This window comes from Desulfuromusa kysingii, from assembly GCF_900107645.1.
Lineage (GTDB): Bacteria > Desulfobacterota > Desulfuromonadia > Desulfuromonadales > Geopsychrobacteraceae > Desulfuromusa > Desulfuromusa kysingii.
The window spans coordinates 115,343-230,685 of sequence record NZ_FNQN01000003.1 but is presented as its reverse complement, the minus strand read 5'-3'; the positions used below and the strand labels follow the sequence as shown (position 1 = coordinate 230,685).

Annotated in this window: 97 protein-coding genes and 2 pseudogenes (1 of these 99 cut by a window edge); 21 read left to right on the top strand and 78 right to left on the bottom strand. The window is 45.0% G+C overall.

Annotated elements, in window-relative coordinates:
- The first annotated feature begins 64 nt into the window (after nt 1–64).
- Nucleotides 65–1,198: a M20/M25/M40 family metallo-hydrolase gene (locus BLU87_RS06330; protein WP_092345867.1), complete on the top strand. Its 1,134-nt coding sequence runs from the start codon at nt 65–67 to the stop codon at nt 1,196–1,198.
- A gap of 22 nt (nt 1,199–1,220) precedes the next feature.
- Complete coding sequence (locus BLU87_RS06325; protein WP_245706398.1) at nt 1,221–2,378, top strand: aminotransferase; 1,158 nt, start codon at nt 1,221–1,223, stop codon at nt 2,376–2,378.
- A 19-nt stretch (nt 2,379–2,397) separates the two neighbouring features.
- Here the strand turns inward: BLU87_RS06325 and BLU87_RS06320 are convergent, their stop codons facing one another.
- The gene (locus BLU87_RS06320; protein ID WP_092345863.1) at nt 2,398–3,261 is read right to left on the bottom strand and encodes a mechanosensitive ion channel family protein; all 864 of its coding nucleotides are present in this window, start codon (nt 3,259–3,261) and stop codon (nt 2,398–2,400) included.
- A 281-nt stretch (nt 3,262–3,542) separates the two neighbouring features.
- On the opposite strand from BLU87_RS06320, the gene BLU87_RS06315 reads away from it, so the two are divergent.
- The 5 genes from BLU87_RS06315 to BLU87_RS06295 all read left to right on the top strand — a co-directional run bounded on the left by BLU87_RS06315 (nt 3,543) and on the right by BLU87_RS06295 (nt 10,059).
- Nucleotides 3,543–4,529 carry an ABC transporter substrate binding protein gene (locus tag BLU87_RS06315; RefSeq protein ID WP_092345861.1) on the top strand — a complete coding sequence of 329 codons (987 nt, stop codon included), beginning with the start codon at nt 3,543–3,545 and terminating at the stop codon, nt 4,527–4,529.
- A gap of 19 nt (nt 4,530–4,548) precedes the next feature.
- On the top strand, nt 4,549–6,174 hold the full coding sequence (locus tag BLU87_RS06310) for a sensor histidine kinase (protein ID WP_092345859.1): 1,626 nt from the start codon (nt 4,549–4,551) through the stop codon (nt 6,172–6,174).
- Nucleotides 6,175–6,272: 98 nt separating this feature from the next.
- Nucleotides 6,273–8,420, top strand: a complete 2,148-nt coding sequence (locus BLU87_RS06305; RefSeq protein WP_092345857.1) for a TonB-dependent receptor — start codon at nt 6,273–6,275, stop codon at nt 8,418–8,420.
- A 3-nt stretch (nt 8,421–8,423) separates the two neighbouring features.
- Nucleotides 8,424–9,233 carry a citrate/2-methylcitrate synthase gene (locus BLU87_RS06300; protein ID WP_092345855.1) on the top strand — a complete coding sequence of 270 codons (810 nt, stop codon included), beginning with the start codon at nt 8,424–8,426 and terminating at the stop codon, nt 9,231–9,233.
- Nucleotides 9,223–10,059, top strand: a complete 837-nt coding sequence (locus tag BLU87_RS06295; protein ID WP_092345853.1) for a citrate synthase family protein — start codon at nt 9,223–9,225, stop codon at nt 10,057–10,059. Before BLU87_RS06300 ends, BLU87_RS06295 begins: the two co-directional genes overlap by 11 nt.
- 13 nt (nt 10,060–10,072) lie before the next feature.
- Here the strand turns inward: BLU87_RS06295 and BLU87_RS06290 are convergent, their stop codons facing one another.
- The 3 genes from BLU87_RS06290 to BLU87_RS06280 all read right to left on the bottom strand — a co-directional run bounded on the left by BLU87_RS06290 (nt 10,073) and on the right by BLU87_RS06280 (nt 15,170).
- A complete protein-coding gene (locus BLU87_RS06290) occupies nt 10,073–11,851 on the bottom strand; it encodes a thiamine pyrophosphate-binding protein (protein ID WP_092345851.1) in 1,779 nt (592 codons plus the stop codon).
- A gap of 183 nt (nt 11,852–12,034) precedes the next feature.
- Nucleotides 12,035–14,002, bottom strand: coding sequence for a response regulator (locus BLU87_RS06285; RefSeq protein WP_092345849.1), 1,968 nt, complete (start codon nt 14,000–14,002; stop codon nt 12,035–12,037).
- A gap of 301 nt (nt 14,003–14,303) precedes the next feature.
- Entirely contained in the window at nt 14,304–15,170 is an 867-nt protein-coding gene (locus tag BLU87_RS06280) for a PHP domain-containing protein (RefSeq protein WP_092345847.1), read from the bottom strand.
- A 231-nt stretch (nt 15,171–15,401) separates the two neighbouring features.
- Between BLU87_RS06280 and BLU87_RS06275 the strand changes: the two genes are divergently transcribed.
- The 3 genes from BLU87_RS06275 to ptsP all read left to right on the top strand — a co-directional run bounded on the left by BLU87_RS06275 (nt 15,402) and on the right by ptsP (nt 19,835).
- Nucleotides 15,402–16,364, top strand: coding sequence for an ABC transporter ATP-binding protein (locus BLU87_RS06275; protein WP_092345845.1), 963 nt, complete (start codon nt 15,402–15,404; stop codon nt 16,362–16,364).
- Nucleotides 16,365–16,408: 44 nt separating this feature from the next.
- Entirely contained in the window at nt 16,409–17,350 is a 942-nt protein-coding gene (locus BLU87_RS06270) for an ABC transporter ATP-binding protein (protein ID WP_139167486.1), read from the top strand.
- An 82-nt stretch (nt 17,351–17,432) separates the two neighbouring features.
- Complete coding sequence (ptsP, locus tag BLU87_RS06265) at nt 17,433–19,835, top strand: phosphoenolpyruvate--protein phosphotransferase (RefSeq protein ID WP_092345841.1); 2,403 nt, start codon at nt 17,433–17,435, stop codon at nt 19,833–19,835.
- Here the strand turns inward: ptsP and BLU87_RS06260 are convergent, their stop codons facing one another.
- On the bottom strand, nt 19,836–23,288 hold the full coding sequence (locus tag BLU87_RS06260) for a pyruvate carboxylase (RefSeq protein WP_092345839.1): 3,453 nt from the start codon (nt 23,286–23,288) through the stop codon (nt 19,836–19,838).
- 510 nt (nt 23,289–23,798) lie between these two features.
- Between BLU87_RS06260 and BLU87_RS06255 the strand changes: the two genes are divergently transcribed.
- On the top strand, nt 23,799–25,178 hold the full coding sequence (locus BLU87_RS06255) for a sigma-54-dependent transcriptional regulator (RefSeq protein WP_092345837.1): 1,380 nt from the start codon (nt 23,799–23,801) through the stop codon (nt 25,176–25,178).
- A 30-nt stretch (nt 25,179–25,208) separates the two neighbouring features.
- Here BLU87_RS06255 and typA read toward each other — a convergent pair whose 3' ends face one another.
- A complete protein-coding gene (typA, locus tag BLU87_RS06250) occupies nt 25,209–27,020 on the bottom strand; it encodes a translational GTPase TypA (RefSeq protein WP_092345835.1) in 1,812 nt (603 codons plus the stop codon).
- Nucleotides 27,021–27,200: 180 nt separating this feature from the next.
- Here typA and BLU87_RS06245 point away from each other — a divergent pair, with 180 nt between their 5' ends.
- Nucleotides 27,201–27,737: a shikimate kinase gene (locus tag BLU87_RS06245; RefSeq protein WP_092345833.1), complete on the top strand. Its 537-nt coding sequence runs from the start codon at nt 27,201–27,203 to the stop codon at nt 27,735–27,737.
- On the opposite strand, the gene BLU87_RS06240 is transcribed toward BLU87_RS06245, so the two are convergent.
- The 23 genes and pseudogenes from BLU87_RS06240 to BLU87_RS06130 form a co-directional block, all read right to left on the bottom strand.
- Nucleotides 27,697–29,595: a polysaccharide biosynthesis protein gene (locus BLU87_RS06240; protein ID WP_092345831.1), complete on the bottom strand. Its 1,899-nt coding sequence runs from the start codon at nt 29,593–29,595 to the stop codon at nt 27,697–27,699. The two genes, BLU87_RS06245 and BLU87_RS06240, sit on opposite strands and share 41 nt — an antisense overlap.
- 135 nt (nt 29,596–29,730) lie before the next feature.
- The gene (locus tag BLU87_RS06235) at nt 29,731–30,291 is read right to left on the bottom strand and encodes a sugar transferase (RefSeq protein WP_092345830.1); all 561 of its coding nucleotides are present in this window, start codon (nt 30,289–30,291) and stop codon (nt 29,731–29,733) included.
- Between the two features lie 333 nt (nt 30,292–30,624).
- Nucleotides 30,625–31,005, bottom strand: coding sequence for a GxxExxY protein (locus tag BLU87_RS06230; protein ID WP_092345828.1), 381 nt, complete (start codon nt 31,003–31,005; stop codon nt 30,625–30,627).
- 507 nt (nt 31,006–31,512) lie between these two features.
- Entirely contained in the window at nt 31,513–32,475 is a 963-nt protein-coding gene (locus tag BLU87_RS06225; RefSeq protein WP_092345826.1) for a UDP-glucose 4-epimerase family protein, read from the bottom strand.
- Nucleotides 32,472–33,605, bottom strand: a complete 1,134-nt coding sequence (locus BLU87_RS06220) for a glycosyltransferase (protein WP_092345824.1) — start codon at nt 33,603–33,605, stop codon at nt 32,472–32,474. The genes BLU87_RS06225 and BLU87_RS06220 overlap by 4 nt, the downstream gene beginning before the upstream one ends.
- A 92-nt stretch (nt 33,606–33,697) precedes the next feature.
- Entirely contained in the window at nt 33,698–34,423 is a 726-nt protein-coding gene (locus BLU87_RS06215) for an AAA family ATPase (RefSeq protein ID WP_092345822.1), read from the bottom strand.
- 12 nt (nt 34,424–34,435) lie between these two features.
- The gene (locus BLU87_RS06210; protein WP_092345820.1) at nt 34,436–35,905 is read right to left on the bottom strand and encodes a hypothetical protein; all 1,470 of its coding nucleotides are present in this window, start codon (nt 35,903–35,905) and stop codon (nt 34,436–34,438) included.
- Between the two features lie 687 nt (nt 35,906–36,592).
- Nucleotides 36,593–37,813, bottom strand: coding sequence for a glycosyltransferase (locus tag BLU87_RS06205; RefSeq protein ID WP_092345818.1), 1,221 nt, complete (start codon nt 37,811–37,813; stop codon nt 36,593–36,595).
- 83 nt (nt 37,814–37,896) lie between these two features.
- Nucleotides 37,897–38,985 carry a non-hydrolyzing UDP-N-acetylglucosamine 2-epimerase gene (gene wecB, locus BLU87_RS06200; RefSeq protein WP_092345816.1) on the bottom strand — a complete coding sequence of 363 codons (1,089 nt, stop codon included), beginning with the start codon at nt 38,983–38,985 and terminating at the stop codon, nt 37,897–37,899.
- A gap of 90 nt (nt 38,986–39,075) precedes the next feature.
- The gene (locus BLU87_RS06195; protein ID WP_139167479.1) at nt 39,076–40,431 is read right to left on the bottom strand and encodes a hypothetical protein; all 1,356 of its coding nucleotides are present in this window, start codon (nt 40,429–40,431) and stop codon (nt 39,076–39,078) included.
- A gap of 139 nt (nt 40,432–40,570) precedes the next feature.
- Entirely contained in the window at nt 40,571–41,899 is a 1,329-nt protein-coding gene (locus tag BLU87_RS06190) for a lipopolysaccharide biosynthesis protein (protein WP_092345812.1), read from the bottom strand.
- Nucleotides 41,900–42,125: 226 nt separating this feature from the next.
- Nucleotides 42,126–42,653 carry a hypothetical protein gene (locus BLU87_RS06185; protein ID WP_092345810.1) on the bottom strand — a complete coding sequence of 176 codons (528 nt, stop codon included), beginning with the start codon at nt 42,651–42,653 and terminating at the stop codon, nt 42,126–42,128.
- A gap of 34 nt (nt 42,654–42,687) precedes the next feature.
- Nucleotides 42,688–43,787 (bottom strand): annotated as a pseudogene (locus BLU87_RS06180) (IS3 family transposase).
- Nucleotides 43,788–43,852: 65 nt separating this feature from the next.
- Nucleotides 43,853–44,497: pseudogene (locus tag BLU87_RS06175) on the bottom strand (GDP-mannose 4,6-dehydratase); the annotation flags it as partial.
- Nucleotides 44,494–45,627 carry a DegT/DnrJ/EryC1/StrS family aminotransferase gene (locus tag BLU87_RS06170; RefSeq protein ID WP_425429685.1) on the bottom strand — a complete coding sequence of 378 codons (1,134 nt, stop codon included), beginning with the start codon at nt 45,625–45,627 and terminating at the stop codon, nt 44,494–44,496. The pseudogene BLU87_RS06175 and the gene BLU87_RS06170, both read right to left, overlap by 4 nt.
- Nucleotides 45,628–45,641: 14 nt before the next feature.
- Nucleotides 45,642–46,343: an acyltransferase gene (locus BLU87_RS06165; protein ID WP_092345806.1), complete on the bottom strand. Its 702-nt coding sequence runs from the start codon at nt 46,341–46,343 to the stop codon at nt 45,642–45,644.
- Between the two features lie 2 nt (nt 46,344–46,345).
- Nucleotides 46,346–46,708, bottom strand: a complete 363-nt coding sequence (locus BLU87_RS06160) for a four helix bundle protein (RefSeq protein WP_092345804.1) — start codon at nt 46,706–46,708, stop codon at nt 46,346–46,348.
- 88 nt (nt 46,709–46,796) lie between these two features.
- Nucleotides 46,797–47,759 carry a Gfo/Idh/MocA family protein gene (locus BLU87_RS06155; protein ID WP_092345802.1) on the bottom strand — a complete coding sequence of 321 codons (963 nt, stop codon included), beginning with the start codon at nt 47,757–47,759 and terminating at the stop codon, nt 46,797–46,799.
- Nucleotides 47,760–48,066: 307 nt separating this feature from the next.
- The gene (locus BLU87_RS06150) at nt 48,067–49,560 is read right to left on the bottom strand and encodes a Wzz/FepE/Etk N-terminal domain-containing protein (protein WP_175498283.1); all 1,494 of its coding nucleotides are present in this window, start codon (nt 49,558–49,560) and stop codon (nt 48,067–48,069) included.
- A 199-nt stretch (nt 49,561–49,759) separates the two neighbouring features.
- Nucleotides 49,760–50,713, bottom strand: coding sequence for a Wzz/FepE/Etk N-terminal domain-containing protein (locus BLU87_RS06145; RefSeq protein ID WP_175498282.1), 954 nt, complete (start codon nt 50,711–50,713; stop codon nt 49,760–49,762).
- A gap of 92 nt (nt 50,714–50,805) precedes the next feature.
- Complete coding sequence (locus tag BLU87_RS06140; protein ID WP_342743661.1) at nt 50,806–51,816, bottom strand: NAD-dependent epimerase; 1,011 nt, start codon at nt 51,814–51,816, stop codon at nt 50,806–50,808.
- Between the two features lie 102 nt (nt 51,817–51,918).
- Nucleotides 51,919–52,206 carry a ComEA family DNA-binding protein gene (locus BLU87_RS06135; protein ID WP_092345794.1) on the bottom strand — a complete coding sequence of 96 codons (288 nt, stop codon included), beginning with the start codon at nt 52,204–52,206 and terminating at the stop codon, nt 51,919–51,921.
- Between the two features lie 294 nt (nt 52,207–52,500).
- Nucleotides 52,501–53,829, bottom strand: coding sequence for an O-antigen ligase family protein (locus BLU87_RS06130; RefSeq protein WP_092345792.1), 1,329 nt, complete (start codon nt 53,827–53,829; stop codon nt 52,501–52,503).
- A 30-nt stretch (nt 53,830–53,859) separates the two neighbouring features.
- On the opposite strand from BLU87_RS06130, the gene BLU87_RS06125 reads away from it, so the two are divergent.
- Together BLU87_RS06125 and BLU87_RS06120 are read left to right on the top strand one after the other, a co-directional pair.
- Nucleotides 53,860–54,885: an ELM1/GtrOC1 family putative glycosyltransferase gene (locus tag BLU87_RS06125; protein ID WP_092345790.1), complete on the top strand. Its 1,026-nt coding sequence runs from the start codon at nt 53,860–53,862 to the stop codon at nt 54,883–54,885.
- A gap of 54 nt (nt 54,886–54,939) precedes the next feature.
- Nucleotides 54,940–55,854, top strand: coding sequence for a hypothetical protein (locus tag BLU87_RS06120; protein WP_092345788.1), 915 nt, complete (start codon nt 54,940–54,942; stop codon nt 55,852–55,854).
- A gap of 21 nt (nt 55,855–55,875) precedes the next feature.
- On the opposite strand, the gene BLU87_RS06115 is transcribed toward BLU87_RS06120, so the two are convergent.
- The 29 genes from BLU87_RS06115 to BLU87_RS05975 form a co-directional block, all read right to left on the bottom strand.
- Nucleotides 55,876–56,919, bottom strand: a complete 1,044-nt coding sequence (locus tag BLU87_RS06115) for a glycosyltransferase (protein ID WP_092345786.1) — start codon at nt 56,917–56,919, stop codon at nt 55,876–55,878.
- Complete coding sequence (locus BLU87_RS06110; RefSeq protein ID WP_092345784.1) at nt 56,916–57,968, bottom strand: glycosyltransferase; 1,053 nt, start codon at nt 57,966–57,968, stop codon at nt 56,916–56,918. Before BLU87_RS06110 ends, BLU87_RS06115 begins: the two co-directional genes overlap by 4 nt.
- Nucleotides 57,969–57,990: 22 nt before the next feature.
- Complete coding sequence (locus BLU87_RS06105) at nt 57,991–58,698, bottom strand: YrbL family protein (protein WP_092345782.1); 708 nt, start codon at nt 58,696–58,698, stop codon at nt 57,991–57,993.
- A complete protein-coding gene (locus BLU87_RS06100; RefSeq protein ID WP_092345780.1) occupies nt 58,695–59,738 on the bottom strand; it encodes a glycosyltransferase family protein in 1,044 nt (347 codons plus the stop codon). Before BLU87_RS06100 ends, BLU87_RS06105 begins: the two co-directional genes overlap by 4 nt.
- 37 nt (nt 59,739–59,775) lie before the next feature.
- Complete coding sequence (locus BLU87_RS06095) at nt 59,776–60,906, bottom strand: glycosyltransferase family 4 protein (RefSeq protein WP_092345778.1); 1,131 nt, start codon at nt 60,904–60,906, stop codon at nt 59,776–59,778.
- 12 nt (nt 60,907–60,918) lie between these two features.
- The gene (locus BLU87_RS06090) at nt 60,919–61,839 is read right to left on the bottom strand and encodes an ELM1/GtrOC1 family putative glycosyltransferase (RefSeq protein WP_092345776.1); all 921 of its coding nucleotides are present in this window, start codon (nt 61,837–61,839) and stop codon (nt 60,919–60,921) included.
- Between the two features lie 10 nt (nt 61,840–61,849).
- The gene (locus tag BLU87_RS06085; RefSeq protein ID WP_092345774.1) at nt 61,850–62,017 is read right to left on the bottom strand and encodes a Trm112 family protein; all 168 of its coding nucleotides are present in this window, start codon (nt 62,015–62,017) and stop codon (nt 61,850–61,852) included.
- A 3-nt stretch (nt 62,018–62,020) separates the two neighbouring features.
- Nucleotides 62,021–63,085 (bottom strand): tetraacyldisaccharide 4'-kinase, encoded by a 1,065-nt coding sequence (gene lpxK, locus BLU87_RS06080; protein ID WP_092345772.1) that lies wholly within the window; start codon nt 63,083–63,085, stop codon nt 62,021–62,023.
- Nucleotides 63,082–64,377 (bottom strand): 3-deoxy-D-manno-octulosonic acid transferase, encoded by a 1,296-nt coding sequence (locus BLU87_RS06075; RefSeq protein ID WP_092345770.1) that lies wholly within the window; start codon nt 64,375–64,377, stop codon nt 63,082–63,084. The genes lpxK and BLU87_RS06075 overlap by 4 nt, the downstream gene beginning before the upstream one ends.
- On the bottom strand, nt 64,358–65,023 hold the full coding sequence (locus BLU87_RS06070) for a lysophospholipid acyltransferase family protein (RefSeq protein ID WP_092345768.1): 666 nt from the start codon (nt 65,021–65,023) through the stop codon (nt 64,358–64,360). The genes BLU87_RS06075 and BLU87_RS06070 overlap by 20 nt, the downstream gene beginning before the upstream one ends.
- Nucleotides 65,020–66,762: an ABC transporter ATP-binding protein gene (locus BLU87_RS06065; protein ID WP_245706397.1), complete on the bottom strand. Its 1,743-nt coding sequence runs from the start codon at nt 66,760–66,762 to the stop codon at nt 65,020–65,022. The genes BLU87_RS06070 and BLU87_RS06065 overlap by 4 nt, the downstream gene beginning before the upstream one ends.
- Nucleotides 66,763–66,786: 24 nt before the next feature.
- Entirely contained in the window at nt 66,787–67,959 is a 1,173-nt protein-coding gene (lpxB, locus tag BLU87_RS06060; protein WP_092345766.1) for a lipid-A-disaccharide synthase, read from the bottom strand.
- An 82-nt stretch (nt 67,960–68,041) separates the two neighbouring features.
- Nucleotides 68,042–68,815, bottom strand: coding sequence for an acyl-ACP--UDP-N-acetylglucosamine O-acyltransferase (gene lpxA, locus BLU87_RS06055; RefSeq protein ID WP_092345764.1), 774 nt, complete (start codon nt 68,813–68,815; stop codon nt 68,042–68,044).
- 11 nt (nt 68,816–68,826) lie between these two features.
- Nucleotides 68,827–69,264, bottom strand: a complete 438-nt coding sequence (gene fabZ, locus BLU87_RS06050; protein WP_092345762.1) for a 3-hydroxyacyl-ACP dehydratase FabZ — start codon at nt 69,262–69,264, stop codon at nt 68,827–68,829.
- Between the two features lies 1 nt (nt 69,265).
- Nucleotides 69,266–70,297 carry a UDP-3-O-(3-hydroxymyristoyl)glucosamine N-acyltransferase gene (gene lpxD / locus BLU87_RS06045; RefSeq protein ID WP_092345760.1) on the bottom strand — a complete coding sequence of 344 codons (1,032 nt, stop codon included), beginning with the start codon at nt 70,295–70,297 and terminating at the stop codon, nt 69,266–69,268.
- A gap of 44 nt (nt 70,298–70,341) precedes the next feature.
- On the bottom strand, nt 70,342–70,854 hold the full coding sequence (locus tag BLU87_RS06040) for an OmpH/Skp family outer membrane protein (protein ID WP_092345758.1): 513 nt from the start codon (nt 70,852–70,854) through the stop codon (nt 70,342–70,344).
- Between the two features lie 23 nt (nt 70,855–70,877).
- Nucleotides 70,878–73,118: an outer membrane protein assembly factor BamA gene (gene bamA, locus BLU87_RS06035; RefSeq protein ID WP_092345756.1), complete on the bottom strand. Its 2,241-nt coding sequence runs from the start codon at nt 73,116–73,118 to the stop codon at nt 70,878–70,880.
- A 64-nt stretch (nt 73,119–73,182) separates the two neighbouring features.
- Entirely contained in the window at nt 73,183–73,875 is a 693-nt protein-coding gene (locus BLU87_RS06030; protein WP_092345754.1) for an ABC transporter ATP-binding protein, read from the bottom strand.
- Nucleotides 73,868–75,118 carry a lipoprotein-releasing ABC transporter permease subunit gene (locus BLU87_RS06025; RefSeq protein WP_092345752.1) on the bottom strand — a complete coding sequence of 417 codons (1,251 nt, stop codon included), beginning with the start codon at nt 75,116–75,118 and terminating at the stop codon, nt 73,868–73,870. Before BLU87_RS06025 ends, BLU87_RS06030 begins: the two co-directional genes overlap by 8 nt.
- 22 nt (nt 75,119–75,140) lie before the next feature.
- A complete protein-coding gene (gene lysS / locus BLU87_RS06020; protein WP_092345750.1) occupies nt 75,141–76,625 on the bottom strand; it encodes a lysine--tRNA ligase in 1,485 nt (494 codons plus the stop codon).
- Between the two features lie 163 nt (nt 76,626–76,788).
- Nucleotides 76,789–77,199 carry an acyl-CoA thioesterase gene (locus BLU87_RS06015; RefSeq protein WP_092345748.1) on the bottom strand — a complete coding sequence of 137 codons (411 nt, stop codon included), beginning with the start codon at nt 77,197–77,199 and terminating at the stop codon, nt 76,789–76,791.
- Between the two features lie 14 nt (nt 77,200–77,213).
- On the bottom strand, nt 77,214–78,029 hold the full coding sequence (mutM, locus tag BLU87_RS06010) for a bifunctional DNA-formamidopyrimidine glycosylase/DNA-(apurinic or apyrimidinic site) lyase (protein WP_092345746.1): 816 nt from the start codon (nt 78,027–78,029) through the stop codon (nt 77,214–77,216).
- Nucleotides 78,030–78,031: 2 nt separating this feature from the next.
- Nucleotides 78,032–78,436, bottom strand: a complete 405-nt coding sequence (locus tag BLU87_RS06005) for a hypothetical protein (RefSeq protein ID WP_092345744.1) — start codon at nt 78,434–78,436, stop codon at nt 78,032–78,034.
- Nucleotides 78,436–79,293: an ABC transporter permease gene (locus BLU87_RS06000; protein WP_245706395.1), complete on the bottom strand. Its 858-nt coding sequence runs from the start codon at nt 79,291–79,293 to the stop codon at nt 78,436–78,438. The genes BLU87_RS06005 and BLU87_RS06000 overlap by 1 nt, the downstream gene beginning before the upstream one ends.
- Nucleotides 79,293–79,907, bottom strand: coding sequence for a cyclic di-GMP-binding domain-containing protein, MshE-related (locus BLU87_RS05995; RefSeq protein WP_092345742.1), 615 nt, complete (start codon nt 79,905–79,907; stop codon nt 79,293–79,295). Before BLU87_RS05995 ends, BLU87_RS06000 begins: the two co-directional genes overlap by 1 nt.
- A 38-nt stretch (nt 79,908–79,945) precedes the next feature.
- Entirely contained in the window at nt 79,946–80,935 is a 990-nt protein-coding gene (locus tag BLU87_RS05990) for an ABC transporter permease (RefSeq protein WP_092345740.1), read from the bottom strand.
- Between the two features lie 29 nt (nt 80,936–80,964).
- The gene (locus BLU87_RS05985) at nt 80,965–82,596 is read right to left on the bottom strand and encodes a peptide-binding protein (protein WP_092345738.1); all 1,632 of its coding nucleotides are present in this window, start codon (nt 82,594–82,596) and stop codon (nt 80,965–80,967) included.
- Between the two features lie 19 nt (nt 82,597–82,615).
- Nucleotides 82,616–83,371: a DUF4292 domain-containing protein gene (locus tag BLU87_RS05980; protein WP_092345736.1), complete on the bottom strand. Its 756-nt coding sequence runs from the start codon at nt 83,369–83,371 to the stop codon at nt 82,616–82,618.
- On the bottom strand, nt 83,371–85,110 hold the full coding sequence (locus BLU87_RS05975) for a tetratricopeptide repeat protein (protein WP_139167477.1): 1,740 nt from the start codon (nt 85,108–85,110) through the stop codon (nt 83,371–83,373). Before BLU87_RS05975 ends, BLU87_RS05980 begins: the two co-directional genes overlap by 1 nt.
- 261 nt (nt 85,111–85,371) lie before the next feature.
- On the opposite strand from BLU87_RS05975, the gene BLU87_RS05970 reads away from it, so the two are divergent.
- The 4 genes from BLU87_RS05970 to BLU87_RS05955 all read left to right on the top strand — a co-directional run bounded on the left by BLU87_RS05970 (nt 85,372) and on the right by BLU87_RS05955 (nt 89,756).
- Nucleotides 85,372–85,623, top strand: a complete 252-nt coding sequence (locus tag BLU87_RS05970; protein WP_092345732.1) for a hypothetical protein — start codon at nt 85,372–85,374, stop codon at nt 85,621–85,623.
- Complete coding sequence (locus tag BLU87_RS05965) at nt 85,620–88,871, top strand: SpoIIE family protein phosphatase (protein WP_245706393.1); 3,252 nt, start codon at nt 85,620–85,622, stop codon at nt 88,869–88,871. Before BLU87_RS05970 ends, BLU87_RS05965 begins: the two co-directional genes overlap by 4 nt.
- A gap of 98 nt (nt 88,872–88,969) precedes the next feature.
- On the top strand, nt 88,970–89,311 hold the full coding sequence (locus BLU87_RS05960; protein ID WP_092345731.1) for an STAS domain-containing protein: 342 nt from the start codon (nt 88,970–88,972) through the stop codon (nt 89,309–89,311).
- A gap of 22 nt (nt 89,312–89,333) precedes the next feature.
- Complete coding sequence (locus tag BLU87_RS05955) at nt 89,334–89,756, top strand: ATP-binding protein (RefSeq protein WP_092345730.1); 423 nt, start codon at nt 89,334–89,336, stop codon at nt 89,754–89,756.
- A gap of 48 nt (nt 89,757–89,804) precedes the next feature.
- On the opposite strand, the gene BLU87_RS05950 is transcribed toward BLU87_RS05955, so the two are convergent.
- From BLU87_RS05950 to pheA, 10 genes are all read right to left on the bottom strand, one after another.
- Nucleotides 89,805–90,431: an HAD family hydrolase gene (locus BLU87_RS05950; RefSeq protein WP_092345728.1), complete on the bottom strand. Its 627-nt coding sequence runs from the start codon at nt 90,429–90,431 to the stop codon at nt 89,805–89,807.
- A complete protein-coding gene (gene lgt, locus BLU87_RS05945; protein ID WP_092345726.1) occupies nt 90,428–91,207 on the bottom strand; it encodes a prolipoprotein diacylglyceryl transferase in 780 nt (259 codons plus the stop codon). The genes BLU87_RS05950 and lgt overlap by 4 nt, the downstream gene beginning before the upstream one ends.
- Nucleotides 91,204–92,133: an RluA family pseudouridine synthase gene (locus tag BLU87_RS05940; RefSeq protein WP_092345724.1), complete on the bottom strand. Its 930-nt coding sequence runs from the start codon at nt 92,131–92,133 to the stop codon at nt 91,204–91,206. Before BLU87_RS05940 ends, lgt begins: the two co-directional genes overlap by 4 nt.
- Before the next feature lie 341 nt (nt 92,134–92,474).
- Nucleotides 92,475–92,753, bottom strand: coding sequence for an integration host factor subunit beta (locus tag BLU87_RS05935; RefSeq protein WP_092345722.1), 279 nt, complete (start codon nt 92,751–92,753; stop codon nt 92,475–92,477).
- A 32-nt stretch (nt 92,754–92,785) separates the two neighbouring features.
- Nucleotides 92,786–93,682 (bottom strand): signal peptide peptidase SppA, encoded by an 897-nt coding sequence (gene sppA / locus BLU87_RS05930; RefSeq protein WP_092345720.1) that lies wholly within the window; start codon nt 93,680–93,682, stop codon nt 92,786–92,788.
- Between the two features lie 51 nt (nt 93,683–93,733).
- Complete coding sequence (locus BLU87_RS05925) at nt 93,734–95,452, bottom strand: 30S ribosomal protein S1 (protein ID WP_092345718.1); 1,719 nt, start codon at nt 95,450–95,452, stop codon at nt 93,734–93,736.
- 114 nt (nt 95,453–95,566) lie between these two features.
- Nucleotides 95,567–96,256, bottom strand: a complete 690-nt coding sequence (gene cmk / locus BLU87_RS05920; protein WP_092345716.1) for a (d)CMP kinase — start codon at nt 96,254–96,256, stop codon at nt 95,567–95,569.
- A gap of 1 nt (nt 96,257) precedes the next feature.
- On the bottom strand, nt 96,258–97,559 hold the full coding sequence (gene aroA, locus BLU87_RS05915; protein ID WP_092345714.1) for a 3-phosphoshikimate 1-carboxyvinyltransferase: 1,302 nt from the start codon (nt 97,557–97,559) through the stop codon (nt 96,258–96,260).
- Between the two features lie 21 nt (nt 97,560–97,580).
- Complete coding sequence (locus tag BLU87_RS05910; RefSeq protein WP_092345712.1) at nt 97,581–98,453, bottom strand: prephenate dehydrogenase; 873 nt, start codon at nt 98,451–98,453, stop codon at nt 97,581–97,583.
- Complete coding sequence (pheA, locus tag BLU87_RS05905; protein ID WP_092345710.1) at nt 98,450–99,550, bottom strand: prephenate dehydratase; 1,101 nt, start codon at nt 99,548–99,550, stop codon at nt 98,450–98,452. The genes BLU87_RS05910 and pheA overlap by 4 nt, the downstream gene beginning before the upstream one ends.
- A 195-nt stretch (nt 99,551–99,745) precedes the next feature.
- Here pheA and BLU87_RS05900 point away from each other — a divergent pair, with 195 nt between their 5' ends.
- Together BLU87_RS05900 and BLU87_RS05895 are read left to right on the top strand one after the other, a co-directional pair.
- Nucleotides 99,746–100,939 carry a pyridoxal phosphate-dependent aminotransferase gene (locus BLU87_RS05900; protein ID WP_092345708.1) on the top strand — a complete coding sequence of 398 codons (1,194 nt, stop codon included), beginning with the start codon at nt 99,746–99,748 and terminating at the stop codon, nt 100,937–100,939.
- A 42-nt stretch (nt 100,940–100,981) separates the two neighbouring features.
- Entirely contained in the window at nt 100,982–102,079 is a 1,098-nt protein-coding gene (locus BLU87_RS05895) for a phosphotransacetylase family protein (protein ID WP_092345706.1), read from the top strand.
- Here BLU87_RS05895 and murB read toward each other — a convergent pair.
- The 8 genes from murB to queA form a co-directional block, all read right to left on the bottom strand.
- Nucleotides 102,055–103,050, bottom strand: a complete 996-nt coding sequence (gene murB / locus BLU87_RS05890; RefSeq protein ID WP_092345704.1) for a UDP-N-acetylmuramate dehydrogenase — start codon at nt 103,048–103,050, stop codon at nt 102,055–102,057. The two genes, BLU87_RS05895 and murB, sit on opposite strands and share 25 nt — an antisense overlap.
- The gene (recJ, locus tag BLU87_RS05885) at nt 103,040–104,776 is read right to left on the bottom strand and encodes a single-stranded-DNA-specific exonuclease RecJ (protein WP_092345702.1); all 1,737 of its coding nucleotides are present in this window, start codon (nt 104,774–104,776) and stop codon (nt 103,040–103,042) included. The genes murB and recJ overlap by 11 nt, the downstream gene beginning before the upstream one ends.
- Before the next feature lie 89 nt (nt 104,777–104,865).
- Nucleotides 104,866–105,447, bottom strand: coding sequence for a tetratricopeptide repeat protein (locus BLU87_RS05880; RefSeq protein WP_092345700.1), 582 nt, complete (start codon nt 105,445–105,447; stop codon nt 104,866–104,868).
- Nucleotides 105,448–105,466: 19 nt separating this feature from the next.
- A complete protein-coding gene (gene secF / locus BLU87_RS05875; RefSeq protein WP_092345698.1) occupies nt 105,467–106,375 on the bottom strand; it encodes a protein translocase subunit SecF in 909 nt (302 codons plus the stop codon).
- Nucleotides 106,376–106,388: 13 nt separating this feature from the next.
- Entirely contained in the window at nt 106,389–107,987 is a 1,599-nt protein-coding gene (gene secD / locus BLU87_RS05870; protein WP_092345696.1) for a protein translocase subunit SecD, read from the bottom strand.
- Between the two features lie 48 nt (nt 107,988–108,035).
- Entirely contained in the window at nt 108,036–108,344 is a 309-nt protein-coding gene (gene yajC / locus BLU87_RS05865) for a preprotein translocase subunit YajC (RefSeq protein WP_092345694.1), read from the bottom strand.
- 40 nt (nt 108,345–108,384) lie between these two features.
- On the bottom strand, nt 108,385–109,521 hold the full coding sequence (tgt, locus tag BLU87_RS05860; protein WP_092345692.1) for a tRNA guanosine(34) transglycosylase Tgt: 1,137 nt from the start codon (nt 109,519–109,521) through the stop codon (nt 108,385–108,387).
- 12 nt (nt 109,522–109,533) lie between these two features.
- Nucleotides 109,534–110,577, bottom strand: a complete 1,044-nt coding sequence (queA, locus tag BLU87_RS05855; protein WP_092345690.1) for a tRNA preQ1(34) S-adenosylmethionine ribosyltransferase-isomerase QueA — start codon at nt 110,575–110,577, stop codon at nt 109,534–109,536.
- A gap of 289 nt (nt 110,578–110,866) precedes the next feature.
- Between queA and BLU87_RS17600 the strand changes: the two genes are divergently transcribed.
- Complete coding sequence (locus BLU87_RS17600) at nt 110,867–111,442, top strand: cytochrome c3 family protein (RefSeq protein WP_245706391.1); 576 nt, start codon at nt 110,867–110,869, stop codon at nt 111,440–111,442.
- A 90-nt stretch (nt 111,443–111,532) separates the two neighbouring features.
- Here the strand turns inward: BLU87_RS17600 and BLU87_RS05845 are convergent, their stop codons facing one another.
- Together BLU87_RS05845 and ydiJ are read right to left on the bottom strand one after the other, a co-directional pair.
- Entirely contained in the window at nt 111,533–112,966 is a 1,434-nt protein-coding gene (locus BLU87_RS05845) for an aldehyde dehydrogenase family protein (protein WP_092345688.1), read from the bottom strand.
- A gap of 216 nt (nt 112,967–113,182) precedes the next feature.
- Nucleotides 113,183–115,343, bottom strand: partial view of a D-2-hydroxyglutarate dehydrogenase YdiJ gene (gene ydiJ / locus BLU87_RS05840; protein WP_092345686.1) — the 3' portion only. 899 nt of this gene lie beyond the right edge of the window; only the last 2,161 of its 3,060 coding nucleotides appear in the window; its start codon lies off the right edge, out of view — the gene reads right to left on this strand; its stop codon occupies nt 113,183–113,185.

Here is a 115,343-nt window from a genome sequence, read left to right as displayed (position 1 = left end):
CCACAGGTCTCTCATGGGGATAACATAGCGGCTCACTTATAACCACGATAAAGGATATTAAAGCATGGTCAATCAACAGAGACTTTCTGACGAGTTTATGCGGCAAGCAAGCATCGACAGCCCATCATTCAAAGAAGCTGATATAGCAAAATATCTTGAGAAACGATTCAAAGAGCTCGGTGCTGACATTTGTTTTGATAATGCCGGAGAAAAGATCGGCAGCAGCAGCGGCAATTTGATGGCCCGGCTACCAGGCACCCGAGCAGGAGAGCCGTTGCTGCTATCAGCCCATATGGACACGGTCACCCCAGCGGAAAATGTTCAACCTGTTTTGACAGATGGTCTCTTTACCAGTGCGGGAGACACCGTGCTCGGTGGTGATGACAAGTCTGGAATTGTCGAAATTATTGAAGCGATTGAAGTGTTGCAGGAACAGAAGATTCCCTACGGTCCACTGGAGATTGTTATTTCTGTCTGTGAGGAGCAAGGGCTTCTGGGTGCCAAGAATTTTGACTGCAGCCAATTAAAAGCGAAACAGGGGGTTGTCCTTGATACCTCCGGTGTTGATATTGTCATTAATCGGGCCCCGGCCGCCAACCGTTTTAATATCGACATCTTTGGTCACGAAGCTCATGCCGGTGTTTGTCCGGAGCAAGGGCTCTCTGCGATCCAGATCGCCAGCCGCGCCATAGCAAAAATGACTCTCGGCAGAATCGATGCAGAGACAACCGCCAACATTGGCACCATTCACGGTGGACTCGCCGTCAACATCGTCCCCAAACAAGTGACCCTGCGCGGTGAAGTTCGCAGCCACGATCTCAATAAACTACGCCAACAGACCGAACGGATCATCGGCGCGGTTGAAGAAGAGGTCGAAAAAGCCACGATCACGGTTAATGGTGAAACCAAGCGCGCGACCATGGCTCTGGAGTTAAAGGAGGACTTCTCTCCTATGGGGGTCGCTGAAGATGCCCCGATTCTAAAAATTATCCACGCAGCTGGTGCCGCCTTGGGGCGACCACAGAAAATTCAATCTGCTGGAGGCGGTTCCGACGCCAACGTCTTCAACGGCCATGGCATCGAAACTGTGATCATCGCCTCAGGAATGGACAAGATCCATACCATCAATGAGCAGATAGCCGTTGCTGATATGGTCAAAGCCAGCGAGTTGTTGGTTGAAATCATCCGCAGAGCCTAGAGAGCAAGATTCAGGAGTTGCAGTGAAAGTCGCAGAGCACATAAAGCAGATTCAAACACCCCCGATCACCGAAGTTAAAAGCTGGCTGACGAAGCAGACCTTTGCGGCAGATAAACCTCTCGTTGATCTGTGCCAGGCGGTCCCCAGTTATTCACCCCCGAAAGAGTTGATTGAACACTTAAAGGGGGCTATGGATGACCCTTTCACTTTTAAATACAGCCCCGACGAGGGTCTCCTAAACGTTCGTCAAGAGGTTTGTCGCTGGTATCATCGCCACTACCACGGGGCTCCGCAACCGGAGCAACTCTGTTTAACCATCGGTGCTAGCCAGGCCTTCTGGCTAGCCATGACAACGCTCTGTCAACCCGGCGATGAGGTGATTATTCAACTCCCTGCTTATTTTGATCATCTTATGGGATTGCAAGCCCTTGGCATTAAACCCGTCTGCGCCCCCTTTGATCCGACAAATGCTGGCCAACCAGATCTCCAAGCGATCAGCCGCTTAATCAATGCAAAGACCAAAGCCATTTTACTGGTGACACCAAGTAACCCAACCGGCGCCGTGATCCCGGCCAAGCAGATCAATAGTTTTTTTGAATTGGCACAAGCTCGCAACATCAGCTTGATCCTGGACGAGACCTATAACGCCTTTATCGGCACCGCACCTCATTCTCTGTTTAACTGCACTGATTGGCCTGATCACTTTATTCAAATTGCATCATTTGGTAAAACTTTCGCCCTGACAGGTCTCCGTTGCGGAGCCTTGATCGCCAGCGAAAACGTCATCCAGCACACCTTAAAAGTTCAAGACAGTATGGTTGTCTGTCAACCGCGTACGGCTCAATTGGCGTTGCAGTTTGGATGTCAGCATTTGGACGCCTGGGTGGCGAAAAACAGCTTAACCATGCGCCAGCGACATGATCGCTTCAAAACTGATTTTCAGGCGGCAAAAACCGCTTTTGAACTGATCGCCAGCGGCTCTTTTTTTGCTTGGGTTAAACACCCATGGAAAGATCTGAACGGCCGTCAGGCTGCGCAACGGCTGGTTGAGAAAGAAAATCTCATCTGCTTGCCCGGAGAAACTTTTGGACCGGGGCTTGAATCTTATCTGCGCCTCTCTTTCGGAAACATAGAATCTGCGCAAATTCCTGATGCCATTGCGAGATTACAGCACTGTTAAAGACGGATTTTCCTCAACGTCAGGCGACTGTTTCCGACGCATCCCTCTTGATATGGATATCCTGCTGCGGGAATGGGATAGTAATTCCTGCTTCAGACAGAGCTTGGTGAATGGCAAGGTTCACTTGATAGAGGACATGAAAGTATTGTTTTGTCGGCACCCAGTAGCGCATGCCAATATTGATGGCAGAATCGGCAAAGGCCTCAATGCCAACCTGAGGGGCAGGATCAGTAGAAATTTCAGGAAATTGTGCCAACACTTGTTGCAACACTGCGATCGCCCGTTGAGGATCGTCTTCATAAGAGATTCCGACACTGGTCTCGATAATTTTGTTTGCGAAAGAGTTGCGCAGAATTTCACCCACAATCAATTTGTTGGGAATGGTCAACTCTTCCCCATCTTCAGTTGTCAAAATAGTTGCGGCCAGACGAATTTCTTCTACCACACCACTGACGCTTTGCACCGTAATGGTATTCCCCACCACAAAGGGACGGGTAAGAATCAGCGTCAATCCCGCACCATAATTGGATAATGGCCCCTGAATGGCCAAGCTGCTACCAAAAGCGACAGCACCCAATGCAGCAATAAATGGTGCAATGGAGATTCCAAACTTAGCAATGGCGATGATGATCACAAACATCATCACCAAAAGCTTGGTAGAACTGGCAAAGAAACGGGCAAGGGTCACATCAATATTGCGCTTGTCACATAGCCGCAAGACCAGACGCGACAACCAGCCTGACAATTTCAAGCCAATGATAAGAATAATCAGAGCGCCGACAATCTGGAAGCTGTAGTTAATGACAAATTCAGTCACAACATCAATGACCTTCTGCACCGTTTCGAGTTCTTGGCCAAAAATGGCGCTATTTTCCACTTCCATATCACTCTCCTTTAATGCAATTTATATCGATATCAAGCCCTTGGCAGGATGGTCAAAACAATATCCTTGATACAGCATACCAAAAAGAATCCCTGCAACAAATATTATCCAGATTTTGTCTTCAGGCTGATTTCAAAGCAAATCACGGCGATCAGAAAGCACATGATCCCTTTCATTAAAACCAAAAAAACAGTTGACCTGCATAAGAGTTTATGAAATATTTTAAATAATTAACTTTATCATATTGTTTAAAATTAATATTACTCTAGCTTCAGCAGACTATGCCTATAACTCCACAACCATTTTCCCTTCCCATGCACCCCAGCAACAGACAGCTTCCCAGACGATCGTTCGCCTATTTGCTACAATTTCTAATCTGTTTCATGCTGATCTTTTTCATCTCTCCCGCGTGGGCTGAAGAAAATGTCACCATCCTTTACCCTGACGTCTCAGCCCCCTATGACGCAATCTTTGACAAAATAATCGCCGGGATCGATTCGCAACAAACATTGCAAATTCATCCCCTCTCCTTAAAAAAAGAGGATTCAGAGAGCAGATTAAAAGATCATCTGATCAAAACAAACTCGAAAGCAATTATTGCACTTGGCAAACGGGGAACCATCGCAGCAGAAACGTTACAAAATCAGTTACCAACTATTTACGGGGCCCTCCTGTATATCCCCGAGGGGAAAACAGGCATCAGCCTTTCAGCCGATCCGCAACAACAGTTTGATAAACTAAAAGCAATCGCACCGAAAATCACAACAATCTCTGTCGTATTTTCTCCATCAGTCAACACCTGGTTGATATCGTTAGCCGAGCTGGCAGCCGAACAGTACGGCCTGACATTAAAACCATACCCGGTCGAAAATCTCCGTGAAGCAGTGATTCAGTATCGTGACATTTTACAGACATCCAATAATCAAACCGATGCGATCTGGTTACCCCTTGATCCTATCAGCGCCAATGAAAAAGTTGTCTTACCCATGTTGTTGCAGGAATCTTGGAACCGGGATTTAGTGATTTTTTCCAGTAAACCCACCGATGTTCAACGCGGAGTCCTGTTTTCTATGTATGCCGATAATTTTGGTATGGGTCAGGACTTAGCCCATTTATTAGTAAAACAACTGACAGGAGAAATGGTGCCACCCGTCTCCCCGGTCACAACATTACTGACAGCAGTAAACCTGCGGACCGCAGCCCACCTTGGTTTCAATTTTACGTCACAGCAACAACGTCGCTTTGACTTAACGTTTCCATCACGATGAAGAGGCTGTAGAGATAGAGATGAAATTTATAGATAGATTCCGCAATATATTTTCCAGCTTCAGAGGACAACTTCTGGGAATCGTCACTCTGGGCATCCTCGGCTTGGCACTCACCGCGGCCATAACGACCGCCTGGGTTGCCAGTGCCAAAGCATCACGACAAATGGTTGCCCAAGGCCTACAGCTCGCCGATACCCTCGCGGAACAAAGTATACTCGCACTCCTTTATGCCAGCCCGGAAAATGCTCAAGACCCCCTTGGCACAATTTTAAGTTTTCCCGACACTATTTATGCCGCAATTTACCAAATGGATTTTAATTTGTTGGCATCTCTCGGTACAGAACCGCAGGATGATACAGTTTTTAAGCAACAACCGTCGATTGACGAACCATACGTATTCCATGAAACCAGCCAGGCATGGCACATAATTGCTCCGGCCAACACTGCGGGTAACGACAGGAATAAAGAGGAAGATAAAGATGTTTTTACCAACGCGCCAAGCCCCGAACTTCTTGGCTATGTCTACCTTGTTATTGATAAAGCGACATTGAGGGCTTTGCAATATAATATTTTTCTCAATAATATTCTGATTGCCTTGGCCTTTGCCTTAGTCATTATCATATTAACTAATCTAGGCATCAAAAGGCTCATCAAGCCGCTCTATCAACTGATTGAAGTCATGGACCAAAACAACTCGGAAGGGAGTATCATCCGTGCCGAGTTAGAAGGTCCCCGGGAAATCATCAACCTTGCCCGCGGATTTAATACGATGATGGTCAATCTGGAAGATCGTGATCGAAAACTACGCCAATATGGCAAGCACCTCGAAGCTGAAGTCCAGATCCAAACCCATGAACTGATCGAAGCCCGTGACGCAGCGCTCAGTGCCAATCGACACAAATCAGAATTTTTAGCCAATATCAGTCATGAATTACGGACTCCCCTGCAAGGAATTATCGGTTATGCCGATCTCGTACTTGAAGAGCTTGAATACATCGGCGCAGATGAACAAGCTGAGCAAGTAGGATTTATTCTCAACAGTTCAAGCCGCTTGCTTAATTTAATCAATGACATCCTCCACCTCTCCAAAATTGAATCAGGACGGATGGACCTCAAGTTGGAAACAATTGATCTGGATGCAGTCATCAAGGAAGCTGTCCAAACGACAGCACCGATGATGAGTTACCACAATAATAAATTTACCTATGTAGCGCATAACAAAACGACACAACTGGTCATCGATAAAGAAAAGTTCATACAGGTCATTCTTAATCTGCTCAGCAATGCCGCTAAATTTACCACAGATGGCAATATCACTCTTTCTTCATGGTTAACAAATGAGCAACTGTCAATCGAAGTGAAGGACTCCGGGATTGGTTTGGATGCGAATCAATTGCAAATCATTTTTGAAAAATTCCGCCAGGGCGATGGAAGCATTACTCGCCGCTACGAAGGAACGGGACTCGGATTAGCTATTAGCAAAAGTTTTTGCGAGCTCATGGGGGGGACAATCAGCGTGAAGAGTGTCCGTGGAGAAGGGTCGACTTTCAGTATCATCATTCCGATTCCTATTGTTCAAGATCAGGGTTGGGAACCGACGGTTAACGGCAAAACTGAAACGCGAAGATTTTTTTCATTGTACTGAGCGGTATTTTCTCATTTTGTACCATGTGAACAGCAGCACGTTAAAAAGATAACAAGGTAAAATGGGTCAATGATTGGACCCCTATTCAGGAGATCCCCATGAAAAGAAAAATAATTTACTTGGTTGCCATTCTGTTGATCGGGTGCAATATGACACCCTTTTCGGCCAAAGCTGAGGAGGCAGTCCTACTTGGGGGGGGCGAGTTGGAAGCACTCTATGGCGATGAAGAGTTTGTCAGCATTGCAACAGGTCGCAGTAAGCCCGTTTATAAAGCACCAGCGGTCGCCAGTGTTATTACTGCTGAAGACATCAGTAGAATGGGCGCAAGAACCCTTGATGACGTTTTGGAATCGGTTCCCGGGCTTCATGTGGGAGTATCAAACCAAGGGCGGCTTGATTCGGTTTATTCTATTCGCGGCATCCACACAAGTTTCAACCCTCAGGTGCTAGTGCTCATGAACGGTATTGCCTTTCCAGCTATTTCCTCCGGTCGTCCATTCCAATTTCGCCTTCCCGTGACTGCAATAGAAAGGGTTGAGATCATTCGTGGCCCAGGTTCAGCCATTTATGGTGCTGACGCATATTCTGGTGTGATCAATATTATTACTAAAGATGCGGAGACAATGGGCTCTGAGGTGGGCATGAGGACGGGATCTTTTGATACGCAAAATCTATGGCTACAGCATAGTGCACATCGGGGAGATTTAAGTGTTGCAGTGTCGTTAGAATGGCTAAAAACCGATGGAGATGATTCACGAAAAATCAGTTCAGATCTACAAACATCTCTGGATAGTATTTTCGGGACGTCGGCATCTCTAGCTCCTGGTGAATTAGATACCCGCTACAATGTATTTAATTCACATTTGGATATCGGCTACAAAAAATGGCATTTTCGGCATTGGTATTGGAAACAGGATGATGCGGGTTTAGGTGCAGGTGCTGCTTTAGCGCTTGATCCTGTGGGGGGTGAAGACTACGATCTACATCTGCTGGATTTAACCTATCAAGATGATAATCTGACTAAAAACTGGTCAATAAAGCTCAATCTCTCTTATTATAATCTCAAAAACAAGAGCCGTTTTGTTCTCCTGCCACCGGGGACGACGGTGCCGGTGAACAGCGATGGCAACCTTGAGCTAAGTGCAGCTCCGGCAGGCATTGTAACCTTCACAGATGGCATGTTAGGAAACCCCGAAGGGACACAAGAGCAGAGCGCCTTTGAAATCGTGTCTCACTATTCTGGTCTCAAATCACATCAATTCCGCGTTGCAACAGGCCTTAAATACTTCTCGGGCAAAGCCACCAAAGAAACCAAAAACTTCGGTCCTGGAGTTATTGACGGGACCAGCAGTCCCATCGACGGCACATTGACCGATGTCGCCGGAACCTCAAATATATTCATGATCGATCCAAGCAGAACCTTATGGTACCTGTCACTGCAGGATGAATGGCAATTAGCCCGTGATTGGGAATTGACCGGCGGTATCCGCTATGACCATTATTCTGATTTCGGAACAACAGTCAATCCACGCATTGCCCTTGTCTGGTCCACGCGTCAAAACCTGACAACGAAATTGCTCTATGGGAAAGCCTTCAGAGCACCCACTTTCAATGAAAAGTCCTCCATCAACAATCCAGTTGCCCTCGGAAACCCTGACCTTGATCCCGAAATTATCAATACCATTGAACTCTCTTTTGACTATCGGCCCACATTTAATCTGCAAAGTATTTTAAGCACTTATTATTATATTGCAGAGGACTTAATTGAATTTGTTCCTGACCCGGGACAATCGACTATCACAGCGCAGAATAACCGAGATCTAACGGGTTATGGTTGCGAACTGGAAATCATCTGGAAAGCGTTACAAAACCTCAAGATCACGGGTAACTATGCTTGGCAGCACACTGAAGATCGAGACACCGGAAAACAAATAGCCGATGTCCCTGTACATCAAATCTATCTTGAGACAGACTGGCAATTTGCACCACAGTGGTTTGTAAATACCCAATTAAACTGGATAGCTGAGCGTAAACGATCTCAAGATGATTCCAGAAAGCAACTAGACGATTATTCTTTAGTCAACCTTAATCTCAGTCGCAAAAATATTTACAACCATTGGGATTTTTCACTGGCAATAAAGAACCTGTTCGATGAAAATGCGACTGAGCCAAGCAACATCACCATTTATGATGATTATTCTTTGGAAGAGCGCAGCATCTGGGCACAGATACGTTACAGGTTTTAATCTATGGATGAAAGAAAAGTAAAAAACCGCAACACAGAATTCAGCGCGAAAATTTCTTCCCGTTTTTGGCAGGAAGTCCCGAACGATGACAACCCGTATATTGCAGACAATTATCGTTGCCAAGGGTACGATCTGACCCAACTAGCTGAAAAACGCAGCTTCACTGAAACCCTGTATCTGCTGTTTCGTGGCGAGCTGCCAAATCAACAACAAAATGAGATCTTGCAGAAACTGATGATCGCGTTTATCAATCCAGGGCCACGCCATCCGGCTTCCCGTGCGGCAATGCTAGCCGGAGTTAGCAAAGCTGCTCCCTCGCAACTTTTACCGATTTCATTGAGTATTTTAAGTGGAGAGCACCTGGGAGCCGGAAGTTTAGAAAAAAATGTCCGCTTCTTCAGAAAAAATGTGGCTAAAGACCCCAAAGAAATCATTGCAGATTTGCACCTGCAATTGAGCAATCCATCACCATCTAACTGGGAGCCGATTCCTGGATTTGGCATGCGCTTCGGTTCAATCGATCAATTCAGCAAAAAGATCGCTGAGTTACTCCTTCCGCTACCGGGAGCAGGTAGAGCCTTAAAATGGGGTGCCCTTCTTAGTGAACATCTACAAGAATTCAATCTCGGTTGGTTACCAACGGGTGTGACCGCCGCAGTCTTATCTGATCTTGGTTTTCATCCCAAAGCAGCCGTCGGCATATTTCAGCTAATCTCAGCTCCAGGGCTCTTGGCACATGGGCTTGAAATGTCGGGGAAACCATTGACAACAATGCCCTTCTTAGAAGACAAGGATTACCGCATTGAAGAATAACAAGACAACAGAGACAACATTTTGGGATCAATGCCGGGGAAAAATTGTTTCGCGAAAGGGAGGCTGGATTATTGGCAAGGGGGCTTTCAGCCACGGTTATGACATCAATAAAGATTGTGTTGGGGAAATCTCCTATTTTCAATTAATGATTCTGAATGCCACGGGAAAGCTTCCTGAAAAAAAACTGGCCGACTGGTTAGAAGCTGCCTATATGGGATTGAGCTGGCCAGATTCACGTCTTTGGTGTAACCAAATAGCGGCACTTGGCGGAACGATGCGCTGTTCTGCAGCAGCAGCAACCGGTGCCGGACTTCTCTCGGCAGATACCCGCCTGTACGCGCAAAGAACCCTTATTGAGGGCATCAACTTTATTACCAGAGCTCTTGCAGCAAAAAAGGCGGGAGCAACCGCTGCTGAAATCGTGGCACAGGAATGTGCCCGTTACAAAGGGCGCCCTTACATTGTCGGCTATACTCGCCCCATTGCGAATGGAGATGAGCGGATCGCACCTTTGGAGAAAGTTGCCATCAAACTGGGGTTCAAGAATGGGGAACATCTGACCCTGGCCTATCAAATCGAGGCCGCTCTCAAGGCTGAGTATGGCGAAGAGATGAACATGAACGGTTACGCATCTGCTTTCCTGGCAGATCAAGGGTTAAGTGCCGAGGAAGCCTATCGGATCAGTTTAATCTCAACCAACAGTGGCATCACTGCCTGTTATCTTAATGCTCTGGAACGCCCCCCTGAATCGTTCCTCCCCTTGCGCTGTAGCGATATCGATTATCAGGGTCCCCCCCCAAGAGACGTTCCAGTCAAAGAGAGTTAAGATTATAAACCGGTTAAGCCGTCTCCACGACATTGACCTTGTTTTGTTCGGCACGACCCAGAGTTTTCATCCGTGCCCCCATGGGAGGAACTTCTTGAGGATCGATATAGACATCAACCACGGTTGGACCACTGCGTTTTCCCATAGCGATAAAATCTAGAGCTTCCAATTCATCGATGGTCCTGACGGTTTCTGCCTCGGCCCCCATTGAACGAGCCACCTGAGCAAAATCCACAGGCGGGAGCTCAAAAGCAATCGGCTCTCCCCCGCCTAATCTCTGACCGTGCATAACCATCCCCAGATTACTATCATTGAGAATGACAAAAACCAGTGGAAGTTTCTCTGCAACGGCAACCGTTAACTCCTGACCACTCATCAGATAGCTTCCATCTCCGGTGATACACAACGTTGGGGTTCCCGGTGCGCCAACGGCACTCCCAACACTGTTACCAATTGCCCAGGTCATGGCACCAAAGCCCATTTCAATGTGACAACGGTTACTGCTGGAGAGATGCAAATAGTGAGTTGCCCAAGCCCAACTGTTGCCCGCATCGATAAAAATACGATAATCCGCCAAAACTTTCAGCGATAATTCACGCATCAATCGTTGTGGCTTTATCGGAGTAGACGAAGAGACATAGGCCGCACAATCATCAACCACGATGTTGGGGTTTTCACCCCGAACGGAAGGTGTATAACAACTCTCATCCTGCCTCTGATCAGGTAATTGTTGATTCAAAGCACTGAAGATCTTATCGACGGCACCACAGACATGCAGACGTGCCAGAAGAGATTGAGAAAAGTGTTCAGGATTATTGTCGATATGGATCAATTTTTTATTCAATTGAATATCATCCCGGCGACCGCTAAAAATCATCTCCCCCAGACGGGTGCCTACAGCGAGAACCAAATCGTTGCCGGGATCTTCAAGAACCTCATCAGCGCTAGCATGCCCTGCATAGCCAACAACCCCGTAATACAGAGGGTGACAATGATCAATCCAACGTTTACCAGCCGGGCCAGTCACAATCCTGACGTTATTTTTTTCGGCAAAAGTCATAATATCTTGGATGCCATGACCGCAACCATCACCAAGAAGAAGAACCATCTGTTGCGCCTGCTTTACTTCTGTCAAAAGCGCACTCAAAGCCTCTGGATCAAGGGTTTTAGGTCGCTGCGTTATCGTCTCAAGTTTAAGCAACGACCTGCGGCTCCCCATCCGTCTGGGGGCCGTCAGAATATCGGTCGGAATACTCAAGTGGACGGGTCCAGATGGCGTTCCTTTCATGGCCGTGAATGCCGCAATAAATTTTTCTTCCAGTTGCCCTCGATGTGAGATAAGGCTGCTATAGCGGGTACAGCAACGGAACATCTCAACCGTGTTAATAGAAGAACAAGAAGACTCCTGCAAGGTCAGCTTCCCAAAAAGAGGCAGGGCCGTTTGGGCCGTAATCACCAACAACGGGATTTGAGCAACATAAGCCGAAGAGACCCCGGTAATCAGGTTGGTCGCTCCAGGACCAGTCGTCGAACAACAGACGCCTATCTTCCCGGTCTCGCGATGATAACCTTCTGCCATAAAAGCTGCCCCTGTCTCATGGCGAGCAACCACTGGACGCAGGCCTCCACGCCTTGAACTGCGAGCCATGGCGTCAAAGAGAGGTTCTATTGACCCCCCGGGGATACCAAAAACAACATCGATCTGCAGTTCTTCTAAAAGTTCGATGACTAAATCGGCAAGGTCGTTTTTCTGGTCAAGGTAGAGACGGCGAGAATCGTTGATTTGAGACATGATAGAAAGGATCTCCCAGAAAATAGTAGTAAAACCAATCAGGCTTCAATAACTAATGAAATGCCATACTACATAAAATCTATAGTCTTTCAAACTTTTAATAATATCAATTCTTTCCATAAAAAACGCCGGGAACATTGTTCCCGGCGCATGAGATTTCAAATAACAGGTTGCGTCGAACATTTAAATCTTTGGCAGTTCAACATAAAATGTTGTTCCTACTCCCAATTTTGATTCCACCCCGATGTGACCATCGTGATTTTTAGTCACAATAAAGTAACTAATAGATAAACCAAGTCCAGAACCAGAATCTTTTGTCGCAAAAAACGGCTCAAAAATATGTTTTTGCGCGACCTCAGTCATTCCAGGACCGTTATCTTCTATCTCAACGCGAACAAAGTTCTCCTTATCCAGGACCCTAACCAAAAAACGGGGTTGATAACTCGGGGTTTCACTTGAAGATTCCTGCAAACGATACTTCTCCTCCATGACATCGGCACCATTCAGCAACAAGTTATAAAAAACCTGTTGAATCTGTGCAGGGTCACACTTCACAAAAGATAAGCCCGGTGCATAATCACGCATAATCTCAACCTGCCGAAAATCGAATTTACGTTGCAGACTAAAATGAGCCGTTGCCAGATCAATTGCCCTTTCAAGTAAATCCGCAAGGTTATGTGGATATTTTTGAGAACTTCCCTCGTGAGTAAAGCTCAACATATTTTCAAGCAATTTTGCCGTCCGGATACCAGACTCTTGGATGACATCAAGTTGCCGCAGGATACCCCGTTGTTCAAGGTATTGCCTGAGCATTGAAAAATCGAGATTCAGCGCCTCAGCAACTCTTTGGTTTGGCTCAACATCCGCTGATAAACGATTCTTCACCGCCTGAGTATTCTGAACAATTGCAGCGAGGGGATTATTTATCTCATGGGCCACTCCAGCAGACAATTGTCCCAGAGACACCATTTTTTCCGACTGAACAATCCTTTTCTCAAATAAAAGCTGCTCTGTGACGTCGTCTATGCGAATAATGGCACGGCAAAACTCTTCATTCTGAACGGGGTAGATCGTAATATTGAAGAAACGGAATGAGTCCTCCCAATGACACGGAACTTTTCTCCGATGCTGGACACCTCCCCCCTTCATCGCAATACGAATATCTTCGATGACGCAACACTCTGGCCACACTTCTGTTAGCAGTTTCCCCTTGGTATCTCTTGCGCTCAGACCACTGACATGTTCAGCATCCTTGTTCCACAACATCACCTTTTCTTGGGCATCAACACCGATCAGTACGGAGGGCATAGAGTCAATAATATTACCAAGAAGATTCTGTAACTGTTGTAAATTGTCCATATGATCAGCAAACTGAGCGTTACTCACCAGATAATCATCGCGCCTGACAGCAAGATCACAAACTTTTCTTATTTCTTCAGCCCGAAACGGCTTGGTAATAAAATCAGCAGCGCCACTCAACATCAGATCGCGAGCGAGTTCCATCGTTGCGTGGGCGGTCATAATCACGACCGGTAATGCTGGGTTGAGAACTACAAATTCTTTCAGGACTTCAGATCCCGACATTCTGGGCAACATAATATCGAGTAAAACCAGTTCATGCTGACGTTCTTTCCACGCAGCCAAACCAGTTTCACCATCAGCAGCCAATTCTACATCAAAACGATTCTGGAGCATTTTCTGAACAAGACGGGCATTATCAAGATGATCCTCAATCACCAGTAAACGGTGTTTTTTCAAGCCAGTGCTTGGTGATTTGAGAAGCAGCTTCACGATATCTGGGAGTTTATGGCAATCATCAAAAGGCAAAAGCTGATTTACCCCAAACTCACGGGCAGTGATTTCGGTAATCCGTTCACACCAGGTGTGGGTGACGATGATAATTGGTGTCTCCTTACTTGATGGATAAATTCCAGAACGGATAATCCGGGTCAAGCGCCAGACATCAAATGATCCAATATTAATATCAGTGATAACCAGGTCAACAACATCTGACTGAAAAATATTAATCGCATCCGTTCCTGAGGTCGCGACGCTAATCCTCCCCCCCAAAGGGTCGAGAAGGATATGCAAGCGTTGTCGATCATTACTATCGTCAGTAATTAATAAAATATGTGGTTGGCTTATACTCATTTTTTAAATCCATCAAATTTGAAACAATTTTCCGCTCGAGCTTGTTACTCATCAAAAAAACATCACCCGGTCAAAAGTGATGAAATCAGACCAAAAGCAACATTAAAGCATAGATATTATGTATAGTTAATTTATATCGGATAGCCGTTTGTGTCAATGGGACCCGACTAAAATCAAATGGACTTGACGTGAACCAGAAATGCGCGATCACTTTTAAAGTGTGACCTCAAAAACAGAGGAAGGTGAAATTTCAAGAGGTCAGAAAAATAGACAGAACGTCATAAAGTCATAATTTACGACCTTAAGACTTGAGAGCTTTTAATGCCGCTCGAATCTCTTCAATGCAATGATAAGGCACACGAATACCGCGAACTCCTCGACCGACTTCAATCATTGATCCGCTATCACCGTGAAAATCAGATCCTCCGGTCACCACCAAACCATGTTGACGCGCAAGCTTAATCAACCAATCGGTATCTTCTAAGCCAGAACCATTGTTGTAGGCTTCGATTCCGTTCAAACCTAAGCGGACTAACTCAGCAACCAACGCTTCCAGTTTACGCCGGTCACGAGTGACATAGGGAGGGTGGGCCAAGACGACAATCCCGCCACTGCTATGAATCAACTTCATTGCTTCATCGGCTGGGAAATAACGCTTTGGGACATTGCAAGGGACGAGGTAGCGTTCGAACGCCTGATCGTTACTTTTGACATATCCTGCCTGACGTAATGCCAAAGCGATATGGGGACGACCCACTGTCCCCCCGGCCAGCTTGCGAACCGCGTCAGGGTCGAGAGGTTGCCGCTTTTCTTCAATCAACTTGAGGTTCACTCGTTCCACGATTTGCCGATTCCGCATCGCCCGGAATCTCTGAAATTCATTCAAAGCACGGACCAGATAGGGATCCTGAAAGTCAAACCCATAGCCCAACAGATGCATATCGGTGTATTCACGCCATTGGCTTGACAATTCTACCGCAGCAATAACCTCAATTCCTGCTTCTTTTCCCGCCTCTTTCGCCGCACTGATACCATCAATATTATCATGATCGGCCAAGGCAATAGCAAGCAAACCCGCTTTTTTGGCGAGGCCAACCACCTCTTTGGGAGAATAATAACCATCCGAACAGGTTGAATGGAGATGTAAATCAACGTAATTAGTTTCCATATCGCTATTATTGTTTTTTCCGGGGGATGAATCCACTCTTTTTTATGCAAAAGTTATTTACAGCCATTATTTATGCTTCGATGAGGCGCACGACCAAGACTCAAAAGAGACAAACTGCGCGGGTTGCCTCTTGACCATTGACTCGCAAACCTGTACACATGAAAAGACCGTGCAGCAACGGCAATTTTTACCCATATGTCAGTATCTGACCTTCAACTGAGTAGACCGTCTATGACCACGCCTCCACGTCTTGATGTTCAAAACTTGCAGAGCTTTTTCTTTACCCGATCGGGTCTTATCAAAGCTGTAAACGATGTCTCCTTCAGCATTAATCAAGGGGAAACGTTGGCACTCGTTGGTGAATCCGGCTGTGGGAAATCAATGACGGCCTTATCTTTGTTGCGTTTGCTGCCAGCTCCTGGAAAAATAGTCGGCGGAGAGGTTTTCCTCGATGATCGTGATCTGTTACGCCTTCCTGATATTGAGATGAGACGAATCCGTGGCAATGACATTGCCATGATTTTCCAAGAACCGATGACGTCGCTTAATCCTGTTTTAAAGATTGGTGAACAAATAGCAGAGGTCCTCCGCTTACATAAAGGGCTCTCGCAGAAGGCGGCCCTAAAACAAGCTGCAGGGTTGCTAACCCAAGTCGGGATTTCAGACCCTGTCCGCCGCTTGCGTGATTACCCCCATCAACTGTCTGGGGGACAACGACAACGGATCATGATTGCCATCGCCCTGGCCTGTGACCCCAAGTTGTTGATTGCTGATGAGCCGACAACCGCGCTGGACGTCACTATTCAAGCCCAGATCATGGATCTATTGCTGGAATTAAAACAACAACGGCAAATGACCATGCTCCTTATCAGCCACGACCTGGGAATTGTTGCTGGTAACGCCGACAAGATTGCAGTGATGTACGCCGGACAGATTGTCGAGTATGGCAGCATCGAAAAGGTTTTTCATAACCCGCTCCATCCCTATACACAAGGACTACTACAGTGCATCCCGCGGCTTGGCCAACGACATAACCTGCCGACGATACCGGGACAGTTGCCTGATCTAAGAAAACAGCTGACCGGTTGTCTATTTCTGGACCGGTGCTCAGGCCCTTGTGCTCCCTGTAGTAAACAAATGCCGCAAATCAAAGAGATTGAACCGGGCCATTCGGTTCGTTGTTGGAGATATTGACATTGCCATTACTTGAAGTCAAAAACCTGCGCAAAAGTTTTCGCATGAAGAATTCTCTTGGCCGAACATCGGGGCAACTGATTGCAGTCAATGATGTCTCCTTGAACGTCAAACAAGGGGAAACTCTGGGGCTGGTAGGAGAATCCGGTTGCGGAAAATCAACCACAGGAAAACTAATTTTACAACTCCTCCACCCTGATGCAGGACAAGTTTTCTTCGCTGGGGAAGAGTTAACCGGTCTGTCACCAAAACAGATGCGCCCATACCGTCGCCGCATGCAGATGATCTTTCAAGATCCGTTTTCTTCTTTGAACCCACGGATGACCATCGGTGAAATCCTCAGAGAGCCGTTACAGATTCACCGGTTAGCTCCTGCCCGACAGTTACGCGAACGGGTTGTTGACCTACTGGAAAGAGTCGGCCTCAGTGCAGAGCACGAGCTACGTTATCCGCATGAATTCTCGGGTGGACAGCGACAAAGAGTCGGCATCGCCCGGGCACTCGCAGTTGAACCGCAATTGATCATCGCTGATGAACCTGTATCTGCCCTTGATTTATCGGTTCAGGCACAAATCTTAAATTTATTGCAGAAGTTTCAAAGAGAGCAGGGTCTCAGTTACATCTTTATTGCCCATGATCTTGCGGTTATCGAACATGTCAGTGACCGCATTGCCGTCATGTATCTGGGTAAAATCGTCGAGCTTACCAACGCCCAAGAGCTGTATAAAAATCCACGCCATCCTTATACCGAAGCTTTATTAAATGCGGTTCCGACCCCCGATCCTGGACATCCTCGCCCTGCAGCTTTAAAGGGTGAAATCCCCTCCCCGATCGATCCGCCAACAGGTTGTTACTTCCACCCACGCTGCCCCTATGCAGAGACCATTTGCCGTCAACAGGAGCCTTTGCTCGAGAACATCAGCGAGGACCATTGCGTTGCCTGTCACTTTGTCAGTCGGGTTGGACGTTATCTGTTTAAAAAATAACTTTTGACAATTTATTCGCAAAAAAGGAGAGGTTACGCTAAAATAGGACGATCAATTTCGATCTTTTCTGCTGTGACCTGATATGACTTCAATAAAGAGAACCAAATCAGACCGTAACCTTGGGCTAAGCACCTTGCAGGATATTAGTGCGCTTATCCTCCAGTCTCATGACCTCGATGAAACGATCCGCAACATTGTTGACCTGGTGGCATTGCGTGCCCATTCTGATGTCTGCTCCCTTTACTTACTTGAAAATGATCAAGAAACGCTAACATTAAGAGCAACTAAAGGTCTGGATGAATCGACAATTGGCCGCGTCAGCATGAAAATTGGTGAAGGTCTGACGGGAAAGGTCGCAGCAGACAAACAGATTCTGGCGATTGAAGAACCTCATAAACACCCAGATTATCAATATTTTGCAGAGACCGGAGAGGAACAGTTCCACACCTTCGTCGGAATCCCACTGTTTGACCATAATCATGCGATTGGGGTTCTGGTTGTCCAAACCCGAGAGCACCATATTTTTTCGAAAGAAGAGTTAGCAACACTGTCAACCATTGCATTTCAAGTTGCCTCCATTGTCGTCAATGCACGGCTGCTGGACGCAATTGATCATTATGGACGCAAAGATACCGCAACCCCTACGACAGAGGACGACACCGAAGATTCAGAATCACAACAATCCAACACCTTGCGTGGTAAAGCGGCATATCCAGGGGTTGTGACGGGTCCGGCAAACATCATCGACCAACAATTTGGCTTTTCCGACATTTTTGACGAATGCAATATTGATCTCCCTGCCGAGTTGAAACGGCTGGATGAAGCCTTACGTAAAACCCGCATCCAAACCCTCTATCTGGAAAAAAGGGTCGCAGAGAAGCTCACTCAGGAGGATGCTGCCATCTTCCACACCCATCTGATGATCCTTGAAGATCGGGGCTTTATTGATCGCCTGCATATCTTGATTGAGGAGCAACACAGCGCCCCGTATGCGTTAAAAAAAGTCATCAGCGGCTACCTTGAAGCCTTTGGTCAGATGGAGGATCCATATCTGCGTGAGCGTGCCGCTGATATGGAAGACATCGGACGGCGCCTGCTGGCCAATCTGGTGGGCAAGAACACCGAGGGGTTGCAACTGCATCATAGTGGAATTCTGGTAGCTAAAAGATTATTACCTTCGGACATGGCCATTCTTGACCACAGGATGATCATGGGAATGGTGATTGAATCAAATGAGGCCAATTCACACTCGGTCATCATGGCCAAAGCCCTAGGGATACCAGCGGTCATTGGCGTGAAGAGTGCCATCTCTAAGATAAAGCCGGATGACAATCTGATTCTTGATGCCAATTCTGGATGCATCTACCAGAACCCCGACCAATCCATCATCGATGAATACTCTCGACTGGGACAGGAAGGGCAGCTGGAAAAACAACGTCTCCTGGAATTACAGAACATCCCCCCGGTGACCCGCAACGGACAACGCATTCATTTGCGTGCCAATATCGGTTTAATCAGTGATGTCAATGTTGCCAAAACCCACGGTGCAGAGGGAGTCGGTTTATACCGAACAGAATTTCCTTACATGGCACGCAGCAGCTTTCCTGACCGCCAAGACCAGTATCTTCTTTATAAAAAGGTCGTCAAAGACTTTGCCGGGACACCCGTCACCATCAGAACTCTGGACATCGGTGGGGATAAAGCCCTCCCCTATTTCACTCAACCCAAAGAAGATAATCCATTCATGGGATGGCGCTCTGTGCGGGTCAGTTTAGACAATCTGGATATTTTCCAGACCCAGATTGAAGCTATTCTGATGGCCGCAAAACACGGTCCGATTCGACTGTTATTTCCGATGATTTCCAACATGGAGGAAATCCGTACCTGTAAAATTATCGTTGAAAAGGCTAAGGACAACCTGCGGAAAGAAAAAATCCTTTTTGCTGAAGATATTCCCTTAGGGGCGATGATCGAAGTGCCAGCGGCCGTCCGACTGGCATCACATCTGGCGAAAGAGGTTGATTTCTTTGCTTTGGGCACCAATGACCTGATTCAATATCTGCTCGCTGCCGACCGTTCAAACCCGCTGGTAGAAAAATATTACGACCCCCTACACCCGGCCGTTTTACTCTCTATTGGTTGCGTCGTTGCCGCCGCCCACAACAACAATATTGAACTTTGTGCCTGTGGGGAGATGGCAACCGATCCGGCTTGCTTGCTGGCTTTGATTGGTCTGGGAATCCATGAGTTTTCCCTCTCTGCGCCCTATATTCCACGGTTAAAAAACTTTATCAATCGAATCGATACCGTTGCGGCTGAAGAATTATTACAATCCCTCCTGTTGCAAGCAGACAGTCACAGTATCCGCGAAGCTCTGGATCAAGCGATTCGGAACCTTCCCGTGACCGACTTTTCGGTTATTAAGTATCAGCCCCAGCCGTTACAAATAAAAAGCCGGGGCAATGCGACCCGGCTGCAATCCTGATTACTCGAAAATAAGCAGCAAATCACCTTGTCCGACGTGATCCCCTTCAGCAAAGATTATTTCCTGGATGACACCATTTTTTCTTGCTTTGATATTGGTCTCCATCTTCATTGCTTCTGTCACCAGTAACACATCTCCGACCTCAACCTGATCGCCGACATTGACCAGCAACTTGAAAATTTTACCCGGCATTGGCGCACCGATCTCTTTGCTGTTGTCTGGGTCGGCCAACACGTGACTGGTTTCATCAACTCTGGCGCCAAGATCTTTTATCGTCGTACTCCGAGGTTCACCATTGAGTTCAAAATAGACATTCCGCGTCCCATCTTCACGGACCCGGCCAATGGCGTTGAGTTTAACGATCAAGGTTTTTCCCGCTTCGATATCGATAGTCACTTCATTGCCAATATCAAGACCATAGAAAAACACGGGTGTCGGCAGGACGGAGACATCACTATACTCTTGCCGGAAACGATCAAATTCTTCAAAAACCCCTGGATATAAAACGGCTGACAGGACATCACGCTCGGAAACCTGATGTCCCAATTTAAGCTCTAGAGACTCTTTTTTCAGGGAAAAATCAACAGGTTCCAACAGCTCACCAGGGCGATGTGTCAGTGGTGGCTCCCCTTTAAGGATGATCTTCTGTAGTTTTTCAGGGAATCCACCGTATGGTTGCCCAATCATCCCCTTAAAAAAATCGACAACTCCTTGAGGGAAAATCAACTCTTCCCCCCGGCTGTAAATATCTTCCGGCTGAAGGTGATTTTGCACCATGAACACGGCCATATCGCCGACTATTTTTGACGAAGGGGTAACCTTCACCAGATCGCCAAACATATCGTTGACTTTGCGGTACATCCCCTTGCACTCTTCCCAGCGATCCCCCAACCCAAGCCCTTCAACCTGAGGCTTATAGTTGGAATATTGCCCGCCTGGAATTTCATGCTCATAAACCTGCGCCGTGCCACTGCGTAATTCTGACTCAAATGGAGCATAATAACTCCGGCAGGTCTCCCAATAATTGGCCAACTGCTGCAACCCGGCCTTGTCCATCTGAGGATCCCAGATAGATCCTTCCAGAGTGGCCAGCAACGCATTCATATTGGGTTGTGCTGTTAAACCGGAGATTGATGAGAGGGAGACATCAACAATGTCACAACCGGCCTTGGTTGCCATCAATAACGTCGAACCACCATTACTGGAAGTATCGTGGGTATGGAGATGAATGGGTAACCCAATTTCGTTTTTCAACGTTTTAATCAATTTCTCGGCAGCAAAGGGTTTAATCAATCCTGCCATATCCTTGATCGCAAGGATATGGGCCCCCATTTTTTCAAGTTCTTTGGCCATATTGACATAGTATTCAAGTGGATACTTATCCCGCTTGGGATCAAGGATATCACCGGTATAACAAATAGCAGCTTCACAAACAGCTCCGCTTTTACGCACCGCTTCCATCGCCACCTGCATCCCCTTAGTCCAGTTCAAAGAATCGAACACGCGGAAAAGATCAATGCCACTCTCTGCAGCTTTACTAACGAATTCCTGCACCACATTATCGGGATAATTGGTGTAGCCAACCGCATTGGAGCCACGCAATAACATCTGGAAGAGGATATTGGGAATTTTAGCGCGGAGACGATCTAGTCGTTCCCATGGATCCTCACGTAAAAAACGCAGTGAGACATCAAAGGTTGCACCGCCCCACATCTCTAAAGAAAACAGACTTCCGCCCAGGTGCGCAGTCGCTTCGGCAATACGATCCAGATCAAAGGTCCGAAACCTTGTCGCCACCAAAGACTGATGGGCATCACGCATGGTTGTATCAGTCACAAGAAGTTGTTTATTGGTACGTGCCCACTCGGCCAACCCTTGCGGCCCTTTTTCACGCAGAAGATCCCGTGTGCCACGTGGATGTTGTTGTCCGTAAGGGATAACAGGGACCACAGGCTCTCGTAAGCTGGAGAATTTAAGCGCTTTGGATGCTGAGATTCCGGGATAGCCATTGACGGAAGTATGCCCAATGAAATTGAGGATCTTATTGGCTCGATCTTTTTTAATCCGCAATTCAAATAGTTTCGGATGGTTGTCCAGAAACGAGGTATCACAGTTCCCTTCAAGGAAAACCGGATAAGTCATCACTTTTTCCAGAAACCCGATATTGGTTTTGACACCGCGAATTCGAAACTCCTGTAACGCCCGATGCATAATCTTAGCAGCTTCAAGAAATGTCAGCCCCCAAGTTGAAATCTTGACCAGGAGCGAATCGTAATGGGGGGAGATATGAGCGCCAGCATAACCGGCAGCAGCATCAAGACGGACGCCAAAACCAGCCGCAGTTCGATAAGCCTTGATAGTTCCAAAGTCGGGAGCAAAATTGTTATTCGGATCTTCCGTTGTGATCCGTGACTGAATGGCAAAACCCCGTAATTCGATATCTTTTTGGTTTTTGATACCAATTTCTGGATCAGCCAATCGATAACCTTCTGCAACCCGGATTTGTACCTGCACCAGATTCCTCATCGTCACGAGTTCGGTGACAGTATGCTCAACCTGAATGCGTGGATTCACTTCAATAAAATAAAAATTTCTTTCCTTGTCTAACAAAAATTCGATGGTTCCTGCATTGACGTAACCAACTGTTTTGGCGATTTTCAGCGCGTAGCCACAGACTTCTGTACGCATTTTTTGCGTCAAATCCAGAGATGGGGCAATCTCAATAACCTTTTGGTGCCGTCTTTGAATCGAACAATCACGCTCGTAAAAATGGACCAGATGACCATGTTTATCACCCAGGATTTGCACTTCAATATGCTTCGGGCTCTCAATATATTTCTCCAGGAAAATTGTTGCGTCACCAAAGGCTGCCTGCGCCTCTGACGCCGCACTTTTCAGCCCTTCAAGGAGTTCCTTTTGATTCTGCGCCACACGCATCCCGCGTCCCCCACCGCCAGAACTCGCCTTGACGATAATCGGATAACCGCATGATTTCGCAAAGATCAGCGCCTCTTCCTCGGTCTCGACCGGACTGTCGGTCCCGGGAACGATCGGAACTCCGGCTTCAACCGCTACCTGACGTCCAGATACCTTATTTCCAAGACGTTGTTGAATCTCAGGTGGTGGACCGATAAAAGCAATCCCAGCCCTTTCACAGGCTAATGAAAATTCCGGATTTTCAGACAAAAAACCATAACCGGGATGAATTGCGTCGACATCTTTTTTACGCGCCAGATCGATAATTTCATCAATTCCCAGATACGCATCGATTGGCCCCTTTCCCTGTCCAATCAAATAAGCTTCATCAGCCTTATAACGATGCAAAGAAAGACGATCCTCGTTGGAATAAATGGCGACAGTTGATATACCCAATTCGGTACAGGCTCGAAAAATCCGTATCGCTATTTCGCCACGATTCGCTGCCATAATTTTCTTAAATTTTGTTATAGCCATAATCTGTACCTCATCGGTTAAAATTGTGAATATCAAATGTGTTATTTTTTGAGATGACTAAATAATTTTACTTAAAGTTAATTTCACCTTTAAAATCAGTTATTTGTGTAGCATCAATGATAGATTGAAACAACATATCCATGACTTTGTCAAGATATAATACTGTTCTATTTTTATCAGAAAGGGTAATCAAAGACGTCAGAAGTGCGAATTTATGTGGGGAATTGAGAGAAAACGGTAATTTACATTCGCTTTAGTAATTACTACTTATAGTATTTAAAGATAAATAAACTCTGTCATTTAAATACAAATTAAAATTCAGGAAAGCAGCAGCTGAATGGTCAAAGGTTTTTTTCAATCAAAGATAAAATCAAATGAACGCTTGAGGATTCAATTTCTTAGACCTCGACAGATGTCCATAAAAATGGGTAGTCACAAATTATCCTTGTGACCGATTTCGGCTTCATGGTATTTTTCGTCAAACATATGACGCTTACAGGAGAGAGATCAATGATCCAGAAATCTAAAATCCTCTTGGTCGATGATGAAGTTGAGAGTTGTCAGGCTCTTTCACATCTTCTTACTCAAACCGGTTATAGCGTAGAAACCAGCGCCTCTGGTGAAGAAGCGTTGGAACTCCTCAAAAAACAACCTTTTGACCTGATCATCAGCGACCTTTGCCTCCCCGGTATCAGCGGCATTGATATTATTAAACACACCAAAGATGACTGTTCTGAAATCGGGGTCATCCTCATCACTGGCAAAGCCTCCGCCGAAACCGCTGTTGAAGCAATGAAAGAGGGGGCGTTGGATTACATTACCAAGCCATTTAACTTTGAACGCTTAAAAGTTCAGGTGACAAAAGCGCTGGAAAAAAACCGGTTGGTTCTCGAAAATAAGTACTTACGCCAACAATTGCTCGGCCGTTACCACTTTGATAATATTATCGGCACCAGTCAAGCGATGCAACAAGTGTTCAGTCGTATGGGCAAGGTTGCCGGAACCGATTCAACCATCTTGATACTTGGCGCTTCCGGAACAGGAAAAGAACTGGTCGCCAAAGCCATCCACTATAACAGCCCTCGCAAAAACAAACCTTTTCTCGCCATTAACTGCGGTGCTATTCCAGCGGACTTGCTCGAATCGGAGCTCTTTGGCCACGTCAAAGGGGCTTTTACCAGCGCATTCACCGATAAACTAGGAAAGTTTGAAGTTGCCAACGGCGGCACGATTTTTCTGGATGAAATCGGCAACATGCCTCAACAATTGCAGGTTAAGCTGTTAAGGGTCTTGCAAGAACATGAGTTTGAGCCGGTTGGTTCCACCCGCAAGACCCACCTGAACATCCGGCTCATTTCAGCGACCAATATTGATCTTGAAAAGCAGGTCAAAGCAGGACAATTTCGTGAAGATCTCTACTATCGACTCAATGTCATCCCGATTCATTTGCCACCATTGAAAGATCGCCATGGCGATATTCCTCAGTTAGCTCGCTTTTTTGCAGATAAAATTTGTAAAGAGATGAACCTGCCCCAGATCAAAATCGATGCTGACGCAATTCAAGCCATGGAGGTTTACGACTGGCCTGGAAATGTTCGCGAAATGGAAAATATTATTGAGCGGACAATCGCATTGACAGACAGCTTGATAATTCGTTGCGAAGACCTCCCCTCCAACATCTCCCAGAGCCTACCAAAAGCCCCCACGGGTGTCCCGCAAATAACCACCAAAGGGATCAATATGAATCAGGCGATCGCAGAAATTGAAACAGAGATGATAAAGCAGGCGTTGAGTTTAGGTCAGGGAGTCAAAGCGCGTGCGGCCAATCTGTTAAAGATTAACCGCACGACTTTAGTCGAAAAGATTAAACGTCTTGGGATAGAAAACTAGAAACTGTCACCCTTGATATCAGGATGATCACTATTTCGTTTTTTTCTCATTTTTCTTACGCTCATTGGCATCGAGATAACGCTTCCGTAAGCGGATCGATTTCGGTGTAATCTCCACCAGTTCATCATCAGCAATGTACTCCAGAGATTGCTCCAGAGACAAAGTTCTTGGAGTTATGATGCGGACAGCTTCATCCGTTCCCGAAGATCGAACATTGGTGAGCTTCTTACCACGGCAAGCATTGACGACCAGATCACCCTCCTTGGCGTGCTGTCCAATAATCATCCCTTCGTAGACCTTAACGTTAGGACCGACGAATAGGACCCCACGGTCTTGCAAATTGAATAGGGAATAGGCCACAGTTTCCCCCAGCTCCAAGGCAATCAGCACCCCGTTTTTCCGCCCTTCAATCGGTCCTTTATAGGGAGAATAATCATGGAAAGTGTGATTCATCACCCCGGTTCCACGGGTATCAGTCATAAATTCGGTTCTAAAACCAATTAAACCACGGGCAGGAATTAAAAATTCGATTCGGTTGGTTCCATCCAGCGCCTGCATGGAGGTCATTTCAGCTTTGCGTTTGCCAAGTTTTTCAATCACAGTCCCCTGATGTTCTTCTGGGACATCGATGGACAGATGCTCGATTGGCTCACAACGTACGCCATCAATCTCACGAAAGATAACTTCCGGTTTTGATACTGAAAGTTCAAAACCTTCACGACGCATATTTTCAATAAGAATTGACAGGTGCAATTCTCCGCGTCCTGAAACCTTAAAGGTATCCGTATTATCGGTATCTTCAACACGCAGCGAAACATTGGTCCGCAACTCTTTGGTTAATCGTTCACGGATATTTCGAGAAGTGACCCATTTCCCTTCCTGTCCGGCAAAAGGTGAGTTATTGACAATAAAATTCATCGACAGGGTCGGCTCATCGATGGCGACATAGGGAAGAGCGACCGGATTTTCAGCATCAGCCAGAGTTTCACTGATTCCCAGCTCATCAAATCCAGCAATGGTCACAATATCACCAGCATACGCTTCATCCAGTTCGATCTGCTGCAATCCTTGATAGCCAAGGAGCTTAGAAATCCGTCCAGTTTTTACCTTCCCGGCATGATCAATCCTCGCAACAGTCTCACCGGCCTTGACGGTCCCATTGACAATTTTCCCAGTCGCGGTACGGCCGATAAATTTATTATAATCGATATTAGTGACCAACAACTGAAAAGGTGCTGTGGGATCGCCAGAAGGGGGATCAACACGTTCTCCGATCATTTCAAATAATGGTTCCAGATTGTCTGATTCATCTTCCAAATGTTTCTTGGCAATGCCAAGTTTGGCGCTGGCATAGACAATAGGGAAATCAAGTTGATCTTCATTGGCATTCAATTCACAAAACAGGTCAAAAACCATATCGACAACGGTTTCTGGCCGTGCGCCGGGACGATCAATTTTATTGATGACGACAATTGGTTTGAGCCCCAGATCTAGAGATTTTTTCAACACAAAACGAGTTTGCGGCATCGGCCCGTCAAAAGCATCGACCAACAGCAACACAGAATCAACCATTTTCAAAACCCGCTCAACTTCACCCCCAAAATCGGCATGACCAGGTGTGTCAACGATATTGATTTTCAACCCACAGTGCTGCACCGACAGGTTTTTTGAGAGGATAGTGATTCCACGCTCTTTTTCCAGATCATTACTATCCATGACCCGTTCGGTAATTTCCTGATGTTCACGGTAAACCCCGGATTGGACCAACATGGCATCAACGAGGGTGGTTTTCCCGTGGTCAACGTGGGCGATGATCGCGATATTTCTTATCTTTTTAGACATCGTAAGTCCTTTATAAATATGATTTTTTCACAAAAAGAGCGGAATTATGGCAGAAAGACTCCAGGATGCCAAGAAAATAACACAGAAAACGCTGAAATCATGCTGTTTTACCCAACTTGACAGCTCAGGAGCTTTTACATATGTTCTGCAGTCAGGACACTCTTAACGAATCGAGGAAAAATGTCACGACCTAACATTATCTTGACGGGCTTTATGGGAACCGGAAAATCCACCCTGGGACGGTTACTTGCCAAGCGTATCGGTTATGATTTTGTCGATACCGATGCTTTAATCGAAGCTCAAGCCGGACAAAGCATCACCAATCTGTTTAAAACCCAAGGAGAAGCAGCATTCCGTAAACTGGAAGCAGAACTGGTCAAAAACCTGGCGCGAAAACAAGGGTTGGTTGTTGCGACGGGTGGAGGACTGGTCCTGAATCCGGACAATGTCGAGGCGTTGAATGAAACAGGACACATTATCTGCTTAACGGCAACTCCAAAAGAGATCCTCTCCCGCGTTTCACGCCAAAAAGACAGCCGTCCACTGCTGGCAGAAAAAGATCCACGGGCGAGAATCAATACATTATTACGCCAGCGCGATTCGATTTACAAGCAATTCACGCAGGTTTCAACATCCAACACGACACCGGAGCAATTAATCGTCACAGTCGTCAATATTATTGATGCATTACAATCGCAGAAAACGGGATCACCTTAGCGAGAGGTCTATTCTCTGCCGGACAGTACTCAGGAACGAGCTGTTGCAGTTTTTCTCTGACAGCAGGAAGGTCCAGAGCTTTGGCAGAGGCCAACAAAGACTCAATCATCGCTAACAACTCTGAGTACACGATTGATGTTGACTGAGCTATACAGATTTTATTATGCGGCGTGGGCAGAACCCCCTCTTCATCCAAAAGCAGCTCTTCGTACAATTTCTCACCAGGCCGTAACCCGGTATAAACAATGTCAATATCATCATGAGGCTGCAAACCTGACAACCGGATAAGTTCTTCCGCAAGGAATTGAATCTTGACGGCCTCCCCCATATTAAACAAATAAATTTCACCACCGCTCCCCATACTCCCCGCCTGCAGGACAAGTTGCGTTGCCTCCGGTATGGTCATAAAAAAACGGGTGACATCAGGGTGAGTGACCGTCACCGGCCCACCATTGGCAATCTGTTTCTTAAAGGTCGGAATCACACTGCCATTACTCCCTAAAACATTACCAAAGCGGGTGGTCACAAAACTGGTTTTACTCCTCAAGTTGAGAGCCTGAACATACATCTCAGCCACCCGTTTTGTTGTCCCCATAATGTTAGTCGGTCGCACCGCTTTGTCTGTAGAGATCATGACAAACTTTTCGACACCGATCTTATCAGCAGCATCAGCCAGCAAACGGGTCCCACTAATATTATTGTTAACCGCTTCAGCCGGGTTGTTCTCCATCATCGGCACATGCTTATAGGCCGCGGCATGAAACACCACCTGAGGCATTTGCTCATCAAAAATCACATTAACGCGCGAATGGTTACGGACATCACCGATGATAGGGACGATGGTTAAATCGGGGTAATTCTTGATCAGTTCCTGTTCAATCAAAAACAGAGGAGTTTCAGCATTTTCAAACAGGATGAGCTTCTGCGGTTTGAAACGGGCCAATTGTCGACAGATTTCACTGCCGATACTCCCTCCGGCACCAGACACCAACACCCTTTTCCCCCGCAGATAGTTATTTATCTGCGCCTCATCCAGAAAAATCGGTTCCCGGCCAAGAAGATCGTTCAGATCAACATCGCGAACTTGCTGAATAGAAACCCGGCCATCTATAAGCTCTCCGACTCCGGGTAAGATTCTAAACTTGACCTTGGTTTCACGACACCGCTCAACAATCGATTTGATCACTTTTCCCGAAGCAGATGGGATCGCAATAATAACTTCATCGACACCCCGTTCATTGACAAGTTTTTTCAGATCAGCTTGCGAACCCAAAACATTTAAGCCTTGAAAAGCCCCCTTCTTCTTGACGGGATCATCATCAATAAACCCCAGAATATTCAAATCCAATTGCGGATTGGAACGGATTTCCCGCGCAATTAATTGCCCCGCATCCCCCGCGCCGACAATCAGAGCCCGCGCTTGGCGCAATTCAGTTCCTTGCCGCACGGGAAGATAGTTCTCCCGCAATGCCCGGGTAGCAAAACGGATTCCTCCCACCGCCAGAAAACAGAAAATACCATCCAACAGCAAGACTGAGCGTGGCACCTGCTCCAAACGGTAGACAGCAACGGCATAGACAACAACCAAACTGGAAGAAAGAATATTGGCCTTAACAATCTGCAACAAGTCAGGCATGGAGACATAGCGCCACCACCCCCGAAAACAGCCGAACTTCCAGAAAACGATTAATTTAATTGCCAGGATGACCGGGATTAATGTCGTAATTCTGGGCCAATATGCAGAAGGGATAGAAAAATCAAAACGAATGGCATAGGCAAATAAAAAAGAGCTGATAATAATCAGGCTTGTCATCACAAAAACAACAAACAAACGATTTCGATATACAATTTCTTTCATAAATTCTTCCCCCACCATAAAGCACGGTCACTTGAGGGACGAAACCATCAAGCACGACGATAATCCACAACCTCCTATTATACTAAACTATCAAGGACAAGTCAGTTATTTAAATAATTAAAAGCGGAAAACTCATTAGTGTGACACACCCTTACTCCTGACAACATTATAAACCGTCATCAAGATAATCTTCAGATCTAACAAGAAAGAGCGATTCTGTAGATAATATGCATCAAAATCAACCTTAACCGGGATAGGCAATTCATCGCGGCCATTGATCTGTGCCCAGCCGGTCAACCCCGGGGTTAAAGCGTGAACTCCCACCTCTGTTCGTAATTTGACCAGATCATCCTGATTGAACAGCGCTGGTCTGGGACCGACAATGCTCATGTCACCCTTCAAGATACTCCACAGTTGAGGTATTTCATCCAGACTTGATTTACGTAAAAAGTGACCAATGGGCGTCAAAAACTGATCAGGGTCACCTAACAAGTGCGTGGCGACCGCAGGAGTATCAATCCGCATGGTTCTAAACTTGGGCATTCTAAAAATTTCATTATTTTTCCCGATCCGATCAGACCAGTAAAGAGCGGGACCTTTGGAAGTGAGTTTCACCAGCACTGCCACAACCAGCAGAGGGAGACAGAAAACAACCAGTGCTATCAACGACATGGATATATCAAAAATACGCTTCATTTTAAACTTTCGTTACCACTATAAAAAGTTCCGTATGCTCGGAAAATTCAATCAGAAAAAAATTTGCCGCGATGAAAATCTAACAAAATCTGTCAATCAAATGCTTTGCCCTATATAGGTTCTCCCTCAAAAAAGCCTTTATAGACCATCATAGATTCTGATAACGGCTAAAATAATAGCCTTTAAAATCCTTCGAATCCCACAATCAGAGGAACCCTTCGCCGCAATGAAAATCTATCAAAATCTGTCAACCACATGCTTTATCTTGATGGGTTACCCCAAAAATACAGTCAAAATAGACCTTCGTAGATCCTGATAGCGGCAAGAAATCCATTAGAGCCCATTGACTACACGGCGAACAGCAACTTTCTCACCACCAAAGTTGATCACCAACCCCAATTTTTTACCCGTTGCTTTAAGATAGTTCTGACATTGTGCTAAATGAACAGCCTCAAGACACTTGGCAGCTTTTAGCTCGACAATGACATCATCCTCAACAAGCAAATCTGCAAAATAATCACCTACCACCTGGGCATGATAAAAAACTTGAATCTGTTTTTGCTTTTCGACCCTCAGGTCGGCTTCTTCCAGTTCAATGGCAAGTGCATTTTCATAGACCCTCTCAAGAAACCCGGAGCCAAGAGTCTGTCCGATCTTATAAGCACTGCTGACAATTACAGCAGCAATTGAATCATGATAAGCCTTGTCTTTCATCTCCCCTCCTAAACAAATAACACCTTTCGCCGCGATGAAAATTTATCAAAACCTGTCAACCATATGCTTTATCTAAATGGTTCACCCCAAACAAAAGTCCTTATAGACCCTCATAGATTCAGATAGCGGCTAAAATAATAGCCGTTGAAGTCCTTCTAATCCAACAACCAGAAAAACCCTTCGCCGCGATAAAAATCTATCAAAATCTGTCAACCATATGCTTTATCTAAATGGTTTATCCCAAACAAAAGTCCTTATAGACCCTCATAGATTTTGATAGCGGCAAAATAATAGCCTTTAAAATCCTTTGAATCCCACAATCAGAAAAACCCTTCGCCGCGATGATGATCTATCAGAACCTGTCAATCCAGTGCTTTGGCCTATATAGGTTCTCCCCCCAAAAAAAAGCTTTTATAGACCTTAATAGATTTTGATAGCGGCTAAAAAAACGGCCTTCGCCTTTCCAGTTTTAACGAACTATCCGCCCTTGTCCGTGTGCGTCCGTGGCTAATCAGCCTTTGACTTTTTAAATCCCGCAGCAGCTCTTTTCAACCCTTCATCCACGCTTATCGGCGGTGTCCAGCCCAACACTTCACGTGTTTTAGAGATATCCACCTGCAACGATCCGCACAACCGTTGTGCCAACGCACGTTTACCTAAGAGTGTTGCTCCCCACTCTAAAACCTTGGCAGGCACCGGAATCAAATGCGCTGTTTTGCCCATAGCCTTTGCCATTCGCTGCAATAATTGTGTAGTCGATAGATCTTCACCATCACTAGCTAAAAAAATCTGATTCGCAGCGGCAGGATGGTCAATACAGGTGACAATCAGATCAACCAGATTGTCCAACGCCACCAAAGAACGTTTATTATGTATTGACCCAAAAGGGAGGGGTATTCCTTTAGCGAGCCAACGCATCATTGATTGAAAGTTAGCTCTAACACCAGGACCATAAACCAGCGGAGGGCGGATAATCACCACCTCCATGCCGGTTTTTTTGGCAAGCTGCTGCAAGCCCATTTCAGCTTCCATCTTGGAAATTCCGTAAGGATCGACTGGAGACGGAGAGTCATCAGCATTGAATGGCTCACCTAAGGGTGTTCCTTCACCATTGACCTTAATAGAGCTGATAAAAACAAAGCGCCTTACCCCAGCCTCGGCAGCTTGCCGTGCCAGATTTAGCGTACCTGCAACATTTACCTTGCGAAACTCAGTGAGTGGATCAGCAGCATTATCATCCATGATGTGGACACGGGCGGCGGCATGAATTACAGTTTCGACACCCAACAAGGCCGCGCTCCAGTCAGTATCATGAGCAAGGGTATTAACTTGAATCACATTTACGCTAAAGTGGAAATTATGATTTAATCGACGAACGCCGGCACGCGGTGTAAAATTTGAGGAAAGAGATAAACGATTAACAACAGCAGAACCAACAAAACCACTAGCCCCAGTTACCAGAATATTCATGCGTTCACTTCCAGCTCTTTATAAATCTTCAAATGTGCATCAACAATTTTTTCTATAGCAAATTCGCGCTCAGCCAAAACCCTACCTGCTCGCCCCATACTGTGGCACAATTCACGATCATCAATCAGACGTTGTATCGCATCAGCAAGTGCAATCGAGTCTTTTACGGGGACCAACAAACCGGACTTTCCTGGTTCAATCGCATCACGACAACCTGGATGATCTGTTGTAACAACAGCACGTCCGCATGCCGCAGCTTCAACTAATGTCTTGGGCAGCCCTTCTCCATAATAAGATGGCAAGACAACAATATTGGCTTGAGCAAATAGGTTAGGAATGTCTTCACGATAACCTAAAATTTCCACACACCCTTCATTCTCCCAAGCAGACAATTCACCAAGTGTGACAGTTGCGGGATTTCCAGGATCAGGATCACCAGCCAACCAAAATCTAACGGCCACATTACGCTGAGTCAACAAACGCGCGGCAGCGACAAACTCAAGCACTCCTTTATCACGCAACAAGCGGGCAGCCATAACCACCACTGGCACACCTTTGGATAAAGGCGTTACCGCATAAGCTGACAAATCCACCCCTGATCCTGAAATCATCATCACCTTATCCTGCTTCAAGCCCGCAGCCTTCACTAAGGTTTCGCGATCATCGGGATTTTGACAAATCACCTTCAGGTTACGCTTGCCCAACACTAAACGATATAGGCTGGAAACAAAAAAACGAATCACTGTCGCCTTTTTGCCCTTATCTGAAAAGACAAACCCCAGACCAGAAATTGCCGCGACCACAGCAGGAACACCTGCCAAGCGCGCAGCAATACCACCAAACAACACTGGTTTTATCGTTACCAAGTGGACAATATTCGGTTTAACCTTCATAAATATTCGCAGAATACTCATGAAGGTCCTTACCTCTCCAACAATCCCAGTGCTACTTCTTCCCATAGTCAACGGGTGAACAATCAAACCATAAGAACGCAGCACATCTAGCTTGTCAGTAATTCCAGTTGCTACATGTACTTCATAACCATAATTTAATGCTTCAATGGCTATTGGAAGTCTGTGCGACAAAAAAAACCAGTCGACATTAACTAGAAAAAGAAGTTTTTTCAAAATTTTAATTCCCTGTTATCTGGATTACATCAATTCAATTACAATCATCTATGAATGCATATAATAATTTAATAGTTGATTTTATATATACAATTTCAAGAACTTAATATATTTAATAATTTTCCATACAAACAGGAGACATTGGCATTATCGTCATTTTCGAAATACACATTATTGATTAATTGATTTTCCACACCATTCTCAAGTTTACTAACCACATCGCCAACTGATTTTGCAGTCAGCAAACCACGTTGAAATTTTTCACAATCACCATCATCAAGGGGACTACAGCCATGCAAACGAGAAGCGAGTCGCACGCGATGCTTTTCACGATCCAAAGAAAGATGAACAACCACCAGTTGCTTAGCAGAACATGCCTTTAATAAACTCCTTATAAGTGCCGCGGTAGCATTGAGTTCCACATTCCTTCCCCGGAAAACCGTAGACCATAAAGCTTGAACAATACCCTGATCAAGAATCACGACACCATAATGCTTAAGTTCCCGCTGCATCAATGCGACAATATAGAGCCAGTTAACCAGCACCCGCATAAATGCAGCCGGAGTTTTTACCCCTGCTTTAAAGGCAAAAGCTAGTAGGATCCATAATATTCTAGGCTTTAATACTAACATTGGAATAATTATTCGGTTTTTATACACGAGTCTATGAAGTCTGGACATCTGTCCCACAGCCAACGATTGATCGCTTACATTTACACTATTAGCTTTAAAATATGATGAAAGTCCCTTAGCAAGGTAAGATTTCCCAACACCAGGGGCTCCAAAAAACTCAATAACTGTCCCAGAACCAAAATCATTCATTTCAACCAACTCTCAATGTTTAATGATCTCGGCCCACAACTGCCACAAAAACTCCTTACGCTTCACTGCTAAATCACCGGCATTATCAAAACGAATAGTTTTACGAGCAAGTAGCTGAATATCACGATTACCTTCAAAGCGAGCCGTTATCTCCTCATCTGTCTCTTTGTCATTCTTAATACGGTTTCGGTTTCTATCGACAGCGACAGCTAGAGGTATCTCAAAATAAAAACAAATATCAGCTCTAGGCATACTAGCGTAAGCCCACTGTTCAATACGTCTGCATATTTGCACCAAAACTCCAGACTCTTCACGGAAATGAATTCGAGGTCCATCCATTTTACCCACCATATCGGTGGGCCAACGATCAACTAAAACTAGATGTCCCATAGCCGCCCGCCGAGCTGCCCTACGAGCCAAACGGAGCCTTAAGATAGCAAGTACCATAACCGAAATAGCTTTTCTAGTTGATACAGCTGCACAATCTGAAGAGAAACTTGGCTCTGAACCTATTACATTAACCTTCTTTGCAAATAACCGCCGAAGCTTTTCAATAACTGGACCTTGAGGGCGGCCTAGATGATATCTATCCACAGTCAAAAAACTACTAAAGAAATCTGTAGCCTCAGTAAGCATTGTAGATTTTCCAGCTCCATCCACTCCTGAAATGGCAACCACCATTCCTCCAGCAGCTAAAACCTTCTTCCTTCTGTAATAAAATTTATTTGTTACACGGTGAAAAAAACTTATAAAACGGCGAGCAGGAAGAGACCACCATGCTACTCTTAAAAATGGGGATGCAGCGACACGAAATCTTATAGCCGTACCCAATCGAGGCAAGGAAAAACCACCAGAGTAGAGTTTACTGCCAGCCAAAAAAGACTCAAGGGCAATCGGCTTAACACCCGTTACAGCATTTTTATCCTGATCACACTGCAACCATTCCTCCCGATAGCTGTCAAGTTCTCTAGAGTAAAGAAGTCGACTAGACATAGATCCACCCTTGAGAAGGTGACGAATCACAAAAAGATATGCTTGAGCCTCAACACTAAGAACCCATACATAAAACTCCACAGATCGAACACGGTTTTCGATGATCCAGCTGTCTAATGGAAGGATATATTCCTTGAGCCAACTCTCACCAGTAACCACCTTAAAATAAACATGTATATGGCAAATTTTAAATTTACCGTCAGGTTTATAAAGATGATTTACCCATGGATACTTTGCGACAGGATTATGAACCGACAACCAACCGTCCTGAGCACACAGCATCGTGAAAGCAGCTCTGAAATCAAACGGCACAAAAAGGTCGATATCACTTTCCCCCGCTAATGCCTTAGCGAGCTCGTGATTATTTTTCCAACTAACATAAGGGATGCCATTATTATCCAAAGCTTCAAGAAGATCAAAAACTCCAACAGGTTTCACACTAATAGTTTTCTCAATTAAACCTTTACACCCAGCACTTTCCATACTCATTTTTCAACCTAACTTTTATGGACACGTTCAATTATTCTTTCTATTAAGATTTCATATGAGGGCAATTCCATAAAGATAATTTTTATTTTAATCAGATGTCGTCGAAAAATTGATATAAAACAGTCTATTTCCTCAGATTCCAAACCCAAAACAAAAGGGATATGACTTACACCTTCATCGACAAAGACTATATTAGATTTTGACTTATAAAAATGAAATCAAAATTTTGTGAGACAGTTACGTAACGCACTTATTTTATTAAAAAAGTCTCATCATAAATGGTAGCCTTCTTCATCAACCACCATATCTGTTTATAGTTTATGGCACCGGTTATCAAAGCATAGATGGGTAAAAAAAAAGGAAGACAGAACTCTGTTGAGAGGTCCATATTGCAGAGGAACTCCCCCTATGAAGATATAGTCTTTGGGTAACATGTCCTTAAATAAGTTGTCTTCCCACTTCCGGGAACGCCTGTTACCTTAATCACCCCGGAGCAGTTTTCTCCAGAATGAACAGATATTGGAAACAGTGGTCCATCAATATTTAAGCAGTTTCCATCACGTAAAATTTTGTGTTTTTTAGGAATTTTAAAAATAAATTATGTGTATACTTAGCGCTAAGTATTAGCGATACAAAGATAATCAACCCTGCGAGAAAGTTAAAATAATTAAAACTTAGAATATCCAGTTAAACCGCCTCCCCTTTCTTTAAAAATTTTCTCATAGATTCATCCCACAATAAAAACCGTTTTTGCGTGAGTCTATTCAGTGAAAACTCTTGCTCTGCATACAATCTTGCACGGCTAGACATATCTTTCCTTTCTACATCAGACAACCCTGCCAAACTTTCGATCGCAACGGTCAAACCAACTGTATCTCCGATAGTTACAAGTTTCCCGATACCCTCTGCATCTAAGAAATTGTTATCTTCCACGCTCCATGCAATTACAGGCAATCCGCAGCCTAGATACTGGGGAATCTTTTGTGAATAGGATGCATTCAGTATCGTTTGGTCAATCTTCATTGGAACACAAGTTAAATCAACAGCAGCATCAAACAAATTCATATAGCTTGGTACCGCAGCATAAGGGATAGCCCCCGTAAAAAATACGTTAGCACTTAACCCACTTTCTTCCACCAATGCCTCAATTTCGCTTCTACCTTGTCCTTCACCCACCAGCACAAGTGCAACAGGTTTCTCTTGATTGACCTTAGCTAATGCATATATCAAGGTATCAATATTTCGCAGAGCACTAAGAGCGCCAACATAGCCAATTACATAGGAAAATCGGTCAAGATTAAATTCGTCTTGAAGCTTTCTTTTATTCGATGGGGAAAACATTTCCAGGTTGGCACCATTTCTTATTATGTGAACCTTGTCAGTGTCTAGCCTATAGATGAATTTCTGCCAAAGTATATACGGTGCACTCACTGTGTCAGCAGCAATAGCTCTGCGTGTAGCTATTCGATAAAGAGGAAGGGAAACTAAAGATATAAGTCGTTGTCTCTTGCTGGCCAAATTCGAGAAACCGGTATAACCTGCTAATGTTTTGAGAAAGAAGGGTATTCTTAATAAACTAGACAAAATAATAGGCTCTATCGCAAAAAGATCTAAACGAAAGACAAGAGCATCTAAACGAGCATGTCGGTGGAGTTTAAACACTTTAAAAAATAATGAAAATAAATATAACAAGTAATAAAACGGATTTCTTCCTCGATGATTAACCACATAAGAGATTCTGCTGTCAGAATAGTTTTCCGGCCGGGATGGTGACGGTATTATACAAATAATCCGCTCACCATAGGAAGCAAGCAACTCCTTTACAAATTCCCTTTCATTAATACCGGGGCCATTATCAATCGATAAATCTACTGCCGTTATATAAGCATACCTATAAGAGGAAGACATTGATACAAATCCTTATTTGTTGTGGGATAACTAAACATAGGTTTAAATTGAATAGATTATCACTAGAATTTATGTATTTTTCCCTAGACGGTCTTTCTGACAATCTCACGAATTATTTTTTCTGCAGCTTTCCCATCGCCATAAGGATTGAAGTCCTTACCTTGCGTACCAATCGCCATCATCAATGCTGTTGTCACCTCTTCAACGTCTAACGGTGGAGCCAAGCGATTCCAACCCAATTTGATTAACTCTTCCCATTCTGTTTCGTCGCGCAAGGTAACACAGGGCACACTGTAAAAAAATGCCTCTTTTTGAACGCCGCCGCTATCTGTAGCGATCAATGAAGCGCTACACTCAAGCATTACCATGTCAAGATAGCTAACAGGGTCAATCAACCGCACACCTTCTCCTAACAAAAAATGGAGATTATTCTTATCAATAACTTTACGCGTTCTCGGATGAATAGGCCACACAACCTGCTGGTGTTGGGAAATCGCCCCGAATGACTTTAGTATTACACTCAATCGGGAAAGATCATCAGTGTTTTCAGCCCGATGCACTGTCGCCAGAACATAGCTACCGGCCTTTAGTTCGAGTTTTTTCAAAACGCTGGATTGATTTTTTGCTTGTTCACCATAGAGCAACGCCGCATCGTACATGACGTCGCCAACGTTGAGACATGTTTCCCCAGAGATACCTTCATAAGCTAAGTTTTGTATAGCAGTATCAGTAGGGGCAAAAAGTAAAGTACTGATGTGATCTGTGATCACACGATTAATCTCTTCAGGCATACTACGGTTAAATGATCGTAGACCCGCCTCTACATGGGCAACAGGAATATGTAGTTTCACCGCAGCCAGCGCACCAGATAGTGTTGAATTGGTGTCACCATACACCAGCACCCAGTCAGGTTTTTCCATCAGTAAAGTTTTTTCAATCTCGATCAATTGCTGACCGGTCATTACACCTTGACTCCCACCACCAATACCAAGATTGTAAGCAGGCTTGGGTATACCAAGTTCTGCAAAGAAAATATCACTCATATTGGCATCAAAGTGCTGCCCTGTATGAAGAAGTATCTCATCAATATTATCTTCTTGCGAAAAGGCCTTACTCACTGCGGCAGCTTTAATAAATTGTGGGCGTGCCCCCAAAATTGTAATGACTTTCATTGTTTATATCCCCAATCGTAAGTTTCCACGTAATGATAACGATTATTATTTTTAAATCCGGCACTGAACATTGACCAGACAAGCAAACTCTCACAATGAATTTAGCTGACGACGACACCACTTAATGCTCCCAATAAACAAGGAATGGAAAAGAGAAATTATGATCAATATAACTAGCTTTGATATAACACCAATAAAACCAGAAGAGACAAGAGCTCCAGCAAGAAAAATAATTAATGCCAACTTTGCGGTCGACCAAGCACCGCTGACTGGCCGAAAAACCCATCGTTGGATTAATCCAATTGAAAAACCAATTAACAAAAAGATCGGGGGGACACCCCACAGCCCAAAGTCAGCAAAAACTTTTGACAGATACGTACCACTTGAAAATGTGGTTTTCCCTAAGTTAAAATCTTGGTATTGTGACAATTCATAAGACAAAGGCATTCCATATTGTACACTAGGGATAGAACTAATGGCATCACGCAAGTGTATCCCCCCCCATCGCAAATCCCAAACACCAGATTTAACAAGTTCAATAATGAAAATATCATTTCTGGCATTACCTAAAAATATGCGGTCAAAAATCATTGAACCCATATTTGTAAAAAATTGTCCATCTCCTTCCGATAAATATTGATGGCCTTTAGTCGAATAAAGACTAAGAGAGATGCCCATCATCACAATAAAAGAACCAATAAACAAAAGAGTTCTCATAGATAAAGGGCGACGAATTGAGTAAGCGATTGTCAGAACAATTAACAAATTTAAAAAATTACCTCTTGAGCCGTCCCCAGCAACAAATAACCAAGCAGCAATCAAAGAAATCAAAAACATTATAATTGAACGTGCCGTTTTCCGCTCCATACTCGCGATCAAGGTAAAACAGCAAATCAGCGTCCAGCCCTGAAACATCAAAATTCTAACAATCCCTTGGCCCCTGTACTCGCCGCCAAAATAATGGGATTTTGTAAGCAAATATCGCTGGTCCCGCACCATCATAGCAGCATCTTGAGCCCCCCCTCCAAATAATGAAACTAGAGAGGACAGAGTGACAGGAACACCTCTATAGAACCAAAATCCCACTATAGCAAGGAGCATTGCAAGGACAAAAACACCGATAGTTTCATTGCGATTCAATGTCAGCCTAGACCCCCCAGCAGCGGTTAATGCCAGTACACGATCAGCGCCTGTTGGTCTATAAAAATATCCTAGTACGAAACCAACCACTAAAAAAAAGAAGGCACAACTCGCAACTAATAATGGATAACCACTTGAAGCTAAGTTCAAAGTAGGATTTTGGCTTAGTACAAATGCAGGCAATATCCGCACAAGTTCAAAGTACATAAGAACCATAAAAGGTGTAAGAATAAATCGACATCTACTTTCAATTCGCCACACCGCTACAGTAAAGATTATTAAACAAAATAATATAGAAAAAATCATTTTTCATCCAATTTAACTACTCCGCCACAAGTCGCGGAAGTAAGACTCTTTTTTACGCATACACTATAGTATAGAATCATACCGGAAAAGACATTTAATTTTTCAATAGATTAACAACCCTCTTACTTAAAAAATCTAATTAATCTTCAACTTTCTTCAATTCATTAATGCTTATAAAAAAAAGAACAATATATGCCAAAAAAGAAGAAACACTGTACAACCCAATGGCGTAAGTGGCTGGCAAATTCAAAAATACGGGGAGAACAAAAGAAATAAGAACTAGAACCAAACGAATGATATCCCACACTAATTGAATAACCTGCCGCTCCAAAACAATCAATGTCTGAGAAAGGGGGTTTACAACAAACTTCGCAATAGAAGCAAAGAACAAAAGTTGAATGTAAACACCTGCTTGCTCCCAACTACCCCCAAAAATAACGGCAAATAACTTTGGCCCAAACAGGGATATAGAACCTATTGGAACAATTCCAACCAAGAGCAGTTTCAAACCAGTTTTTAAATAGAATTTTTTAAGTTGTTCGTGACCTTGCTGAACAATAGTTGACGCTTCCCCCAAGAATACCTGTGAAACAGCCCTGCCCACAAGTGAAAGAGGAATGTTCATCACACGCTGTCCAAGCGCAAACCAACCAACAACCTGAGGTCCATAGAATGTCAGCAACAACAAAGCTGGAAGATTCAAGCCCAAGCTGTTAATCAGTGATGAGGGGGTCGAAATCAAAGGAAAACGCCAGTAACGTAGAGCTAACGCTTTCAGTTTTTTAAGTGAAATTGTGGACAAATAGAACCGTTCTTTACGCCACACCTTTGAATACAAAGCAAAGATTCCGCCTGATTTTCCAACAACGTCCCCCAATAAAAGACCAGAGGCTCCAAGCGCCAACACACCAGATATAATCTGTGTCGTGACTTGACCAATACTCCTACTAAATTTGGTAATCGCGATGGACGAATATTGGTTCTTTCTGACTGCCATGAAAGTTAAAATGTTGTACCCACCGCCTCCAATAACACCTATCGGTATGAAGTACAGGTAAGAATGAAGCGAACCCATGTTGAAGTAATTATAGAGAATGGGAGTGGGGATGAAGATAAAAACTGATAGGACCGTGGTAGTTATAGCAAGCGCACACCAACTCAAAACAAAAAGATAAGCGGCATCTTCATCATTTTTTGGCAGGGTTATCGTAAATTCATAACGCCACGAAGCCACAACGGTAATAATTGCCGTTACTGAAATATAGGCTTGCAATAAACCGAAATCATCAGGCGTATATAGCCGCGTCAATATTGGCGTTGAAACGATAACCAAACCCTGCGCAAGAACCGTACCTCCGGCAAGCCTAGCAACTTGGTGCCAGAATCGGGTCAGATTGCTTGCAATGGCTTTGTCTAGTTTCTTAGCCATGGAGACAAGGCCCCGCAGGCTAAATAAATAAAAACTCAAGTTCCCTCCATTGATACAGCTAACAATTCCTCGTTATTTACAATTCTAGATGAGCGATAACCACCCATCAAATAAAAATATCTTTTTGGCAGAGTATTTAACCGGATTTGCTCAGCTGAAAGCTGAAACAACGGAGTTATCCTCCCAACAAAGCTAGGCATTAATTGTTTTCGACAACCTGCTGACGAAACACCAGAAGGCTTACACACCACGATCAACTTACTCGCTAATCGTGTAGCATAAGGTCTAAAAAATCATTTTCAGACTTTGGTCTATACAGCTTTTGAGTTTCTCGTCTTGTTGGGTTGGTAAATTTGCCAACATATATGTAATTCTCGGGAAAAAGGAGATCAAGGTCGGTAAGTACTGACAATGAAAGCTGTCTCCTCCCCTCAGGGGCGATCAACAGCCATGCATTGTCAAGAGAACTTCGATCAGCATACCCAAGCGCGGTTTTGGCAAACTTTGTTGAGCCTGAGTACCCTCCCAAGATCCATGGGGATCCGGGAGCGGTAGCCCCTAAAATATAAGCAGCCCCAGGGCTACCACCCGTAAGATCAATAAGCGGGTTTCCAATTACCCAACCAGATTTTATGGCATCGCCTTGAAGCTCCTTAATGTATTTACTTGTTTTCAAATCAACAAAAATAGGCGATGCAACGTGCCCAACAGTTACTTTCATAGTTTGTTCATCAATTGGAGCCGTGCGGTAAGGTTTGTTTATCGCACCTTGAAAGACCAAAAGTACGCTCATTGCCACCAGGCAGCAAAACAGCTGAGTGTAGTGGTCAACAAATATCGGACACAGATTTAAGGTTTTCTTCCGCAGTTACTGGCGATTGCCCATGGTTCCATTGATGGAGTCGCACATAATTGTAATATCCCATCAAATAACTGCCGATATCTTTCCGGGCGTCAATAAAGGATTGGTATCCCCCTTTGGGAACCCATTCACTTTTTAAGCTGCGGAAAACTCGTTCCATTGGAGCGTTGTCCCAACAATTACCTCGTCGACTCATACTCTGTTTCATTTTGTAGTGCCACATGCGTTGCTGAAAGATCACACTGGCATACTGACTGCCTTGATCTGAATGGAAAATTATGTTTCGTGGCCTCCCTCGTAATTGATAGGCTTTATCCAGCGCCGCTACGACCAATCCTGCATCCATGCTTTTCAAGAGGTGCCATCCGACAATTCTTCGAGGACACAGATCCAGTACGACGGCAAGATAGATCCAACCCTTGCCCGCCCAGATATAGGTAATATCGCCGCACCAGACACAATCAGGTTGTGGCACATCAAATTCCCGCTTCAGTCGATTGGGAATGTTGGGCCGTTCTCCCTGCTCAGCCCTATGGGGTTTTGGCTGTGGCTGCTTGCTAACAAGTTCAGCTTCCGCCATCAAACGACGGAATTTGTAGCGACCGATCTGCTCTCCCTCTCCCCTAAGAAGGTCGGTTAGTGTCCGGCTCCCGGCAGAGCCACGACTGTCTCTGAAGAGCTCCTTACACCAGATGCGAAGACGAAGGCGTTCCCGATCAATCCTCGTTGCTGCCTGACGATAGGCATAATAACCTGAACGAGATACCCCGAAGGTTTGGCAGAGAAGATTGGTCTCTTCTTGCTCACTTAACTGATCAATCAACGCAAATGTTGACCTTCGTCCGACATCAAGAGAGCGGTAGCCTTTTTAAGATCAACTTCTCTCTTTCCAGACGCTTAATCCGTTCTTCCAGCTCCTGGATACGGCGCTGCTCAGGCGTTAGAGCCGATGACGTTGGCGTATCGCCAAACTTCTCACTTTCGAGTTGTTTAACCCTGCTCAACGACAAGGCTTGCAGCCTCAAGTTTGAACTCGGGGCTGAAAGACCGTCCTTTTCGACTCATGAACACCTCCATTTTGTGCCTGACTATAGCACGCATATTGGTGTCTGAAATCATTGAACCACATCAACCGGCATTTTTTTCTTATCCAAAGCATTTAAAATCATGAGGGAAATAAGTTTTTCAGGAAAATGATATGGCCCGTAGTTATTAGAACAGTTAGACACCAGGGTTGGGAGTCCATAGATTCGCCACCAAGCACGAACCAAATGATCAGAACAGGCCTTACTGGCAGAGTAAAGTGAACTTGGAGCATAGGAGGTTTGTTCAGTAAACAGTTCTTCTGAACATTCGAGATCACCATATACTTCATCTGTCGAAATATGATGAAAACGAAACTTGGCCTTGCGCTCCTCATTGAGACTATTCCAGTAATTACGTGAAACTTCAAGCAAGGTATAAGTACCAACGATATTGGTTTCAATAAAAGCAGAAGGTCCATCAATAGAGCGATCAACATGACTTTCTGCTGCCGAATGCATCACAGCATCAGGTTGATGTGCTGTAAATGCCCTTTACAGTTCTGGCCGATCACAAATATCCACCCGTTCAAATGCGTAGCGATCACTGGTAGAGGCACTCCAGACAGACTCCGAGTTCCCCTCGTATGTTAGCTTGTCAAGGTTCTCAACCTCATCAGGGGTATGATGAATAATGTAACGAATAGCTGCAGAGCCGATAAAACCCGCACCACCAGTTACCAGTATTTTCATAGTAATTTATTTACCTGCTCAACAATAAGGTTAATTGTTATATCATCCAAATAGGGATGCATCGGCAGGCTCAAGATTCTTGCAGAAACAGACTCAGATACGGGAAAATCTCCTGGGCTATGTCCAATTTCCAGATATGCAGCCTGAAAATGTAGCGGTTTAGAATAATAAATACCCGTGGGGACGCTTGCATCCTTCAACTTCTTTTGCAGACCATCACGATCTTGAATCAGAATGGAATATTGAGCCCATGCGCTTGCATAACTGTCAGGAATCACAGGTGTCAGTACACTAGGTACGACCTGTAATAGTTTAGAATATGTTTGTGCAACCCGCTGCCTAGCTTCTAATTCCGAGGGAAAAATATCAATTTTTTGCAGAAGAATAGCTGCTTGAATCGTATCTAATCGACCATTTATACCAATGCGAACATTATCATACTTATCTGTGCCTTTACCATGAACCCGGATTGAGCAGAGGATATCCGCCAACTCATCATCATCAGTAAAAATCGCTCCTCCATCACCGTAACAACCTAGTGGCTTAGCCGGGAAAAAACTAGTGGTGGCGACATCGGCAAGACTCGCCGCCCTGCGGCCTTTATAAACGCCACCGAACCCCTGTGCGGCGTCTTCAAGAACAAACATATCGTGCTTTTTTGCTAGTTCATTAATGGCGTCGTAATCTGCTGGCAAGCCGAAAAGATCCACGGGAATAACACCTTTAGGAGTTAAAGATTGACCGTTGATCGTTGATCGTTGATCGAAGTTTATAATTGATTCTTCTAACTTTTGTGGGTCAATACTAAACGTTCTTGGGTCGATATCCACAAAGACCGGGGTAGCACCCAGCAGTGAGATCACCTCACCTGTCGCAACAAAGGTAAAAGGAGTAGTAAAAACCGCATCCCCCGGGCCAACGTCATAGGCCATCAGAGCCATCAAGAGTGCGTCGGTTCCGCTGGCAACACTGATACAGTGTTTAACACCAACAAATTCTGCCAGTCGACCTTCGAGTTCTGCTACTTCAGGGCCCATAATGTATTGACCATGGTCCAGGACCTTTTTAATTGCGGCATCTATCTGCGGACGAATACGTTTCTGCTGCGCATGCAAATCGGTAAATTGTATTTTAGACATGTGATCTATTTATCCTTGAAATCATCATAAAATTCATGTCCGATAGCCAGTTCTGATGGCAAAGAATCATTTTCGCCCTGGTCGAGGCAACTTAAAACACCATCCCGCACTTCATAATGTAATTTACTTTCTGGACAAATCATCACACCTTCACTATCTGGATTCTTTAAGAAATGACCATGCCGACTCATCCAGCCCTTTTGTTTGGCAGGCACTCCGAGCATCAAAGCATAATCTGGAACATCACTATGGACAACGGCTCCAGCACCGATAAAAGCATAACGCCCTATCGTTATACCGCAAACAATTGTCGCATTAGCGCCAATACTACAACCTCGTTTCAGCAAGGTTTTTTCATAAAGAGATTTTCTCAGGACCTGTGAACGGGGATTGGTGACATTGGTGAGAACACAAGACGGGCCAAGGAAAACATCGTCCTCTATCTCAACACCTTCGTAGATGGAAATATTATTCTGCACCTTGACATTATTACCAATTTTAACTCGCGGCCCAATGACGCAGTTCTGGCCGAATGAACACCCGGCCCCAATTTCACATTCGGGGAGGACATGGCAGAAGTGCCAAATTTTTGTGCCTGCACCGATGGTTACTGGCGTATCAACATAAGATGATTCGTGAACGAAGAAGCTCGGTTGATTGTTGATTGTTGAATGTTGATCGTCGATCTTAGATCCCTGATTTTCCATCCTTATTTCCTTCCCTCGATGTTTCGTAGTGATCTGATCAAGGCATTGATCATCTGACGAATCGATGTAATTTGATTTATGATTTTATCGATATCAGACACATAGTCAATTTTTAATGCCAGCATGATTTGAGTTTCTAATTCAGCTGCGGAACCACGTGCAATCATTAAAAACTGGATAAAGTCTTTTCGTCCACCACGAGAACTGCCTTCAGCAATATTTGACGGGATCGAAACCACTGATCGTCTTATCTGACTAGTTAAACCATACAGCTCTTCTTTCGGAAAACTCCTAGTCAATAGATAAACATGCTCTGCCAATTCCATTGACATTTGCCAAACTACCAACTCTTTATAATCACTCATGATTAGTGCCGTCTATCGTTGGATGTTGATCATTTGTAACCAATATTATTCAGCTCTTTAACGATCTACGATAAACAGCCATACTTACTTAACGATTCACGGCCCCACAAAACGGATGGTAATCACCCGTCAACCCTGCTGGCTTTAAATGGCGGAAGTCATGGACAATCTGAATGCAGTCATGTACGTCACTTAAACCAAAACCTTTGCCAGCAAGAATCCCCTCATAACTGCGCGTATGCAGGTCGGTAAACCCACCGGAGAACTCTATTTCATGACCGTCTACAGTAATTGAACGATAGGTTGTTTGGCCGTTTTCTTTAGCCGTTGAAGGCAGATGCTCGGCGTTGACACTGAGGAACCAGCGGACCCGAGCATGCTTAAGTTCAAGAAAGCCAGCAGAGGTATCTTCATTACGTATATGGCAAATATTTTTCTGAACTGGGCCAAAGATATAGGCGAGCATATCAAAGAAATGGACGCCTATATTAGTAGCTACGCCACCAGACTTGGCCTCATCACCTTTCCAACTGATTTGATACCAACGACCGCGCGATGTCAAATAGGTTAAATCAATATCAAACATCTTACCTGGTTCAGCTTTTAGTTGCGCCTCGACCGATTGTTTAAGAGCAATAATGCTCGGATGTAAGCGTAACTGTAAAATGGTATTGACCCTTTTACCAGACTCCTGCTCTATCTCCTGCAGTGCATCAATATTCCAAGGATTCAGCACCAACGGCTTTTCACAGACAGCATTAGCCTGGGTACGCAGGGCAAAACGAATATGGGCATCGTGCAGATAATTAGGGGAACAGATACTAACATAACTAACCTCTTTACCTGAATTCTCGCGACGTAATTTTTCGACATGACGGTCGAAACGTTCAAACTCGGTAAAAAAATTCGCCTGCGGAAAATATGAATCCATAATACCAACGGAATCATTCTTGTCCACTGCAGCAACCAAGTTATTGCCGGTGTCCTTTATAGCTTTCATATGTCGCGGCGCGATATAACCACCAACACCAATCAGGGCAAAATTTTCCATCTACAAACCATCCTTTTTTAAATAACTACAAACATTCATGAATTCAGTAAACTTATGACCGTAGGATCTCTACACCACTGGTACCTAAACGGGAAGACCTTTCACCAGAATAGGTATCTACGCATACGGTTACAAGAAATCAGATATTAACGTTTATCTTAGCTTAAGTCGGTGCATTTCTTGATCTACTTTATTAATCGGCCTGCGATTCTCAAGAATCTGCAGAAACTATATCAACTTTGATACTGAGCAGTTCATCCATTTCATTATTTTCAAGAGCAACCAGATAAAACATAACTATAAACTGTTATTGTTCCTCTACAAACTGCTGCTGTCTAACCTTAGACATAAACTCAACTACAAAAACCAATAAGATACCGCCCATGAGACCAAGAACCGAAGAAAGAGCAAGAATCAACATTTTCCTCGGCCCAATTGGATCAACAGACGGGATAGCCACACCCAATGACCGAGTAGGTTGCAAATTCTTCAACTTTCCTTCCAACTCAGCGATAACCTTCTCTTGCTGAGCTATTTTAAACCCACGGTTAATTTCATATTCACGTAAGTCATTTTCCGTTTCAGTAATTGTACGATTTATCTCATCTCGTTGGCGCTTATAGTCACCCATGATTTTGCTTTGTTCGGCCTGCAGATTTTGAATTTCTTTCTTCTTCTGCTCAATTTCACGCGCGTGTGATTGCTTTTTAAAGCTCAGTTGAACATCCAGATCGGACAGTAACTTTTCCTGAATTATTTTCTGCCGCTCATTGCTTGCCAGTTGCATATCCAGATCTGTGCTTTTTTGTTGTAGTTCAACGCCGATTCTGAGTTCCAGATTTTCTCTGCGTGTTCGGTATTGCTCCAGTTGATTCTCGATCATCATCAAAGTCAGGGCACTAGCAGGGGTATCAACTTCAGCCGGAGCTTGCAATCTCTTTTGATTGATGTCTGTCAGTGTTTTGTCCAGTTTTTCAATTTGACGCGACAGAAGAGCATTTTCCTGAATGAGGATTTCTTTATTCTTCTGTAGAGTATTATGCTGATCAACTATCGCTGCTAAATCAGAGTTTTCTTTGGCAATTTTATTCTGCAAATCAATAATTTCAAACTTCTGGCTATCCAGGATATCCTTGAGTTGAGATTCCAACTTCTGGAGAGCATTTGCTGAAGAAATTTCATAGGCTTGCTCGCTGTCCTGCAACGACGACAAATTAATCTTTTTTTGTTGTACCTTTCCTTGCAAGCTTTTTTGTTCAATCTGTATCAAATCTTCAGACATCATTTTATCAAGATCTGTTTTTATCCTGGCGATACGAGATTCAAGCTGTTGGCTCGTCGGTTGAACCATACGCAAGTGATCAGCCACAACAGCACTGGTTATGGCGTCATGAAGAGTTACTTGATGATCTTTTGACAATTCAGAACCAGAACTTTTAAGGATAATCAATCGACTCCCTTTCGGAGATGTCGCCGTGACTCTAATTCTTTTTTCTCCCTGATGTTGAGAATTTAAAGGGATATAGGCCGCCTTGACTTTTTGCAAAACCTCTTCAGTTGACTCAATCGGTTCAACATCTCCCGTTTCAAGATTTTTAATCGTTGATCCGATTTCAATTGTCGTTATGTAATCGTATATCGACTGACGCGAAAATGCATAAGCAGCTCCGGCAATGATAAAAAGGACAAAAACAATTAAAATAAGGGTCTTGTGCCTCATAAGTATCCACACCAATGCAACGAGGTCAATCTCATCATCGGTCATTCCACGGTGTAGACGGTCTGATTCCGGTGGATTCATATTTGTCATCCTCCCCTACTACCTAGTCACATTATTGAATGACACATTCATCGCGCAACATTATCATAGATACAATAGAAACCCCTCTCAAGAGCACCAAACCATGCTTTCGTCACCAAGGAAGCCTGCAAAAAAACAGTATTGTTCATATATATCCTAGAATGACGATTAAAATACTTTTTATCCTTGGTCGATTTTATCATTGGTAAAGAATTCGCTCCCCCGCTACTATTTGCGACTGCTGTTTAACCTTATGCATAAATTCAGCCAAAAATGCCATCATTATCCCCGCCATAAAACCAAGGACAAACCCAAGAGCCACGATCAATGTCTTTTTAGGCTTTATAGGTTGTCCTGGGATCAAAGGTTGCTTATGAATAGATGTGCTATTAATTGCAGATAACGACAGTTTTTCATTTTCAATCTTGATTGCACTTTGCCGCCGACTGCTCTGAATATCAGCCCGCTTCATTTGCAGATCATTTCGATAAATCTGTTGATCTTTAATCTCATTAGAATAGAGAAGCACAGCCATAGCATCACTGTGGGGAGAAGCAATGGCAGCGCTACGTGCGGCTTCCAGTTCCGACATTCTACTCACTATCTGAACAAGCTGATTATCCAGCAATCTTAATTGCTCATCCAAGGTTTGCTCATCGAGTTGCAGTAACTTAATTTTATTCATTGTTTTCTGGGTCTTAACTTCAAGCTGATCCCGCAGGTCAGAAGAAATTACCGTCAATAATTCGTTCAAAACACTCACTCCAACTTCGGGGGAGGAGGTTTCAATTGAGATTTTGATCAAATCTGTACTTTTAGGCACAGTGACATGGATCTCTGGGATATCTTCAAACGCCAGGTTTAACTGCTTGGCGATATGCTCATGATAGGCGCCCCCAAGGATATTTTCTCTTATGCTTTGAGGATTTTCAACCAGATGACCCTCCGCGTCTTTACCCGGTTCAAGGATTGCGGTCACGGCATAGACTTTCGGCATGATCATACTGACCCCAGCAGCGGCAAAAGTTGCCAGCAAAGTCACAACGACAATCAACCATTTGCGCTTCCAGAGAATTAAAAACAGTTCGACAAGATCGATCTCGTCATCAGTTCTATGTTGTTCTAACTCAGATTCAGGCCCTACTTGATTCACATTAAGCTCCAGATAAACATTATCCACAAAAGATCAGAAAACGCACAAAAGAGTCAGCCTAACATGGCTATCTGACCATTTTCTGAACAGACTTATACCGAATAAAACCCGCGATACCAATCGATAAACTTTTCAACACCAGATTCAATGGATGTTTCAGGTTTAAACCCGACATCTTCGACCAAAGCATCGACATCAGCGTAAGTAGCGGGGACATCGCCCGGTTGAATCGGCAGCATCCTCTTTTCTGCAACTTTACCAAGCGCCTTTTCCATAACTTCTATAAGATACATCAGTTCTACTGGATTATTATTACCGATATTATAGAGCCTGTAAGGTGCAGCGCTGGTGCCGGGATCTGGGTGATCACCCGTCCAATCAGAGTTAGACATGGCTGGATGATCGAAAGTCCGCACGACACCTTCAACAATATCATCGATATAGGTAAAATCCCGCTTCATTTTACCGTAGTTAAAAACATCGATAGGTTCTCCTGCCAAAATAGCTTTGGCAAACAGGAACATCGCCATATCGGGTCGTCCCCAAGGGCCGTAGACGGTAAAGAAGCGTAATCCGGTTGTTGGCAACTGATAAAGATGACTATAAGTATGGGCCATCAATTCATTCGATTTTTTACTGGCGGCATAAAGTGAGACAGGGTGATCAACGTTATCATGCACTGAAAAAGGCATGGAGGTATTGGCGCCATAGACCGAGGAAGACGACGCATAGACGAGATGCTGAACCTTGTTATGTCGACAGCCTTCCAAGACATTGACAAATCCCTGGATATTACTATCGATATAGGCATAGGGGTTGATCAGCGAATAACGAACACCCGCCTGTGCAGCAAGATTAACAACCTTTTCAAATTGTTCGCGCTGGAACAAATCCGCTATCCCTTCACGATCGGCCAAGTCCATCTTGACAAAACGAAAACCGACCTGACTTTGCAACCTCTGCAAGCGGGCCTTTTTCAGATTAACGTCATAGTAATCATTGAGATTATCCAGACCAACAATTTCATCGCCACGAGCAAGAAGATACTGTGACAGTTGTGAACCAATAAATCCTGCAGCACCCGTTACTAGAATTTTCATAATAACACCTATTCTCTCTGTATATTCTTCATCCCACAAAAAAATGGCAGGAGAAGTTTAACTTCTCCTGCCATCATACCTGTAAAAGCGGCCCGGTAAAACTATCTATTTCTTTTTCTGCGTTTCCACCGTCAATTGCTCACGTATTTTCTCTAAAGTCTTTTCACCAACACCGTTGACGTTAACGACTTCATCAACTGTATTGAATTTTTTGTTATTGCGATACTCGATAATTTTCTGCGCCGTTTTCTCGCCTACCCCTTTTAGCTCCATGAGTTGCTCAATCGTCGCGGTATTCAGATTTATTTTTTCCATGGAAAATGCAGGCTGGCAAACAAAGCAGAGTGAAATAAAAAGTGTAAACAAGATAAGGATATTTTTAAACTGATTCATACTGTCCCTCTCCATTCTGACTCAGATCGAGTCGGCAAAATTGTTATTTGTGAATGGCCCCTCCACAGGTTGTACGGTATTTAGATGTATATATAACACTGAGAAAAGAGATTGAAAAGAGATTTTTGTTCCTAGTCTACTGCTCCCGTTCACTTACAGAACGAAAATAATTCAGCCGTATATTTGCAAGCCAGTCTCTTTGGAAGGACACACACTCTGACTTTATCCCAAAAAAGCATCAGCAGGCTAATGGACAAAATTTTCCTTTTCCCAGATTAGAAAATCTATTTTTAGCTATTTAACGTGGCGGGGACAGAAGAACTCAGTTAAGTTCACTATAGGAATATTTTCGTCCACAGCACTTTTTGATTTCCTGATCAAAAAAAGCATCAAAACGACTGCCATAACAGACTGATAAAAAGTTTTTCCATAAATAGACCAACTGAACATACCACCAGCAAAAACAGAACCTATAAAGGGCAAAATATTTATCCGACATGTAGAAGCCCAAAACTTCTTAAAACCACAAACAAAAAAACTACCCAAAGAGATAAGACCAAGAATCCCAGCTCGAACGGCGGCATCAAGAAAGACACTATGGGGATTATGAAAAACACGACCATGGACAGTACGGAGAAAATAACCGTCCAAACTGTATACCCCGACCCAAAAATGATTTAACCATACAGAGAAAAAATGGTCCCAAATAAGCAATCTTGCAGGGTCTGAAGTAAAGCGAGACATACGCTTCGATAGCAAATCCACCTGATAAAAAGAACATACACATATTAATATGGTAACAATAACAAAAAACAACCGCTGGTAAGGTCTATAGACATTATGCTTATCCGGTAACAAAAACAAAACAAAACCAACGAAAAGGGCGAACCACGCGCCTCTGCTTTGTGACAAAATAGTAGTTAAAAGACAACAAAGAAAAACGAGGACTAACAGAAGATTAATGTATAGGTTTTGTTTTTTAGATATGAGCCCCAGTGAAATCAGCACACCGATAACCATCAATAATCCAAATTCATTTGGACTGCCGATCAAACCACTCATACGTGGCACACCCTTCAGAGAAAATAAAAAAGTCACAATCTCAGAAAAAGAAGTAAAAATGGCGTAACCACAATGTATACTTACTGAAATCAACACCCCACCCAGGAGCATCAAGGGGTTAAGACCAAGGTAGTCCACAATTACAGCGCCACATAGACCCAAAAGAATAAACCTGACATAATAACGAAGAACCGTCTCACTAGCTTCAAAAAGATAAGCAGCTGTTACGTGTGAAAATGAATGGTTTACATAAGCCAATAAAACAGGCACGGTTAATACGATAAGCAACCACTTATTATCAGATAGCAGTTTTTTAAAGACCGTACGGCATTCAGAATTAAGTATGCACAACAAGGGAATAGAATATATTGTTATCTGATACAAAGCCCCCTGAGTCGGGAACGTTAAAAACCAAAACAACAACAGCGAAAACAAAAAAAAAGAAAACACTTCCTTTTTTTTCTTTTTAAATTTTATTATCAAAACAATATCCCTTATTAATTTTTCAAGGTTACCCTTCGTAGGATTAAACTTCAAACTTGAAATCATTATTGAAAACATAATAAATCATAAAAACGGAGCCAAACTGAATTGAAAAAAAAAATTATTGTTTTACAATCAAAATATCATGGAAGCAACCAACAGCTACTCAGTATCGCCAAATATGCATTCAGTGACTACGAACCTCACGCTGTTAATGTAGAATTGAGATCCCGTAAAAAAATATTCTTCCCCTTGTATAAAGTCATCATATTTTTACGTAGCTATATTGGATCAAAAAAAATTATCGCTCAGTTCTTAAATACCCTTGCCCTTAAAAACCTGGGGCCTGAGATCTCAGATTCAGATGTCATACTTGCAAAAACAGCACCCTACGAGGTCCCAGCACAGTTGCTAGCCGCTGGCAGCAAGGCATCAGTGTGCTTTATCGGTAGACCTCGACGATTCCCGGCCGATAAATTCACGTGCCTTGTTTCAACACCCTCTACCCCCGTACAACCAAACAATATTACCCTCGAAACACTTCCAACATTTTCAACATTTAAAGATTATGAGCTGCATAAAATCAACATCAAAGAATCGTCAAAAATCTGGGGAATGCTTTTAGGAGGGAATGCTAAAGGCTTTGAATATGACGAGAAAACATGGCTTACCCTCGCAACTGATATGCAAAAACTCGCAAAAAAATATAAAATCAAATGGCTGATATCAACATCTCCAAGAACAGGTAAGAAAGCTGAGATGATATTCAAAAAGGTCTTTCCTAATTTATCTCCAGAACTATATGAATTAATCTGTTGGGGAGATCAACAACGCAAATCAATTCTGGATTGCCTATCCTCTTCTGAAGTCGTTTTTGTCACTGAAGACAGTGCTTCCATGGTATCAGAAGCTGTAAACTGTAGAATTCCAACTATCAGCATTAGACCGAAAAAAACAGGATATAATAGTTTGACAGAACCATTGGCAACTTACCACCATCAAAAAGGGACCTTGGTCAGAATGACAAGCGATGAGATTGGATCGTTTGACTTCCCCTTATGGATTCGCAAAGGTTATAAGCCACTCACTCTTTGCTGGACAGAACAATGGCGAAAACAAGTTCAAGAAAAATAATCTAAATTCATTCCGTTATCAAAACAAACAATAACGATGAAAAGTGTGTAGCTTATGAAATTTCTTAAAAAAATAATAGATGCCTTTAAAAATACAGGCAAACCATTATATCCAGTAGAAAATGGTATAACGTTTATTCATCACAATCCCGATCGGGGAAATATTGGTGACTATCTTTGTTCACCACGGCATTATTTTAAATTCCACAATCCGATAAAAGACCTGCACATAATCGGAGGAGGTGTCTTTGTTGGACTCGCTATCGACAAAATCCGACGAAACAACATTTCATTCGAAAAATCAGTACTATGGGGGGCAGGTCAGTCATTACGCAATTTCAACCAACAAACCAAGTCTATTGACGACCTTCCTTATTTAGACTGGGCAATACGAGACAAAAAATATGTTCTATCTGAAAAAAATTTCGTTCCTTGCTGTAGCTGTCTGCATCAAATGCTGGAGACTCCAGTATCAACCCATAAAACCCTTCTATTCTTAAACGCCGACCCTAAAGTTACCTCATCAGCGACAATTGATTTTTGCAATCAAATCGCGATGTCAAAAGGTTGGGAAATTCTTTTTAACAACTGCACTGAAACAGATATTGTCAACTCGTTAAAATACTGTGACCATATAGTTACAAACTCTTACCACGGTTCCTATTGGGGCCTTCTCTCTGGTCGAAAAGTGACGATGATGGGATATTCTTCGAAATTCATCAGTCTGCTTGATCTTTTCAACTTTTCCGACAAAAATCTCATCCAGATCAGCAGAGGAGAGGCATCGACATTGATAGAGGCATTGGAAGAGATCAACGATGAAACAAAAGCAATTCAGTTAGCGAATTCGGTTGGTTATTTAAAAACCTTTAGAAATCTCAATATTTCATTTGCTGATAGGCTGATAGCTCATCAAGCTTTTTCAGACTATACTTTTACAGATAGAGTAACTCCTGATTTACTGGAATAAAAACCTTCTATTCATAATTATCTATAAAATTTCTGAAAAAAAACTTTCATACATTCCCACAATAACCTCTTTGCAATAATGCTGATGGTAATGTGTTTTGCCGTTTGCAATTAACGTATTCCTACCTTTTCTATCTTTCAACAGACGATTTATGCCAGTAACTAGTGCCTCTACCTGATCTACCGGGGTCAGTAAGCCAGTCACACCGTCTTCAATTACCTCACCAGGACCTTGAGAATTAGTTGCAATAATTGGGCAACCATGAAACCAGGACTCCATAACGATTGACCCTAAACCTTCATGACGTGACGGGCAGACAAACACATCGGCCGTTCGCATTAAGGCTGTAACATCTGTTCGCCAACCAAGAAAGCGAATCCGTTCATCCAAGCCCAACTCATGGCACTGTTTTTTCAGGTTTTGTTCCTCTGGACCAGAGCCAGCCAACCACAGGATAACGTCCGGCATTTGAGCCATAGATTCAAGCAACACATCAAAGCCCTTATTAACATGCAACCTCCCTGCAGCCAGCAATAATGGGCGATCCACCGGAGTATCAAAACTATCTCTCGGCAAAGGTGAAACTTCTGTTTCATCAGCAAAATTAGGGATATGCACAACTTTTGAGGCAGGCATCCCCCCCTTAATCAAGTGGTCACAGATTCCCTTTGAGATCCCAACCCAATAGTCGGCATGACGATAATACTTAAGATCATAATAATGACCAAGACGGCTGACCAAGTGATATTTACCCTTTGGCGTTGCCTTACTTGCTCGATTCATCCATGTCATAACAATTTCTGGATCACAGTCGGTCAATGCCTTCAAAAAACGTTGGTGATCCCAAAAATGCACCGAATTACCAAAACGAAACCCCTGCGCAGAAACCCCATTCTCTCTCAAAGAATCAATACGATGCTGATGATTCCGCACAAATGCATGCTGAGAATATTGTCCTGAAGATTGCAATCCTGAAACTAATCTGACAAAAAAATTTTCGGCTCCTCCCTGTTCAGCACCCGCAAGAATTTGAGCAACTTTAACTTGGTTATTCACTGATGTCATTTAAGTCCTGCTTTCCCTTTTTCGTTGATGAGTTGATCAAATAGTTGACGATATTGATTGATAATGACATTCATGGAAAAACGCATTTCAAACTTCTGAACTCCCTGTTCAACTATCTTTGCTGCCAAACAACGGTCATTCAGAACCCTGTTAACCTGTTTGGCACATTGTTCAACATTATCTATCTCAAATAATAATCCATCTTTTTCATGCTCTACCAGCCATGAGGGACCCTGACTCGCGGCCGCGACGAGAGGCGTCTTTGTTGCCCAAGCTTCCAGAATAACATTCCCCAAAGGTTCAAAACGGGAAGGGAAAACACAGACATCTGCCAAATCAAAAAGGTGGCGAATATCCTTACGTAACCCAAGAAAAAAAACCCGATCTAGCACACCTGCGGACCGAGCAAGAGAGATTAACTCGTCTTTTAATTCACCGTCACCTGCAATTAATAATGTTGTATTAGGAATCTTTGGCAACGCCTTGATAAGGATGTCCTGACCTTTTTTAACGTGTAATCGTCCCAGTGTCAGTAAAACACGACTTCCTTCAGGAATTGAAGGAATCGGTTCCAGCAGATCTAGTGATTCTGGAAGTTCACCAAAATTGGATATCATACTGACGTGGTCTTGTGACCATCCATTAGCAACGACATGTCTCACCAGATCGGGAGTGTTAACAATCAGATGATCACATTTTCGATAATTGTTGATATCGTAATATCCTCCCAAACGACCGACTACTATAGCACTACTTTTGGGACATTTGCGAGAAGCTCTATTTACCCAGGTAACGATCAGATCCGGATCAAAATCAGAGACATAACGCTTCAAGAAGTTATTATAGAGAAAAATCTTGCCAAACTTATCCATCGGTAAAGTTCGATAATCAACACCCGCTTTTTCTAAACGTTTTTCGCGTGAGACTTGAGCTTCTATGACAAGACGTTGCTGAATTGAATCATCTTTGCTAAAGGCATAGGCGACTTTTTCAAAATAAGTCTCTGCACCAGCCTCAGATTGAGATAACAGGATTTGCATGAGTTTCATAGTGGCATCTTTTGAGTTGAGACTACTCAACAATAAAGTCTTTTTTCACATTTTCATCACGATGCATCAATATACCGACGTGACTTGGAGCCCTTCCCTTTTCACAATTGGCTAAGAAATCTGTTATTCTTCCGTTCAATCGATATATCTTAGCTTTAATCTTTCTCTTTTGTAAAATACTGGGCATCCATTTAAAAGGAATTAGGGTCGCAGATCCGAGACCATCAACTACAACCAGTCGGGATATGTTGCCACTATTGTCCCGTTGCACAACAATATTATGGGTCAAGATTTCACGCGACGGAACAACTTGAGCTAACCAGAAATCGGTCAGGGTCTCAACAGCTTGTTGGCAAACAGAAGGATATCCCTGTTCCCATAGATACTGTTTCAACGAAACAGACACCCGGCCATCTCCGTCACGAATTAACTCAGTAACTAATCCAAGTCCTAAATCGGTATCAACAAATTCATGACAGCGATAGATATGCTTATAAATTGAAGGACCACAGTTCTTTTCCAACGCATGTACAACTTTGTATTCTTCAAGATTGTCATCGAAGGCAGATAATGGTTTAAGGTTTCGAGGAAAGCCTTTCTTTCTGCGGAGATCTGCCAATGAGAAATCGGGCCTACGCACCTTGATACAAAGATCTTTATTCTGAGGGTGGACAAAGCAAAGCCTGTTTCCCCCTTGAGCAAATGGCGCAATTGATTTCAGCAGAATCATAACTTCAAGCTACCATCAAGATTGGTTTCCTGCGCCCAAACATACGGGTGAGAGTAAGTCTTCAGCAAAGAAGATTCGACAATATACTGAGCATATAGCTGATTATTCATCTCTGCATGAAAAAATTGACGTGCGCGAGCAGCCCATGCCTGGCGTTTTGCATCGTCAGAATGAAAGTCACGGACCTGATCGCGAAGATCATCGACATCGTCAAAATAAACAACAGATTCGGGTGGGAGCAGAGTGTCAAAACGTGGAGAGCTGTGCGTAAACTGAAGGATGCCATTTCCCGCCAATTGAGCCATCCGGGCCGAAGAATACCAGTAATGACCCTCCTGGCGATTCAGGTTCAAACCCATTTTTGTTTCACTCAGGGCCCGATCATAATCACGGCCCCAAATAGGCGGCTCCCCAAAACTACCAAAGGTTTTAAAATCCAGTTCCTCACGTAAACTATCTTTTAAAGACTTAACCAATTGTAAACGTTTAGTAAAGTCATCGCTATTACTACAAAAAAGAAGATCAATCTCCAGCTCTTTTTTGACAGAGTTATCCAGATTTTCTACAGCGGGGTCTACTGGGTTCGGCATATGATAGATGCGTGCCCGACCATCTTCAAAAATAGATAACTCTCTGCGACCAGTGGATACAAATATGGCATCTACAACCTGTGCCCGATGCTTTATTTTTTCTACATTATCCGGCACAAATAAGGGATCATTGTTGCAATGGGCGAGAATAACGCCAGGGCGAATCTTGCGGATTTGTTCCAAGGTCGCATTGCTGATAATATCGCAATGCCCGGCAATCACCAAATCTGGATCAAAAGCCTCAACAGTTTCCAGTAAACGCTTGTTTGCCTTCCCTTTACCGAGATCACGCCATCCAAACGGGGCTTCAAATGCGGCGACATCACGATCACTGAAGCCTTGTACAAAATGATCGTTTTTAATCAATCCATGGGTCAGTTTTTGTGCCCAACTGACACGTGTTTTCCCATACCTTCTTAACTGTTGATAAGCTATATGCAGAACTCGCATAATCCCACCTGTATTGTAAAATCGTTAAATTTAACGCTCAACCGTTGATATCCGTCAAAACTCGCTGATAACAATTCCATTCAGCTCGACACATTTTTTCTACGGTATACTCATTTTCCACAAAAGTTTGAGCCACATTCCCCATTCTGATTAAGTCAGTCCCTGTTGCTAAGGCTAAACGTAGCTTATCTGCCAGATCTTCTGCATCATTATTTTTAAATAACCAGCCAGTCTCACCATCGCGCACCGTCTCCAATGCACCTCCGTGGGCTGAAGCGATAATCGGCTTTCCCATCGCCTGAGCTTCTACTGCCACACGACCAAACGCTTCGGGCTCAGTTGAAGCCGAAACAACAATATCTGCCAACGCATAAAAAGGGACAATATTTGCTTGATCACCAGTGAAAACAATTCGATCCGAGAGACCAGATGAGAACGCTTGCTCTTTGAGTTCATTTAAGTACGCTTGTTTATGACCTGCTCCACCAATAATCAATGCCTGCCACTGCAACTCTTTGATTTGTGCTAGAGCATCCAAAAACAAGGTCTGCCCCTTCCAACGAGTCAATCTCCCAGGAAGGGCGATAATAGGAACACCATCATCGAGTTGCCACTGCTTTTTCAACAAATTAAGTTGATCAGCAGTCACCTTGTCAGGGCTAATACGCTGCGGATCAAACCCTCGCGGAGCAATATCAATAAGCTGTTCAGAAATGCCATAGTTTTCCATAATATGAGTCTTAATAAACTGGCTGATGGCAATCGTTCTCAACCCCCGAGTCATGACGCTATTGTAGCTTTTTTTTATACAATTCTGGATGCGATGGGTGCCATGAAATGTTGTGACAAAGGGCACACCTGTCAATCGACAGGCAATATAAGCCGCCCACGCTGGCGCCCGGGAACGGGCATGAACCAGAGTAATATTCTCGGTGAGAATAATTTTCTTTAATCTCAAGGCTGAAAGCAGAAGAGTCACAGGGTTACGTTGTGCTAGGGGTAAATTAAAGTGGGACGATCCCTGACTTTCAAGCTCAGCAACCAACCTGCCACCCTGCGAAGCAACAAAACTCTCAACTCCTTGCGAGACGATAAAAGCAGCCATCTCAACCGTCCCACGCTCGACACCGCCCTGTTCAAGTGCAGCTGTAACTTGAAGAATTTTCATACCGAATTCAATTTAAAAGGTTTCATTAATTTGCTGTTTAAATAAATCAACAAGAGAAATTTTCTCTTTACCCGTCCCACATGATCCATCAAACAAATGTAAGCAGTTCATCTCCGACAACAAGGTAATAAGTTTGGCAAATTTATCTTGATGGCGGATAGATTCAGAAAGAGGCAAAACCTCAACACAGCTTTTACCAAAACTTACAGCCTCACTGATCATGGAACTGGAATCAGCGGTGAGAAAGACATAGTCACTATGTTGCAGATAGTCAGGAATTGGATTGATCGGTTCCTGAGAGAAGTAGACTGCACGTTCATAATTGAAGCTCTGCAACATCACTTCAATGGCTTTCGGAGTTCGTGGCGAAGTTGTCATCCACACCTTATGCTTAGGAAACAAAGAAAATATTTTTTTGACCTGCTCCTGAAGAAGCGAAACATCCAACTGACCATGTTGGCTATCACCGCCAACGATTAAAGCGATATACTTTTCTCCAGCCCGTGGAACGACTACTCTCTGGGGTTCTACATAGGTCACATTGATCGGAATGCTAATAATATTATCCCCTGCGGGCAGATTATCGTGCTGTTGCGCTACGATTAAATCAAAATCAAGGCGATACCCTCTGGGCAGCATAATAGCAACCGATTTACATCCGAGTTGCTTTGCCAGAGTTTTGTTTGCATAGTACGTTCCTGAACCGGCTGAAACAACAGCAGAGTAAACACCTTCCACCTTTTCAGTTTCAAACAAGTAAGGAGAATAGATCCCTAAGCGTCCAAACAGGTAGGAAAAAGCCTTTATCACAGGTTTTTTAAAACGGACTGCGTTCACCTCATACTCGGAGCCAAGATGCTTGGCAAAAGCAATCGACTGACTCACATGTCCCGGCTTTCCGTCGCTCAAAATCAGGAAGCGTTTGCCTTTCACAACAGGTCACTCAACAGGTTTCTGCTTCATCAATCAGCATAACCGGAATATCATCACGGACGGGATAGCGAAGTTGACAGATTTCGCAGAGGATATAATCCCCGTCATCAGACAGCCCCACAGGTTGTTTACACTTTGGGCAGGCAAGAAGTTCCATCAACTCAGGACGTACTGGCATATATTAACTCCATAAACGTTGCGTCAAACTTGTCATCAATTCTGCCGAGTTATTAATACTAATATCCATAGGGATCTGATAACAAGGTACAGTGAACATATCAGCTGTAAGCTTTACAGCATCTTTTTCAGTGGTAATCAGTGCATCGACATCCATTGCAGTTTGATGCAGCTGGTTAATAATTTGGGTCCGGTACTCAATATGATCAACAAAAGAAAGTTTCGCATCCAAAGATAACCCAATTTTTTCTAAAGAGGAAAAAAAACTTTCTGGATCTGCGATCCCAGCAAAAGCCAGAACTTTAAGCGCCTTCAATCGATCAACTGATATTCGATTCCCCTCAAGGTCAACGGCCTCATTAGCTAGCTGATGTTGGCTATTATAAACCTTATGCCCCTTAAAATTCGACATGGTCAGCTTTTTAGATCGAGTCATCAGCAGAAAATCTGCGCGTTTCAATGCTTGCGGAAATTCACGGAGATTTCCAGCTGGTAGTGGCCACCCGTTCCCAAAGGGGCGCGAAGCGTCAAGCAAAACAAGATCTACATTTCGCTTGATGGCCCGGTGTTGAAAACAATCATCCAAAATAATCAGATCAGGTCGATTATTTTGTTCTAAAATTTTAATTGCATTTATACGCTTTTTGGCTACAAAAACTGAACTATCAGGGTTTCTTTTTGCTAAAAGATAAGGTTCATCACCACATTCAACGGAGGTCATCAATATTCCATTGCCTTTGGAAACGACGCCAACATTTCCTTTAAAGTTTCCGGCGTATCCGCGACTGACAATCGCAGAACGTTTACCCTGCTTGCTAAACTCTTTCACGAGCCAATCAACTACGGGGGTTTTTCCAGTACCACCAACAGCTAGATTACCCACAGAGATAATCGGAATAGAAGATTGATAGGTAAAGAACAAACCGTGATCGTAACAATAACCACGGATCCAGCCCCCACTTCCATAAAGAATAGATAACGGGAGCAAGAGGATAAAAAGTAGCCATTCCCATAAATTTTGGGCCCCATGATTCACCAAGGAACGGTGGAAAGCAGCAAGATGACTCATAACAACGCTTTAGAAATATGCCGCATAGTGCGCTCGGTTGTTCCTGCATTTTCGGCAATCAAAGACCTTCCGGCCTCACCCATGGCACAACAACGGACGGGATCATTCAACATAATAACACTCTGCCGTACCAGCTCTTGTGGGTTAGCGACTTTAACTCCGGCACCAGAACGAATCAATTTAGCAGAAATTTCCTTAAAATTATGGATATGTGGGCCAAACAGGACAGGTTTTGACATTAACGCCGCTTCTAAAAGATTATGCCCACCGACTGAAACCAGGCTGCCACCGACGAAAATAAGATCTGCGACGCTATAGAGTTTAAGAACTTCACCCAGGGTATCAACCAAAAGGACCTCCCCGGGAACGAGCAAGTCATCTCCCTCTGACAGGGAGCTACGGAGACGGTATTTGACGCCGAATTCCTTCAGCAACAATTGAACCTCACGTTTGCGTTCCGGGTGACGTGGTATAAGCACGAGAATAAGGTCACGTTCAATTTGACTGGATATTTTTTTATAGGCCTCAAGCAGAAATTTTTCTTCACCCTCATGGGTACTTCCTGCGACAAAGATTGCTGTCTTATCGGGCAAGATATAGTGCTTTTTCCTTTGTTGCACCTGTTCTGGCGTAATTTCTGTTAAATCATGATCAAACTTGAGATTTCCGGTATTTTCAACCCTGCCATCGGGGGCACCAAGAGTCATGATACGTTCAGCATCTGTTTGCGATTGCATACAAAAAGCTGTGAACCGGTCTAAAATGGGCCGCAGCAGAAAACGGGCAAAACGATATCGTGGGAAAGAGCGATCAGAAATACGACCATTCACCAGAATCAAGGGAACCTTCATCAGATGGGCTTCCCGGGTAAAGTTCGGCCAGATTTCAGTCTCGACAATGATTATGAGTTCTGGTCGAACCATATGGAGCGCTTTACGCACCGCCCAAGAAAAATCAAAGGGGAAAAACAGACAAAGATCAATATCTTTATCCTCCAACGCGATTGCGTGTCCTGTTTCAGTCACGTTACTGACAACAATTTGTAAGTCTGGATATCTTAAACGCATCTGCTTAATCAGAGGCATTGCAGCACGGGTTTCACCCACGGAAACGGCATGAATCCAGACGTTTTTTTTCGCCCGCAGGGCGCTGAGTTGTTGTGGAGAATAACAGCCCAACCGCTCTCTGATACCACGACGACTCTTGCCATAACGCAAACCACGCAAAAGATAATAAGGCACCAAGAACAGGGCTGAAATCAACAATAAGAAATTATATAGCAGATAAACCATAGGACTCCAAACGAGCTTCGGCTTGTTGTTGATTTTCTTGCATCGCCTTCACTAACCGCTCTCGAAACCCATCTAAACCCTCTTCTTTATCAAAATAAAGAGTGTCTCCATAAGAGTAGACAGCCCGCGAAAAAGGATAAGGAAACATGAAGCGATCCCAGGATTTAAAACGATGCCCTCGACTACAAACAAAAGCCATTGGAATAACCGGTCGTCCGCTCATCCGTGCCAGTTGAACAACACCATCCTTTAATTCATGTCTCGGCCCTTTGGGACCATCCGGAGTAAGCGCGAGATCCACTTTTTCCTGACAAAGATCCAGCATTTTCTTAAAAGCAGCTCTCCCTCCACGAGAAGAGGATCCCCGAACGGTATCATGGTCAAAATATTTCATGGTTCGCGCCAATAATTCTCCATCTTTTGAAGCACTGATCAAGAGCTTTGCATGCTTGCCGGGATAACCAAAAATCATTAAAAGTAGCTGATCATGCCAAGCAGGGATAATGGCCTGTTCTCCTCGCTCCCAGACATTGTAAAGCCGTTCTGCGCCAATAATATCTTTTTTGATAGAAAAATTAAGCAACCGCATGATCCAAGATGCAGGGAAAGGGACAAATTTCAAGAGCAGGCGATCACCAATTTTCATAGTGAGTGATCCTCAAACTGGGTATCATACAGACGTTTGTATAAACCGCCTTGCTGCAACAATTCATTATGACTACCAGACTCAACGACAGCCCCCTCATCAAGAACCAGAATCCGGTCTGCATACATAATGGTGGAAAGACGATGGGCAATAACAAATGTGGTTCGATTTGTCATCAGATTTCCTAATGCTTGTTGAACCATTGCTTCACTTTCTGTGTCCAGAGCGCTGGTTGCCTCATCCAGTAACAGGATAGGTGCATCTCTTAAAATGGCGCGAGCGATGCAGATTCGCTGCCGCTGACCACCTGACAAACGGACACCACGATCACCCACCATGGTTTCATAGCCATCCGGCAACTGAGAGATAAACTCATCGGCATAAGCCTGACGTGCGGCGGCTTCGACCGCACTGAAATCAGCATCGAGTTGTCCGTAACGGATATTATTCATAAGAGAATCATTAAACAGAAACGTTTCCTGATCCACCAAAGCCAGATTAGCATGTAAACTTTTTTGCGTCAGGGTACGGATATCGTATCCATCAATCAAAATCTGTCCGTGCTGAGGATCATAAAAGCGGTTCAATAAACCGATAAAAGTGCTTTTGCCTGCCCCGCTCGGTCCAACTAAGGCAACAACCTCACCCGGTTTCGCAGTCACTGAAAAATCACGTAAAACCAGATCATCATCGTAGGCAAAGCCAACATTTTCAAAGCTGACATACCCTTGACTACGGGGTAAAGCAATGGCATTGGGAGCATCAACGATATCCGCTTGCGTATCTAACACTTGAAAAACCCGCTCTGCAGCACCGATGGCTTTTTGGATTGTATTATTCACTTTTGTTAACCGCTTCAACGGCGAATACATCAACAAGATAGCAGCAAGAATGGAAAACAGCTCTCCCTTGGTTATCTCTTCAGCGGCAACACGACCCAAACCATACCAAAGGACAAGGGCAACACCAAAAGAAGTCATGATCTCCATAATCGGTGCCGTGGCTGCAGAATATCGAAAAGTTTTACGGATCAGCGTAAAGAAATTAGCATTACTACGTATAAACTTCTGTTCTTCCTGCGGTTCAGTTGCAAAAGCTTTTATCACCTTAATACCGGAAAAGCTCTGTTCAAGAACACCTGTCACATCTCCCATCGCAGCTTGGCCTCTGCGGGAAAATATTTTGATTTTTTTGCCGACAGCCGCTGCCGGAAGAACAGCAGCTGGGACGGCGATAAAAGCCATCAATGCCATCTTCCAGTCAGCATAAAAAGCGTAACCTGTCAGTGCCAGCATGGTCACCGATTCGCGTAACAAGGTGACCAGGACATCTGCTAGGGCTGCTTGCATGACATTGACATCATTGAGAATTTTTGACATCAAAGAGGCCGAAGAGTTCTTGCTGAAAAAACGCATTGACAGATTGATTGAATGGCCAAAAACTTCGTTACGAATATCCTGAATCGCCAGTTGTCCAGCAGTACGAATATTGTACGCTTGGACGTAACGGGAAAAACCTTTGATCGAAGCCAGAGCGATCACCAAAAAAGGGATTAATTTTGCCATTCCTAGATTGCCGGCAACAATCAATTCATCAACAAAAGGCTTGACCAGATAAGCGATAACGGCATCACAACCTGAAACGCCTAGCGATGCAACCATAGACAAACCGATAATCCATTTGTACGGTGCGGCGTACTTAATCAAACGTAAATAGACATTTTTTTCTTGATCCGCCAATATCACAAAAGAACCTTTAATGACTTATTCATATAATGGAGAAGTGGTCATCGCTGCAGCAATTGCAGCAACACGTGTCGAACACCCTGGAGCGCCCAAAGTTTGTCGTACTTCTGCCAGATTTTTTTGCACCTCTTCAGTGTAGTCAGAATCGTCCAGCAAGCGCAAAACTTCTGCACACATCTCTGGCGGTTGTGCATCATCCTGAATAAACTCCCGGACGATCCCCCGACCTGCAACAATGTTGGTCAGTCCTGCAAATTCAATTTTTATCAGCCGCTTGCCGAGTGCATAGCTTAACGGAGCCACCTTATAAAGGATCGCCATCGGCGTACCAACCAACGCAATCTGCAATGTCACAGTACCAGAAACAGTCAAAACAGCATCACATGCTGCTGCCACTTCATAGATGTTCTCTTCAACGATAAAGACGGGCAAGGTGGTCTTGGAAAACCGTTGCTCGATAACCTCACGGGATAATGATGGTGCAACCGGAATCAAAAATTGGACCTCCGGCTTTTGCTGATGGAGCAACTGAGCCGTCTCCACCAATGCTTCCAAGATATGCTCCAGCTCACTATTTCGACTTCCGGGGAAGATCCCGACAACCTGCTCTTCTGGTTTGATACCAAGACGGTGCCGTAACTCACCTGTAGGCTGGTTTTCCACAAACTCATCCAAAAGAGGGTTACCAACATAGTCGGCCTTAACGCCCAAAGGAGAGTAGATTTCTGGCTCAAAGGGAAAGATTAACGCCAAACGATCAACCCGGTTTGCAATAACCTTTGCCCGCCCACTTCGCCACGCCCAGACTTTAGGACTGATATAATAAAGAACCGGGATCCCGACGGCTTTGGCGACCTTGGCTAAGCGGAGATTAAAATCAGGAAAGTCAATCAGAATGAGGAGGTCAGGCCGCTGAGTGCCATTAAGTATCCGCTTAAGTTGTTTGAAGCGACGATAAATCTTAGGTAACTGGTTGATAACTTCAACCACTCCCATCACGGAGAGCTCATCCGAAGGAAAAAGTATTCGGCAGCCGGCGGCAACCATCTTATCACCGCCGACACCCGAAAATTTCAAGTGAGGGTGATGTGCAGCAGCAGCCTTGATGAGATGACTACCGTGCAGATCACCTGAGGCTTCACCGGCAACGATTAATATGTCACGGCATTGTTCAGAGTCCAGTGGCAACATCTTGTTCTAGTCCCCAAAAACAAAAGGCGAGCGCCTGACGGATCTCGCAACTTTTGTTGAATGAATATCCATAGAAATGTTGCTAACGGGCAAGTCCGCGCTCACTCTTTTTTAAAAAATCCAGATAGGTGATTACTTCTGAAGCCGAGCCATCAAACTCTTGCTCGATTTTCTGCATCGCTTCATCAAGCTTTAGATTTGAACGAAATACCAGCTTGTACATACTTTTAATATTTGCTAACGCAGTACTGCTGAAACCGCGACGCTTTAACCCTGTCAGGTTCAGACCAACAACCTTTGCCCGGTCGCCCTGAACGATTGCGTAGGGAACAATATCCTGACCGATCATTGAACCACCGCTGGCCATCACATGACAACCAACCCGCGCAAACTGATGTACGGCGCTCAACCCGCCGAGGATTGCGTAATCATCAACCTCAACGTGTCCAGCCAGCGTCGCTGCATTCGCGAGAATAACATGATCTTTGACGATACAATCATGAGCCACATGAGCATAGGCCATGATCAGATTATCGTTGCCTATAGTCGTTATCCCACCACCGTCTTTGGTTCCCAGATGGATGGTGACAAATTCTCGGATACGATTGCGATCGCCAATTTTCAAATAGGAGACTTCTCCTGAAAATTTCAAATCCTGAGGAATCGCTCCGATGGAAGCAAACTGAAAAATCTGGTTATCACAGCCAATTTCAGTATGACCCTCAATAACAGCATGAGGTCCAACGGTGGTCCCTGCACCAATTTTAACATGCTCGCCAATAATGGCATAAGGGGCAATATCCACAGAAGAATCAAGCTCAGCCCCTGGGGCAATAATTGCTGTCGGATGGATCATAATGTCTCCAATTATTTTTGCGCAAAAGTAGCCATCAAGTTTGCTTCTGCTACCAGAGTGTCCTCAACATAAGCCTTACCACTAAACTGGTAAATTCCCCTCCGCTTAGAGAGAAGTTCAACCTCCAAACGTAGCACATCACCGGGGAGAACCGGTTTGCGGAAGCGGGCCTTATCAATACCGACAAAATAGGTGATATTATCATGGCCGATTTCATCAATGACGGTGACATAAGCACCACCAACTTGAGCCATAGCCTCGACAATTAAAACTCCAGGCATGGTTGGATGATCAGGAAAGTGACCTTGAAAAAACGGTTCATTAATGGTGACGTTCTTATAACCGAAGACCTTAACGCCCTCTTCAACCTCTTCGAGACGATCAACTAAAAGAAAGGGGTAACGATGGGGCAAGACCTTCATTATCTGTTGGATATTTAATACCAGCATATCACTTCTCCTTCAACAGTGCTTCAAGCTCATCGAGACGCTTTTGCATTTGCTGCATATCCTTCCGCATTTCAGGGAGTTTAGGCAAAGTCATCGTCGCCCGAAGCCACTTTTTGTGCGGCATCAACGGCAGTCCCGATAATATCTGATTCGGGGCAACATTGCCTGTTGCACCACCGCGCCCCCCAATCATGACATTATCACCGATGGTCAGATGCCCGGCGATTGCAGCCTGACCACCAAAAGTACAATGGTTACCAACCTTTGAGCTCCCGGCAATACCACTTTGGGAAACGAGGATGCAGTCTTCCCCGACTTCCACGTTGTGGCCAATCTGTACCAAATTGTCAATCTTGGTCCCACGTCGGATCAGAGTCACACCTAGAGCTGCGCGATCGATACTGGTGTTAGCGCCAATCTCGACGTCATCTTCCAGAACGACAACGCCAACCTGAGGTATTTTGTAATATTTGGCCCCATCTGGCGCAAAACCGAAGCCATCAGAACCAATGACCGCAGCCGGTTGTAAAATCACCCGATCATGTAAATGACATCCCTCACGAATAACAACATTAGCGTGGACAACACAATCTTCACCAATGGTGACATCTGCATAAACCGCGACGCCAGGATAAAGAGTTGTGCCAGAACCAATAGTTACCCGCTCGCCGATGACACACCCCGGATAGATTGTTGCTGCAGGATCAACAACAGCGGATTCAGAGACCAAAGCTCCTGGCATGATTCCTTTGACCGGTCGTGGTGAAACCTGAAGAAAAGTCAGAATCTTAGCAAAAGCCAGATACGGGTTGGCACAAATCAGCAAATTCTGTCCAGAGACATCAATCCCAGGGGAGAGGATGACCGCCGATGCCTGGCAAGACTTCAGTTGTGGAAGATATTTTGGATTAGCAACAAAAGTAATGTCACCAGCCTGAGCTTTATCAATTGGTGCCACCTGACCGATTTCAATCTCAGCATCACCGCTGACTTCACCACCGACCAAGTCAGCTAATTGTTGTAATTTAGCCATATTTGATTCTCTATCTGTTTATGTTGTGCAACAACCGCAATTATTTATTTTTTACTCTCATCGTAGGCTTTAATGAGTTTTTCTGTCAGATCGTCAACATCCTCACTGACAAAAACCAAACCACCCTCACTACGCTCTACAATCATGGAATACTTCCCATCTTTTCCAAATTTCTGTAAGATTTCAGAAAGTTCTTTCAAGATTTCCTGGGTCCGTTTGCCATCTTCCTGCTGCAATTTTCGTTGTGCATCTTGTTGAAACTTCTGTAAGGCTTCAGCGCTTTGTTGATACTCTTTTATTTTTTCCTGTTTAGCGGTGTCCGAGAGCAGAGCGGCCTGTTTTTCAAGCTCACCCTTGAGCTTTAAAAAATCCCCCTGTTGGATTTTAAATTCAGTCTCATACTGTTTGGCCAGATCAGCAATTTCGGTTTTCGCCTGAGCACCAGCTTTGGATAAATTCAGTGCTTTTTGCAAATCAACATAAGCCAGTTTGTTTGCAGCAAAAGCTGATGTCGAAAGTAAGAGCAATGCAACCAGAGCAATAGTCATTTTTTTCATAATTATCTCCTGTTAATAGTTTTTTAAAAGGATTTTCCGATACTGAATTCAAACACGGATTGTTTTTCACTGTCGCGGGGTGACAGATTATAACCCCATTCAAAACGGAGCGGTCCCAGCGGACTCTGCCAGCGGATCCCGGCGCCAACACTGTTGCGCATATCAGAGAAGTATTCTTCATCGTCACTCCATGCGTTACCCGTGTCGTAAAACAAGACCCCCTTCAAACCAAGATCTTTATAGATGGGAAACAGATATTCAAAGTTGAAATAGCCCATCTTCTCACCACCAATGTAGTCACCATCCTCATCGACCGGACCCACCTCCCGGGTTTCAAATCCACGCATAGTCCGGATTCCACCCAGAAAAAATTTCTCCGTTATTGAAACGTCATCACCATTTGTTGAAACAACATAACCCACCTCACCATGTATCGAAAAGACAGTGCCCCAGAATAACGGGAAGAAATGACGGTGTTCAACAATTGTTTTGACAAAATCCTCCGTGCCTCCAAGACCGGCATATTCAAGGCTGATGTTGGTAATGCCACCCCGACTGGGATCTTGATAATAATCGGTGCTATTACGAATCCATTCTGTTGTGATCGAAGAAAGCGTCGACTCCCGCTCATAAATCCAGGGGTCATCATAACCGACCGTATCATAGTCAATATTTAAAATTTCCTGTTCTTCATAACGATAAGTCAGATAGAGTTTTGAGTTCAAGCTCACCGGATGCCCAGTACGAATTGAAAAACCGGTTCGATGATCATCGTAATCGTCATATTCTCTTTCCGATTTGTAGATTTCTCCCCCCAAGGTCCAGTCAGTATCAAGAAAATGTGGATCACTGATACCAAGGGAATAGGTGTTACTGGATGAACCAAGAGAGCCACTCAAACTGAGGCGCACCCCATAGCCCATAAAATTGTCTTGAGACAGAGAGCCTTGGGCCATAAGTTTATCCGTTGATGAATAACCAACACCAATCGAAAAGGTCCCCGTTGGTTTTTCAGCCACATCTACCCCAAGCACCGTTTGATCCTCATCGGAACCTGGCTTATTCGTAACATTGACTTCATCAAAAAAACCAAGGTTGCGGATCCTCCGATTCGCATCTTTAATTCTTTTGGCACTGTAAAGGCTCCCTTCAGCCAGAGGGATTTCACGTCGAATAATCTTATCTCGGGTTTTGGTGTTGCCGCTGATCTCAATCCGTTCAACATAGACCTGAATCCCCTGCTCGACTTCCATATTCAGATCAATTAATAGGTTTTTTTTATCTTTATTTGTCAATGGAGTGACATTGGCATACGCATAACCACTATCAGCATACAGATCGGTCAATGCATCAATACTGTCGCGTAGGACTGTACGGCTGAACACATCTCCAGGCTTCAACTTAACCATTTTCAATAGTTGTTCTTCCGAAGCCATCAGATCTCCGGAGACAGAGACTTTTCCCACTTTATATTGAGCGCCTTCATCAATCTCAATCAAAACATCCAGAGCCTCATCTTCAACCAAAGTGACCTGGGCGGGCTTCACTTTAACATCCTGATAGCCTTCATCATGATAAGCGGCTTTGATTCTCTCAATATCGAGTTCCAAAGTTTCTTCCAAATACGTCCCTCTGTCAGTAATCCAAGAAAGAAACCAGCGTTCTTTGGTTTCAATTTTCTTAAGTAAATCACCTTTGTCAAAGATCGTATTGCCAACAAATTGGATGTCGCGGATAAGAACTTTTTTCCCCTCTGTGACCTTAAAGGTCAGAGTCGCCTCATTTTTAATATCGGTCTGTAATTCTGAAACGATTTTAGCCGCGTGATAGCCGTCTTCAATATAGGCATTTTTAATTTCAACGATGCTCTCGTTAATTTTAGCGCGGTTGTAGAGGGATGGTGTGCGGATTTTAACCAGAGGTCGCAACTTTTCTTTAGAAAGTTTGTCATTCCCAATAAACTCAATCCGACGAATCAGTGGTAACTCCTTGACCACAAACGTCAGGATCTTCGCGCCCTGAACCTCCGTGAGCTCAGCAGAAACATCTGCAAACCGACCTAAGGAGAAGATGTCATGCATTACCTTGTCAATATTTTCCAGAGAGGTCTGATCCCCCGGCTTAATAGGTATCATAGCCATGATAGCCGATTTTTCAATCCGACTGTTCCCCTCAATCTGGATATCAGAAACCTTAATTTCCTGGGCTATTGAAATGACGGCAAAGCTTAACAGGAAAAGTGTCATGAGCGTTTTCTTCAACATCTGCGACCCTCGGCATATGAATATAAAAACAAAAGGATGACTATAAAGAATTGTATTAAGAACTTCAATTTAAATTGTCGCTGGTGAGTATTCCATCTTCAATCTGCAAGATCCGGTCAAGGCTGTTAGCCAAATCAAGGTTATGGGTGACAATAACCATCGTCAACCCACGAGACGTATGCATCTGGTTTAATAACAACATAATCTCGTCCGAAATACGGCTATCCAGATTCCCGGTGGGCTCATCAGCCAGTAGCAATTGGGGTTCGCGAATAAGAGCTCTGGCGATGGCAACGCGCTGTTGCTCACCTCCCGATAAAGCCCCAGGCTTATGGGTCAAACGCTTTTCCAAACCAACTTCTGAGAGGATCGCTGTCGCTTGCTTCTCAGCTTTAAGACGATTGAGTCCGCCAATCAAAAGGGGCATCATAACATTTTCTACTGCCGTAAATTCGGGTAGAAGCTGATGAAACTGAAACACAAAACCAATGGTCCGATTCCGAAAACTGTCCAGTTCGGCGCCACGCAAAGTCGCTAAGTTAGTCCCTTTAAAAAACACATCGCCAGAGGTCGGACGATCCAATCCGCCAAGGATATGCATCAGTGTCGTCTTCCCCGCACCAGAGGTCCCAACAACAGCCACCCGCTCACCAGCACAGATCTGTAAATTGACCCCATGCAGTACGTCGATCTCCCCACCCGGAGTTTTGAAAGTTTTCCCCAGGTTTGAAACGTCAATCATAACCGGATCACTCATAGCGCAACGCCTCAGTGGGATCCATACGCGAAGCTCGCCATGCGGGGTAAATCGTTGCCAGCAAACAGATACTCATGGCCATGATCACCACCATGACCACATCACTGACAATGATGTCTGAAGGGAAGTGCTCCATACCGTAAACCGACTGATCGAATATCTGGATTCCGAACGATTGCTCCAGAAATTTGATCGCCGCATCGGCATAATGGGCTAAGAGAACACCAAGAACCGCTCCCACCCCGGTACCCACCGTCCCGATAATGAAGCCCTCCATCATGAATATTTTCATAATGCTGCGAGCATTGGCCCCCATAGCACGCAGGATCGCAATGTCGCGATTTTTTTCCATCACAACCATAATTAAGGTCGTCGCGATATTGAACGCTGCAACCAGAACGATAATTCCCAAGATAATAAATAGACCCAGTTTCTCAAGTTTTAATGCGGACAGAAAAGAGCCATATATGCTTTGCCAGGGGCGGACGACGGTTGGAAAATCAAACTGGGAAGCTAAAGCTTGAGCAACCTGCGGGGCTCGATCATAACGGTCAACCTCAAGCTCAATCCCACTGACCACCCCTTCTGAGTCAAAAAACTTCTGTGCAACAAAGAGCGGGATATAGGCATAGAAGCTGTCAACAAGACTGCTCTGCTTTTCGAAAACAGCCACAACTTCAAATGGTTTCATCTTCGGGATCATCCCGAACGGGGTCATACTGAATAGTGGAGGAATCACATTAATAGAGTCGCCAACAGAGACACCCAGGCTGCTGGCGGTATCAAGCCCAATAATGATTCCTGGACGATCCACCGATCCGGAGAAAAACTGTTTTTTTACCGGCTGACCATCCAGAGTCAGCACGTCCTGCGAAAAAATTTTATGTTCTGGACCAACCCCCTTAACACTGACCGCCGACACATTCCCTTGGGACAGCAACATCGCCTCTTTAGACACAAAAGGGACCGCTGAAAGGACATGCGGTGTCTTCTTCGCAGCATCAACCAGTTCTTGCGGGTTGTCGATCCCCTCACCAAAGCGCTGCATCAAAACATGGGGAACGTTTCCCAGAATCTGCTGGCGAACGCCGTCAGAAAAACCGGTCATCACCGCCAATACCAGAATCAGAGCCGCAACACCAAGGGTCACTCCGGCGATCGAGATAAAGGATATAACCGAGATAAAAGTCTGCTTGCGCTTGGCACGCAGGTAGCGCAAACTGATGAACCATTCGTAAGACATTATTATCCGTTTCAGCCGCTAATCAGCTGATTTCAGGCCGCAATTGAGGGAACAGGATAACATCGCGAATCGAAGCAGAGTTGGTCAGCAGCATCACCAGACGATCAATTCCGATCCCCTCACCCGCTGTTGGTGGCAAGCCGTATTCGAGAGCCCGGATATAGTCTTCATCCATACTATGGGCCTCTTCGTCACCGGCAGCCTTTTCCTCTAATTGATGGAGAAAACGCTCTTTTTGATCAAGAGGGTTGTTTAACTCGGAAAAGGCATTCGCCAATTCTCGGCCAACAACAAATAACTCAAACCGGTCGACGACATCGGGGTTCTGATCATTCTTGCGCGACAAAGGTGAAATCTCAGTGGGATATTCGGTAATGAATGTTGGCTTCCACAATTTCGGTTCGACCACCTCATCAAAAATTTCGGCGAGCACCTTTCCATGTCCCATGGAACTATCCAGATCGAGACCAAGAGATTGAGCATAATTAAAGGTCTGATCCCGATCTTGCAGAACGGCCATGTCAACCGTACCATATTTAACAATTGACTCGTTCAATGTTAAACGATCCCATGGTGGTGTTAAATCAACATCTTTACCGCCATAGGGGATAACCAAACCGCCACAGACCTTGTTGGCCAAGTGACAGATCAATTCTTCGGTATAATCCATGAGGTCATCATAAGTGGCATAAGCCCGATAAAACTCCATCATGGTGAATTCAGGGTTATGTTGAATGGAAATCCCTTCATTGCGGAAGTTACGGTTGATCTCAAAGACCCGATCAAAACCGCCGACAACCAATCGCTTCAGATAGAGTTCCGGCGCAATACGTAAAAACAGATCCATATCCAGGGTATTATGATGGGTCATAAAAGGTTTGGCCGTTGCCCCGCCTGCGACTTGATGCATCATCGGCGTCTCAACTTCCAGATAATCGGCATCGAGCATATACTCACGAATCAGACTGACGATGCGACTGCGTTTACGAAAGACGTCCCGGACATCTGGATTGACAATCAAATCAAGATAACGCTGACGATAACGGGTTTCAACGTCTGTCAACCCATGCCACTTTTCTGGTAAAGGCAGGAGAGACTTCGTCAACAAACAGATTTCTGCAGCACGCAAGGAAAGTTCATCCGTTTTGGTCCGAAATGGAGCACCGATAATGCCAACAATATCGCCAATATCAAATTTTTTGAAATGATCAAAAACCTCGTCACCCACTTGTTTGCGCGCAACGTAAATCTGAATGCGTCCACTCCCATCCTGTAGCTGTAAAAACGCCGCCTTGCCGAAATCACGACGCGCCATAATCCGCCCACCAATCCGGTAGGTGACATCAAGCTCTTCCAACTTGTCGTTATCGTCGGTAGCATGAGCGGAAACGATCTGTTGGGCGTTGTGGGTCACAGTGAACCCGTTCGCAAAAGGGTTAATTCCGGAAGCCTGAAAGGTCTCGACTTTGGCTCGCCGTTGTTGCAGTAAATCGTTTACTTCTTCCATGATGTTATATCCTTAAACGCTTAAATTTGGATTCGCACGATAACCTCAGAACCCAAGGCTCGTCAAGGCAGAAAGCCGCCACCAAGGTAACAGTATGTTAATCCTGCCTTATCGATAAAAAAACACGAGTGAAAAGTTTATGAGACATTTCTGAAAAGAGAGCTCACAACCCTTCAAAGGTTGTCAGAGACATTCTGAACTCATTCGGCATACGGCAAGGCTTTCGTGTTTCATAATTGAAACAAACTAACGCAGTTTGACCTTCAGCTGTTAACGTGCCATCCCGCTCAATGCGATATTCCATCGTCCAACTTGAACGCTTTAAACCTGTCGACCTCACACCGATCTCCAGCTGCTCGCCAAGGAACATCTCCTGACGAAAAAAGATATTGGCCTCGGGCATGATGATTCCGCAGCCACCAAGATCAATCTCCGAATAAGGGCCAAGGGTTGCCAAGTAAGCAATTCTGGCATCCTGAAAAAAATTCAAAACCGCAGAATTAGCGACATGACCACCATAGTTAATATCAGCGACACCAACCCGATAAGAAAACTGAAAAGAAAAATCTTCCATCACATCACCTCCTGTCAACTCTGGCACTGAGGGCAATAGAAGGTAGACCTCTGCCCTAACTTTTGGCTGAGGATCGTCTCTCCACAGATCACACAACGGTCACCACTACGGCCATAAACCTGCAACTGCTGCGTAAAATATCCCGGCTTGCCGTCGGCTTGATTAAAATCGTGAATCGTTGTCCCTCCGGCAAGAATAGCTTTTTGCAAAATAGCCTTGATGGCGACAACCAAAGATCGTAAACGTTTCAAGCTGACCCTCCCCGCCGCTCGATCTGGACGGATGCCAGAAGAGAAAAGGGCTTCGCTGGCGTAGATGTTTCCGACACCGACAACCACTTTCTGATCCATAATAAATTGTTTGATTGACTGTTTTTTCCCTCTGGAAACTGAATACAGATAGTCCCCGGTGAAATCATCCGTCAAAGGTTCTGGCCCCAGATGAAGAAGCAATTTGTGAGTGTACGGATCTGCATCGGTGTAGAGAAAGGCTCCGAACTTACGAGGATCGGTCAAACGCAGACACTGCCCATCGGTAAAAATCAGGTCGACATGGTCGTGCTTCTGCTCTGTCGTATCAGCGGAAACAATCCTTAAACTCCCGGACATTCCCAGATGGAGAATTAAGGTGCCATGACCACAGAACAATAACAGGTATTTCGCACGTCGTTCGACACGAGATATTTTCTCTCCGGGAAGAAGATAACAAAGATCGGTATCGAGGGGCCAACGGAGTTTTTCGGTGCGAAAGACACATTCGAGAATGGTACGATCGGTGATATGAGGGGCGATCCCACGGAGCGTGGTTTCAACTTCAGGTAATTCAGGCATAGTTAGAATCGTATCTTCGGTGTCGCGGTGTCAAAGTGGCGGAACTCAATCTGGTCGGAGGGGCCAGAATAATCTTCAGGACCCAGCTTTTGAGCAGAATGGTAACGCCAGCCACTCTCTGTCTCGACAAGCAAGGCAAGTTCATAAAAAGACTGGGAATCCCCCCCCACCGCTAGATCCATCACCAGAAGGACCTCCAGCTGTCTATCTTCAGGGGTCCGTTGCCGTAAACAACGCCAATCCCTGACAACAATGGCAGCAAGTTGCTGTTGAGCAAATTCAATATAGGTCTTGCGGTCTTTGAATTGTTGCATCAAGGGGGCATTATCATGATAGCTGTCGTAGACAACCCCGTAATCGCCAGCTATCAAAGCCGAAAAACGCTTATCTAAAAATTCAAGGGGCATTATTCCTTCAACCTCGGGTCAAGGGCATCACGAACGCCCTCACCAAATAGATTGTAACCCAAAACCGTGATCAGAATTGCCAATCCAGGGAAGACCGACAACCACCAGGCGCTACCAAGGGTCTGTTTGCCGACAATTAGCATGTTTCCCCACGACGGAGTCGGCGGTTGCACCCCGATCCCCAGAAAAGAGAGGGCACTTTCGGTGAGGATGGCACCAGCGACACCGAGAGTCGCAGAGACGAGGATCGGAGACATCGCGTTCGGTAAAATATGGCGAAAGATCAGCCGCGCATCGCTGGCTCCAAGCGCCTGTGCAGCTAAGACAAAATCACGTTGTCGCAAACTTAAAAATTCTGCCCGGATTAAACGCGCCACCCCCATCCAACTGGTCAACCCGATCACGATCATGATGTTCCAGATCGATGGATCAAGAAAAGCAATAACCGCCAGGATAAGAAAGAACGTTGGGAAGCAAAGCATAATATCCACAAAACGCATGACCAGCGTATCGACCCAACCACCATAGTATCCGGCGAGAGCCCCTAAAACAATCCCGATCAAGGTCGAGATTCCGACAGCAACGAATCCGACGAGTAAAGATATTCGTGCACCATAAAGCATCCGCACAAACACTTCACGGCCTAAATCATCAGTTCCAAAAGGGTGGTTGAGACTTGGAGGCAAGTAGCTCTGAGCAATATTTATAGTCGATGGATCAACCGTAGTGAAGGAAGCAAGGGCAGCCATCAGAAACATCACCAGAATGATTCCAGCACCGACCAGAGCCATACGGTTGTGGAGCAACTGCCGCCAAACAACATCAAGAAGAAAAGTCCGCCTGGGCCATAACATCATCAGTTAAATTTCACCCGCTCAACATCAAGAGCACTTAAAATTCCTTTTTGCTTCAATACTTCAAGTAGAACATCGAGGCGTGGGTCTTCCGTTTTGAGATCCTCAAAATTGACCGCAGCAGAAGCGAGAGGTGTCCTTTGTTCATCGGCCTCCGGTGTGTGCTCCTCTTCGACAGGAGCATTATTTTTGATCGCCTGACAGATCTCATCCTCTGCCGCCAGAACCGGGATCACCTTGCATCCGGTCGCAAACTGTAAATCATCAATTAATCTCAGGTTTGTTGGATCGGTCATGGCGATTCGTAAGTTTTTTTCATGACCGGATTTTCGCAATTCAACCGGGATGACCATCAACTCAGACATCCGTTCCAATGGCAACAAAGACATGAGTTCCTTGGAGATTTTAAGCTCCAACAAGGAGATCCGGGAATATTTGTCTTGAGACTCAAGAAATTCCATGATGGTCTCTTCGGGCAGATAACCCAACTTAACCAGCGCGCTGCCAATCCGCCCGCCTAGATTGCGTTGCATGGATAGAGCGGAATCCAGTTGAAACTGATCAATCAGCCCCGCCTCCAACAACATCTCCCCTAACCGATTTGCATTCGTTTGCATAGTCGTCCCTATTGATCTTCGTTGTTTATATTTAAAATCTAATTGTCACTTTGTTGTCCGTGACGGATACGCGGATCAGCCAGGGCATAACTGATATCGGCCAACAGGTTGCCTAGCAGTGTTAGCACCGCTCCCATCACCAGAATCCCCATGATCAACGGATAATCCCGCATCATGACTCCATCATAAAAGAGTTTCCCCATCCCCGGAATGGCAAAAATGGTTTCAAAAATGACGCTGCCACCAATCAACCCGGGGACCGAAAGCCCCAAAATTGTAATCACCGGGAGTAAAGCATTGCGCAACGCATGTTTATAGATCACCGTCCGCTCAGACAACCCCTTCGCCCGCGCTGTGAGGATGTAGTCCTGGCGGACAACCTCTAACATGTTAGAACGCATATAGCGGGAGAACCCAGCCAAACCTCCGATAGCAGAGATAAACACCGGCAAAATCAAATGGTTAATCCTGTCCACCAACTGCTCCCCCCAACTCAGATATTCATAGCCCAGAGACTTTAAACCCGAGACCGGCAGCCAACCGAAGCGAACTCCGAACCAGTCCATAAGCAACAACGCCAACCAAAATGAGGGCATAGCAAAACCAGTAAAAACCAGAATGGTCGTTATTCTATCAAAGCCTGAATTTCGGCGTATAGCAGACAGAATCCCCAACGGGATAGAGACCGCCAGAATGAGAACAATGGATAGGAGATTGAGTAAAATTGTGACCGGCAAGCGCTCCAGAACCTTATCAAGAACCGGCCGACGGTCAGAGGCAAAAGACTCGCCAAAATCCAGTTGGACCAAGCGTGATAACCACTGCCAATATTGAACATACAGGGGCTGATCGAGTCCATATTGTGTTCGTAAGCGCTGCTGTAGTTCAGAACTGACCTGGGGGTTGAGTTGCGTCTGCATATCTGTTGGTTCGCCTGGTGCCAGATGGATCACAACAAATGAAATCAGTGTAATCCCCAGCAGTAAGGGAACAAGTAACAACAAACGTTTGAAAATATAACTCAACATATTTTCTCACACAAGCAACGCTGGCAAAATTACCGGGAGTACTTTTGTTCAGGCTTCGGCACAAACCACTGATTGAAATTGTAGCGGATACCGGCTGGAGCAGGCTCGACCCCCCGAAAACGTTTAGAAACCGCCGGTAACGCTTCACCAACATATAAAAAGGTATACGGTTGCTCTTCTGCCAGAATCTCCTGAAAACGATCATAGTAAACTTTGCGCTGGTGTAAATCAAAAACCCGTCGTCCCTCCTCAAGAAGACGGTCAACCTCAGCATTTTTAAAGCCAACAAAATTCAGCCCCCCAGGTACAGCCCTGCTGGAATGCCAGAGATTATACTGATCAGGTTCCGGACCACCGGTCCAACCGAGAATTGTAGCATCAAAATTGTTTGGATTGATAAACTCCTTGAGAAAAGTTGCCCATTCGATAATCCGCAGCTTCACGTCAACACCAATTTCCTTGAAACGCTGCTGAATAATTTCACCCGTTTTTGAACGTAGGTCATTACCTTGGTTGGTCACAATAGTAAAAGAAAATTCTTTACCATCTTTATCTAAGATGCCATTACCATCCGAATCCTTCCAACCAGCTTCGGCCAAGAGCTCGCGCGCCTTGACAGGATCATAGGGATATTTGTGCACCTTGGGATTATAAACCCAGGTATCGGGTTTATATGGCCCGGTAGCAATAGCACCGTACCCCAACAAAACCCCATCAATAAGCTCCTGTTTGTTGATCGCATAAGAGAGCGCTTGCCTGACGCGCTTATCCTGAAAAATCGGCCGACGCAAATTATACCCCAGATAAGAGTAGCCAAAATTCAAATAGCGATATTTATTATACAATCGCCTGAACGCTGGAGTGTCTGTCTGCCGGTCATACTGCAACGGGGAAAGGCCCATGAAGTCAAGGCTACCCGTCTGTAGTTCCAAAAACTGGGTCGAGGTATCAGGAATAATCCGGTAGACAACACGTTTGAGGTAAGGTTGCCCTTCAAAATAGTCCGGGTTGGATTCAAGGACAATTTTTTCCCCACCCACCCACTCGGAAAAACGGTACGGACCGGTTCCTACAGGATTACGGGCCAAGGGACTTTTAGTAATATCTTTGCCCTCCAGAAGATGTCGCGGATGGATCGACATCGCCCAACTCATCAATGCCGGAGCATAGGGCTTATCGTAATGAGCCACGAACGTATAAGGATCAGGAGTTTCAACACCGCTGACCTGCTTGAACGATTCGGCGTAAGCGGTCGGAGTTTTTGGATCAACATAAAGCTCGTAGTTGAATTTCACATCAGCCGCAGTAAAAGGGGCGCCATCGTGCCAGGTCACCCCTTTGCGTAAATGAAAGGTAATGGTCAGATTATCCTCTGAAACCTCCCATGATTCTGCAAGGTCACCTTCAATCTGAAGATCTTTATCATAACGGATCAAGCCGTTATAGATCAGGCCATTAATTGAACTGGAAGCAGAGTCAGAAGCCAAAACTGGCAGAAGGGTGCTAGCGTCACCAATGGAGGCTTCGATAAAAGTATCACCAAACTCAGGAGTTAATGCCGCAGCAACACCAGGGTGGTCAACAGCATCGTTGGTGCGACACGAGTTGAGGCTGATCAATACAATAGCGAATAAACAAAGGGAACCAATAGTTTTTATCATCAAACCTTAACCGCTTCATTCATGGTAAGTGCTCCAGAAGAGCATTATCAGGTCGTTCCAACTGGAACCGTGTCGGGTCAATAATCTCATTCATCCGCACCTCAGAGAAGCTCACCGTGACCCGAGTCTCCTCTAAAGGTATGGCTATCTTGATAACTTCAGGAAAGGGATTTTCTATGGACATATTTTTGTAGTCCACGGCTAGATATTTATCCCCGGCCCGGTAGTAATAACTGCCGATCAATCGGAGCTGATAGTCAAATAACAACTCTTGCTTATTGTCACCATTTTCCAGAACCAGTTTCACACCTTTTGACATCAAGACGACGGAACTGTCCTGATATGCGAGCAACGGTGGATCGTACAATAGTAGTTCGAGCAGATCTGGCGTCTTTAAAGGAACCCGGATAAAACGAAAGATATTTTCATAACTTGCCGGGCCAGAAAAGAACCGTCCAGGGACGGTGGTATTTAGAAATACCGACAGCTGATCGCCATCAGAGACCAGTTGTAAAACCAGCTGACCAAATCCGGTTAAGACATCGGCACGCACCCGATCCGGCCTTTGCAGCAGCAGAAACTGTTCACTGGAAAAAAACTTTCCTTTTGCGGTTAAATCCACATGTGCAGCACCATCAAGTGATAAATATTGCCCCGCATCAAAGGAGACTTTTTCTATCAACTCGTCTGCCGTCGGTAATTCAGTCCAGAGTGGCTTTGGCGGTTGCGCACAACCAGCGAGTCCAAGGAGCAAAAGAATAATCAGCCAGCGCATTAAAATTCCTCAGATGTCAGTAACTTGAGCTTATCCTCAACCTGTTTTGCATGGGGATCCAATTCAAGGACGCGACGATACACTGCCGTTGCCCGATCAAATAACTTCATAGCAGCATAGACATCCCCGAGATGTTCTTGAATAACAGCATCTTCTGGATATATCGCTGCCGCTTGCTCAAGATATTCAAGGCTTTCGGGATAGCGCCCCAGTTTAAAATAGACCCACCCCAGAGTATCCATAATATAACCGCTGGGATCTATCGCTAAGGCTTTTTGTGCTCGGATCAATGCCAAATCTAGATCGGTCCCGGTTTCTGTCTGATCATAAGCCAGAAAGTTCAAAGCATCGGCATGCGCATCATCCACCAACAGGATTTTTTCCATTGTCTCGACTGCCGACTGACGATGACCTTGTTTTTCGTAAAGAACTCCAAGCTGATACAGCAACTGCGTTGCCATGGGGTATTTATCGACCCCGGTCAAAGCCACTTCCATGGCCCTGTCAAGGTCGCCACGATCGCCGAGAAAAGCCCCGAGATAGTAGTAAATTTCAGGCTGATTAATGTTTTGATCCAGCAACTGTGATAACGTCTCAATCGCCTTGTCATTCTCCCCATTCTGCTTATAGAGGTAAGCTAATTGCAATGCTGACTCAGCATAGAGAGATGAGTCCGTTGCCACCGGCTCTAAAACTGCTATAGCTTCGGCACGCTTCCCTTGCTCGGACAAAGCCAGCGCCAAATAATAGCGGCTACGCTCCTGCTGACGGTCAGAGTCCAAAAGCAAACGGAAACTGTTTTCAGCTCCCTCCCAATCTTCCAACTCAAGCTGGATCAAACCAATTTGATTGATCGTTTGTAAATTCTCAGGAAACTGCTGGCGGACGATAGTTAACTGCTCTATGGCCTCAAGCAAAAGGTGTTGAGCGAGATAATATTGCGCCAAACGCTGCCGCACACCTGCTGCCCGCGGATTTTTATCGAGAAATTTACGGTATAATTCCAGCGCAGCATCGCTGTCTTGTTGTTCTAATATTTTGCCGTATTCCAGAACGGCCTGTTGTTGTCCAGGCAAACTCTTTAACAATTGCTGATAGAGAGAAGAAGCTTTATCCAGCTGTTTATTATCAACATACAATCGTGCCAGATAAAGCTGAGCCAAAGTCGCATCAGGTTGTTGTTGCAGAAATGCAGCCAAGAGATTGATGGCTTCATCCTTGCGCCCAAGTTGATTAAGGGCCATCGACAACCGCAACAGTAAAGAACTATTTCCAGGAACCTTCTCTAGCGCCAGACGAAAATGTTCAACGGCTAAAGTAAAGTCGCCCTGATAACTCAGGACGTCTCCCATGAGTTGATGAGCCTCTGCACTTTCAGGATCTCTTGTCAGCAGCACCTTCAGGGTTGTTACGGCCAATTCAGGTTGTTGCCGATGTAAATATGCCTTCGCCAAGAGCAATCTTAAATAGTCCGATTCAGGATCAAGGGTGACGGCTCTCTTTAGAGCGGATACAGCCTCCTCCCAACGCTCCTCAGCGCCAAGAATCCGAAATTCAGTAAAAGAATAGAGTGCTTTTGCGTCAGGATCGGTCAGTTCTGAACGGTATTGGACCGAATCTGCGCCCACAAGATCAAGAGACGGAACTTCACCGGTCACTGCACATCCCGTCACCAGAAAAGATAAAAGGAACAACCAGCACGCTAATGTTTTCATACGGATGAAAGATTGACTCTTCAAGAATATCCCCTCAAGCCATGACCAACATAGAAGATTTAACTATCGATAAGTAGCACACTCATTTCATGAGCGTCAAACCCTTTAAAATATCTACTTTACAACTTTACAGGGTTGAATTTTCTGCTAAATTCCTACCATGTGAAACTTATAATTATTAGTTGTAATTCTGTCTCTTCAGGATTAGTCTGTACAGAGTTCCATCCAGAACTGATGAACGCACGCGATCAGTCCTTCAAGGAAACAGAGGAAAAAGGTTAATTCATGAAGAAGCCACAAAGTAACTCCATCAGAGAGGCTTGGATACTCTGTCTGATTCTGGGCTTAATTATGATAAACTTCCCTTTTATCCATATCTTCAATACCCCGGTGACCATCCTAGGCATTCCAATCCTGATATTCTATTTTCTTGTTGGCTGGCCCCTATCTATCGCCGTCATTTGGTTCTTTGTGCGCTACTTTGAAAATGACCCGAAAAATAATTCCGAATCAGGTGGAGATAAGAGCATCCCATGATACCGGCAAAAACTATCCTTTTTATGTCGATAATCTCTCCCAAAACGGTCCTCCTCCTCTCTCTGGCATATTTTGCCTTGCTGTTCCTCATTGCCTACTACGCTGAAAAATGTCGGAAAAAAGGGAACTGCCTCCTTAAAAACTCGCATATCTATTCACTATCGCTGGCCGTTTACTGCACCAGCTGGACTTTTTACGGTAGTGTTGGCAAAGCAGCGACCAGTGGTCTGGAATTTCTCCCTATCTATCTGGGCCCGACCCTTATCGCTTTTGCCTGGTGGTTTTTACTGCGAAAAATGCTCATCATCAGCAAGCAACAAAACATAACCAGCCTTGCTGACTTTCTCTCCAGTCGCTATGACCGCTCCACCGTTCTTGGCGCGATCGTCACATTGTTTGCGGTTTTTGGGATTACTCCTTATATTGCGCTACAGCTTAAAGCGATTGCACAAACACTAAAAATTCTGTCGATGCCATTAACAACACCCGGCGCAGGATTGTATGATTATACATCCAAACTCCCTTGGAGTATCGATATCGCTTTCTTCGTCGCCTTGCTACTCGCCCTTTTTGGCATGCTGTTTGGCGCGAGGAGTCTTGATTCGTCAGAAAAGCATGAAGGACTGGTTGTCGCTGTCGCTTTTGAATCCATTGTCAAATTAATCGCTTTTCTGGCCGTCGGCATCTTTGTCACCTATGGTCTGTTTGATGGTTTCATCGATGTCTTCCAACGTTTTGCCGAACAATTCCCTGAACGCCGCGACATGCTCCTTTTAGGGACACAACAAACTCCCTATACAAAGTGGTTTACGCTGATAGTCCTGTCGATGATGGCGGTCATGTTCCTCCCTCGCCAGTTTCATATCATGGTGACAGAAAACACCGATGAACAACACATCAAATCGGCAATGTGGAAGTTCCCGGCATACCTTTTTTTGATGAACCTGTTTGTCCTGCCGATTGCCCTTGGGGGCTTGATTATCAATGGCGGCGACACCTCTCAAGCCGACTACTTTGTCCTCACCTTGCCACTAGCTTCAGGGCACCCATGGTTGGCACTGCTGGTCTTCATTGGAGGTCTATCCGCATCTGCGGGAATGGTCATGGTTTCCTCAGTCACCATTGCAACAATGGTGTTGAACCATCTGATTATGCCAATCATCCTGAGGATGAATATCCTCTCGCAAAATCTGTCCAAAATCCTCATCAATATTAAACGGCTGGGAATTCTTGCGGTTATTTTTATCGGCTACTTTTATTTTAAAGTTATTGGCGACTCCTATGCTCTCGTCAATATGGGGTTGATTTCTTTTGCTGCCGTGACCCAATTTGCGCCAGCGATTATCGGTGGATTGTTTTGGAAAAGAGCAAACAGTAAAGCCGCCATCACCGCGATTACCTTGGGATTTACGCTCTGGTTCTATACTCTATTGATCCCATCATTCGTCCGTTCCGGTTGGATCAGCGCCGATATTCTCCAGAATGGTCCTTATGGAATCGGACTGTTAAAACCACTTGAGCTCTTTGGTTTGCGTGGTTTTGATATTTATACGCACTCGCTGTTCTGGAGTATGCTCTTCAATCTAGCTGCGTATCTGGCAATTTCGTTCTTTTCCAAACAGACAAGTTCTGAAGAGGTTCAAGCGAAAAAATTTGTTGATGTTTTTGTCGAACAGTCGCAACAACCAAACAAATTAAAACGGATCAGTAAAGCCCCGACGGTGATGGAATTTGTAGAATTGATGTCCAAATTTATTGGCGCGAAACCGGCTCAGACAGCGATCACCGAATATCTGAGCCATCAGGAAATTGATTCCAGAGGTAACCTGTCAGATCATGAGATTCCGAATCTGAAAAGCTTTACTGAGAAAACTCTGGCTGGACATGTCGGTGCGGCTCCCGCGCGCATCATTCTGGAAAACTACCTGGAAGCTCGCGGCAGTGAAATGGAAGATGTTTTTGATATTTTTGGTACGGTCACTATCAGCCACGCTTCAAGCCGGGAACAACTCAGTGTTCTTTACGAGGCAGCGCAAATTGTTTCTAGCGAACAAAACTTTCAAAAGACTCTGGACAGTATCCTCGAACTCCTGGCTCAACAATTCAAGTTTGATCTCTGTGTCATCCGCTTTTTAGAACCGGAATCGATGACCCTCATAGTCAAAAGTCTTGTGGGCGTATCATCAGAACATTTTGGTCAGTTTGAACGCAACCTCAACATGGAGACCTATATTGGTCAGGCATTCCTCTCTAATGCAACCACAGTGGTTAATGACACCGATGCAACCGATAAACCTGCGTCTGCCGAACACATTAAACGTGATGGTATCACCTGCCTGGCCCATACTCCGATTGTCTTTGAAGGTGAACCGATAGGGATACTTTCTGCCTTTTCTAAAAGTGCGAAAGGGATCTTTACACAAGAATTTATTGCCCTGTTTGAAAATCTCGCCGGTCAAATTGGAATCGCTTGGCGCAACGACCAACAACTGCAGAAACTCCTCGTCGGACGGGAACAAGAGAAGGAGATGCAAATAGCTAAAGATATTCAAAAAGGGCTTCTCCCTGCTAACCTCCCTAAGACTGAGAATGTTGAAATAGCCGGTCTTTGTGTCCCGGCACATCAGGTTGGTGGTGATTATTATGATTTTATTGAACACAATAGTTCATCATGTGATCTGATTATAGCGGATGTTTCAGGACACAATATCGGTTCTGCTCTGATCATGGCTGAAGCGCGGACCTTTATCCACGCCCGCATAGATAGCGTTAAACAGCCGACAGAGATGTTACAGGAACTTAACCACTTTTTCCTCAAAGATCTGGATCGATCTGACCTGTTTGTCACCATGTTTTATCTTCAATATAATTACATAACTCACCAACTTACTTATGGAAATGCGGGACACAACACCCCCTTGCTCTGGAGAAAACGTGACCAAAAACTTGAAACACTTGACGCCGAAGGGCTCATTTTTGGCATCAAAGATAAAATTGCTTTTGAACAAAAAATTATCGATCTTGAAGCAGGAGACCTGCTTCTCCTTTATACTGATGGTATTATTGAAGCTGAAAACAAAGAAAAACAATTTTTTGGGATTGAAAGGCTTGGAAAGTTGCTCGAAGAATGCGATGATTTAAGCTGTCAGGAATTGGTCGACCGGATTATGATTCAAGGTCGTATTTTTACGGGAATGCGACACTTTAATGATGATATTACCCTTGTCGCCATGAAGATTCTAAAATAAGCACCAATTACAATTTTTCAAATCAGTATGATGTCTAAAAGCGTACAATAAAAAAGTGGTATCAACACCCTAAACTGAACCTAAGCAAGGAGAGTTTCATGCAGCTGAATATGACCGAACAAGGCGATATTGTCATCATTGGTGTAGAAGAAGAGCGAATGGATGCCCATAACAGCGGCGATCTGAAGGAGAAAATGTTACAACTATTTGATGAAGGTAAATGCAACCTTGTCATCGACTTGAGTAAAGTCCGTTTTATTGATTCATCCGGTCTCGGTGCTCTTGTTTCTGGTTTTAAAAATGCTAGTGCCCGCGAAGGGAGCCTCAAACTATGCAGTCTTCAACCGCAAGTTCGTTCCATGTTTGAACTAACACGACTCCATCGGGTTTTTGAGATCTTCTCCACTCAAGAAGAAGCATCTGCCAGCTATCAAGCATAGAGGCACTTCCAGAGAGACGTAAATGTCAAAACAGGTGATCATTGACATAACTGTTCCGAATCAAACCAAGTATCTAGGGATGGTTGGGCGCATAGGCGAAAGTATCGCGTATTCCCTGAAGGGCTACCTTGGAAACCGCCGTGAGCTTGCCTATCATCTGAACCTGGTACTAACAGAAGCTCTGGCAAACGCAATATGCCATGCCAACAACAGTGATCCGGACAAAGAAGTCAGAGTGACAATAACTGCCTCTGATCGAGATCTCATTATCAGAGTTTTCGATCATGGGCAGGGTTTTGATCTTGAAACACTCTCTCAAAAGAAAGCACAGAGCTGTGATGAAGGGGGGCGCGGAATTCAGATCATTCACAAATTAATGGATCAGGTCCGATATATTAGAAAAGAAGACGGCAACGTTTTAGAAATCACCAAATCTCTTAATTAACCCCAGCAGGACAACTCTTTAGGTTGCCATTCAGGTCGACGCTACACATTATTTTGCGCGCCCCACGAAGTATTCCAAACAGTCATGATGGCTGGACAGGGTGATCATACCAGACACCCCTCCATATCCAGCAAACAGCATCCCAGCAGCGGCCGCGGCAGCTTTATCCAGCACTGAATCACCGATAAAAAGACAATTTTCAGGGGCAATATCAAGATAACTTGCCGCAAGCAACAACATGTCTGGTGCCGGTTTAGGCCGTTCAACGTCATGGCTGGTGACAACAGAAGAGAAAAACCTATGCAGATCGAAATGATCCAGAATCGACAGAATGCTTTTGCCCCGATTGGTTGCAATCGCCAGTGGATAGTCGTTTCTAAGCTGGGTTAAAAGTTCAGTCAAATGGGGTTCAGGTTCCATCTGAGGAATAAATTCACGATAGTCTAAAGTCGCCGCAAACCTAAGAGCAGGGACTAAATCATTATCGCGCATAAGTTCAGACAAAACATCGGGGGAACTCGCAGTATGGCACAACTGAGCCCGCTCGGTTTGGTCAGCAGAAACCAGCGGATAGGAAAACTCTTTCAGAATTCGATTGTAATAGGCAAGATTCGCCCGACGACTTTCAAACATGACCCCGTCACAATCAAAGATGACCGCTTCGATTCGACTCAAGACTTACCCCTTTTGCAAAAGTAAACCAATCCGGTCAACCCGATAAGAATCATCGGGGTTGACAACAATTGCCCCATAGTCGCCCCCCACCAGAGAAACCCAAGTTGTTCATCAGGTTGCCTGACAAACTCTATGATAAAACGAAACAGTCCATACATAAAAAGGAAACTAAAAACAGGAATGCCACGTGCAGCATTATTTCGATGCAATAGATAAATCATCACAAACAGAAATAGACCTTCAAGACCGGCTTCATAAAGTTGACTGGGGTGCCGCGGCAAAGGTCCACCATGCGGAAAAACGACCCCCCACGGAAGATCTGTCACCCTCCCCCAGAGCTCAGAATTGATAAAGTTGCCAATTCGGCCAAAGAAAAGCCCAATAGGCACGGCAGCAACAACTAAGTCAGCGACCAAAATAAGATCCAGATGACGAACCCGACAGAATATCAGTAATACGATGAAAACCCCGATCAGACCACCATGAAAACTCATCCCCCCTTCCCAGACAAAAAGGATTTTCAGAGGATGATGGAGGTAGTACTCTGTATTATAGAATAGGGTATATCCAAGACGACCACCAAAGACGACGCCCAACACCGCATAAAATAATAAATCGGAAATGACCTCTTTTTTGATCGGCATGTCGCGCAGCCGAACGATATGACACATCATTAAATATCCGCCCAAAAATCCAAGCAGATACATCATTCCATACCAACGGACGGCAAGCGGTCCAAGACTGAATATTACCGGGTCAATATGGGGAAAATTCATCCGTTAGCCCTCCTAAGCCTCGTCAAAATGTTATGAAAATCATCAGGTACCGGAACCGAAAAGATCATATCACGGTTCAGCACCGGATGCCGAAAAGCAAGTTTTTCAGCATGTAGCAAGGGCCGTTGTATTTTAACGCCAGAAATTTCATCTGCGCCGCCATAGCGTTTATCCCCAACTAAAGGCCAACTGGATTCAGACATATGCGCTCGTATCTGATGCGAACGTCCTGTTAATATCTCGACATTCAACAATGAGTAGTTTGCCGAAAAGGATTCCACCAATTGATATCGAGTAATCGCCTCTTTCCCCCCTTTTTCAACGGATTTAACCCGGTTTTCTTTTCTGGATCGAGCCAAAAAAGATCGAATTTCTCCTTGTTGAACGGCAGGAGTTCCATGGACCAAAGCAAGATACTCCTTCTTGACTTCATGCTCCAGAAAAATACGGGTCATCTCTTTATGTGAACGTGGATGAATAGAAAAGACAATAACGCCTGAAGTTCCCCTGTCCAGCCGCTGGATCATACCGATCTCGGGTTTTTGATGCGGACGAAAAGGATCTCGCAAATGCCATTGCAGCGCCTCAAATACGGTCCCCTTAAACCTGGCATGGGTTGGTTGCGTATCGACCAGTGCCGGCTTGTTTAAGACAATGATAAAATCATCCTGAAACAGAATATCGCTCTCGGCAATTCGATACGGATCTAACGGCAGTTGATCAATATAGACTTCGATTAAATGACCAGGTTGCGGGGAGGTCGAACAGTTTCGAACTCTGCGACCATCGATATGAACACCCCCGAGGTCGATGATCTTTTTAGCCTGTGTCCGGGATAACCCGATCGCAGCGTCAGCTAAATACTGATCAAGTCTGAGATTGATATGCTCACGAGGAACCTGCAATCTGTGGATGATCCATTTCATAAGGCTGGGTTCCATGTATTCTGATATAGCATTTAATAAATCTAACTTTTCCTTGACTCACGACAGAAACTTGTTACTATAGAACCATATTTTAGTTCTTTGAATTTCTGGGGTGTGCGAATTGATTCTGAGTCCTTGACCAACGTTTTTACTGGCCTGTCATGACGTGAAAAAATTGTGTGCAAGCCTGCCCATGAGTAGGACGTCTAATATTTTTTCCGGCGACAAATTTTTTGTTCAGGTCATTTGTAAAGAATCATACCGGCACCCTGGAAACATTTCACAAAAAAGGCTCTGAAACTATTTCAGAGCCTTTTTTTATATCTTCGTCTTACTTCAGACTACTCATCAACCCGGTCACGAAGATCTTTACCGGTTTTAAAAAATGGTGTCTTCCGTGATGGAATCTGAACCAATTCACCACTCTTAGGATTTCTTGCCTCTCGGGCATCACGTTCACGAACAGAAAAAGAACCAAACCCACGGATTTCGACACGGTCCCCTTGCGCCAACGCCTTGCCTATTCCACCGAATATAAGGTTTATGACAGTTTCGGCATCTTTTTTATTCAGAATTTCGTGCGACTCTGAAAGTTGTTCAATCAATTCACTTTTAGTCATCGTTACCTTCCACGCATATTAAATACAAAATATCAATAGTTCAGCAAAAGATACTGTGGTCCAATTAGCCTTTTTGTCGCGAGATTAATCCCTAAAAAATGACTCACAGCACCCTGTAAATAGCGATCAATAAAATCCATTTTTACCGGATCAGGGTAGACGAGATCAGGGTCATCATCAATGCCGGCAGTTTTGGCAGCATACTGAACAGCATCATGAAACGTGCCGAGTTCATCAATTAAACCAAGAGCTTTTGCTTGCCGACCGGTAAAAATTCGTCCATCGACATAAGGTTGCAGATCTGCCAATGACATTTTTCGACCTACGCTGATTGCTTCAACAAACTGGAGATGAACATCATCAATCATTCGCTGCAGCAATTCTCTATCTGCCGCGGTAAATTCCCGGCTAGAAGAACCTATGTCTTTAAATGTTCCACTTTTAACAACTTCAGTATGAATACCGACCTTTCCCATTAGATCTTGATAGTTAGGAAAAGACATGATCACCCCGATGCTGCCAGTGATAGTTCCCGGATTTGCAAAGATTTTATCCCCTGCAACCGCGAGATAATAGCCTCCTGACGCAGCGACAGAACCCATCGAAATGATAAGAGGCTTGACGTCAGCAAGTTTTTTTAATTCAGCATAAATTTCTTGTGATGGTCCCACCCCGCCACCCGGTGAATCAATCCTAACAACCACCGCTTTAATATTGTTCCGCTCACGATAGTTGAGAATTTGTTCGACCAGCAACCGGGAATCAACAATCGTCCCTTCGACTTCCAGAACACCAATTTTGTTACCCACAGAGACAACTGAACCAGAACGGAGGAAGCCGGCAGAAAAAACAACCAGAAGAAAGAAAAGAAAGATTCCAACAACGGTCAAAGTTGCAAATATAAAAGGATGTTTTTTCATTTTAACCATTAAAAAAGGGGCTCCAGCATGCAGGAGCCCCTGTTTATGTTTATCAACAGTTTAGTCTTCTGACTTACGACCCACGGCACCTTGGAGTAAATCACCAAGATTTGATGTTGCTGTTTTTTGTGCACCCATGAATTCGTTGACTTCTGCTTTTTCTTTTTGGACATCGAGATTCTTGATTGATAGGGCAATTTTTCGGTCAACCGTATCAACCTGAAGAACACCAGCCTCAAGTTCTGCACCAACTTCGGTGAAGTCTTTTGGACTGTCGATCTTCTCTTTGCTCAATTCTGAAACATGAATCAAGCCTTCGATACCTTCTTCAAGCTCAATAAAGATACCAAAATCAGTGATGGAGGTGACTTTCCCCTTCACGATAGTTCCACGAGCGTAACGAGTCGGTACACTCTCCCATGGATCAAGACTTAATTGTTTCAAACCAAGAGAGAAACGTTCATTTTCACGATCGATATTCAAGACAACCGCTTTAACCAGATCACCTTTTTTATAGACTTCAGACGGATGCTTGATCCGCTTGGTCCATGAAAGATCAGAGATATGAACTAAGCCATCAATCCCTTCGTCTACACCGACAAAAATACCGAAATCGGTAATATTCTTAACTTGACCTTCAATGATAGTACCGATCGGGAATTTTTCGCCGATAACATCCCATGGGTTCGGTTCAATTTGCTTCAGACCCAAAGAGATACGCCGGTTATCAGTATCAAGTGCCAAGACAATTGATTCGACATCATCGCCAATAGCGAGAACTTTACTTGGATGCTTGACGCGTTTGGTCCAGCTCATTTCAGAGACATGAATCAAACCTTCAACACCTTCTTCAAGTTCGATAAATGCACCGTAATCAGTCAAACTGACAACCTTACCAGTCACCTTGGCACTGATCGGGTACTTGCTGGCAACATCCAACCATGGATCAGGGGCAATCTGCTTCAGACCCAGAGAAACACGTTCCTTCTCTTTATCAAACTTGAGAATCTTGACATTGATTTTGTCACCAACAGCAAGAATATCTGAGGGATGCTTAACCCGACCCCAAGACATATCAGTAATGTGCAAAAGACCATCAATACCACCAAGGTCAATAAATGCACCATAATCTGTCAGGTTTTTAACCACACCTTCAACAACTTGACCCTCCTCGAGGGTTTTTAAAGTGTTGCTACGATGTGATTCACGTTCAGTTTCAAGCAGAACGCGCCGTGAAAGGACAATATTACCACGTCGTTTATTCAACTTGATAATCTTGAAATCAAAAGTCTGGCCAATCACTTTGTCCAGATTACGCACTGGACGCAGATCAACCTGAGAACCCGGCAAGAAAGCATTAACACCGATATCGACCGAAAGACCACCTTTAATCCGACTAAGGATTCGCCCTTCAACCACAGCATCTTCTTCCAGAGAGTTCCAGATTTTTTGCCGATCAGCCTTCTCTTTAGAAAGCACGATCAAGCCGCTATCGCTTTCACCGCCACCAAACAGGACATCATAAACGTCACCAACTTTGACGTTGATCTCCCCGTTTTCGTCAGCAAATTCACGAAGCGAGATAACTCCTTCTGATTTGTAACCGACGTCGACAACAACTGAATCAGGGTTAACCTGAACAATTGTCCCTTGAACGACATCGTTCCGCTTTAGTTCAAAGCCGCCCTGCTCATAATCTTTCAGCAGCTCTTCAAAGCTTTCCTCACCGTCCAGCAATTCCATTTCTTCTTCGTCCCGCATGTTTTTATCTTCTACCATTGGAGATGTGACCCCCTTACGAATTTCCCGACGCCTTGCGACGGCGGACTCAATTTGAGACTGCGCAAGTTAGCACAAGCGTTGTGAAAAAACAAACCAATATTTTTCAGGCAGTTATTCTCGTTTATCTGTTTGTTTTTTTCTTACAATGGTAGACATTTCGTCCAGAACCTCTGCTATCGATAATCGCGTTGAATCAATAACGACAGCATCTTCTGCCTGGGTTAACGGCGCATGGGTACGGGCCATGTCTGCCGCATCCCGCGCTTTGACTTCAATAATTGTCTGTTCTAAGTTGACATCACTTCCTTTAGCCATGAGTTCTTCATAACGTCGTCGCCCCCTTTCTTCAGCAGTTGCCTGCAGAAAAAACTTAACCTCTGCATCGGGAAAAACAACCGTGCCGATATCGCGACCCTCAAGCACAACACCCCCCTCAGCCCCCATTTCACGTTGCTGCTTCACCATCGCTTCACGGACAACTTGAGACGCGGCAACTTTCGCCGTCAGCAAACTGACTTCCGGAGTCCGGATCTGAGCTGAAACGTCTACACCGTTCACGATCACCTGCTCAGAGTCTTGATGCCGGATAAAACGGATCGAGAGGTCTTTGCAAAGTTCTTGCAAAGCGCCCTCATCGTCTAAGGCAATCCCCTGTTGCTGGACCAGCAAAGCGACAGACCGATACATCGCACCGGTATCAATATTAAGATAATCAAATTGTTTGGCCAACGCCTTACTTAAGGTACTTTTCCCCGCGCCGGACGGACCATCAATTGCTATGATCAGTTTTTCTTTTAACATTTCAGTTCTCCGTGATCCGAGTCAACAGCTCCCAAAAACCAGGAAAAGAGGTCTCGGTACAAGCGGTATCCACTATCTTTATGGCTGTCGTCGCTCCCAGGGCGGCGATCGCCATACTCATAGCAATACGATGATCGCCGCAAGAATTCACTTCGCCTCCGGTTAATCTCCTGCCACCAACGATACGCATGCCATCATCCAATGGCTCAATGGCAACGCCTAAGGACCCCAGACAATCACACATAGCTGCGATTCGATCGGTCTCTTTAACCCGTAACTCTTTTGCATCTCGAATTATCGTAACGCCATCAGCAAATGCAGCTGCAACGCTGACAACCGGAAATTCATCGATCGCTCTGGGAATAAGATCACCACCGATTTCTATTCCATGCAAATGGCTACTCTTGACCAAGAGATCAGCCACGGGCTCACCGGAGAGTTCACGCAAGTTGGTCAGCTCAATAGCGCCACCCATCTGCTGCAAAATATCAATGATCCCACTGCGAGTCGGATTCACCCCGACGTTTTTCAACAATAGTTCGGAGTCAGGGACAATCAGCCCTGCCACCAAAAAAAATGCTGCTGAAGAGATATCACCTGCGACATCAACTTCTTTGCCGCTCAATACCACCCGCCCTTTGACTCTGGTGCCTCCGGAGAAGGACTCCAGATCAGCACCAAAATAGCGCAACATCCTCTCGCTGTGATCGCGGGAAAGATGCGGTTCATAAACAGTCGTAACGCCATCGACCTGCATCCCGGCGAGGAGAACTGCCGATTTAACCTGGGCGCTGGCAATCGGAGAGTGGTATTCCGCAGCCACCAAACCACCGCCATCAATCGCCAACGGGGCTTTTGAATGGTCGTCCCGACCGAGGATTTTTGCCCCCATGGAAGTTAACGGGGTGATCACCCTCCCCATGGGTCTTCGACGCAAATATTGATCTCCTGTAAGGATCGTAAAAAAAGGTTGCGCCGCGAGGATTCCAGACATCAAACGCATTGTCGTGCCTGAATTACCGCAATCAATCACATCATCAGGCTCTTTCAAACCATCAAGACCGCGCCCCTGAATAATTATTTCATCATCCCCTTTGTCGTTAACTTCAACCCCCAGACACCTGAAAGCGTGCAGGGTTGACAGACAATCTTCACCACGCAATAACCCACGGATACGGCTTTCACCTTGGGCTAAAGACGCGAACATAATTGCCCGGTGGGAGATGGACTTGTCTCCGGGGACGATAAAGTCTCCGCGGAGGCGTGTCGCTGGAAGAACAGTTTTGGTTTCAACTTTATGCATCAGATTCACCCTTAATTAAATTTATAAAATCGCATCCCGAAGCTGCTTCGAGCGCTGAAAAAAATCGAACAGCTTATCACTGTTTCCAGCGACAATATCTGCTTTCAATTCAGCAAAAAAAACGTCAAACTGCTCCATCATTTCTAACAGTGCATCACGATTTGTCTCGGCAATGTCCCGCCACATCGTTGGGTCAGACGATGCAATCCGGGTAAAGTCGCGAAAACCACCCGCAGAATATTCTAAAATATTCTCTTCATAATGGTCATAGGATCCAACCGCATTAACCAGAGCGTAAGCAACCATGTGCGGCAAGTGACTGATCGCGGCAAGGACTTTATCATGCTTTTCCAATGACATCTGCACGACATCACTGCCCACTGCGGACCACATCTGACGGACTAACGCAAGGGCGTTGGACGCGGTATTTTCTGTCGGCGTCAAAATACAGCGCTTGCCGTGGTATAAGGTTGAGAAAGCCGCTTCGGCACCACTATTTTCGGTTCCGGCAATTGGATGTCCGGGGACAAAGTGGATTCCGTCTGGCAACAAAGGTTCTATCGCTCTGACAACCGCTCCTTTGACACTGCCACCATCAGTGATAATCGCGCCCGGCTTCAACCCTGGCAGGAAACGTTGCGTGACCGTAGCCAACGTCTTGACCGGCGTTGCCAGAAAAACAACATCTGCACCAGAGACCGCTTCCTGCGGATCACGCTTATAAGAGTCGATAATCCCCAACTCCAATGCCTTTTCAAGATTCGGCTTCCCCCGTCCACAACCAATGACCTCGCCAACAACGCCAGCTTCTTTTAAAGCCAGAGCCAGGGAGCCGCCAATCAAACCGACGCCGATAATCGTTAAACGGGGAATCAGAACGGTTTTAGCGGTCATCTCTGTTCTCCTATGGAACTTTCATTACCAGCGATAGGGTAAGAACCGAGGATTTTGAGGAAATGGCAGTGGCTGCGTAACTCTTCGATCGCCTCTGCGATTTCTGGATCTTCAGCATGACCGATCAAATCAAGAAAGAAAATATATTCCCACGCCTTCTCTTTCATCGGTCGACTTTCAATTTTCGCCAGATTAATCTGCCGCTGACTGAATGGCTCCAACATTCGGTAGAGAATCCCTGGCTCATCCTTGACACTGAACATGATAGAGGTTTTATCAGCGCCGCTCTTCTCAGGGGTCTTCTTGCCAATCACCAGAAAACGGGTGAAATTGTTGGGATTATCTTCAATCTTGGCCTTAACGACCTGTAAATCATATTGCACGGCTGCGGCATGACTGGCGATCGCGGCCACGGACTCATCTCCAGTGGCCAGTTGCGCCGCCGCTGCGGTACTGGCAACGTCCATCTGCGGAATATCAGCCATATTGGTTTCTAACCAATGACGACATTGTGCTAACGATTGTGGATGAGAAACAATCTTACGGATCTTCTCAGGATCGCCGGTTTTAGAGAGTAGATTATGGGATATCTCCAACATCACCTCGGCTATCATCTGCAATTCAGAGTTAAAGAACATGTCAAGGGTATGATTGACCACCCCCTCAGTCGAATTCTCGACCGGAACGACTCCGTAATGGGCTCGTCCCCTCTCCACCTCTTCAAAGACAGCGGGAATACTTTTCATCGGGATCAATTGTGCCGACAAACCGAATTGCAACATCGCAGCCATGTGCGTAAATGTTGACTGAGGACCCAAAAAAGCCACCTTCATCGGCATTTCCATATTCAGTGAGGCGGAAATAATTTCACGGAAAACTTTGCATACTGCATCATTGGGGAACGGTCCGCAATTATTCTGGGTCAATCGGGCATAAATAGCCTTTTCTCTGCTTGGGACATAGAAGGTTTTGTCACTCCCTTCCTTGGCTTTGCCGACAGCAATCGCTATATTGGCTCGCTGGTTCAGGAGATCAAGGATCTCATTATCGATCAAATCGATATTTTGTCGCAATTTGTTCAAATCTTGATTCGCCATAACAGTATCTTTCTAAAAAGAGAATAGCAGATGCCGGAATGTAGCCTAACCGACGGTAAAAATCAATTTCATGCCGATCGCAAAACATGACAATCCTGCTTGACCTGTTAATTCACCGCAGCTAAACTCCAACGATTGTACCAAGTATTCAAGAGATAAATACACCACCTATTTACGAGCAAAGGAAGTATGCAAATGCCCATTGCAAACACAATTAAAGATCATATTGAACACTCTTCCTGGATTCGGAAAATGTTTGAAGAGGGTGCCTCCTTAAGAGCGCAATTCGGCGATGAGAACGTTTTCGATTTCACCCTTGGAAACCCAACCATGGAACCCCCAGCACAATTAAATGAGGAATTGAAAAAGATCGCTGACAACCCGATCCCGGGAATGCACCGTTACATGAATAATGCCGGCTATGAAGAAACCCGCGCAGCGGTCGCTGAAGTCATCGCTGAGCACTGCAAACAACCGGTCACTGCAGACCATATTGTTATGACCTGCGGCGCTGGAGCAGCATTGAATGTCGTCTTAAAAACCCTGCTAAATCCAGGGGATGAAGTGATTATTTTGATCCCTTACTTTGTTGAGTATAATTTCTATATCGACAACCAGAATGGGATCCCTGTCGAAGTCCTCACCAAAGAAGACTTTCAACCAGACCTTGAAGCGATAGAGTCAGCAATCAATTCCAGAACACGCGCCATTATCATCAATTCTCCGAATAATCCTACTGGGGTTATCTATCCAGAGTCGACCCTGCAAGCGCTAGGAGCATTATTAAATCGGAAAGAGCAGGAATTCGGAACCACAATCGTAGCCATCTCGGACGAGCCCTATGCACGCATCAGCTTTGGGGATGAAGTCCCTTGCATTTTTAATGCTGTTGCCAACTCAATCATTGTTACTTCACACTCTAAAGATCTTGCCCTCCCCGGTGACCGGATTGGTTATCTGGCAGCAAATCCAGCCATGGAAAATGTCGACCAATTTATGCAGGGCACAATTTTCTGCAACCGCGTGCTCGGATTCGTTAACGCCCCGGCGCTGATGCAGAGGCTGGTAACCAATCTACAACGGGTAAGTGTCGATGTCGCAGAATATCGGCATAAACGGGATTTACTCTACAATAAATTGATCGAACTTGGTTTTGAGATGGTGAAGCCCGGGGGGGGATTCTATCTGTTCCCGAAAGTTCCGATTGCTGATGAGATGGAATTTATCCGCATCGCACAAAAATATCGTATTTTGCTGGTTCCAGGGTCCGGTTTTGGCGCCCCCGGTTATTTCCGCATAGCATATTGTGTTGAAGACGCCATGATTGAGCGGAGTCTGCCATTATGGGAAGAGCTTGCACGTGAAATCGGACTTGTTCCTCACAGATAATTTTTTCGATGTTCACAACGCTCAGAGTCGGGAGAGCAGCAGATGGCTAAGAAACTTTTTATAGCAGCAACAGGGCAGGACACGGGGAAAACAACAGCCAGTTTATCCTTACTGCATCTCGCCAAAAAAAAGTACCGCCGGGTTGCATTTATCAAGCCCCTCGGCCCCAAAGTGACGGAATATAAAGGGGTCATAGTTGATAAAGATGCGGCTCTGATGTGTCAGGTTTTTCATATGACTGGCGACCTCCCGTACATGTCGCCAGTTGTGATTCATCCAGATTCGACCCGTAAAGCGCTCGATGGTAAACTTGACCCCCAGGAGCTGGAAAACAAGATTTTGCACGCATGTGAAATGCTGGAAAAGAAATCAGACTTTATCATTATTGAAGGTTCTGGTCATCCGGGTGTCGGCTCCGTTGTTAATCTCTCCAACGCTCGGATTGCCAAACTCCTGAGAGCTCAGGTGCTGATGATTACCGGTGGAGGAATTGGCAACGTCATCGATAACGTTCATATGAACAAAGCTCTATTTGACAAAGAGGGCGTTGACGTCCGTGCCATCATGCCCAACAAACTGCTCCCGGAAAAACGCGACAACACCCTCAATTATCTGAAAAAAGCCTTTGCAGGAGAAAATTTTAAGGTTGTCGGGGGATTCAATTATCAACCGGTGCTGGCAAACCCGACGCTGAATCGAATTGCTCGGATCCTGGATCTGGAGATACACGGCAATAAGCGTGACGCTAAACGCATCATCCATTATTTACAGATTGGCGCGCCATCCACCCAACGGGTCACAGAATTACTCCGTGAAGACACCTTGCTGATTGTTACCAGTAGCCGTGATGAATTGCTGGTCACCTTATCCAACCTGTATCAGATTCCAGCCTATCGAAGTAAAATTGTCGGCTTACTAATTCCGGGGATTCATAAAATCAGCGACATCACCCAACAAATTGTTGATCGTAGCAATATCCCTTACCTCAGGACCAACAGCCACACAACCGGAAAGCTGTATCGGACGATCAACGAAGATGTCTATAAACTCCAAGCCGAAGACAAAGAAAAAATTGATATGATCAAGCAGTTAGCAGAGGTACGCTTCGATTTTGATCAACTGGATGATTTATTTTCCTGAAACTCATCCGCCTTGATGTGTGCAGCCATTATTGCCCCTTGCGGGCTGACATAACGGACCTCACAGCAGAGATTAAAACCTAATTTTTCCCAGATCACTTGCCGGACGCTGGCAATCAGTGCAAGGACATCGCTTGATTTGGCTCCCCCTAGATTGACGATGAAATTTGCATGCTGCCGGGAGATTTCTGCTTGCCCGATCCGCAACCCTTTTAATCCGGCAGATTCAATTATTTTTCCAGGGGGGCCAACAGTAGCGTGCATTTCAGCATTGCTGAGAAAAACCGACCCACAATTCGGTTGCTTTCGTGGAAACTTATGACGCCGATTCTTGAGATCCGCCAGCATCTGCAAGCGGATCTCCCTCTTATCCCCCCGAGGGCAACTCAATTCAACTGAAGTGACAACACAGCCCGTCCCCTGCAAAGCGCTATAACGATAGGAAAACTGGCATTCGCTTTGGGTCAACTGACGTATTGATCCACGCTGATCGACAACAGTGACATTGACGACATTCTCACCAATCCCGTGGTGCTGACTTCCGCCATTCATCATCACCAGCCCCCCAACGGTGCCGGGAATACCGATGCAATGTTCCAGACCGCTCAACCCAGCCCGCATGGATTGACGGGACAAAGAAGGAACCCAGGCGCCGCCTGCTGCAATAATGGTATTTCCTGAAATAGTGATATCGGCCATCTTCTCACCGATTCTCAGGACGACCCCACGCACACCAGCATCATCAAAAAGGAGGTTGGTTCCTTGCCCGATGACAACCAGCGGGATCTCATGGGCAACGACATAACGGCAAACTTCAGCAACCTGAGAAGAGTTTTCCGGTTCAATAAACAGGTCGGCAGTTCCCCCTAACTTCCAGCTGTTATATGGAGATAATCGTTCATCAAAAGCTACTCGACCAAGGTTCATTTTGGCTAAGTTTTGCAATAAATGGGGTAATTGTTCAGTCGTCATCACCACGTCCTGTTTCTCGAAAATCAATCACCTGCAACTGCATGGATTCAACCCCGCGCCATTGATTAATCTGGGGACGATACAGCAGATCTATCGCTCCATGTAATTGTTCAAATTTTTCCGCTTGCCCAAAGGCAATACAATTGAGACGACAACCCTGCTGTTCGACATCAAACTTCAGATGTTTATCGGCCAGAACTCGGGGAGAGTTGACCTGACAATTGCGACTAATAAAAGTCGGTTGCGGATTACCTGCGCCATAAGGGTTAAGTGTTTCCAGTTCCTTAAGCCCTGCAAGGTTGAAGGTCGAAAGGCTCATTTCACCATCATGATACAACACCGGCAATAGGTCTGCTGCCGAAAGTTGGCTCCGTGCAGCGGCTTCAAAAGCGATCTTAAAATCAGGCAGGTTTGCTTCGGCGATGGATAACCCCGCTGCCATTGCATGGCCGCCAAAACCAACCAGAGGGCCAGAGCTTTTGCTCAGGGCCTGATACAGATGAAATCCAGCAATCGACCGGGCAGATCCCTTACCAAGACCGTCTTCTAAGGCAATCAGTACCGTCGGGCGATGATAGCGTTCAACCAAACGACTGGCAACGATGCCAATCACACCAGAATGCCAATTGGGGCTGGAAAGGACAAGACTGTAAGCATCGGGCTGAGCCAGTTGCTCCACTTGACTTATCGCTTCAAGCAGAGTTTGCTGCTCTATTTTCTGTCGATCCCGGTTAAACTCGTCCAGCATTTCAGCCAAAGGTTCAATATCCTGGGGGTCATCACCCAGCAACAGTTTAACCCCCAAAGAGGCATCTTCAAGCCGCCCAGCTGCATTTAATCGCGGTGCAAGGCGAAAACCGACAACGCCACTACTGACTTTTTTAACATCGGCAACACGTTTTAATGCTTTAATCCCCGGACGCGTTCCCGCCTCTAACAATTGTAAACCGCACCGCACGAGGAGACGGTTGATTCCCTTCAGCGGAACAATATCAGCGATGGTCCCAAGCGCCACAAGGTCCAAGCCTTGTCGTAAATCGGGTTCACTCCGTGTTGTAAAGTAACCATTTTCCCGCAACCGCCGACGTAACCCGATCAACAAAAAGAACGCGACGCCGACACCAGAAAGATCTTTCCAGGGAGAATCCTCGTCGATAAGCTGCGGATTAATCAATGCGTGACAGGGGGGGAGCTGGTCAGGAGGCTGATGGTGATCGGTAACAATCAGATCGAGCCCCAACTCAGAGGCCAACTCAGCTTCAACCTGAGCAGAGACACCGCAATCAACCGATAAAATAATGGCACAACCTTGCTCAGCGGCATGCTGAATCGCAGCGGCAGACAAACCGTAACCGTCGGTTAATCGCAGCGGAATATGATATTCAACATGCCCACCCAAAGCACGTAAGGTTTCAACCAAAAGGGTACAACCGGTGATGCCGTCGACATCATAATCACCATGAACTGCGATCTTTTCACCCCGGTTAAGTGCTTGCTCTAACCGTGCGCAAGCAATTGACATGTCTGGGAGTGAATCAGGGTCAGGAAGCGCCGACAAATTTGCTCGGAGAAACTCGGCACCCTGTTCTTGCGTCGTCACTCCTCGCAATGTCAAAACCTGAGCCGTTAGCCCTTGGATATCCAACTCTTTACCTAGAGATTCGATCTGTTCTTGTTGCAGATGTTCAGCCCGTAATTTCCACTTGCGTAAATTGACTGGTTGCATCAAACCAACTTTCACCTCACTACAGTCGTGAATTTTTCATCAGCTATAAATAAACAGGCCGGGACAATGGCCCGGCCTGGTGTTTATAATTATTGGGATTGTTTAGGAATTTCAGGATGATTTTTCAAAAAATCAAGCTCTGCACGAATCTGACTCGCGCCAGGATTATCAGGGTCTATTGCAAGCAACTGCTCCCAAGCACGAATCGCCTTGGGAAAATCCTGGAGATCATAACGATAGACAATGCCAAGGTTATACAGACTCTGCTTATGATGACGATCGATACGACTGGCCTCTTCAAAGTTTTTGATCGCCCTGTCATACCAACCTACCCGACGAAACATCACCCCTTGATCAGTCAGAAGATCTGGATCGTTACCATTAAGATCAAGAGCCTTCGAATAGGCTTCGATCGCTTTCATCGGCTGGTCTGAGTCAAAAAAGTTATGTCCCAACTCAACCCAGGCATTTCGATTCTCCGGTTCCCGTGTAACAATTCCCTCAAGAATAGAGGTCTGTTGTTGTTGGTTGACAACCGGTGCCGAAACTGGCACCGGTTGTTGCACTGGGGCAGAAGGAGGCAAATCCTTTTTTAAGTTCGTCACAATCACTCCGATCAAGATTCCTGCGGCCAGAGCGACGATAACAAATAAGAGTGTCTCTTTCTTCATACCGGTATCAATCCCACCTCTACTTAGCGGATGCTTGCTTTTTTTGGTGCCAGAAGATCAGAATTGGACTGGCGACAAAAATCGATGAGTAGGTACCAATCAACACGCCGATTAACATGGCAAAAGCGAAGTTATGAATAACGCCACCACCCAGCACAAACAGGGCAAGAACGACAAGGAGAGTCGTCCCTGATGTCAACAACGTACGCGAAAGGGTTTCATTAATGCTGCGATTGACAATAAACGGAAAGCTCTCTTTATGATGTTTCCCCATATTTTCCCGAATACGGTCATAGACAATGATCGTATCGTTCAATGAATAACCAATGATCGCCAGAAATGCAGCGATAATAGGGAGATCAATCTCTTTACCAAAAAGACTGAAGACCCCTAGAGTTATTGTCACATCATGCAGCAGAGCCACAATAGCACCGACCGCAAAACGGAATTCAAAGCGCCAGGAGATATAAGCCAGAAGTCCGAGCATGGCGTAAAAAATTGCCTTCAGCCCTTTCGTGCGCAGGTCTTTACCGACCTGTGGACCGACCATCTCGACACGACGGATATCAACGCCACCTGTTTCATAAGTGGTCTCCAGTTCTTTTTCAATAAGTTGCGCAAGGCTCTGCAACTCAGTCGTGCTCTGTTCAACACGAATCAGAAATTCATTCTGGTTATCACCGAATGACTGAACCACAAGGGTGCCAAGGTCAAGTTTCTGTAAGGCGTCTTTGATCGCAGAGGCATCCGTCGGTTGCGTGAATTGAACTTGAACCAACGTCCCTCCGGCAAAGTCGATGCCGTAATTGGGGCCACCCTTAACAATCAGAGAAAGCAAACCAACGACAATCAACACAATTGAAACACAGAGTGCAATTTTGCGCTTACTTACAAAATCAATATTTGTATCCGGCTTGATCAGCTGCATGCCGTCAGCCTCCTTATATACTGAGCCGCTTAACTTCGCGGCCCTTCAAGAAAATATCAAAAATAACTCGGGAAACAAAGATTGCGGTAAATAGTGACGCAACAATACCGATCGACAAGGTGACAGCAAAACCCCGCACCGGCCCTGTCCCGAACTGGAACAGCACTAAAGCCGCAAGAAGGGTCGTCAAGTTGGCATCAATAATCGTTATGAACGCTTTACTATAGCCTGAATCCAGAGCAAGTTTAGGTGCTCTCCCAAGCCGAACTTCCTCACGAATCCGTTCGAAAATCAAAACGTTCGCATCGACCGCCATACCGATGGTCAAAACCACGCCAGCCAACCCAGGCATCGTCAGAGTTGCCCCAAACATTGCCAACATTGCGGTAATAAAAATGAGGTTGAGGACCAGCGCAACCACCGCAACAATGCCAGACAACTGATAATAAATGACCATTGCCAGAACGACTAAGGCTGCCCCGACCCAGATTGATTTTATCCCTTTAGAAATTGAATCATGTCCTAATGAGGGGCCAACTGTCCGATTCTCAAGGATTTTAACTGGGGCCGGAAGAGAACCAGCGCGCAAGACAATCGCTAAATCTGTTGCTTCTTGTGACGTGAAAGATCCAGAAATTTGCGCACTACCGCCAGCAATTCGTTCACGAATAACCGGAGCGGAATAGACATTGTCATCCAAAACGATTGCCATCCGTTTGCCGACATTAGCTGCCGTAATCTGGTCAAAGCGTTTGGCACCAACAGAATTAAACTCGATGGAAACATAGGGTTCATTGTAGCGGGTATCAATCCGCACATTGGCATCGGACAAAAGATCTCCGGTCAATACCGTTTTATCAATAACCACTAGAGGTTTTTCGGTCGTCGCTCCCGTCGCGCGATTGACATTTCGTTCATAGAGCAGCTGACTTCCGGCAGGAACCTTACCTGCTACCGCATCTTGAAGATTCGCCGATTCATCAACCATTTTAAATTCCAACCGCGCGGTCTTGCCAAGGAGAGAGATTGCCCGCTCTGGATCTTCAACGCCAGGCAACTGAATCAGGATACGATTCCCACTCTGTCGTTGCAAGGTTGGCTCGCTGACACCAAACTGGTCAACCCGGTTACGCAGTGTTTCCAAGGCCTGACGGACCGCATAGTCCTGAATATTTTCAATTTCCTGATCGCTGAGGCGGAAATGTTTTTCAATATAACCGCCACTGCCTGAAAAGGTTTCAGGCTCCAAGGCTGGATATTCATCCGCCATCAATGCGTCGACTTTGGCACCTTCTGCTGCGTCATAAACGAGCACAACAAGCCGATCCCCCTGACGGCGCTCCAACCGCTTAAAGATGATATCCTTCTCGCGTAGTTGGGCTTCTGTCTGATCAATAATCGTATCAATACGACTTTCAACCGCCTTGTCAACATCAACACCAAGAACCAGATGCATACCACCTTGCAAATCAAGCCCAAGTTGAATGGGGTTGAAGGTCTTCGTCCACCACTGGGGTAAACTGCTTTGCATCAATGTCGGTGCAATGGCAAAAAATGACAGAAGCAGGCAGGCTACAACCAATAAACTTCTGAATTTAAGACTATTGGACATTTGCTTTGTATCTCCCTTTAAGCATGTATGGGCAACTCAACTAGCGGACTACTGCTTGACCTCAGTAATAGAAGCACGGTTCATCTTTATCTTCACACCGGTTGCAACTTCAAGAGTAACGGTTGTTTCATCTACAGCCGTTATTTTACCGTGGATACCGCCAGCAGAGACAACCGTGTCCCCAGCCTTGAGTCCACCAACAAGTTCCCTCTGTTGTTTGGCTCGTTTTTGCTGTGGTCGAATCAGTAAAAAATAGAAGATGGCAAACATCGCTACCAGCATAATGATTCCCTGATATTGTCCGCCTGTTCCTTGGGCTGCCGCGCCCCCTGCCATTGCAAAAGCCTCTGTTGCCATGTGAGTACCTCCTTAAAAGTGTTTTAGATAAAACGAGTGTCTAATCAATTAAGTTAAGTGAATGTTTCTCTCTTTTATGGTAAAAATCTTTGCGAAATTTAGAAAAAGTCCCGTCTTCCAGCGACTGCCTGATCCCAGCCATTAATTGCTGATAGTAATAAAGATTGTGGTGCGTGTTAAGTACCGATGCGAGAACTTCCTTACTGACGTACAGATGACGCAAATAAGCCCGACTGAAATGCTGACAGACATAGCATTGACAATCGGGATCCAGCGGTCGTTCATCGTCACGATATCTGGCCTGCTTGATGCTGACCTTACCGAAGGTGGTAAAAAGCAGGCCGTTTCGAGCATTGCGCGTTGGCATAACACAATCAAACATATCGCAACCACGGGCAACACCTTCAATTAAATTTTCTGGTGTTCCCACCCCCATCACATACCGAGGATGATCAATCGGCAACAAGGGGAGACTATACTCCATCATGTCATACATCAGTGAAGTTTCTTCACCGACCGACAATCCTCCGAGAGCATAACCCTCAAAACCAATCTCCCGCAACTGTTCAACACTCTGCTTGCGCAGATCCAGCTCCATCCCCCCCTGAACGATGCCAAACAATGCTGAGGATGAACCGGGGGAAAGGACTTCTCGACAGCGCTTTGCCCATCGAGCCGAACGATTTGTCGATTCAGAAATATAACTCCGCTCTGCAGGGTGCGGGATACATTCGTCAAAAACCATAACGATATCTGATCCGAGAGCTAGTTGAATCTCAATTGACAGTTCGGGCGTCAACATGTGCTTGCTGCCATCCACATGTGATTGGAATGCAGCGCCTTCCTCAGTGATCTTACGTATATCGCCCAGACTGAAAACCTGAAACCCGCCACTGTCGGTCAAAATCGGGCGATCCCAATGCATAAATTTATGCAACCCGCCAAGTTGCTGAATCAGCTTGTGACCCGGTCGTAGATAAAGATGATAGGTATTGGCCAGAACAATCTGTGCCCCAATCTCTTTAAGCGCTTCTGGCAGGATCCCCTTGACGGTCGCCGAAGTTCCAACAGGCATGAAGGCAGGTGTCTCGATTTCACCTCGCGAGGTCGTTATCCGCCCCCGACGCGCTTGAGAGCCAGTATCTTGTTGTAAAAGAGCATATTTGAAAGCAGACATATTACATCCGTTTCATAAAATCAACATGCAGTCGCCATAACTAAAAAAACGAAAACGTTTTTCAATCGCTTGACGATAAGCCGTTAAAATAAATTCACGCCCGGCAAAAGCAGAAACCAGCATCAACAATGTCGACTTGGGGAGGTGAAAGTTGGTAATCAAAGCGTCAACAATCTTAAATTTATATCCCGGATAAATAAAAATTTCACTCTCCCCCGCTCCTGATCGTAACAAACCATCGGCTGTTGCCGCGGTTTCAAGAGCCCTGGCGCTGGTTGTTCCTAAAGCAAAAACCCGACGACCTTCTTGATGTGCCAGATTGACTGCAGCCGCTGTTGCAGCGGAAATTGAGTAAAGCTCAGAGTGCATTTTATGCTGGCAAATATCATCCACACGAACAGGGAGAAAGGTTCCCAACCCGACATGCAGAGTTAAATTGACGATTTCAACGCCTGCGGCAGTTAATTGCTGCAAAATTTCCGTCGTAAAGTGCAACCCAGCAGTCGGTGCTGCCACAGCACCTTCTTGATTGGCAAAAACGGTCTGATAGCGAGAGCGGTCTTCCCGACTGTCATCACGCTTAATATATGGTGGTAACGGTAGATGACCAACCTTGTCAACCATCTGCATGAAGTCACCGGGACAGTGAAAGCGGACCAAGCGATACGGAGCGTCCATCTCGTCCAAAACTTCCGCTGAAAACTCCGCCGTAAACTGAACAACAGTTCCAACCCGTAATGGTTTAGAGCTTTTGGTGAGACAAAGCCATTCATCAGCGTCAGTGGATGCAACACCTGCGACTTTGCGTACCAGAAAGATTTCAACCTTCCCTCCTGTCAGCTTTTGGCCAAGCAGACGGGCCGGGATAACCTTGGTATCATTAATCACCAGAACATCGCCACGCTCAAAGTATTCCGGAATATCGACAAATTGCCTTGCTGCTATCGTCGCAGATTGACGCTTCAGGCATAGCAGGCGTGAACCATCACGCTGCGTAGCAGGAACCTGTGCTATCAACTCATCGGGGAGCAAAAAATCAAAATCAGTCAGCTGCATTAAAACATATCCAAGTCAGGTTAAACAGCGACCTAGAAGATCATAGAAAGCCATCAATGTCAATCGCTTTCCGCTGCGATAGAATGGCTTGTTAGCTAGGATTAGACGATCATTAAGGGTTAAATTCAAAAGCAAAAAGTTCAGTCATCCCTTGAAGGAAAAAGGTTATATGTTATAACGGACAAATCAACATCTTTATAAAAAAAGTCAGCAGGTATAATAACGATGTTTACCTGTTATTCTTACTGTTAAACCGTGCATATTTTATTAACGTTAAAAGGAGGAATAAATGAAAACATGTTGGCTCGTTTTATTAGTCTGCGGACTTCTAATGGTAGGTTGTGGCGAAAAGGAAACAACCACAACACCAGCTCCTGTCCCAGCAGAAAAAGCATCCGCCGTTGAACAAGTCAAAAAATCTGCAAACGAAGCTGCCACCCAAGCGACAAAAATGGTCGAAGCCGGATCTCAGCTAGTCAAAGATGCAGGCGTGGCGGCAGAAGAGACGGTTAAAGAGGTCGTTACCACGGCAAAAGAAGATTTGACCGTAGCAACAGCAACGGCTAAAGAAAAGGCTGTTGAGGTTGGCAAACAGATCAAACAAGAAGGGACAGATCTGATAACCAGTGTGAAAACTGCAGCTTCAGGGATTAAAGCTCCCGAGACAGTGGTGATTGAAAATAAAAATGGCAATGTCACCCTGCCTCACGCCGAACACGGTGAAATGTATGGTTGTGCAACCTGTCACGGTGATAACCCTCCTGGTCCCTTTGAACTGGGAAAGGACACCGCACACAAGTTGTGCAAAGATTGCCACAAAGAGCAAGGTGGACCGACTAAATGTAGTGGTTGCCATGTAAAATAATCACTCTTGATGTTCTTGGCCTTGATCTAATACAAGCGCTACTGTTTTCAACCAGTAGCGCTTTAAGATTATAAATCTGACGATCTATTTTTACCCGATGTAGCAAGTCTTGACGATTGTAAAAAACTCTCGAGCGTAGGATCCCTGTTCGCGAGAACCGTAACTTGAATTTTTTCTCCCACCAAATGGGACATGATAATCGATACCGGCGGTCGGCAAATTGACCATCACCATCCCTGCCTCAGAATTGCGTTTAAAATCCTTGCTAGACTCTAAAGATGTCGTACAAATTCCGGAAGTGAGACCAAAACGGGTGTCGTTTGCCAGTTCCAAAGCCTCTTCATAGTTTTTAGCGCGGATAACCGTAGCAACTGGCCCAAAAACCTCTTCTCGGTTGAGGCGCATATCGTTATCTGTTTCAGTAAAAAGCGCTGGAGATAAATAATAGCCTGGGGTGTCACGCTGCAATAGCTCGCCACCATAGGCAAGGTGGGCTCCTTCCTCTTTCCCAATAGAGATATATTCCAAATCTGTTTGTAATTGTGCTTGGCTGGAGACAGGCCCAATCTGACTTTTTGAGTCCAGCGCATGACCAGTCCGTAGGCCCTGAAGACGTTCGATAACCCCGGCAACAAAAGCGTCATGAATCCCTTCAGTGACGATCAAGCGGCTCGATGCAGTACAACGTTGACCGGTGCCGAAAAAAGCACCATCAACCGCAGCATTGATGGCAGTGTCAAGATCGGCATCATCAAGAACAACTAGAGGGTTTTTGCCACCCATTTCCAGTTGAACCTTTGCACCACGACCGGCAACTTTGCCGCGAATACCATTGCCAATGGCGTCAGATCCAGTAAAAGTGACAGCATCAATGTCAGGTGAATTCACGATTGTATCTCCAACTTTGGAGCCAGAGCCCATAACCAAGTTGAAGGCCCCAGCAGGAAGCCCTGCTCGTGAAATAATTTCGGCAAGAGCCCAGGCCGATGCAGGGACCAAGTCTGCTGACTTAAGAACTACAGTATTGCCAAAGGCAAGAGCCGGAGCAATCTTCCACGCAGGGATAGCAATAGGGAAATTCCAAGGAGAGATCACCCCAATCACACCAACTGGCTCACGGGTGATTTCAACATTGAGACCTGGGCGAGTAGAGGCCAGAATATCCCCCGTCAAACGGACCGCTTCACCGGAAAAAAACTTAAATATCATTCCTGCACGAACAACTTCACCGGTTGCTTCAGGAAGTGTTTTCCCTTCTTCGCGGGCGAGCAATGTTGCCAGTTCGGTTTTCCGGGCAAGGATTTCACTGCCGATATTATCAAGAATAATACTTTTTTCATTCACACAAACGTCACGCCAAACGTTCCTAGCTGCTTTTGCAGCTTGAATTGCATCATTGGTCTGTTGTTCATCCGCTCTTGCATATTCCCCAATGATGTCATTTGTATCGGAAGGATTGATATCAAGATTAACGTCATTACTTTCAACCCACTCACCATTAATGTAGTTTTTATTCAGTGCCATACGATGATCTCCTTATCATTGTTAGATCGGTTGATGCTATTCAAAATAGCAATATTAATTTTTTAGAAATTCCTTGCTTTGCTCAAATCAAAACTTCTGGGTCCAGCGTTTCAGCGGAACCAGAACTCATGGATCACATTTTTTCATGTTTCAAACTGCCCCAAAAAGCGGGCGAGGCAGGAGCCCTAATCGGGGGTTCAAGTAAAACCATAGCCATCACTCTGCGAAAAAACCAAGAAGAGCCTGAAGAGGATGATGTAACCTTTTCCCATCTATCCGTTTAACCTGACTACGGCAGGAATATCCGGAAACCAAGCACTGTTGTTCCGGTAAGTTTGCCAAAGCCGGCTGCCAACTCATGGCATAGATATCGCGCGAGTCAGTTAGATTTTTTGCGGCATGACCATAGGTTCCCGCCATCCCGCAGCAACCCACAGCGAGAGGTTCAAGACTCGCTCCAAAATGGTGAAAGATACGACTCCAATCATCATGGGTTGATGGTATCGCTGTTTTTTCAGTGCAATGCCCAAATAAATAGAACTTTTGCGTTGAACTCGGGTGGGAGGGGACTTGATCCAAAATAGAAAGTAGCCATTCTTGAATCAGAAGAACGTTAAAATCTGTACGATTCTCGGCTAAAACCTGAGCATACTCGTCACGATAACAAAGCACCATGGCAGGGTCAGGGCCAATCATAGGAATTCCAAGTTTTTGCACCCGGTTGAGAAAGTCAGCACTCTTAACCGCAGTTTTTTTGAAGCTACGCAGAAAACCTTTGATGTGTTTAGGTTTGCCATTGGGGACAAAAGGAACTAAGCGCGGATGGTAGCCCAACTTCTCGATCAACAAGACCAGATCCGCAACGACCTCAGCATCATAATAGGAGGTAAAAGGATCTTGGACCACAAACACATATTTTTTCCGTTCCTCAGGCGACAGGCGCTCCAGTTCTTCCCATTCGAAACGCGTTGCCACATGCCCGGATAACTTTTTCTGTAGATTCGGGTAACTGAGCAGCGGAACATCTACCATACCTACTGTCCATTCGGTGATTTTTTGTATCCATCTGCATTTAAGAAAAAAATTAAATAAAGCCGGTGCCTTTGCCATCAGAGGTGCATAATTCTCCACCAAGGAGACCAGATAATCCTGCGCGGGACGCAAATAACGTTGGTAATATAACTGCATAAAACGTGCACGAAAATCGGGGACATCCACCTTAACCGGGCATTGACTGGAGCAAGCCTTACAAGCCAAACAGCCCTGCATCGCCTCCATCACCTCATGAGAAAAATCGTATCGACCATTGTGTTTTTGCAAGGAGTTGTAGACCTTGTGAATATGTTCCTTAAGGGAGATTCCACCCTGTTCAATGGCCTTTTCTTCGGCTAAAACCTTGACTCCCGCTACTTCTAATAGTCGGAGCCATTCTCGCATCAGAGCAGCTCGTCCTTTGGGAGAATGTCGACGGTCACCAGTCTGCTTGAATGAGGGGCACATGGGAGAACTGGTCTCATAGTTAAAACAGAGACCGTTACCATTACAGTCAAGTGCAGCATTAAAGCTGTCACGAGTTGCTGCGGGAATCTGTCGATCTATACTTCCACGTTTAACCGCATCGACAGAGACCAATGAAGAGCTGGAATCCAGCGGGGTACAGATTTTACCCGGATTAAGGCGGTTATGAGGATCAAAAGCCCCCTTAATCTTACGTAATTCAGCAAACAGGATCGGACCAAAAAACTCAGGACCATATTCGGAACGAAATCCCCGGCCATGCTCACCCCACATCAGACCACCGTATTTTGCAGTCAGAGTGACCACTTGATCAGAAATATTCCGGAGTAGGATTTCATCATCGGGGTCACACAGATCAAGAGCTGGGCGCACATGCAAAACACCACAATCAACATGACCAAACATTCCGTATGCAAGATTATTGGCATCCAGCAGTGCACGAAATTCGTTAATATAGTCAGCCAAATGTTCCGGTGGCACTGCGGTATCTTCGGTAAAAGCGACAGGTTTTCTCTTCCCTGAAGTATTACCAAGAAGTCCAACCGCCTTTTTTCGCATAGCATAGATGGCTTGAACACTGGATAAATCCACGCAGACCTGATACCCAACAACCCCCCGATCACCCCGCGTTATCATATCATCCAACTGGGTGCAAAGAGCCTTGACCCGGTGTTGGATTTGAACTTCATCACAACCAGCAAACTCGACAATATTGAGTCCGAGAACTTCTTTACCAGGGACATCAGTAATAAGATCCCGTACCGAATGCCAAACGATATCTTGGCGGGCAAGGTCTAGCACTTTTGAGTCGACGGTCTCGACGGACAGAGCTTCAGCTTGCAGCATAAAAGGGGCTGTC

Bases quoted from the DNA above. Each gene is read 5' to 3' on its own strand.
- BLU87_RS05970 (WP_092345732.1), top strand. From the start codon at position 85,372: ATGAAGAAGCCACAAAGTAACTCCATCAGAGAGGCTTGGATACTCTGT.
- BLU87_RS05980 (WP_092345736.1), bottom strand. From the start codon at position 83,371: ATGCGCTGGCTGATTATTCTTTTGCTCCTTGGACTCGCTGGTTGTGCG.
- mutM (WP_092345746.1), bottom strand. From the start codon at position 78,029: ATGCCTGAATTACCTGAAGTTGAAACCACGCTCCGTGGGATCGCCCCT.
- BLU87_RS05960 (WP_092345731.1), top strand. From the start codon at position 88,970: ATGCAGCTGAATATGACCGAACAAGGCGATATTGTCATCATTGGTGTA.
- BLU87_RS06095 (WP_092345778.1), bottom strand. From the start codon at position 60,906: ATGAAAATTCTTCAAGTTACAGCTGCACTTGAACAGGGCGGTGTCGAG.
- BLU87_RS06165 (WP_092345806.1), bottom strand. From the start codon at position 46,343: ATGGAAAATCAGGGATCTAAGATCGACGATCAACATTCAACAATCAAC.
- yajC (WP_092345694.1), bottom strand. From the start codon at position 108,344: ATGGCAACAGAGGCTTTTGCAATGGCAGGGGGCGCGGCAGCCCAAGGA.
- BLU87_RS06040 (WP_092345758.1), bottom strand. From the start codon at position 70,854: ATGAAAAAAATGACTATTGCTCTGGTTGCATTGCTCTTACTTTCGACA.
- BLU87_RS06280 (WP_092345847.1), bottom strand. From the start codon at position 15,170: ATGGAAACTAATTACGTTGATTTACATCTCCATTCAACCTGTTCGGAT.
- BLU87_RS05935 (WP_092345722.1), bottom strand. From the start codon at position 92,753: ATGACTAAAAGTGAATTGATTGAACAACTTTCAGAGTCGCACGAAATT.
- tgt (WP_092345692.1), bottom strand. From the start codon at position 109,521: ATGTCTGCTTTCAAATATGCTCTTTTACAACAAGATACTGGCTCTCAA.
- ptsP (WP_092345841.1), top strand. From the start codon at position 17,433: ATGACTTCAATAAAGAGAACCAAATCAGACCGTAACCTTGGGCTAAGC.
- BLU87_RS06275 (WP_092345845.1), top strand. From the start codon at position 15,402: ATGACCACGCCTCCACGTCTTGATGTTCAAAACTTGCAGAGCTTTTTC.
- pheA (WP_092345710.1), bottom strand. From the start codon at position 99,550: ATGGCGAATCAAGATTTGAACAAATTGCGACAAAATATCGATTTGATC.
- lpxA (WP_092345764.1), bottom strand. From the start codon at position 68,815: ATGATCCATCCGACAGCAATTATTGCCCCAGGGGCTGAGCTTGATTCT.
- BLU87_RS06290 (WP_092345851.1), bottom strand. From the start codon at position 11,851: ATGTCTCAAATCAACGATTCTCGCCGTCTCTACCTTGACCAGAAAAAC.
- lpxB (WP_092345766.1), bottom strand. From the start codon at position 67,959: ATGTTGCCACTGGACTCTGAACAATGCCGTGACATATTAATCGTTGCC.
- BLU87_RS06030 (WP_092345754.1), bottom strand. From the start codon at position 73,875: ATGAGTGATCCGGTTATGATTGACGTTTCAAACCTGGGGAAAACTTTC.
- BLU87_RS06025 (WP_092345752.1), bottom strand. From the start codon at position 75,118: ATGTCTTACGAATGGTTCATCAGTTTGCGCTACCTGCGTGCCAAGCGC.
- BLU87_RS06000 (WP_245706395.1), bottom strand. From the start codon at position 79,293: ATGATGTTATGGCCCAGGCGGACTTTTCTTCTTGATGTTGTTTGGCGG.
- BLU87_RS06135 (WP_092345794.1), bottom strand. From the start codon at position 52,206: ATGAATCAGTTTAAAAATATCCTTATCTTGTTTACACTTTTTATTTCA.
- BLU87_RS06155 (WP_092345802.1), bottom strand. From the start codon at position 47,759: ATGGAAAATTTTGCCCTGATTGGTGTTGGTGGTTATATCGCGCCGCGA.
- BLU87_RS06160 (WP_092345804.1), bottom strand. From the start codon at position 46,708: ATGAGTGATTATAAAGAGTTGGTAGTTTGGCAAATGTCAATGGAATTG.
- BLU87_RS06270 (WP_139167486.1), top strand. From the start codon at position 16,409: ATGAAGAATTCTCTTGGCCGAACATCGGGGCAACTGATTGCAGTCAAT.
- queA (WP_092345690.1), bottom strand. From the start codon at position 110,577: ATGCAGCTGACTGATTTTGATTTTTTGCTCCCCGATGAGTTGATAGCA.
- BLU87_RS06240 (WP_092345831.1), bottom strand. From the start codon at position 29,595: ATGAAAGAAATTGTATATCGAAATCGTTTGTTTGTTGTTTTTGTGATG.
- lpxD (WP_092345760.1), bottom strand. From the start codon at position 70,297: ATGGCTAAATTACAACAATTAGCTGACTTGGTCGGTGGTGAAGTCAGC.
- fabZ (WP_092345762.1), bottom strand. From the start codon at position 69,264: ATGCTGGTATTAAATATCCAACAGATAATGAAGGTCTTGCCCCATCGT.
- BLU87_RS06235 (WP_092345830.1), bottom strand. From the start codon at position 30,291: ATGAAGCGTATTTTTGATATATCCATGTCGTTGATAGCACTGGTTGTT.
- secD (WP_092345696.1), bottom strand. From the start codon at position 107,987: ATGTCCAATAGTCTTAAATTCAGAAGTTTATTGGTTGTAGCCTGCCTG.
- typA (WP_092345835.1), bottom strand. From the start codon at position 27,020: ATGTCTAAAAAGATAAGAAATATCGCGATCATCGCCCACGTTGACCAC.
- BLU87_RS06120 (WP_092345788.1), top strand. From the start codon at position 54,940: ATGAAATTTCTTAAAAAAATAATAGATGCCTTTAAAAATACAGGCAAA.
- BLU87_RS06205 (WP_092345818.1), bottom strand. From the start codon at position 37,813: ATGTCTTCCTCTTATAGGTATGCTTATATAACGGCAGTAGATTTATCG.
- BLU87_RS06230 (WP_092345828.1), bottom strand. From the start codon at position 31,005: ATGAAAGACAAGGCTTATCATGATTCAATTGCTGCTGTAATTGTCAGC.
- BLU87_RS05925 (WP_092345718.1), bottom strand. From the start codon at position 95,452: ATGGTAGAAGATAAAAACATGCGGGACGAAGAAGAAATGGAATTGCTG.
- BLU87_RS06070 (WP_092345768.1), bottom strand. From the start codon at position 65,023: ATGAAAATTGGTGATCGCCTGCTCTTGAAATTTGTCCCTTTCCCTGCA.
- secF (WP_092345698.1), bottom strand. From the start codon at position 106,375: ATGCAGCTGATCAAGCCGGATACAAATATTGATTTTGTAAGTAAGCGC.
- murB (WP_092345704.1), bottom strand. From the start codon at position 103,050: ATGACGACTGAACAATTACCCCATTTATTGCAAAACTTAGCCAAAATG.
- BLU87_RS06085 (WP_092345774.1), bottom strand. From the start codon at position 62,017: ATGCCAGTACGTCCTGAGTTGATGGAACTTCTTGCCTGCCCAAAGTGT.
- BLU87_RS06255 (WP_092345837.1), top strand. From the start codon at position 23,799: ATGATCCAGAAATCTAAAATCCTCTTGGTCGATGATGAAGTTGAGAGT.
- wecB (WP_092345816.1), bottom strand. From the start codon at position 38,985: ATGAAAGTCATTACAATTTTGGGGGCACGCCCACAATTTATTAAAGCT.
- BLU87_RS06185 (WP_092345810.1), bottom strand. From the start codon at position 42,653: ATGAGCGTACTTTTGGTCTTTCAAGGTGCGATAAACAAACCTTACCGC.
- BLU87_RS05955 (WP_092345730.1), top strand. From the start codon at position 89,334: ATGTCAAAACAGGTGATCATTGACATAACTGTTCCGAATCAAACCAAG.
- BLU87_RS05940 (WP_092345724.1), bottom strand. From the start codon at position 92,133: ATGAAATGGATCATCCACAGATTGCAGGTTCCTCGTGAGCATATCAAT.
- BLU87_RS06005 (WP_092345744.1), bottom strand. From the start codon at position 78,436: ATGCCCCTTGAATTTTTAGATAAGCGTTTTTCGGCTTTGATAGCTGGC.
- BLU87_RS06110 (WP_092345784.1), bottom strand. From the start codon at position 57,968: ATGAAACTCATGCAAATCCTGTTATCTCAATCTGAGGCTGGTGCAGAG.
- BLU87_RS06225 (WP_092345826.1), bottom strand. From the start codon at position 32,475: ATGAATATTCTGGTAACTGGGGCTAGTGGTTTTGTTGGTTCTGCTGTT.
- BLU87_RS06315 (WP_092345861.1), top strand. From the start codon at position 3,543: ATGCCTATAACTCCACAACCATTTTCCCTTCCCATGCACCCCAGCAAC.
- BLU87_RS06075 (WP_092345770.1), bottom strand. From the start codon at position 64,377: ATGGTTTATCTGCTATATAATTTCTTATTGTTGATTTCAGCCCTGTTC.
- cmk (WP_092345716.1), bottom strand. From the start codon at position 96,256: ATGTTAAAAGAAAAACTGATCATAGCAATTGATGGTCCGTCCGGCGCG.
- BLU87_RS06115 (WP_092345786.1), bottom strand. From the start codon at position 56,919: ATGACATCAGTGAATAACCAAGTTAAAGTTGCTCAAATTCTTGCGGGT.
- BLU87_RS06195 (WP_139167479.1), bottom strand. From the start codon at position 40,431: ATGATTTTTTCTATATTATTTTGTTTAATAATCTTTACTGTAGCGGTG.
- BLU87_RS06130 (WP_092345792.1), bottom strand. From the start codon at position 53,829: ATGTTTTCAATAATGATTTCAAGTTTGAAGTTTAATCCTACGAAGGGT.
- BLU87_RS05990 (WP_092345740.1), bottom strand. From the start codon at position 80,935: ATGTTGAGTTATATTTTCAAACGTTTGTTGTTACTTGTTCCCTTACTG.
- BLU87_RS06245 (WP_092345833.1), top strand. From the start codon at position 27,201: ATGTCACGACCTAACATTATCTTGACGGGCTTTATGGGAACCGGAAAA.
- lysS (WP_092345750.1), bottom strand. From the start codon at position 76,625: ATGGAAGAAGTAAACGATTTACTGCAACAACGGCGAGCCAAAGTCGAG.
- BLU87_RS05965 (WP_245706393.1), top strand. From the start codon at position 85,620: ATGATACCGGCAAAAACTATCCTTTTTATGTCGATAATCTCTCCCAAA.
- BLU87_RS06210 (WP_092345820.1), bottom strand. From the start codon at position 35,905: ATGAGTATGGAAAGTGCTGGGTGTAAAGGTTTAATTGAGAAAACTATT.
- BLU87_RS05995 (WP_092345742.1), bottom strand. From the start codon at position 79,907: ATGCAAACGAATGCAAATCGGTTAGGGGAGATGTTGTTGGAGGCGGGG.
- BLU87_RS06260 (WP_092345839.1), bottom strand. From the start codon at position 23,288: ATGGCTATAACAAAATTTAAGAAAATTATGGCAGCGAATCGTGGCGAA.
- BLU87_RS06310 (WP_092345859.1), top strand. From the start codon at position 4,549: ATGAAATTTATAGATAGATTCCGCAATATATTTTCCAGCTTCAGAGGA.
- BLU87_RS05880 (WP_092345700.1), bottom strand. From the start codon at position 105,447: ATGAAGAAAGAGACACTCTTATTTGTTATCGTCGCTCTGGCCGCAGGA.
- BLU87_RS05985 (WP_092345738.1), bottom strand. From the start codon at position 82,596: ATGATAAAAACTATTGGTTCCCTTTGTTTATTCGCTATTGTATTGATC.
- BLU87_RS05900 (WP_092345708.1), top strand. From the start codon at position 99,746: ATGCCCATTGCAAACACAATTAAAGATCATATTGAACACTCTTCCTGG.
- aroA (WP_092345714.1), bottom strand. From the start codon at position 97,559: ATGCATAAAGTTGAAACCAAAACTGTTCTTCCAGCGACACGCCTCCGC.
- BLU87_RS06305 (WP_092345857.1), top strand. From the start codon at position 6,273: ATGAAAAGAAAAATAATTTACTTGGTTGCCATTCTGTTGATCGGGTGC.
- BLU87_RS06150 (WP_175498283.1), bottom strand. From the start codon at position 49,560: ATGAATCCACCGGAATCAGACCGTCTACACCGTGGAATGACCGATGAT.
- BLU87_RS06285 (WP_092345849.1), bottom strand. From the start codon at position 14,002: ATGAGTATAAGCCAACCACATATTTTATTAATTACTGACGATAGTAAT.
- bamA (WP_092345756.1), bottom strand. From the start codon at position 73,118: ATGTTGAAGAAAACGCTCATGACACTTTTCCTGTTAAGCTTTGCCGTC.
- BLU87_RS06330 (WP_092345867.1), top strand. From the start codon at position 65: ATGGTCAATCAACAGAGACTTTCTGACGAGTTTATGCGGCAAGCAAGC.
- lgt (WP_092345726.1), bottom strand. From the start codon at position 91,207: ATGAATTTTCCCCATATTGACCCGGTAATATTCAGTCTTGGACCGCTT.
- sppA (WP_092345720.1), bottom strand. From the start codon at position 93,682: ATGGTTAAAATGAAAAAACATCCTTTTATATTTGCAACTTTGACCGTT.
- BLU87_RS05910 (WP_092345712.1), bottom strand. From the start codon at position 98,453: ATGACCGCTAAAACCGTTCTGATTCCCCGTTTAACGATTATCGGCGTC.
- BLU87_RS06320 (WP_092345863.1), bottom strand. From the start codon at position 3,261: ATGGAAGTGGAAAATAGCGCCATTTTTGGCCAAGAACTCGAAACGGTG.
- BLU87_RS05895 (WP_092345706.1), top strand. From the start codon at position 100,982: ATGGCTAAGAAACTTTTTATAGCAGCAACAGGGCAGGACACGGGGAAA.
- lpxK (WP_092345772.1), bottom strand. From the start codon at position 63,085: ATGAGTCATCTTGCTGCTTTCCACCGTTCCTTGGTGAATCATGGGGCC.
- BLU87_RS17600 (WP_245706391.1), top strand. From the start codon at position 110,867: ATGAAAACATGTTGGCTCGTTTTATTAGTCTGCGGACTTCTAATGGTA.
- BLU87_RS06015 (WP_092345748.1), bottom strand. From the start codon at position 77,199: ATGGAAGATTTTTCTTTTCAGTTTTCTTATCGGGTTGGTGTCGCTGAT.
- BLU87_RS06105 (WP_092345782.1), bottom strand. From the start codon at position 58,698: ATGATTCTGCTGAAATCAATTGCGCCATTTGCTCAAGGGGGAAACAGG.
- BLU87_RS06215 (WP_092345822.1), bottom strand. From the start codon at position 34,423: ATGAATGATTTTGGTTCTGGGACAGTTATTGAGTTTTTTGGAGCCCCT.
- recJ (WP_092345702.1), bottom strand. From the start codon at position 104,776: ATGCAACCAGTCAATTTACGCAAGTGGAAATTACGGGCTGAACATCTG.
- BLU87_RS06100 (WP_092345780.1), bottom strand. From the start codon at position 59,738: ATGCGAGTTCTGCATATAGCTTATCAACAGTTAAGAAGGTATGGGAAA.
- BLU87_RS05845 (WP_092345688.1), bottom strand. From the start codon at position 112,966: ATGGCACTGAATAAAAACTACATTAATGGTGAGTGGGTTGAAAGTAAT.
- BLU87_RS06300 (WP_092345855.1), top strand. From the start codon at position 8,424: ATGGATGAAAGAAAAGTAAAAAACCGCAACACAGAATTCAGCGCGAAA.